The organism is Halovenus aranensis (genome assembly GCF_900100385.1).
GTDB lineage: Archaea > Halobacteriota > Halobacteria > Halobacteriales > Haloarculaceae > Halovenus > Halovenus aranensis.
This window is the reverse complement of record NZ_FNFC01000008.1, coordinates 1-111,146: the sequence shown is the minus strand read 5'-3', so window position 1 is coordinate 111,146 and position 111,146 is coordinate 1. Positions and strand designations below refer to the sequence as shown.

Sequence of the window (111,146 nt, the reverse complement as noted above, 5' to 3'; positions counted from 1 at the left end):
AACATGACGCTGTCCACCGACGAGAGGACAGACGCGAGCGCGGACAGGTCCTCGCGTCCACAGCTGTCGAGTGGATTGAGGCGGACACACAGCTCGCAGTCCGGGTCGAGCGAGGAGACGGCCTCGGCGACGTGGTCGCGGGCCGTCGACTTTGCCGAGGGTGCGACGGCGTCTTCGAGGTCGAACACCACCACGTCGGCCCCCGCCGTGGGTGCCTTGCGTAGCAGGTCGGGCTGGTCGCCGGGCGAGAACAGGACCGTTCGTCGAACCATGCTGTACAGTCGACAGACTATCCTGTTAGTCGTTTTGGGACGCGGTGGAACTAACTTCGGCGAGCGCGTGAACGATGTATGAACGGACCACACCAGGGGCAACCACTCCTGACTGCGGGGCAGTCACTCGACTCGGCCGAGACGGCCGTAATCATGGCACACGGCAGGGGTGCAAACGCCCGCGGAATGCTCGGGATGGCCGACGAAATCGACGCGGAGGCGGCCTACCTGGCACCCCAGGCCGCACAACGCGAGTGGTACCCCCAGTCGTTTCTGGCCCCCGTCGAGGCGAACGAGCCGGGCCGCAGCTCCGGACTGCAGGCTATCAGGGACGCACTCGCGGCGGTAAACGAGGCCGGCATCTCCACGGAACGGACACTGGTCGTGGGCTTCTCGCAGGGTGGCTGTCTCGCCACGGAGTACCTCGCGCGCAATCCGCGCCGCTACGGCGGTCTCGCCGCACTCAGCGGCGGTCTCATCGGCGAGACAATCGACCCAGACGACTACGAGGGCGACCTGGCGGACACGCCGGCGTTTTTCGGCTGTAGCGACGTCGACCCGCATATTCCCAAAGAGCGCGTCCACGAGTCCGCAAACGTCTTCGAGCGCCTCGGCGCTGCCGTCGAGACGCGACTCTACGAGGGGATGGGTCACACCGTCAATCAGGACGAACTCGATTACGTTTCGAGGCTGATTGGAAGACTGAGCGACTGACACTGGGTGTTGGCGAGGGCCCCGTGCAAGATCGGAATGCACGAATATGGTATGGATTCTGACGCGATCCGGAACGGTAGTCGTCACTCACGACAGGAATAACCAACCTAAAACGTAATCATGCGACCTACCTATTCTGGCGGAGATATTCCGATAGACGGATGAGCGTTATCCCGAGACCAACAACAGCAATTCCAACTGTTGCGACAAACGCAACAGCTCTGTACTCTCCAGTCGCCATCGCCAAGAAAGACAGCGATACGATGACCAGAGAGATTGTAAGTAGTAGGTCTGTCGCGCGAGTGTTCAGGCCAAGCCACGTCGATGGCACGCTAATGCCACTTTGTTGACTATAGCTCATATATGCCGTTTTTATTACCAAGCAAATAAATATGTATGTGTGTTTCCTGATAACTAATGTCACCTAGCTGTATCCATCCCCTCTATCTTGCACACTAGTAAGAACAGTTTCTCATCGAAGGGTCACACTCACTGAACGACGCCTGCTCTCGACACGGCCTCGATCTCCGCGTCGAACGTCCCGGAGATCGCAACAGCGTTGAACCTGTCTCTCACGAGGTGAAACGACAAATATCTTCGTTTTCAAACTGTTTTAGTAACGCCGAAGAAGAAACTGCTGACGAGTGGTTGCGTAAATTTGCTTTCGCATGGAATCACCTTATTTGAACACTATAGACGCGACGAAGGCGAGCTATTTAAACTCGAATGATAATTACCGTGTCGAAGACAGTTCTCTTGTATTTCACGACCAGATATCCGGCCAGGGGATTATACTGGTCGGGCGGGTAATCGGGAGATATGGACTGGGGATTTCGGATCCGAAAAGATGTTCCATCTTGGGTCATGAAAGTCGTACTTGTTGTTGCAATCCTGCTAATTGCCGGCCTTCAGCATTTTAATATTATATAGGTAACCACTCTCTGCTCCAGTTGTCTTCTGTCTCTCGCACTGTCGTCGATACTCAAATCTTCAATCCTCAAATTTCTCTCCTAAAACCGCCCCATCTGGTTCTCTGACCGGCCTCAGTGCTCGACGAACTCGAACAGGATACCGCCGGTCGATTTCGGATGCAGAAAGGCCACGTCGTGGCCCCACGCCCCTTCGCGTGGCTCCTCGTCTATCAGGTCGACGCCCATCTCGGCGGCACCTGCAAGCGCCGCCTCGATGTCGTCGGTCGCCACGGCGACGTGATGGAGTCCCGGGCCGTTGCCGTCGAGGTAGCTGGCGATAGCGCCCGTCGACTCCAGCGGTTCGAGCAACTCGAAGTAGGCGTCGCCGACGGCGAGAAACTCGACGTTCATCCCGTCGAAGGTCTCTGTGTGGGCTATCTCGGCACCGAACAGCTCCGTGTACAACTCTGATAGGTCGTCGAGGTCGTCGGTCGCGATGCCGACGTGGTCGATGACCATCTTGTCTGTCATAGCGCGGCCCCCGGCTGGTACTCGCCGAACACGTCGCGCATCGTGTGACAGATTTCGCCCGTCGTCGCGTAGGCCTTCACCGCGTCGATGATGTAAGGCATCACGTTCTCGTCGCCGCGGGCGGCGTCTTCGAGCGCTGTCAAGGCGTCGTCGACGGCCTCGTCGTCGCGTTCGGCCTTGACGGAGTCGAGCCGGTCACTCTGTTTGCGCTGTTCCTCGTCAGAGACCTCCTCGATATCGACGTGTTCCTCCTCTTCGACAGTGAACTCGTTGACGCCGACGATGATGCGCTCGCCCGCCTCGATTTCCTGCTGGCGCTCGAAGGCGGTGTCCTGAATCTGGCGTTGCACCCACTGGTCTTCGATTGCCTTGCGCATCCCGCCGCGGTCGTCGACCCGGTCGAGCAACTCGAAGGCCTCGGATTCGAGGTCGTCGGTCAGCGACTCGACGTAGTAACTCCCCGCCAGCGGGTCGATGGTGTCTGCGGCCCCCGATTCGTGGGCGAGAATCTGCTGGGTCCGCAGGGCCGTGCGGACGGACTGCTCGGTCGGAATCGAGAGCGCCTCGTCTTTGCCGTTCGTGTGAAGACTCTGGGTGCCGCCAAGCACCGCGGCGAGGGCCTGGTAGGCGACCCTGACGATGTTGTTCTCGATTTGCTGGGCCGTCAAGGTGGAGCCAGCGGTCTGGGTGTGGAACTTGAGCTGTCGCGATTTGGGGTTGTCGGCCTTGAAGCGCTCGTCCATAATCTTGCCCCACATCCGTCTGGCGGCCCGAAACTTGGCGGCCTCTTCGAAGATGTTGTTGTGAGCGTTGAAGAAAAAGGAGAGCTGTGGCGCGAATTCGTCGACGTCGAGGCCGGCCTCGATAGCTGTCTCGACGTATTCGATGCCGTTTCCAAGCGTGAAGGCAAGCTCCTGTGCGGCGGTCGACCCTGCCTCGCGGATGTGATAGCCGGAGATAGAGATGGTGTTGAACTTCGGCGTCTCCTCGGCACAGAACTCGAAAATATCGGTGATAATTCGCATCGACGGCTCCGGCGGGAAGATGTAGGTGTTCCGGGCGATGTACTCTTTGAGAATGTCGTTCTGGATGGTACCACGTAGCTCCGCGCGGTCGACCCCCTGCTGGTCGCCGACCGCGATGTACATCGCCAGCAGGACACTGGCCGGGGCGTTGATTGTCATGCTCGTCGACACCTCGTCGAGTGGGATGCCGTCGAAGACGGTTTCCATGTCACGCAGCGAGTCGATAGCGACACCAGCCTTGCCGACCTCGCCGGAAGCCATGCTGTCGTCGGAGTCGTACCCCATCTGTGTCGGCAGGTCGAAGGCCATCGAGAGGCCGGTCTGTCCCTCGTCCAGCAGGTACTGGAAGCGTTCGTTGGTCTCCTCGGCCGTTCCCATCCCCGCGTACTGGCGCATCGTCCAGAGCCGGCCGCGGTATCCCGTCGAGTAGACGCCCCGCGTGTACGGCTCCTCGCCGGGGAAACCCAGGTCTTCCTCGTACTCGAAATCGCCGAGGTCGGCGGGCGTGTAGAGCCGGTCGACGGTCTGGCCGCCGGTGTCGGTATCGAACGTCTCTTTGCGCTCGCCGAACCGGTCGAGGACAGGCTCGACGTGGTCGTCTTCCCACTCCTCCCGGGCCGACCGTATCTCCTCGAGTTCGTCGGCGTCGAACATATCACCAAGGTCGGCTCCCGCGGGCCTTAACAGTTCAGTGTTCCGTCGGCCGCGTCAGCGCCCGGTGTCGTACTTGTAGGTGGTCTCGTCTGGGTCAATGCCGAAGTCTTCCGGGCCCTCCTCGGGTTCTTGCTCCTCGTCGTCTGCACTGGCCCGTTTGAACGCGTCGCGGAGCCGACCGGGCATGTAGAATTGGCCGGTCTGGATGCACAGTGGGACTGCTTCCGGGTCGAGTGACTCCTGTTTTTTCGAGAGTCGCCGCTGTAACACGTCGGGGAGCTGTGCCGGCTCGACCGGCTCGAAGCCGAACTGCGAGAGATACTCCGTCGCGCCGCTGAGCGCGTAGACGATATCGAAGCCCTGGTCGTTTGCTGTCGTGACCAGTCGCTCGACGACGTGTGCGCCGACGCCTTGGCCCCGCCACTCCGAGCGGACACCGATACTCGTCAGCTCGCAGTGTTCCGTCTGCTCGGTCTTGTGGACGCGCACGCGACCGAATCCGGCCCGCTCGTTTTCGCGTTCGTTCATCGCGATGACGTAATCCCGGGACCGAAATGCCGTCTCGTCTAAACCCATCGAGTCGATGTGGTCGAGTAACCAGGCCTCGTCGCGGTTTTTGGCGTCCCGTACGTACATGTCTCTCTTTTCTCACGCCACGTAAAAATGAGTTGCGAGGGCTCCCTCCCGGACCGTTCTATCATATAATTTTTTGACGGTACTGGTCGTCTGTAGGAATCGAGACCATGACCGAGACACTCGAGGATATCGACGACGTGGTGTACGACCCCCCCGCAGAGCTGTTAGAACAAAGCAACGTCGCGGAGTTCATGGCGAAACACGACATCGAGGATTTCGACGAACTCCACCGACGCTCTGTGACCGATATCGACGGGGTTGAGGCGTCGGGCCTCGACTGGTTCTGGGACGAGGTCGTCGACCACCTCGGCTTAGAGTTCGACCAGCCCTACGACGCGGTTCGTGACGACTCGGACGGGCCACAGTTCACCGACTGGTATGTCGGCGGCGAGCTAAATATCGCGCACAACGTCGTCGACCGCCACGCCAGTCCCGACTCGCCCAACCGCAACAAGGTTGCGACAATCTGGGAGGGTGAAGACGGCGAGGTACGCGAGGTCACGTATCACGAACTCCACCGACAGGCCAACCAGGTCGCAAACGCGCTTGAGGAACGCGGCGTCGGTGTCGGCGACACGGTTGGCCTCTACATGCCGATGGTGCCAGAGGTGACCTCGATACTGTACGGCTGTTTCAAAGTCGGTGCAATCGCGGTCCCCATCTTCTCCGGATTCGGTGTCGACGCGACTGCGACCAGAATCGAGGATTCGGCGTGTCGGGTCCTCTTTACCGGCGACGGCTTCTACCGACGGGGCGACGAAATCACGCTGAAAGAGGCCGCAGACGAGGCTATCGCCGAGGCAGGCCACGTCGAACACACCATCGTCTACGAGCGACTCGGCGCTGATATTCCCTGGAACGAGGACCGCGACGAGTGGTGGGCCGACGCCGTCGAGACACAGGCCGACGACTTCGAGACGCGGTCGCTTCCCGCCGACCAGGAGTCGATGTTGCTGTATTCTTCGGGGACGACCGGCAAGCCGAAAGGTATCATCCACACCCACGCTGGCGGCCTCGTTCAGCCGGCAAAGGAGATGTACTTCTCCTTCGACCATCGGCCCTCGGACCGCTTTTTCTGGGTGTCGGATATCGGCTGGATGATGGGGCCGTGGACACTCATTGGGAACCACGCCTTCGGCGGCACCATCTTCATGTACGAGGGCGCGCCCGACCACCCCGAGCCAGACCGGTTCTGGGAGATGATAGACCGTCACGGGCTGACGGTGTTTGGCATCTCACCGACCGCGATTCGCGCACTCCAGAAACACGGCGACGAGTGGCTGGAGGGATACGACCTCTCGACGCTCCGACTGCTCGGCTCGACCGGCGAGCCATGGGACCCCGAATCCTGGCACTGGTTTCACGAGAACGTCGGCAACGGCGACGTGCCGATACAGAACATCTCCGGCGGCACCGAAATCTTCGGCTGTTTCCTCCAGCCACTGCCGACCCACTCACTGAAACCCTGTACGCTCGGCGGTCCGGCGCTTGGCATGGACGTGGACATCGTCAACGCGACCGGCGAGTCAATTGCCGATACCAACGACCGGGGCTACCTCGTTGCCAAGTCCTCTGCGCCGTCGATGACGAAATCGCTCTGGAGCGGCGACGAGCGCTACCTCGATGAGTACTGGAGTCGCTTCGACGACATGTGGGACCACGGCGACTGGGCACAGAAAGACGAAGACGGCTTCTGGTTCCTTCACGGCCGTTCGGACGACGTACTCAACGTGGCCGGCCGGAAGGTCGGCCCCGCTGAAGTCGAGGGCGCGCTTATCGACCACGAGGCGGTCAACGCCGCCGCCGCAATCGGTGCCGACGACGAGACCAAAGGGACCGCTGTCGTCACCTACGTCATCCTCGAAGACGGGTTCGAGGAGAGCGAAGCCCTCCGCTCGGAGCTGCGTGCACAGGTCGGCGAGGAACTGGGCAAACCGTTCATGCCACGGGAGGTGCTGTTCGTCGACGAGTTCCCCAAAACCCAGAGCGGCAAAATCGTCCGGCGACTCATCCAGTCGGCCTACGAGGGCGAGGAGATGGGCGACCTCTCCAGCATCGAGAACCCCGACGCCCTCGATAGACTCGACGACGCGCGGTAACTGGAAACTGTTGGGGCCCCCTCGCTCGTCGGCTGTGGCACAATTTTTAGTTCCGTGACGAACGTCTATCTGTATGCCAGACAAACTCCGGCGACGGACGGTCCTGGCGGCGCTCGCAGCAATGGCGGGCTGTTCGGCTCAGGACGACACCGGAGCGGAGTCGACACCCCGAGAGACGCCGACAGCGTCCACTGAGCAGACTCCCGTGGCGACGCCCGAGCCGACGGAGACGACAACGGAGACATCGGAACCGACTCCGACGGAGACACCCGAGCCCGTCGATGTGCGGGCGTGGCCTGACGAGTACTATCAGGGACCGCTCGTTTCGGCCCACGAACACATGAACGGCTACGACGGGTTCGAGATGACAGACGAGAAGATGGACTGGTACGTTCGGTGGATGGACCGAAACCGCGTCGCTCAGGTGATGGCGATTTCGTCAGACCGCTATCTCGATGTGATTCGGGAACACGACGACAGGCTCGTCCCGTTCGCATTCCCCTGGGGAGAGATGCGCGAGCCCTTAGATGAGGTCGCCGGGAAACTCGGGCGGAGACTCGAAGAAAACCCGGTTTACGACGGACTCGGTGAGTTCGGACTCAAGGGCAACGACGCCTCGAAGGGTGGCGACGACTGGGACAAAGAGGGACCGATTCCGCCAGACCACCCGGCGATGCTATCAGTTTACGACCTCGCCGCCGAGCGCGACGTGCCGGTCATGCTCCACGTCGCGTCCCCGTGGCGGTATCCCGAGGACGAACAAGACGAGTGGGAGAGTTTCGACGACGTGCCCCACAAGGAACAGCTCGCAAACGCCTACGAACACAACCGTGATACCGATTTTCTTGTTCATGCCACATACCAGTGGACCGAGACGAGTGACGGGGAACTGGTCGCTGACGCGCTGGAAGACCACCCAAACCTGTATTACGATATCTCACCGACAGCCCCCAAATTCATCTACGGCGAGGAGACATTCACGAAAGAAGAGTTTGAGCAGCGCATGGCTGAAATCAGCTTCGAGAACGAGGTCGAACGACACTACGAGAAGTATGGAACGTTGCTTGAAGAGTACCCTGAGCGCACTCTCTGGGGAATGGACGCGGCACTGACGTGGCATTACACGGACTGGGCACTGGACACGTTCGTCGACCTCGCCCGGTCGCTTCTCGGCCGCGTTTCGGAGGAAAAGGCTCGTCAGGTCGGGTATCAGACCGCACAAGACTTGTTCGATATCGATGTCGAAACCACAGGATAGCCGCGACGCTCACCCGGCAAACTCATCGAGCGTGGCGTTGATTCCGGGCCGGGTGTCCCGGATACGCGTCCCCTCGATGTCCAAATCAAGGGACCGGACTGCAGCCTCACCGACGCGGTCGCTCTCAGCCTCTGGCGCGTAGACACCGAGTCGCCACTGGTCTTGCTGTGCCTGCCGAATCGCGTTGACCAGCGTCGACTGCTCGCCGAGCTGGCGAACCTCGCCGTTGACGAGCACCCGCGAGGTGGATTCGGTCATCGATGGCTCCGCGGGGACATCAAGGATAACCTCAGAGAAGTCCACGCCGGCCGCTGTTGCGATATCTGCTTCGAGGTCTTTCCGCTCGTCGTAATCTGCTCCGAGCACTGCGTCGGGCACGGCGTCGAATTCTGCCCAGACCGAGCGCTTGTAGAGTCGACGCTCGTCGAGCATCCGAGCGTACTCGGCGCTTTCTTCACAGTCGCGCAACAGCGCGTGAAAGCCGTGGTCGTCCATCCGGCGAAGCGTCTCGGCGTCGGTCGCGTCGGCCTCCAGCGCGCGCTCGGTAGCCCGCCGGAGCATCGCCTTCGCGATACGGGCGACGTGGTGCTGGTAGACGGTCGGATTCATTAGCGCCCGAGCCAACAGGAGGCTCTCGGCGGCCTGAACGTTTCCCTCGTCGAGGACGAGCGTCCCGTCGGCGAACCTGAGCTCGCGAACCAGCCGCTCGTGGTCGATTGTGCCGTAGGGTGCGCCGGTGTGGTGGGCGTCTCTGACGAGATAGTCCATCCGGTCCACGTCGAGTTCACCGGAGACGAGCTGGCCCAACTCGCCCTCGCCCGCGATGAGGTCGGCAATCCGGTCGGGGTTCAGGCCTGCGTCTGTGAGAATCTCGGCCACCTGTCCGCTCCCGATGAGGCCGTGGACCTCGTCGTGGTAGGTTCCGGTCTCCCGGTAGATGACGGACTCGATGTTGTGGCTGTAGGGGCTGTGTCCGATGTCGTGTAACAGCGCGGCGGCACGGACGCGTTCGGCCTGTTGGCCCTCGATGCCGAGGTGGTCGAGCGCCCGGTCTGCGAGATGGAAGACGCCGAGGCTGTGTTCGAATCGGGTGTGGTTGGCTGACGGATAGACCATCCTGACAGTACCGAGTTGATTGATTCGTCGCAGTCGCTGGACGGGCGGGGTGTCGAGCAATCGCTCTGCGACCCCGTGGACCTCGATATGGTCGTGAACACTGTCTTTGATAGTTGCCATTATACGACAGTTCGTCGTCATCTCCTAAAAGCATCAGCTATTATCCTCGCCAGTTTGGCCTCTCTGACACCGACATCGCCGTTCACGGCAAAAGCCAAGCGCACAGAGAGTCCGGCCCCACACCCGACGGTGAGGGCGGGCGGTTTATGATGCCGGACTCACATAGGGGGAGGTATGGTCACGTTTCTCTCCGGCGGGACTGGGACACCGAAGCTGCTGACCGGGGCAGAGGCCAGCTTCGAGCCCGAGGAGATGACAGTAGTCGCGAACACGGGCGACGACGTGATGCTCGGCGGCTTTCTCGTCTGTCCGGACGTGGACACCGTGCTCTTTCTCGGCGGTGACGCTCTCGACCGCGAGACCTGGTGGGGTATTGCGGACGACACCGCAAAGACACACGACAGGCTGCAGGAACTCGCCGAGGCAGTCGACCTCGGAACTGGGCCTCGGTATCTCGACGAAGCGGCACAGACCGCGGGCCGGGATATCGCGGCCTGGCGGCGCTTTTCGAGTGTCGGCGAGTTCATGTACATCGGCGACCGGGACCGGGCGGTTCACCTGACGCGGACAGGACTGCTCGACGAGGGACACTCCCTGACGGAGGCGACCGAGATACTGGCTGAGGCCTACGATATTCCCTGGACGCTGCTTCCGATGAGTGACGACCCGGTGGCGTCGCTCATCGAGACGCCCGACGGGACGATGCACTTCCAGGAGTTCTGGGTCGCCCGGAACGGCGAGCCGGCAGTCGAGAGCGTCGACTTTCGCGGCGGAGAGAGTGCCACGCCGACGACGGCTGTCTTCGATGCCTTGGCTGAGCCGGTCGTTATCGGTCCCTCGAACCCGGTGACGAGTATCGGCCCCATGCTCGCACTGGACGGGTTCGAGGACGCACTCGAATCGACGACAGTCGTCGCTGTCTCGCCGTTCGTCGAGGACGAGGTGTTCTCGGGGCCAGCGGCGAAGCTGATGGACGCACAGGGATACGAGCCGTCGACTGCGGGCATGGCGGCGGCGTACCCGTTCGCTGATGGGTTCGTCCTCGATACCGACGACGGGACGACGCTCAGCCGGCCGACTGTCAGGACAGACACCGAGATAGCTGGCGAGAGCGACGCGGCGCGTGTGAGCCGTGCCGTCCGAGCGCTTCTCGACGAGCTACAATGACGCGTGACCCCGCCTTCGACCCGCCGGTCGCGCTGGCCAGCCTGAGCGGTCAGTCCGACGCGGAGTGGGCAGCTACCGCGGCCGAGTACGCCGGCGTGGCCTTCCTAGGAGGCATCGCTATCGACGAGCCGACCAGAGCGGCCGCGCGGGAACTGGTCGAGCGCGACCGGACGGAGTTCCTGCCTGCAGACCCGGTCGCGTTCGTCGACGACCAGTTCGGCCAGACGGCCGACCTCCCGATTCGGCCGGGAGTCAACGTCCGGACGACGACGCTGTCTCCGCTCGCCGAGGTTGCCGAGGTCTGCCGGGACCACGACGCGATTCTCGAAATCAACGCGCACTGCCGCCAGGACGAAATCTGTGGGGCCGGAAGCGGTGAGGCGCTGCTGACCGACACAGAGCGCCTCTGTGAACAGGTCAGCGCCGCCAGCGAGCGCGGTCCCGAGGTCAGCGTCAAGGTCCGGGCAGAGGTGCCGGGCGTCGACCTCCCGGCGGTGGCCGAGCGTGTCGCAGAGGCCGGGGCGACGTACATCCACCTGGATGCGATGGACTCTGAGGCGGTCGTCGGTGACGTCGCCGCGGCGACTGACCTGTCTATCATCGCCAACAACGAGGTCCGGGGCCGCGACTCTGTGTTCGAGTATCTGTCCCACGGAGCGGCCGCGGTGAGCGTCGGCAGACCGAGTGACGACCGGCGTGTCCTCTCACGGGTCCGAGAGGCCGCAACCGACTGGTTCGAACGCGACGCCCAGCCCACAACGAACTACGGCAGCACCGAGACACCAATCGACGGTATGACACCCACAGACAGCACGCGAACGACGGGAGGTGGCGAGTGATGGACGACGAGCGGTCAACGGCAGCAAACGCGCAACTCGCATTGCTGCTCGAAGTGTCTGGAACGCCAAAACCCGGCAACGTCGACCGAGAGCGCGAGTACGACGACCTCCGATTCGAGCACTTCATGGCGGGGGCTGTCGGCGCGCGGGACGGGCTCGAACTGGCGACTGAGGGGACACCGGTCGGTCGCGCATTCGAGCGAGCGGTCGCGGGGATGAGCCAACAACGCGGCGGGAACACACAGTTCGGGGCGCTCTTGCTGGTGACGCCACTGGTCGCGGCGGCAACTCAGGGCCACCTCTCCCGACAGGGTGCCCGAAACGTGGTCGCTAACACGACTGTCGACGACGCGGTGAACTTCTACCGGGCGTTCGACCACGTCGATGTTGCTGTCGACGACCCACCGACGGGGATGGAGCCACTCGACGTGCGCCAGGGGAGCGATGCAGAGCCTGCTCTCCGAGACCGCGACATGACTCTCGAAGACGTAATGGAAGCCAGCGCGACCGAAGACGGCATCGCCGCCGAGTGGACCGACGGCTTCGGGCGGACGTTTGAGGCGGCACACGGACTCACACAGAGCAACGGACCCGTTACAAACAGGGCGTCGGCACTGTTTCTGGCACTGCTGGCCAGCGAAGTCGACACGTTCGTCGTGACCCAACACGACGCGGAGACGGCCCTCGAAGTTCGGGACCGGGCACAGGCGGTACTCGACGGCGACGAGGACCCCTACGAGCTGGCAGCGGAGTTCATAGAGCGCGACATCAACCCCGGAACCACGGCGGATATCGTCGCCGGCGCGCTGTTTATTGCGCTCGAACGCGGATTGTCGGTGTGATGACAGCGACGGGGTGGCCGGTCGAGTTGCGCGGCGTAACAGAGTCGATTATCGCAACTCTCGGCCCGAACGACCGCTACAACTTCGCCGCGCTCGGTCTCCACGCGCCGGCCGAGGGTATCGACCCCGGGAGTGCTGAGACGGTTCGAGCGCGAACGTGGGGGCGTACCCGAACGTGGCGAAACTTCACCGAGCGAGGGGGCGGTGTCGTTCAGTTCAGCCGCGACCCGGTGCTGTTCACCGACGCCGCGCTCGACATCTACGAACAGGACGACCCGGTCCACGAATCGGCCGCCGCCTGGGTCACGGTTTCAGTCGAGCGAACGGACGAGGGGACCGACGGAGAGACACAGTGGGTCGACTGGGAACTCACTCCCGAGGATGCCACGGCCGAGTACGAGACGTTTCCGGCCTTCAACCGCGGATACGCGGCGGTCGTCGAAGCGACTGTCGCCGCGTCCCGACTGGATGTCGAGGCCTACGACACCGAGACGCTGGTCGAACGAATCGAGTACTTCGGAGAGGTCGTCGAGCGGTGTGGCGGGCCGCGCGAACGCGAGGCGTTTGGCCGTATCGAGGCGATAGTCGACGAGCTATAGCCCTCCTTTGAACATCGCGATACCGGTCTTGAGGTAGGACGGCCTCGTCACGCGGTCGTGTTCGGCTCGTGTGAGCATGAAATCGAAGATGTCGATGTTCTCTGCGAGGTGCTCACGGGAGGTCGACATCGGAATCGTCATGACGCTGTCGTGTTGTGTCGCCCACCGCAGCGCCACCTGTGGCCCCGTCTTACCGAACTGCTCGCCGAGGTCCCACAGGAGGTCGTCGTCGATTGCGCCGCCGTTTGCGAGCGGACTGTACCCCGTAAGCACGATATCGTTCTGTTGACAGTACGAGAGAAGTTCGCGCTGTGGCCACCAGGGGTGAAAGAGCACCTGGTTTGTGAAAATCGGCGCATCGGAGTACTCACGGGCGGCGTCGAGCCTGTCTGTCCCGAAGTTGCTCACGCCGATATGACGCGTCAATCCCTGCTCGCGGGCCGCGTTGAGTCCCTGCATGACTGTTTCGAGGTCGGCGAGCGGGTGTGGCCAGTGGATGAGCAACAGGTCCACGTGGTCGACACCGAGCTGGTCGACGCTCTCCTCGGTCGAGGCGACAATATCGCTGACACTCCGGTTTGTCGGAAACACCTTCGTCGTCAGGAAGACCTCGCCCCGGTCGACGGCCGCGTCGGCGATAGCCCGGCCGACACCGTCTTCGTTCTCGTAGGCTTGTGCGGTGTCGACGTGACGATAACCGAGTTCCAGTGCCGTCGAGACAGCGCCTTCGGCGGTGGCACTGTCCATCTGCCAGGTTCCGACACCGAGTTTCGGCACCTCGTCTCCGCATCGAGTGACGTACTCCATACGATTTCTTAGGCGAGGATTCTCATAGACTTTCTCCCGCTTGCAAACAGCTACTCAGGCGAGAATGTGGGCGGTGATATCGTCTCGGATAATCGTGTCACAGTAGACACAGCGAATCCCGTCATCGAGTACTTCGAACTCGGAGTCGACGGGCTCTCCCTCGGTGGTGATACAGTTGTGATTCGAGCACTGGAGCACCCCAGAGACGCGTTCCGGGCGTTCGACGCGGTGTTTCTCGACCACGTCGAAGTTCTTGATGATGTTGATGCTCGCCTCCGGTGCGATGAGTGAGAGGACGTCGACCTCGGACTGGCTCAGTTCGCGGTCTTCGACCTTCACGACATCTTTGCGGCCGAGTCGGTCGGAGGGGACGTTCATGCCAATCGAGACGACATCTCCCTCTCTGCCGTCGATACCGAGGATAGCGAGGACGTTCAGCGCCTGGCCGCCCGGAATGTGGTCGATGACTGTGCCCCGTTCGATTTTGCTGACGCGGAGTTCTTGGCTGGTCATTGTGCACCTCCGAGCAGTAAGTCGAGCAGTGCCATCCTGACGGGGACGCCGTTGTGTGCCTGCTCGAAGTAGTTCGCTTTCGCCGTCTCGTCGACGTCGTAGGCAATCTCGTCGACCCGCGGGAGTGGGTGCATCACCGACAGGTCTTCCTTGGCGACCGAGAGGCTCTCGGTGTCAATCTGGTACTCGCCGGCGACTTCGCGGTACTCCGACTCGTCGGGGAATCGCTCACGCTGGATACGGGTCACGTAGAGCACGTCAAGCGACGGTAAAATCGCGTCGAGGTCGGTGTGTTCTTTGACTGCAGAGCCCTCCTGGTGGAGGTCGTACCTGACCTTCCGGGGGAGCTGGAGGCTCTCGGGGCTGATGAAGTGCTGGCTCACGTCGAAGTTCGTCAGCGCGTGAGCGAGCGAGTGGACGGTACGCCCGTATTTCAAATCGCCCATGATACCGATAGACACGTCGTCGAGGCCCGCGTTCTCCCGGATGGTATAGAGGTCGAGCAACGTCTGTGTGGGGTGTTGTCCGGCTCCGTCGCCGGCGTTGATAAGCGGCACGTCGACGAACTTGCTGGCCATCTGTGCCGCCCCCTCACTGGGATGGCGCAACACCAGCGCGTCGGCGTACCCTTCGACGACGCGAACCGTATCGGCGAGACTCTCTCCTTTCTTGACCGAGGAGGAGTCGACCGGCCCCATGTCGACGATATCGCCGCCGAGCCGTTTCATGGCGGCCGAGAAACTCATCTTCGTCCGTGTACTCGGCTCGAAGAACAACAGCCCGAGCAACGCCCCCTCGTGTCGGTCGGCGACGGCCGACGGGTCCGCCGCCAGCTCCGACGCGCGGTCGAGGACCGTCTCGATATCCTCGCGCGAGAGCTGTCTCGCACTCGTGATGTGGTCGTGACGCATCGCTCGAACCACCGGCGCGGACACTATTTAATTCTCCGACACCGCCTCGACCTGTCCTGTGTTGTCGTACCGAGCAGCCCCGGAGTTCATACCATATGCCGGCACCAGTCCCCGCATGCTCGCAATTGCAGGCGGCAAAGGTGGCTGTGGAAAGACGACGACAACGCTCGGGCTGGCCGCCGCACTCGGCAGGCGCGGCGCGGAGCCGCTGGTCATCGACGGTGACTGTGATATGCCCGACGTTCACCACCGGCTGGATATGCCACGAGGCGATGGCGTGGACGCTCTCGCCCGCGGTCGGCCGCTCCGAGCGGTAGCGACGGGTGCAGATTCCCTCCCCGGCGTGCATGTCGTCCAGGGAGGGCGCAGACGAGCTCTGGACACCGCGCTGGGGCGGGCGCGACAGTGGGACGGTCCGATACTCGTCGACTGCGGTGCCGGAACGAACCCTGACGCCGTCACGCCGCTCCGGCACGCAGAGCGGGCTGTCGTCGTTTCGACCAACCAGCCACAGTGCATCGAAGACGCAGAGACGACCCGCCAGATTGCGCGTCGGCTGTCGACTACCGTCACCGGCGTCGTCGTCCGTCGCAGCGACCCCGAGACGACTGGGGGCCGGGCCGGCGCGCCGCGCAGTCGCCTCCGGCCGGAGTGGACCGTTCTGGGTGAGATTCCGTCCGTGGATGCACCACTCGAAGACGACCAGGTCACGGACGTGTTCCAGACAGTCGCCGCGTCTGTGTACCCGCCCGGGAGTACTGGCGAGCCACGACGCCGGACGTACAGGGGGCGGTAATCAGCGTCGATACTGTAGGCGGAATATTTAACGGTAGGTGTGTGTAACCACACAGTGGATGACAGACCGGCTGCGGACCGGAATTGACGTACTCGACCGGAAGCTCGACGGCGGTATCCCAGCCGGTAGTATCGTCGCGCTGTCGGCGAGTCCGGCCAGTCAGGCCGAGCTGTTTCTCTACGAGCTGACCGCGACGCGGGGCACGCTCTGGCTGTCGCTGAACCGGACCGGCGAGGCCGTCAGAGATAGCATCGAGAACACGCCGGCCGAGACCGGCGACCCGACCGTGCGACACATCTCGGGAGAGGCTCCCCTCGACAACGCCGGGAAGCTAGTGAGTGCTCTCCCCGAGACCTCGAATCTCATCGTCGACCCGCTCGACGTGCTCGAATCACAGGAGCCGCCCTCCCGGTTCCGGAGCTTCATGAACGACCTCCAGAACCACATCTTCAACACGAACAGCATGGCGATACTCCACTGTCTCGAAGGCCGGTCGACGCCGCCGCTGCGGGACACGACCGAACACTTCGCAGACGTGATATTCCACCTCGAAACGAATATCAACGGCGACGAGGTCGAAAACAGGCTCTCGATTCCGAAGTTCCGGGGCGGTCGCGCGCCGTCTGACACGATCAAGCTCGAACTCATCGACCAGGTCTCTATCGACACCAGCCGGGACATCGCCTGAGAGTGGTGTGCCCCTTTCGTCGGCTGTCGGAGTATCCCAACGCTTAACAGCGACTCCGCGGACCTGTCGGTATGAAACAGGTGCGATTTCGCGACCAGGCAGGCACAGTCAGAACCGGCGGGTGGGTCGACGAAGACGGGACGCCAGCAGACACAGCGACCGCGGGACAGGGTGGCGAGATTCGGGCCGCAGGCCGCCGCTACAGCCCTGAGGACGTGACCGTTTTGCCGCCGAGCGAGCCGAGCAAAATCGTCTGTGTCGGGCGGAACTACGCCGCACACGCCGACGAACGCGGCGAAGACGTGCCCGACAGACCGCTGCTCTTTTTGAAGGGACCGAACGCAGTCGCGAGCCACGAGAGTGAGATTTCACTGCTTGCGGGCAAAGACCGCCAGGAGTACGAGGCCGAACTCGCCGTCGTCATCGGCGAGCAGTGTCGCCACGTCGACGAGAGCGACGCGATGGCGGTCGTCGATGGGTTCACGTGTATGGTCGACATCTCGAACCGCGACGACCAGGACCGGGAGACGAACTGGATTCGCGGGAAGGCATTCGACAACGCCGCACCGCTCGGGCCGGTGTGTGCCGACCCCGAACACGTCCCCGACGACGCTACCGTCGAACTGTACTGTAACGGCGAGCGCAAGCAGTCCTCGACGCTGGAACACCTCATCTTTCCGGTGCCCGAACTGATTGCAGAAATTACGACATACATGACGCTCGAACCCGGCGACGTTATCGCCACTGGAACGCCCGAAGGCGTCGGCCCGCTGTCTGACGGCGACAGCGTTCGGGTCCAGATTGAAGGCGTCGGGAAGCTAACGCATACGGTCACCGTACCGGAGTAGTCGCTGTCTGCGGTCAAATTGTGCTGTTCTGTCGACGCGTAGCTTATTTGTCTGCCGTCCAAGACGTTGCTGTGACGACGTTCGATGCCGTTCTGTTCGACCTCGACGGGACACTCTGTCACCGAACGCAAGACACGGAGAGGCTCTACCACGAGGCATTCGACAGCGCCGGAGTCGAGCCGTTTGCCGGGGCCGAGTCGCTCTGGGCGTGTCTCGATGGACCGCCCGAACACGACGACCAGGTCGGCTATCTCGGGGCAGGGTTCGCACGCCTGGCCGCCCAACACGGGCGCTCAGAGGTCGACCCGCTGGCGCTCGCAGCCGAGTTCACCGACCGCATCGACGACAGTCAGGTCGCGCTCCGCGCCGGTGCCAAAGAAGCACTCGACAGTGCGAGGGCGGCCGGGCCGGTCGGGCTGGTGACCAACGGCCCACAGCGCCGGCAGGCGGTTAAACTCGATGCCCTCGGCATCCGGGAGTACTTCGAGACAACGGTGTACGCCTACGACCTGCCCCGGCGGAAACCTCATGCTGCCCCGTTCGAGCGCGCACTCGACGAAATCGGTGTCGAACCCGCCGAGGCGCTCTACGTCGGGAACTCGCTGGAGTACGACGTTGCCGGGGCACAGAACGCAGGGCTGGCAGCCGCCTGGCTCCGTGACGAGGACGGGTCCGGCGCGTACGACCCCGAGTACGTCCTCGACTCTATCGAGGACCTCTGTCACCTGCTGGAGGCAGAGCAATGACCGGCATCGCTGCGGTGGTCCCAGACGAGTCCTTCGAGGCGGCTGGCGAGACGGCACTGGAGGCGGTCACGACCGAACAGCCGACCGATTTCAGGCGCCTCGGCCGCGGCAACCGGAAGCTCTCGGCACTGGCCACCTACGAGCAACGCGACCCGGTCGTGGTGCAACTCTGTGAGGAACTGACCTGGCTCCAGACCGAGGCAACCCTGCTCGGCCACATCCGCGAGCGGACCGCCGTCCCGGTCCCGCCTGTTCTCGCGTCCGGAATCACGGACGGCGTCGCGTACATGGTCACGGCCCACGTCAGCGGCGACGACCTCCACGTGGAGTTCGCTGGGTTCGATAGCGAAGGCAAACGGCGACTCGCCCGCACGTTCGGTGCGCATCTCGGGTCACTTCACGAGCAGTTCCGCTTCGAGGAGTATGGGGCACTCGTCGTCGACGGCGACTCACTTCGGGCATGGCACGAGGACTGGGGCGACTGGCTCGTCGAGTACGGGACGAGCGCCGTCGAGCGCCTTCCGGGTCCGTTCGACCCACTGCGCGAGGACCTGCTCGCGCTGTTCGAAACAGCCACCACAGCACAAGCGCCGCCAGCCAGACTGTACCCCTGGGATTTCCGGCCCGGGAACGCGCTTGTCGAGGACGGCCAGGTGGCGGCTATTCTCGACTGGGAGGCACCAATGGCGGCCGCGCCCGCCCTCGCTGTGGCCAAAGCGGAGTACCTCGTCGCAGACTGGTACGTCGAAGATGGAAGGCCGCTTCGTCGGGCGTTCCGCGAGGGATACGAACAGGTACGAAAATACCCGACGGTCGACGCCGTTCATCGGGCCGCCGCCATCGCCGACAGCGCTGTCGACTCGACGGGAACCGTCACCAATCCAAAATATCCGGAACTCGACGCCGAGGCCGCTGTCGAGTTCCACCGCGAAGCGCTCACAGCGGTGCTGGGTCAGTCGTACTCGTAGAAGCCCTTGCCCGTCTTCTTGCCGAGTTCGCCCGCTTCGACTTTCCGCTTGAGCAGGTAGGCCGGTTTGTAGCGGTCGCCGAGTTCTTCGTAGAGCGTCTGGCTGGCGTCGAGACAGATGTCGAGTCCAATGTGGTCTGCCAGTTCGAGCGGCCCCATCGGGACGTTCGTGCCGAGCTTGAGGCCCTGGTCCAGGTCCTCCTTGCTGCTGACGCCCTCGTCGTAGGCCCGGATTCCCTCGTTAATCCAGGGCATCAACACGCGGTTGACGACGAAGCCGGGCTTGTCGTCTGACTCCCAGGTCGTCTTCTCCAGCGCCTCGGAGAAGGCGTGGGCAAACTCGACGGCTTCGTCTGCGGTCCGCTCGCCGACGACGACTTCGACGCCTTTCATCACCGGAACGGGGTTCATGAAGTGGATGCCGACGACCTGCTCGGGTCGGCTGGTCGCGCTCGCAATCGACGTAATCGAGAGCGTACTCGTGTTCGTCGCGAGAATCACGTCGTCGTCGGTGATGTCGTCGAGCGATGTGAACACGTCTTTCTTTACCTCCATGTTCTCGACGACGGCCTCGACGACGAGGTCGGCCTCGGCGAGGTCGTCGAGGTCGGTGGTTCCGGTAATCCGGTCGCGGGCCGCGTCGGCCTCGTCGGCGGCGATGTGGTCGCCCGATACCATCCGGTCGAGGCTGGAGTCGATGGTGTCGAAGCCGGCTTCGACGTACTCCTCCTCGACATCGCGCATGATGACGTCGTAGCCGCTCGTCGCCGAAACCTGTGCGATGCCGCTGCCCATGTTGCCGGCGCCGACGACGCCGACGGTCTCGATTGCATCGAGTGTACGCATACGCGGCCTTCCGGCCGGGGAGAGTGTAAGTCTGCCGGGATGGCCTCCGTCTGGCCGAGTGACAGATTCTGGAGTCCACAGATTTAGGCACGTCTCGCGCGAACAACCGGGTATGACAGCGACGCTGTTTCTCCGCAACGAGGAGGTTATCGACCTCGCAACGCCCGAGGAGTACGTCGAGGCAGTCCGAGACGGGTACCGCGAGCGCGGCGAAGGTGCGCCGGCCGAGCCCCGACGCCTGCTCGCAAACGCCGAGCCGCGGGGCATCCTCACCGGATACTTCGCTGTTCTCCCCGAGGCGGGCGCGATGGGCGGGTACACATACGCTGCAGGCTTCGGGAACCAGGACGCCCACTTCGTCTTGCCGCTGTTCGATGTCGAATCCGGCGACCCGCTTGCCGTCCTCGACGGCGCAGGGATGAACCCCTTCAAGACCGGCGCGGCCGGTGCGGTCGGTGTCGACACCCTCGCCCGTGAGGATGCCACCCAGCTCGGTATCATTGGAAGCGGAACACAAGCGCGAGGGCAGTTACTGGCGACGGCGACGGTTCGGGACCTCGACCACGTCTCAGTGTACTCGCGAACGCCGGAGAACCGCGCGGCGTTTGCGGGCGAGATGGACGACGAACTCGACGCGACCGTCGAGGCAGTCGACCAGAGCGAGGCGGCCGTTTCGGGGCAGGATATCGTTATCACAGCGACGAACGCCTCCGAGCCGGTGTTCGATAACACGACGCTCGATGCGGGCACGCACGTCACCGCGATGGGACAGTACAACCCACAAGTCCGGGAAATCGACGGCGAGACGGTGGCCCAGTCGACGTACGTGGTCGACCTCTACGGTCGGCTCGAACAGGATGCCGGGGCCTACATTCTGGCCCGAGACGAGGGCGCTATCGACGAGGGCCACGTCCACGCCGAACTCGGCGAGGTCGTGGCGGGTGAGGCGGCGGGCCGGGAGTCGCCAGAAGCGATAACCGTCTTCGATAGCGGCGGCACCGGTATCGAGACCGTCGCGGCGGCAAAGCTGCTCTACGACCGCGCACGCGAGGCGGGGCTGGGGGAGACAATCGAGTTCACGCCGGCGAGCGAGGCCTTTCTCGGGTAGTCACAGCACCGATTCGAGGCCGAGCGCCTGCACGAGCGTCAGTCCACTCCAGAGCGCGCCGGCGAGGTAGCCGGCGATTGCGCCGCCGTTCAACAGCGGGAGGCCGGCGTGAGCACGTCCTTTCAGGACCATCCACAGTAGTACGACCAGCCCCGCGAGAATGCCGCCCATCGCGGTGACTGCCGGCAGCGGTGCAGTAGTGACACCGAGGCCGACCTCGGGGCCGGTCTCGATGAAGAAGGCGGCGCTCGCGACCAACACCGTCGGAATGACTGCGTCACCGAGGCCGATGAACAGCGCGTCTCGGTCGGGGAGTCGGTCCCGGAGGGCCGCTTGGAGGTCGTCGTCGAGGTCGTCTATCACGCCGTCAGCGAGGCGGTCTAGGTCCTCGTCGTCGAGTGCCGCGATGCCGTCAGGCCCGAGTGCTTCGAGACGCTCGCTGTCGAGTACCTCGCCGTCAGCTTCCTCACCGCCGTCAGCTTCGACGTGGTCCGGCCCGCCGTCTTCGAGAAACGAGTACGAGAGCGTGATGGGAACGACGAAGACGACAGGCACCTTCAGGTCCATCGCGCCGGAGGCGAGCGTTAGCATGTGTTCGGTGCCGTAGACGCTGATGGCATCGTAGATAGCGAGCACCGTCAACAGCACCAGCGCCGGGAGGATGCCGAAGTTGACACCGAACAGCCCGGCAGCGCCGACGCCCATGAGTATCCCCGCGGTGTCGATGACGTACCACTCCGGATACAGATACAGCGCCAGTCCGACGACGGCGGCACCGCCGACCGCGAGGAGGTTGATTGGCCCGCCGCCGACTGTCGTCGAGAGCGTCTCGGGAGCCAGCACCTCGAAGACGTAGAAGGCGATGTACGCGCCCGAGAAGATGATGACGAGACGGAGTATCGACTCGCCGCCGTACTTGAATGCGAGCAACATCAGCCCGGTCATGGCGACGATTGCGACCAGATACGCGATACTGATAGTCGGGTCGCTCGTGTCCTCGACGACTTGGTGGCCTTCCTGCTGGAAGGGTTCGACGAGCGCGAGCGTCCCGACCTGAACGAGGAAGAAAATCAGGACGATGCCCGCACTCGCCAGGAGTGTCCGGGACCGGTGATTCATACGGGAGCGTCGACTGGCGTCGGTTTCAGCATTTCGAAGCACGCCTGTGGCCGTCAGCGGCCGGGCATGCGCAGTGTCAGCAAAATTATCACCGCCATGACCCCGGCCAGCGCGAGGTATCCCTCGTCGAAGTACCCTCTGTCGGCGACGATACCGAAGAGGACGGGCCCGGACGCACCGAGTGTCGCGGCGGTGGTGCGTACCACGCCCAGTCCCGTTCCGCGCATGTCGTCGGCAAACAGTTCACTCAGATACGACTGCGTGATTGCGCCGGTACCGAGCATCGAGCTAACCAGGGCTGTGATACCGACGAGCGGCCAGATGCCATCGACGAACGGGAGCAACACGAGCCCGGCGACCGGACCGACTAGCACGGCAACGAGCGAGCGCCGCATTCCGATGCGGTCGTATGCGGAGCCGGCGAGTGGCTTGACGACGACGCCAAAGCCGAAAAACAGGCCAAACAGCGCACTGGCCATGGTGTCGGAGAGGCCCTTCTCGTCTGCGAGATAGGTCGGATAGAACGCCGAGAACGTCTGCCAGACGAAGATGAACAGGAACAGTACCACGGTCATAAACACCAGCGCTGGACTCCGGAGTTCGGAGAGGATATACCGGAGTCGCTCGACCGAGAGGTCGGTCTCGTCGGTGTCGTTCGTCGACGTATCGGGGAGTGTCACCCAGAGTGTCAGCCCCACAGTGAGCAGCAACGGTATCATCACACCGAACCCAAACTGCCAGGCCAGGACGGCTGTCAAAACGCCTGCAAGCGGTGGAAAGACCGTCTGGCCGAGGTCACCCGTCGCCATTGTCACGCCCAGCGCGCTCCCGAGTCGGTCGGGATACGTCTCGGTCAGTATCGTAATCCGGGCTATCGGATACAGCGACAGGCCGACACCGACCAGCGCCGTTGCGCAGTAGAGAAGAATCGGGGTGGGAGCGACTACGACCAGCGAGAGAGCAGTAGCGACGGTGACGGTGCCCGTGACCATCATCCGACGTTCGGTGTATCTGTCGGTGAGGACGCCGCTTGGCAGTTGCCCGACCGCAGAGCCGAGCCAGAGAACCGTGACGAGCAAGCCCGCGGTCGACAGTGAGAGCCCGAACATCTCCTGTAGGCTGGGTAACACGACCGGATACACCATCCGCGTCCCGACCAGCAACCCCCATCCGACCGCGACCGGGCCGAGTACCTTCCCTTTGCCTTCACCGAGCAGGCTCGCGGCTTCTGCTCGAATCGACGTGATAAGCGACATTGGCTACGGAACTGTTCCCGGCTTGGGAGCAGGTAGGTTTACCCTTTGGCAAGCCGACCAGCCAATCAGTCGTGACGGAAACACCGGTTTCCGGTGAAGACCATCGCCATTCCGTGCTCGTTTGCGGCCTCGATGACGGCGTCGTCGTTTTTCGACCCGCCGGGCTGGATAACCGCGTCGATACCTGCTTCGGCGGCGTGTTCGATACCGTCGGGGAACGGGAAGAAGGCGTCTGAAGCCATGACTGCACCCTGTGCGTCTTTGCCCTCGGCGTGTTCGTCGGCTTTCATCGCGGCCAGACGGACGGCGTCGACGCGAGACACCTGCCCCATGCCGATTCCGACGGTCTCGGTGCCGTCGGCGAACAGAATGGCGTTCGACTTGACGTGTTTTATCGTCTGCCAGGCGAACAGCATCGACCGAATCTGCTCGTCTGTCGGCTCGCGCTCGGTGACGACATCCAGGTCCTCGGCGGTCACGGTCTGGCGGTCGCGCTCTTGGACGAGTCGGCCGCCAACCAGCGACTTCTCTGTGAATCTATCGGTCCGCTCGCCGAGCTCGCCCACATCGAGCACGCGGAGGTTCCCTTTCTCACAGAGCACGTCGAGTGCGTCGTCGGTGTAGCCGGGAGCGACGACGACTTCCTTGTAGGAGTCGACGATTTGCTCGGCGGTGGCGGCGTCGCACTCGCGGTTGAGCGCGACGATGCCGCCGAATGCACTCATCGGGTCGGTCGCAAGCGCCTGCTCGTAGGCGTCTGCCAGCGTCTCGGCAGTCGCACAGCCCGCTGGGTTGGTGTGTTTGATAACTGCCGCAGCCGGCTCATCGAACTCTTTGATGAGATTCAGCGCTCCATCGGCGTCGTTGTAGTTGTTGTACGAGAGTGCCTTCGCGCCCTCGTTGAGCTGTGGTGCGTCGACGACGCTCGCCTCCTCGACGCCGTACTCCGCGTAGAGCGCGCCGTCCTGGTGTGGGTTTTCGCCGTACCGGAGTGTGGTCTGTCTGTCGCCGGTGGAGAGTCGCCGGGCGGGGAACTGTCCGCCGTCGTCTGCGTCGACACGCACCGAGCCGTCCCCGACAGTCGCGTCTCCCTCTGCGAACCACTTGACTGCCCGGGGATAAGCAGTGAATTCACCCTGGTAGAGCACGCGCTCTTTGAGTTCCGCAGCAGTGTCTCCCTCGTAGACTGGCACCGGTTCCTGAGTCACGACTGGGCCGCCGTCGACTTGCTCCTCAACGACGTTGCCGTCTTCGTCGGTGGCGTCGGTGACGACGTGGACGGTACAGCCCGTAACCGAGACGCCGGTCTCGAGGGCGTCGCCCCAGGCGTCCGTTCCCGGAAACGAGGGAAGTATCGACGGGTGGACGTTGAGGGTCGTCGGCATCTCGTCGAGGAACGTATCCGAGAGAATCCGCATGTAGCCGTCGAGACAGATCAGGTCGATATCGCACTCAGTGAGTGTTTCGACGATTCGGCGCTCGTGAGAGCGACGAGATTCGCCGTCGGCGCGTTCGACGACAGCGGTGTCGATGCCGCGTTTTTTGGCCGCCTCGAGCACCGGCGCGCTGTCGTCGTTGGTCACGATGACCTCGAACGTAGCGCCCCCAGGCTCGCGGTCGGCAATGTTCATCAGGTTCCGCCCCCGGTTGCTTGCCATCCCGGCGAGTTTCATACACGAGTGGGCGTGGGGCCACTCCAAAGGCGTTCCGACTTCTTGCAGGCGTCGAGCACGAGTCACAGATACACTGCTCGTCCACCCGCACACATCCCAGCTATTTATACGAACAGACGGCATCTGTGATGTATGGAGCTGATTCCCTTCGGTATCGACCGACTGGACAGCACAATCGGGGGCGGGGCACCGCGCGGGAGCGTCGTTTTGCTCTCGGGTGAGGCCGGTGCTGGCGCGCGCGAGTTTCTGTACACGACCGCGGTGATGAACGGGCTCGCACAGACCGGCGACGACCTGTTCGACCTGCATTACGGTGACCTCGCGGCCGATGCGACGCTTCCGGGTGCAATCCATTACCTCTCGTTCACCCACGAGCGCGACCAGATCGAGGCCGAGATAGATATGTCGATGGACACGGAAATCGGCCGCCGTGGGTTCGACGAGGTGGAGTTCGTTTCGCTCTCACAAAACTACTTCCACAGGAGTCCAGTCCCGCGCTCCTGGTACGCCGATGAGACAACCGATATTACCGCGCTTCGAAAACGCCACGAGGACCGCGAGACGCTGCTGAGTGCACTCGGTGACACCGTTAGCAGGCGCGCGCCCGGAAACCTCGTCATCATCGACTCCTTTTCAGACCTCGTCGCGGCCGCCGGCGACAATATCGAGTGGACAGACATAAATTATGTGACCAAAGGGCTGGCGAAGGCAGCCTACGAGTGGGGCGCGCTCATCCTTATCCACGTCAACTTCGAGACGCTAAACGAGGTAGAGCATGGCCAACTCATCGACAACTGTTCCGGCACGCTCCAGTTCCAATGGGAGACCGGCGGTTCGGCACGAGCGCGAACGCTGGTGGTCAAAAACTTCAGAGGCGTGCTCTCACAGCTCGAAGAAGACAACATCGTCAAGTTCGAGACCGACCTCGGAGAGGCCGGATTCGACATCAGCGACGTGCGGAAAATCAGGTGACGGCCGTATCGATTCGTGATATCGACGGCAAACGCTTAACTATCCGGTTTGAATATATCAGGTAATGGCAAGCGAGGAACTGACGGTGTCGGTCGAGCTTCCGCGGGACCTCGTCGACTGGCTCGACGAGGAGGCGTCAGCCGCCGACGTGGACAGGGAAACGATGGTGTCCCAGCTGCTCGCTTCGTATCAGGCCGTCAGGCAACTGGAGGGGGACATAGACGGCGACTCGCTGCGCGTCGAGACAGAAGACGTGGCCGAGACTGTCGAGGCAAATATCGCCGACGACATGGAGGCGGTCGTCGCCGACGAGGTCGACGCCGCGGTCGCCGAAGCTGTCCAGACACGCGTCGAGGAGCTTGTGACCGACCGCGTGACGGAGGCGACAAACGGAGTACAGCGACAGCTCGGCAGCCGTATCGATACTGTCGAGGAGGAGTTCGACGACAAAATTCAAGACGTTCGCCAGCGGGTCATCCAGCTCAAAAAAGAGGCCGACGGAAAGGCAGCCGCGGACCACACCCACACCGAGCTGGAGGAGGTCCCACAGCTCCACGCCGAAATCGAGACACTCCGGACGGAACTCGAAGACCTGCGCAAGCGCTACGACGAGACGGTCCCGGACCAGGGTGAGCGACTCGATAGCCACGGCGACCGGCTGGACGAGATGCAAGACCGACTCCAGACGGTGGCCTGGGTCGTCAGTGACCTCCGCGAGGCACAGCAATCATCGAGCGGGCTGGAGGCCGTCGAGCGAATCAAGCGCGCCGCGGCACGGGCGGACATCGAGCACGCAAACTGCGAGAACTGCGGCCACAACGTCATCGTCTCGCTGCTGACCGACCCACACTGCCCGCACTGTGATGCGACGGTGACAAACGTCGAACCCGCGAGCGGCTGGTTCGGCGACCCGACCCTGACCGTCGCCTCCCAGCTCGAATCTGGTGAGCAGCGATGAGCGACGACGAAGACCCATTCGAGCGTCTCGACGCCGACGCCGCCGACCGGGAGGGCGACCCCTTCGAGCGGCTCTCAGACACAGGCCCCGAAGACGACGAGCCGGAGACGGCCGACGACACGCAGGCCGACGGCGCCGAGCCAGAAGACGACTGGGTCGACGAGTACGGACTCGAAGACGGGCCGCGCGGCAGTCTGGGCCCCGAACCGGCAGAATCCGAACAAGAAGCCATTGACGACGGCACCACCGCGCTCGACGACGACCTCGACCGCGACGGCATGAACCTGGACGTCGGGCGGCGACCGGATGTCGAGGCCGACCCACTGGGGGATACCGAACAACGGGACGGCGACCCCTTCGAGGAGAACGACTCGCTGTTCGAGCGCCGCGACACAGAAGGTATCGACCCCGACGTGGTCTGGCAAGACCTCGCGAGCGCGGACGCCCGCGGTGCCGAGGGCAACTACGACCGGAACTTCGCGGACGTGTCGAAACACGCCTACTGCGAGCAGTGCGAGCACTTCTCGCCGCCGCCCGATGTCGCCTGTGCCCACGAGGGAACGGATATCGTCGAGTTCCTCGATATGGAGACGGTCCGGGTCGTCGACTGCCCGATTGTGGCAGAGCGCGAGAAGCTTCAAAACGAGTGAAATAATCCCGGAGTTTAAGAAGGTAAGAGACAGACCTCCAGATACATGCAGTTCTGTGACGACTGCGGCTCGATGATGAAAAAGGAAGACGGCGTCATGGTCTGTACCGACTGTGGAGCCAGCGCCGAACAGGAGGCCGACACCGAGGCATTCATCTCGACGGAAGAACAGACCGGCGAAGAGCTTATCGAAACCTCCGAAGACGCCGGCTTCGAGGGAAAGCCAACGGCGACCGACGTGGTCTGTGACGAGTGTGGCCACGACGAGGCGTGGTACACCATCAAGCAGACGGCCTCGGCGGACGAACCGCCGACACGATTTTTCAAATGCAAGGAGTGTGGTACCCGATGGCGAGGATACAGTTGAGCGACGGTAACAGAACTGAGCGACTGGCGTGACAGACTAATCGACATTGACGACAGCCGAGAAAAGTCGATGTTCCGTCTTCGGTCTGTGTGTGGAAATCAAAATAGTTAAAATATTTATACGAATGGGTTGTGATGTTGGACGAGAGCGGTCCGTAGCTGCAGATAAGAACCGGGGGATTAAGACGGTATGGAACACTTCGATTTCGACCTTGGAACAGAGTTCCTGCTTCCGACGCTCGCTGAGAGAAACGAAATGACAGCAGTTGTCAACTCAGTCACGTTCACGCCGACATATCCACTCCGTACGATTACGGATTTTTACTGCGCGGAGCAGTCCTCGCTTGAATCTCTACTTGAGTGGGACTCAACTGTTGCCGATGCGATAAAATTAGGTGAAAGTGGTGAGAGGGTGACCTATTATCTCTACCACGATCCCGACGTTATCGATGTCCGGACAACGAAAGCGGCCGTCGAATGCGGCGGGTCGTTCAGTACTGCTCGAAGCAGCGGCGGTGACTGGACAATCCAATTGACCTTTCCCTCCGAGCGTGGTCTACGAGAGTTCAAAGACAGATGTGAGGAGATGGGGGTTCAGATGGAACTCAACGACCGTCCAACAATTGAGAAACTGTATCCGAACGGATTGACACCAGCACAACTGGAAGCAGTTCGACTCGCCAGCATGCGGGGCTACTTTTCGGTCCCGCGGGACACGACGCTGTCGTCGCTCGGAGATGAACTCGGTGTCTCAAGTCAGGCAGTTTCCGAGCGGATTCGACGGGCTGTAGAGGCCCTAGTAGATACGACACTCCCGGAACCAGAGCCCCACGGGGCAGAGAACTTATCAATGAGTGATAGGTATGACGCTCACGATTCGTACGAAAGAGACGACGAGTGAACCTGATTACCAGGTGGCTTCCCAAGCAAACTGCTCGTTCGGTCGGGGCGCTGTCTCATCCAGGTCGGCACTGGAATCACCGGGGCCGTAGAGGTCGATAAACTTCTGGTAAAACCCGTGGACGAACGGCCTCGGGAATGGATAGTCGTTGTCGACACCGAGATGAGCGTCTCGTTCCTGAATATCGAACGTGTACCGTCCAGCAGGATACTCCTTGTGGCTGTCTCGGAACGCTTGCCTGTGTTCCTCATTGAGGTGTTCGAGTGCGGCTTTCAGTCCCTCATCGGCCGGGGGTTGAACCACAACGGCGTTTTGCTGACCAGCCTTCATCACTGATTGTTCGCCGACCTCTGAGAGAACCTGTTGATATGTTTCGACAACACTCTCTGTGTCGTACCACTCATCGGCGTTGACTGTGCCGATACGTTCGTCGAACATATTCTGCATTTTCCGCTCGAACACTGGTGACACCTCTCCCGCTGATTCAATAAAAGCAACTATGTACTTGCCGATGACCTCGGAGTTCTTGTCGTATGACATCGCATCAGCGAGTAGAACTGCGATTGATAAGTTTGTACTGTCGACCTGTATCTGTCAGGGATTTATATACAGGCCAGCCGACAGCGGTCAGACCACGAGAACGATGCTTGATATGGAAAGCATCACCGCGGTAAGAATCCGATGCTCGGTTTCTATTGGCGCGGAAGTGGGGGCTTACTCAGGGGACAAACGCAACACAATCAGCGTCTCGAAGGATTCCGACTTCTCGGCGATTACCTTCGACCCGAACCCGTTGTCGGCCGCCAGTGATCGAACATCCTCAAGACCGGTCACCGTCGAAATCAGCAGGTAGACACTCCCGTCGGGCCGGAGAACACGCCCGACATCGGCCAGAAATTCTCTGATGACCGCTCGGCCGTCTTCCCCTCCTGTGATTGCCTGCTCCATCCAGTCGTCCCATACTCCCTCGGGCGCGTCTGGGAGATAGGGCGGATTGAAACAGACCACATCGAACGTAGCTGCCCGGAACGGCGAGACGAGGTCGCCTCTGAGAACCGCAAGGTCGCGACCGCGGGCCTGCTCGCAGGCCATGGGGTTCAGGTCGACGCCGACGACCGACGCACCGCTCTCTTCTCGGATGTAGTCGGCGACGTAGCCAGCGCCGGTGCCAACGTCGAGGACAGATGCCCCTCCGTCGATGTCGGCGGCGGCTGTCGACGCGAGCAGATGTGAGTCCTCGGCGGGCTGGTAGACCTGGTCGAGCTCTCTGAGTTCGGTCAGCTGTGGGTGCTCGTCGTCAGTCATTGCGTGTCCGGGTCGCCGACCTCCCAGGCGAGGCGGGTGAGCTGTGCGAACTCGGCCGGCGACACCGACCCGGCCCGGCGACCCATCAGCTCTTCGTCGGCCGCGTCCACGACCGCATCGCCGTCGTCCAACCCCGAAATGTGGGTCGTGTTCCTGACGGCGTTGCGCATCGTCTTCCGGCGCTGTGTGAAGATTGCCTTCAGGAACGTCCGGAAGAACTCGCCGTCCGGGACCGAGTACGACGGCTCGCGGGGGGCAGTCCTGAGAACGGCGCTCTCGACTGCGGGCTGTGGGTCGAACGCCTCGGGCGGTACCGTCTCGACGAGTTCCACGTCGGCGTAGTGATTCGCCGTCACCGAGAGTCGCCCGTACTCGTCGTCACCGGGGCCGGCTGCCATCCGCTCGGCGAACTCCCGCTGGAACATCAACACCAGCGGCACGCCCCGGGGCAACAGCCGGAAGGCGATTTCGCTCGACGCGCCGTACGGGAGATTCGAGACCGACGCAGTAACCGACGGGAGCTCCGCTTCGAGGGCATCACCCTCGATGACGGTCAGCGTCCCCTCGGCGCACTCGGTGGCGAACTCCTCCCGGAGGAACGACGCAAGGCGTGCGTCGCGCTCGATGACGGTCACGCTGTTGGCGACGGCACAGAGTCGGTCTGTCAGCGCACCGGTTCCGCCGCCGATTTCGAGCACGTGGGACGTGTCACCACCGACTTCGGTGAGATAGCCCGGCAGACGGTCCAGCACGCGGTCGTCGACCAAGAAGTGCTGGTCCTGACCGGGGTCGCCGACGACACCTGCTCTGGCACGAAGGGCGTCAGGGTCTCGGGCCTGTCGTGTCATGCTGTAAATACACCCGTCACGTCAATCGTCGTCACGAACGAACAGCTGGTATTTCAGGTCGTCCCCTTTCAGTTCTTCGAGGATGCGCTCTACGACGACGTCTTTCGGGCTGTGGAGGCCGTCGATGCGTTCGTCGAGTTCCTCGAAGCTCTCGAAGGGCTTGCGCTTGCGCTCGTCGAGGATATCGTTCCGGAGTTTCTCGCCGATACCCGGGAACAGATTCAGCTGGTGGAGACGGAGTGTAATCGGCTGTGCGTCGTTGAAGTAGTCGACGAACCGCTGTTCTTCGGCCTCGACCAACTCCTCGATGACGTAATCGAGCTCCGAACTCGCACCGCTTGGCAGGTCACCGTAGTCGATGCTGGTCTGTCGGACGATATCGTCGGTCTCCCCGAGGCGGAACGAATCACCGATAGAGATGTTCGCTCCCTGGTTCATCACGAGTTCGTAGAGGTGGAACGCTCGCTTATCGAGGACGTACGCGAGGGGCTCTTTCTGGTACTGGGGGCGGTCGTCGTCAGTCCGTCCGTGTGCGAGAAAGTCCAGTACGACGACCTCCTCGCTCTCGTCACGTTCGTCGTCGGTCATACCACGATGGTACGACGACTGGCCACTTAAACGTACGCAGGTGGGGACGGCCACCCAGGCGGCGAACACGCCGGGCGAGGCCGAGTTAGACGTACTGGTTGACGACGTTGAGAATTTCGTCGAGTTCGTCGCCAGAGAGGGAGTACCGTTCCTGAGCGAACACTGCGCGGAGTTCATCTCGGTCACGGGGCTTGAGGTCGACGATTTTGTTCGCCGTCTTCTCGTCGACTTTCTCGAGGTCGACCAGCTTGTCGGCGAACTCGCGGGCGTCGTCCGGGTCGAGTTCGGCAAATCGGTTCGTGTGCTCGATGGCCCGCGCGAGTTCGTACCGCATCTCACGCTCGTCGTCGGTCGCGCGCTCGACTTCGAGACGCTCCAGAATCTCTTTGGTCTCGGCAACGGTCAGATACTCCTCGTCGACTTTTTCTTTGAATATTGTCATGATTGGGTCCTGTCGAAGATATTCGCTCGTCGTGTCAGACGGACGAGCCTCGCTGTTCGTGCCGGTATAGATAATCAAGCGAAAAATACCTGCCGAATCTGAGTTGCCTGGGACCCCGCCGCTGTAGCTGTCCCCTGGGGGTGGGTACGAGGCTGGCATCGCCCTCTCATCGTGATTATTGCGAGTCGTTACCGCCGTGGCAACAGCAGACGGAACTCACAGGATGTGACACGACGATTCCTGTCACGTGGTCACGAAAATTACCGCAATAATCACTATCAGAGGTAATTGCCACGCTCTGCAGCAACTGTTTTTTACGAGGACTTACTGGTACCCGGTAGAAATGCCCGAGATACAGCGGACTCGCTCCCGCCGTGACCGCAAGCGGGACGACCAAGGGGGACAACGGTGACCGCCGTAGTCGGTGTCGATGTTGGCGGTACCTTCACCGACATCGTTCTCGTCGCAAACGGCGACATTACGACAGCTAAAGTCTCTTCGACGCCAGACCAGAGCGAGGGCGTCGTCGACGGTATCGAACAGGCCTGCTCTGACGCCGGTATCGACCCCGACGCAGTCACTGAGTTCGTCCACGCAATGACTGTCTCGACGAACGCACTCCTCGAAGGCGACGGTGCGAAGACGGCACTCGTCACGACCGAGGGATTCAGAGACGTCTTGGAGATTGGGCGCCAGACGCGTCCCGACCTGTACGACCTGGAGGCAGAGAAGCCGATGCCACTTGTAGAGCGACGCAATCGGGTCGAACTGCCAGAACGAACGACGGTCGACGGCGACAGAACGCCGCCTGAGTCGGGAGCGCTCGACGACCTCGTAGAGACGTTACAGGAACGTGATATCGAGAGCGTCGCCGTCTCATTCCTGCACTCGTATGTCGACCCGACGAACGAACGGCTCGTCGCCGACCGGCTGACTGACGCGCTCGACGTTCCGGTGTCGCCGTCTCACGAGGTGCTCAACGAGTTCCGGGAGTACGAGCGGACATCGACTACCGCAGTCGACGCCTACGTGACGCCGACCATCGACTCGTATCTCGGTCGCCTCTCCGACCGAGCGACCGAACTGGGGCTACCAGCGCCACAGATTATGCAGTCCAACGGTGGTATCGCTGGTACGGACGACATCCGCGAACACGCCGTCCAGACCGTGCTTTCGGGGCCCGCAGCGGGCGTCGTCGGCGCGCGGGCGACGGCGACAGCACTCGCTGAGGCGGCCGACCTGGAGGGGTTTGTCACCTTCGACATGGGGGGGACATCCAGTGACGTGAGCCTCATCCGAGACGGCGCCGTCGAGCGAACAACCGATAACGAAATCGGAGGCTACCCGATTCGCGTGCCGATGGTCGACGTGAACACTGTCGGCGCTGGCGGCGGTAGCATCGCCTGGGTCGACTCTGGCGGCGCAGTTCGCGTCGGCCCGCGGTCGGCGGGCGCTGAGCCGGGACCCGCCTGTTACGGGCGCGGCGGGACAGCACCAACGGTGACCGACGCTAATCTCGTACTCGGCTACATCAACGAGGACACACAGCTTGGTGGGGAGCTCGAACTGGACCGACAGGCTGCCGTCGACGCCCTCGACCGTCTGGCAGCTCAGGCGGGACTGGACTCTCCGCTCGCGGCCGCTCGGGGTGTCTTCCGGATTGCAAACGCCAACATGACGCGGGCGATTCGCTCGATGACCGTCGAGCGCGGCCACGACCCGCGCGAGTTCGGTCTGGTCGCGTTCGGCGGTGCCGGTCCAATGCACGCCGCTGCGCTCGCGTCGGAGTTGACCGTTCAGACTGTCGTCGTGCCCCACGTCGGCGGCGTGCTCTCGGCGTACGGACTGCTGGCCGCCGACGAGAGCTACGACGCAGTCCGAACACATCAGATGCCGCTGACGGAGGCGACAACTGCCGAGCTGGACGGCGTGTACGCCGACCTGTTCGGCGAACTACCCGTCGACACCGGCCGCGAGGAGGTGGTCGTCCGGCGGTCGGCAGACCTGCGCTATCGCGGCCAGAGCTTCGAGTTGACCGTCGATGTCGAGGCGCCAATCGACACTGAGGGTCTCAAGACGGCATTCGACGCCAGACACGAGCGGGTCTACGGCTACAGAGCCGATGAACCGGTCGAAATCGTCAATCTCCGAGCGACCGCAGCGATTCCGCGGAGCGCCCCCGAGATGGCGGTCTCGGGGGAGTCACTCGACCAACTCGGCGAACAGTCGGCCGTCTTCGAGGGAACGGAGTACACCACACCGGTGTATCGACGGCCGATGACGCCGGGGACGCGTCTCAGTGGGCCGGCGGTTCTCGAACAAGACGAGAGTACAACCGTCGTCCCGCCGGCGTGGGAAGCGACTGTTCGGGAGAATGGCTCACTCGTTCTCACGGAGGGTAACTCGTGACACCACAGGATTCCGACGGCCTGGACCCGGTTTCGCTCGAAGTGTTCCGCAACAAACTCGAAAGCATCGCCGAGGAGATGGGACAAGTCCTCATCCAGAGCGCCTACTCGCCGAATATCAAGGAACGCCAGGACTGCTCGACGGCGTTGTTCGATGCAGACGGCCGGATGGTCGCTCAGGCAGAACACATCCCCGTCCATCTCGGCGCGATGCCCGACGCCGTCGAAGTAGTCACACGCCGGGACCCAGCGCCGGGCGACGCGTACGTCCTCAACGACCCGTTCGAGGGGGGGACCCATCTCCCGGACGTGACCGTCGTCTCGGCGCTCGGAGCCGATGGCACAGTTCTCGGCTACGCTGTCACGCGAGCACATCACGCCGATGTCGGCGGGATGATACCCGGAAGTATGCCCGCCGGGGCGACGGAAATCTACCAGGAAGGGCTCCGCCTGCCCTGCGTTCCGTTGCGGTCCGACGGCGAACTGAACGAGGATATACTCTCTGTCATCCTGGCGAACGTCCGCAACCGGACCGAGCGACAGGCCGACCTCCGGGCCCAACTCGCCGCCCACGACCGGGCCGAAACCCGACTCGAGGACATTCGGGACGAGCACGGCCGTCACGACATCGAACGCGCGTTCGATTCGATTATCGACTACTCGCGCGAGCGGGTGACCGAACAGCTGACCGCGTTTCCAGACGGCAGCTATCGGGCGACTGACGTACTCGAGGGCGACGGCGTGACCGAGAGAGACATTCCAATCGAGGTGACCGTCACCGTCGACGGCGCGGACGTTCACGTCGACTTCACCGGGAGTGCCCGGCAGTGTGAGGGCAACATGAACGCCCCGCTTGCCGTCGCAAAGAGTGCCGTCTACTTCGTCGTTCGGAGCATCACCGACCCCTCGATTCCGCCCAACCACGGGAGCTACGCGACCATCGACGTGGTCGCCCCAGAGGGGACCGTCGTGAATCCCGACCCACCTGCGGCGGTCGTCGGCGGGAACGTCGAGACGAGCCAGCGTATCACAGATGTCGTCTTCGCCGCCTTCGCACAGGCGGTCCCAGAGCGCGTTCCGGCACATTCTCAGGGAACGATGAACAACCTCATCATCGGGAGTCGCGGGCGCGGTGGCTTCACCTACTACGAGACGATTGGCGGCGGGTTCGGCGCTCGCCCGACAAAAGACGGGATGGACGGCGTTCAGGTCGGGATGACGAACACGCTCAACACGCCCGTCGAGGCGCTCGAAGCCGAGTATCCCGTCACCGTCGAAGAGTACTCGTTACGCGAGGATAGCGGTGGTGATGGACAGTACCGCGGCGGACTGGGACTCGTGCGCTCGCTCACAGTCGAGACCGAGGCTGTCGTTTCGGTGCTGACCGAGCGGCGTCGTCACCGTCCCGACGGTGCCGCAGGCGGCAACCCTGGCGCACTGGGCGAGAACACCGTCGACGGAGACCCATTCGGGGCGAAGACGACGCGCGACATCGAACCGGGGACGACGGTGACAATCCGAACGCCAGGCGGCGGTGGGTACGGCCCGCCGGAAGCGCGAGAGCAAGACATGCGCGACCGGGACCGCCGAGACGGAAAAGTCAGCGACCCTGACGACGAGTGACGCCTGTCTTACTCTTGGAGCCGCGCGAGCGTGGTTCCGTCCCGGTCGGACAGTTCGACCATCCCCTCCTCTGAGAGGTCTTCAAGCAGTCCTCGCAGCCACTCGCGGCCGCTGTCGCCCTCAGGCGTGTAATCGACGCGAATCCGCGGACCGAGCTCGTCGAGTGCCAGTTCGCCGTGTTCACTCAGCGCGCGAACGACCCGGCCGCGGAACTGCCGACGGCTCCCCTTGAAACTCGGCTGTGTCGGTACGTCTGGCGCGGTGAAATCGCCCGTCTGGTAGGCGTGACACCACTCGCGCCACGGACAGCCCGACTCGTCACAGATCGGCGTCTGCTCGCAGGCGGTGCCGCCGAGTTCCATGATTGCGTTGTTCCAGAGGCGAGACTCCCCGGCTGGCATGAGTTCACTCGCACGCTGCTCGAATGCGTCGTCGTCATCAGGAACGCCAAACGCCCGATAGAGGACGCGCTTGACGTTGGTGTCGACCACTGCGTCGCCGTTGTTGAACGCGAAACTGGCGACCGCGTTAGCGGTGTACGGACCGACTCCCATCAACTCCTGTAGCCGGTCGGGGCTCTGGGGGAACTCGCCGTCGAACTCATCGCCGACCTGTTGGGCCGCCTCGTGGAGGTACTTCGCGCGGTTGTTGTACCCCAGGCTGTGGTCGGTCCAGAAGCCGACCACGGCCGCGCGGTCGGCCTCGGCGAGTGCCTCGGCGGTCGGCCAGCGGTCGAGGAACGCCTCCCAAGCCTCGACGACGCGGCCGAGCTGAGTCTGTTGGCTCATCACCTCGGAGACGAGAATCTCGTATGGGTCGGTCGTCTCCCGCCAGGGAAACTCGCGGTGGTCGTCCTCGTACCACTCGCGAAGTGCCGCTCTGACGGCATCGCGGTCGATATCGTCGAAGGGCGCGCCGTCGGTCATCACGGAGTGGTGAGGTAGCCACGGGTTTGTGCCTACCGATACGTGTCACCGGTGGCCACAAGTGGAGCGACCGCCTATACAGCGCATGAGTAATACGGACAATCCGCTCGTCGCCGGGCTGTACGACCCTGTGATGGCGATACCTGAGCGGACCGTCCTCCGGCCACACCGAGAGGCACTCGTCGCGGACCTCGCTGGCGACGTGCTCGACCTCGGCGCTGGCACCGGTGCGTTGTTTCAGTACGTCGAGTCGCGGGACGTAACCAGTGTGTGTGCAGTCGAACCAGACCCGGGGATGCGACGCCAGGCTATCGAGCGCGCTGAAGATCTGTCGGCCGATATCACGGTGACTGCTGGCGACGCGCAGGCACTACCGTACGACGACAGGTCGTTCGATGCGGTCATCGCGTCGTTCGCGCTCTGTACAATCCCCGACCACGAGCAGGCTCTCGCCGAGGTAGCGCGTGTCCTGCGAGGCGGCGGTGAGTTTCGATTTCTCGAACACGTCCGCGGTGACGGGCTGAGTGGACGAGTCCACGACCTGCTGGCTCCCGGCTGGCACGCCGTCGCCGGCGGCTGTCATCTCAACCGCGAGACAGACCGACTGTTGCTCGGAGACGACCGCTTCCGGACTATCTCCTTCGAGCGAACCGACGGTCTTACAGATACACTCCTGCCCGTCGTTCGCGGCCGACTCGAACGTCAGCGCTCGGACGGCGGCGGGACGCTCGACAGAGTGGTCGCAGGTCTCACCGGCACATAGTCACAAGCCTTATGAACATCTTTGTCCAACAATGAGCAAGAATGGATACTGAATCGCTCGCCCCAGTCGTCGGGTCGATACTGGACGCGGCCGACACGAGAGGCGGTGACCGCCCTCGACTCTCGGTGTCCCCGCGCTCGTTTCCCGCGGCTGTCGCGACCGCGACAGCCGACGGCCGGGTGCCGGTCATCGCCGAAATCAAGCCCACGTCACCGACCACGGACGGCACGCGGCGAGACGACCCGGTCGAGTTGGCCGAGCAGATGGTTGCCGGCGGTGCAACGGCGCTGTCGGTCCTCACCGAACCGACGCACTTCGGGGGCTCGCCAGACGCACTCGAACGCGTCCGGGAGGCAGTCGAGGTTCCCGTCCTCCGGAAGGACTTCATCCTCCACGAGCGACAACTCGATACCGTCGCGGCCGATATGGTCCTCCTCATCGCGCGGTTCCTCGACGACCTCGACGAGATGGTGACAGCCGCCCGCCAGCGCGGGTTTCAGGTCCTCGTCGAGACTCACACCGCCTCGGAGGTCGAGGCGGCAGTTGAGGCCGGTGCCGACATCGTCGGCGTCAACAACCGGGACCTGACGCAGTTGGAAGTCGACCTCGAAACCTTCGAGCGCGTCGCACCGACGGTCCCCGACGACGTGGTACTGGTGGCAGAGAGCGGTATCGAGACGCGAGCAGCTGTCGAACGGATGCGAGCCGCCGGCGCGGACGCGTTGCTGGTCGGCTCGGCAATCATGGACGGCGACGTATCTGCGAACACGCGGCGACTTACCACGGAGAGAGACAACTCATGAGTTCAATCGGAGAGTTCGGCGACTACGGGGGACAGTACGTGCCGGAGGCGCTGATGCCGGCAATCGAAGAACTGACAGACGCCTACGAGCGGTACGTCTTGCACAACGAGGACGGCTTCATGGACGAGTTCCGGGAACGGCTCAAGGACTTTGGCGGCCGACCGACGCCGCTGCAGTACGCCGACCAGCTCTCGGAGCGCTACGACAAAGACGTCTATCTCAAGCGCGAAGACCTCCTGCACGGCGGCGCACACAAACTGAACAACGCCCTCGGGCAGGTCTTGCTGGCGAAGTACATGGGCAAAGAGCGCATCATCGCAGAGACAGGGGCAGGCCAACACGGGACCGCTACGGCGATGGCGGCGGCCCATCTTGATATGCCCTGTGAGATATACATGGGCGAGACCGACATCGCTCGCCAGCGGCCCAACGTCTTCAGGATGCGGCTCAACGGTGCGGAGGTAAACCCCGTAACGACCGGCCGAGGAACGCTCAAGGAAGCCATCAGCGAGACGATGCGCGACTGGGCGGCTACCGTCGAGCGCACCCACTACGTCATCGGAAGTATCGTCGGACCGGCACCGTTCCCGTCGATGGTGCGAGACTTCCACGCGGTCATCTCCGAAGAGGCTCGCAAACAGATACTCGACACGACCGGTGACCTGCCCGACTCTGTGATGGCCTGTGCCGGTGGCGGGTCGAACACGATGGGGATGTTCGCCGAGTTCATCGACGACCCCGAGGTCGACCTCGTCGCCGTCGAGGCCGGTGGCTCCTCGCTGCAGGTCGACGAAGAGGAGGGCGTCGCACCGAACTCTGCGACGCTTTCGACCGGCGAGGAGGGCGTCCTCCACGGTGCGCGTACGAAGCTTCTCCAGGACTCGGACGGGCAGATTATGGAGTCTCACTCCGTGTCCGCGGGGCTTGACTACGCCGGTGTCGGCCCGGAGCTCGCCCACCTCGTCGACGAGGACCGTGTCATCCCGGCCAACGTCGACGACGACGCCGCCTTAGAGGCGTTCCATCGCCTCTCACAGGACGAGGGAATCATTCCGGCTCTGGAAACCGCCCACGCCTTCGGCTACCTCCACGCGGCGGCGGTCGGTGACCACGAGGACAACCTGGGCGATGTGGTCGTGATAAATGTCTCTGGACGCGGTGACAAGGACCTCGAAACCGTCGTCGAGGAGACGACCGCACGGGATATCGACGCCGGCCCGGAGATGGACCTGTTCCGCCAGGTCGGTCGCTCTGGAGGTGACTCGATGTGAGCCTCGACCGCAACTTCACAGACGAGCCTGCGTTCGTCCCGTATCTGGTGGCCGGCGACCCCACCTACGAGGAGTCGCTCGAATACGTCGAGGCGCTGGCGCGTGGCGGTGCCGACATCGTCGAACTCGGCTTGCCCTTTTCGGAACCGATTGCCGAGGGGTCGACGATTCAGCAGGCAATCGTCCGCGCGCTCGACGGAGGGATGACGCCAAATCGGTACTTCGAGTTCGTCGAAGACCTGACCGTCGAGGTGCCGCTGGTCTGTATGACCTACTACAACCTGGTCTATCAGTACGGACCCTCCGACGGGCCGGCGTCGTTCGTCGAACGGGCCGCACAGGCCGGAATCGAGGGACTCGTGATTCCAGACCTGCCCGCCGAGGAGGCAGACCAGTTGCGCGAGGCCTGTGACGAACACGGGCTGGACCTGGTGTTCATCGTCGCGCCGACGACGACCGACGAGCGGTTAGAACGTATCCGCGAGCAGGTGTCGGGCTACGTCTACGTCCAGGCCCGGCTTGGCACCACCGGTGCACGCGAGGACCTCTCTGACCACACCGCAGAAACGCTCGAACGCATCGGGGAGTGGACGGTCCCGAAGGCGGTCGGGTTCGGCATCAAGACGGGCGAGCACGCACAGCGTATCGTCGACGCGGGTGCCGACGGTATCATCGTGGGTTCGGCGCTGGTGAATCTCGTCGCCGAGGGCGACGACGAGGATATAAGTACTGCCGAAACCGCGACACGAATAGAGAACACGGCGAGCGAGCTGAAAGCTGGCGCGCTGGCCGGACGCGAACAGCCACCTGAGCAACAATGACAACACCAACACACGCCGGAGGTCGGCAGACAGCATGAACACAGGCGTACAGGCGCGACTCGACAGAATCAGCGAAGACGGCCGGTATCTCGTGATTCCGATGGACCACGGCATCACGATGGGCGCAGTCGACGGCCTCGCTGACATCGAATCGACCATCGACGGCGTCACGAGCGGCGGCGCGACGGCCGTACTCACCCAGAAAGGAATTGCACCCCGCGTCCACGACCACAAAAACGGCGCGGGCTACGTCGTCCACCTCAACGGGTCGACGACGCTCGGTCCCGACGAGAACGACAAGCGTATTACCGGTACCGTCGAGGACGCGATTCGCGTCGGAGCCGACGCGGTTTCTGTTCACATCAACGTCGGCAGCACCTACGAGCGCGAACAGATAGCCGACCTCGGCGAGATTACGACCAAAGCCGCGGAGTACGGCATGCCGGTACTCGCGATGACATACGCCCGCGGCCCGGATGTCAGCGACAAGAGCGACCCCACGGCCTACGCCGAGGACGTTGCCCACGCCGTCAGACTGGGCGAAGAACTCGGGGCCGACGTGGTGAAAACGTCGTACACCGGCACACCCGAGAGCTTCGAACGCGTCGTCGAGGCGACACGGCTGCCGGTCGTCATCGCCGGCGGTAGCAAAGGCACCGACCGAGAGACTCTGGAGACCGTGGCCGGCGCGATGGACGCGGGTGCGGCAGGTGTTTCGACCGGCCGGTCGGTGTTCCAGCACCAGAACCCCCGTGCTATCACGGACGGAATCGCCGCCGTCGTCCGCGACGGCGTCGACCCCGAAGCTGCCGCCAAAGAGGCAGGCCTGACCGCCGAGGCGTAAGTCGTTACGCACGTTCTGTATCCGAAGGTGCCCGTGTCGAGCGCGGCGAATCGAGTCACTCGATTACAGAACCCTTTTTACGACGGTGGACCGTCAAATTTGCAACGATGATTGGGAGGCCTGACGTATGACGATGGAGGACCGAATCGAGGAGCTTCGTGAGCTCCGCGAACAGGCGCGTACGGGTGGCGGCGAAGACCGCATCGAGAAACAACACGAGCGCGGGAAGATGACCGCCCGCGAGCGCATCGAGTACTTCCTCGACGACGGTACCTTCACCGAGTTCGACCAGCTCCGAACCCACCGGTCACACACCTTCGAGATGGAAGACCGGGAGTTCCTCGGTGACGGCGTTGTCACCGGCTACGGGAAAGTGGACGGCCGAACTGTCTTCGTCTTCGCCCACGACTTCACTGTCTTCGGTGGGTCGCTGGGTGAGGTATTCGCCGAGAAGGTGACAAAGGTGATGGACCGGGCGATTGAGACCGGCGCGCCCATCATTGGCCTCAACGACTCGGCCGGTGCCCGCATCCAGGAGGGTATCGACTCGCTTGCTGGCTACGCCGAAATCTTCCACCGCAATCAGCAGGCAAGCGGTGTCGTCCCCCAGATTTCGGCTATCATGGGTCCCTGTGCCGGCGGCGCGGTCTACTCGCCAGCTATCACCGACTTCATTATGATGGTCGAAGAGACCAGCCACATGTTCATCACGGGGCCGGATGTTATCGAGACGGTTACCGGCGAGGAGGTCGGCTTCGACGAACTCGGCGGGGCAAACACCCACGCCTCGGAGTCCGGCGTCGCGGACCTCACCTCGGCCGACGAGGAGGCCGCGCTCGACGACCTCCGGCACCTGCTCTCTTATCTCCCACAGAACAACGTCGAAGACCCGCCACGGGTCGACCCGTGGGACGACCCCGAGCGCCGGGACGACGAACTTCGGTCTATCGTCCCCGACGCCCCACGGAAGCCCTACGACATGACCGATGTCATCGGGCGCGTCACCGACGAGGGCTCGTTTTTCGAGGTCGGCGACGCCTTCGCCAGGAACCTCGTCATCGGGTTCGCCCGGCTGGACGGCCACGCAATCGGGGTCGTCGCCAACCAGCCCCGGGTCAACGCCGGCACGCTCGACATCGACTCCTCGAAGAAGGGTGCACGCTTCGTCCGCTTCTGTGATGCATTCAACATCCCCATTCTGACGTTCGTCGACGTACCCGGCTTCATGCCCGGCACCGACCAGGAACACAACGGCATCATCATGGAGGGAGCGAAGCTCTTGTACGCGTTCTCGGAGGCGACGGTTCCGCTGATGACCGTCATCACGCGGAAGGCCTACGGCGGAGCCTACGACGTGATGGCCTCGAAACACATCGGCGCAGACGTGAACTACGCCTGGCCGACGGCAGAAATCGCGGTCATGGGGCCAAAGGGCGCAGTCAACGTCCTCTATGACGAGGAACTGGAGGCGGCCGAAGACCCCGAACAGCGCCGCCAGGAACTCATCGACGAGTACCGCGAGCAGTTCGCGAATCCCTACATCGCGGCCGACCGCGGCTTCGTCGACGACGTGCTCGAACCCGAGGAGACGCGACCACAGCTCATCAGCGACCTGGAGATGCTGCGGTCGAAACGCAAATCCCAGCCCGAGAGGAAACATGGCAACATCCCGCTCTGAGGAGGACCCGACGGTCTCGACACCGGCCGGACAGCTCAACATCCCGGCGAGCGCCTCGCCGGCACAGGTGGCGGCCATCGCGGCGGCCGTCGGTGCACACATCAGGGACCAGCGGGTCGCCACAGCGGCCGCGGCCGACACCGACGACGAGGAAACGTGGGACGGCAAGCGGTTCGCGTTCGCCGGCCGACTGGAGGCGACGACCGACTGCAGTGGTCGGGTTCCGCGAGCGGCACCGACCGACAGATGGACTGCAGCAGGCAGACGAGACAGGTTCAACAGGTAAACCATGACAGGTGACGAATTCGACAAGATTCTGGTAGCGAACCGTGGCGAGATTGCCGTGCGGGTCATGCGGGCCTGCCGGGACCTCGGCATCGAGACAGTCGCGGTCTACAGCGAGGCCGACAAAGACGGCGGCCACGTCCGGTATGCCGACGAGGCCTACAACGTCGGGCCCGCCCGTGCCGCCGACTCCTATCTCGACCACGAGGCGATAATCGAGACGGCACAGCGAGCCGATGCAGACGCCATCCATCCGGGATACGGCTTTCTCGCCGAAAACGCCGAGTTTGCCGGGAAAGTCGAGGCGGCCGAGGGCGTCACGTGGATAGGTCCCTCCAGCGACGCGATGGAGCGGCTGGGCGAGAAGACAAACGCCCGGAGCATCATGCAGGAGGCAGACGTTCCCATTGTGCCGGGCACGACCGACCCCGTCGACGACCCCGAAGAAGTCGTCGAGTTCGGCGAGGAGTACGGCTTTCCCGTCGCTATCAAGGCAGAGGGCGGTGGCGGCGGCCGCGGGATGAAGGTCGTCCGGGGTGCCGACGAGGCCGCCGACAAACTCGACAGCGCCAAACGTGAGGGCGAGGCCTACTTCGACAACGCTTCCGTCTATCTCGAACGCTTCCTCGAAACGCCGCGTCACGTCGAGGTCCAGATTCTGGGCGACGAACACGGTGAGGTCCGCCATCTCGGCGAGCGGGACTGCTCGCTCCAGCGGCGCCACCAGAAAGTCATCGAGGAGGGCCCTTCACCTGCGCTCTCGCCGGCACTGCGAGAGCAAATCGGCGAGGCCGCGCGCCGGGGCGTCCGTGCAGCAGACTACACGAACGCCGGCACCGTCGAGTTCCTCGTCGAGGAAGACCCCGACCGAGACCCCGACGAGTTGCTCGGCCCGGAGACCGACTTCTACTTCCTCGAAGTGAACACGCGCATTCAGGTCGAACACACCGTCACCGAGGAGATTACGGACATCGACATCGTCAAGTGGCAGATTCGCATCGCAGAGGGCGAACAGCTCTCGTTCGAACAGGAGGATGTCGACATCGAGGGACACGCCTTCGAGTTCCGTATCAACGCCGAGAACGCCGCCGAGGAGTTCGCGCCGGCGACCGGCGGCAGACTGGACACATACGACCCGCCGGGCGGTGTCGGTGTCAGGATGGACGACGCGCTCCGGCAGGGCGACGACCTCGTGACCGACTACGACTCGATGATTGCCAAACTCATCGTCGCCGGTTCGGACCGCGAGGAGGCAATCGCCCGCTCGAAGCGCGCCCTCGCCGAGTTCGAGGTCGAGGGCATCGTGACCATCATCCCGTTCCACCGGCTGATGCTCGACGACGAGCGGTTCGTCGAGGGCAAACACACGACGAAATACCTCGACGAGCACATCGACCGGTCGCGCATCGACGATGCCCAAGAGACGTGGGGAACCGCGACCGTCGAATCAGACGACGAGGACACGACCACGCGAGAGTTCACCGTCGAGGTCGACGACCAGCGCTTCGAGGTCGAACTCGAAGAACACGGCGCGCCCGCAATTCAGGTCGACGAGGCGGCGACCGAGACCAGCGGCGAGCGGCCAGGGCGTGCGGGCTCCGGTGGAACCGACGACGAACCCGAGGTCAGCGGCGACGGCGAGACGGTCACTGCAGAGATGCAGGGGACTATCCTCGATATCAACGTCGCCGAGGGGGACGATGTCAGTCAGGGTGATATCCTCTGTGTGCTCGAAGCCATGAAGATGGAAAACGACATCGTCGCTGAGTACGGGGGCACCGTTCAGGACGTGCGCATCTCCGAGGACGAAAGCGTCGACATGGGCGACGTGATGTTCGTCATCGAGTAGCTGTCGTCTGTCGCTTCCGACGAAACCGGTGAACCGTCTGTATTCCGGCGCTGTCCGGCGGTGGACCTCCGATTGCTACGACCTGTTCTCCGTGCGTTGGTGTCATTGTAGTATAATAATACCTACTCTGTTACCGGGGGTGACTATGACTTTTCGACCGCTAGCATGTTGTATGCTCAATGCAGTACGGAACTCATATGCGGTAAAACTCATTCTCGGGTACGTGGTCACCGGGAGTATGGTGACAGCCGTCGGCCTCGTGACAGAGAGTGTCGGGGCGGCGATTTTGATGACGTGGGCCGGACTGCTGGCCCTTGGCTCGATTACAGGGACGAACACAATCGCATCGATTGTCGAACTCGAACAACGTGCGACTGACATCGCAGATGGGAAACTCGACACCGAACTCCGGTCCGGGCGGAATGACGAGTTCGGACAACTGTACGACGCAATCGATGTGATGCGAAACTCGCTGTCACAGCAGCTCGAATCCGTCGAGCAGGCCAGAACCGAGGCTCAACAGGAGCGTGAGCGCGCAGAACAGGCTCGGCTGGAGGCAGAAAAAGCAGAGCAGGAGGCGACCGAACTCGCCGAGGCGTACCAGGAGACGGCACAGCGGTACGCGACGACGATGCAACAGGTCGCCGACGGGGACCTCTCGATACGTATCGACGTCGATACGGAGCGCGACGCGATGGAGACAATCGGCCACGAATTCAACCGGACGGTGGACGACCTCGAAGAGGCGCTCCGGGCAGTCAACAGCTTCGCCGGGGACATACAGCGCGATACCGACGAACTCGTGCAACTGACAAACGACGCGGAGTCGGTCGTCGACCGGGCTGTCGAGACCGCAGGCGAGATAGCGGGCGACTCGAAAGCGCAGCGCGAACAACTCGAAGCCATCGGACAGGACATCGACAACATGTCTGCGGCCGCAGAGCAGATTGCCGCGACCGCTGACGACCTCTCTGCGACCAGTGACAGCGCGACCGCTGCCAGTCGACAGGCCCGCGACGCCGCGAACGATGCTATCGGTGAGATGGAAGCGATAGAGCGAGAGACGGCCGAGGCAGTCGAGCAAATCGAGTCCCTGACCGACAGTACGGAGGAGATTACCGAAATCGTCGAGGTCATCAACGATATCGCAGACCAGACGAACATGCTCGCGCTGAACGCGTCGATCGAAGCCGCCAGAGCCGGGAAGGGCGCGAGTAACGACGCAGGCGACGGGTTCGCCGTCGTCGCCGACGAGGTCAAAAGCCTCGCTGAAGAGACACGCGAGCGGGCAGAAGAAATCTCGCGGATGGTCAGAGAAGTACGCCAGGAGACCGCTGACGCCGCCGACTCCGTACGTTCCACCCGGGAACGCGTCGACCGGGGAACCGATACGGTCGAGTCCGCGCTGCAGGAAATCGATACGATTGCCGACGCGACAGAGGAAATCGACGACGGAATCGCCGAAATCAGTAGCGCCACCGCCGACCAGGCCGAGACGGTCCAGACGACCGCAGCGGCGGTCAACGAGGTGTCAGAAATCAGCCGGGAAGCGGAGTCGACCGCCGGGACTGTTGCCGACTCCATCGAGAGCCAGCGCGAACGGTTCGAAGCAATCGCGAACACACTCGACGAGTTCGAGCGCAACGCTGGGGAACTCGTCGGCGAACTGTCTCGATTCCGGCTAAACGACACTCAGTCCGCGAATCCAATGCTGACGGCTGAGAAGGGTGGTCAGCGATGACAGACCTCGCGGTCACCGTTTCGTACTCGCTGAGCGCGCTGGGACTGCTCGCTGGGGTCGGCGTCGTACTCGCGATGATGCGTAGCTCTCGGGTCGATTCCGACCGTGGAAAGTTCGCCTGGCTCTTGGTCATCCCTAGCTTCGCTGGGCTATCGTACGTCTTGATGACGCTCAATATCGGCATCGTCGAAGTCGGCGACACTGAGGTCTACCTATTCCGGTACCTCGACTGGCTCGTGACGACGCCGCTTCTGGTCGGCTACGTGGGATACGTCGCCGGTGCGCCGCGGAAATGGATTGCTGCCGTCGCCGGCGCAGACGCGCTGATGATTGCCGTCGGACTCGGCGCGACACTGGCGACGGGAATCGCGACGTGGGTCGGCTTCGCGGTTTCCGGCGGCTTTCACGTCGTCTTACTCGGGGTCCTCTACCTCGTCTTCCCCCGGTTTGCACGCGAGAACCGGGAGCGGTACCGCCTGTTCAAAATCTTGCAAAACCACGTCGGCCTGCTGTGGCTCGCCTATCCGGTGTTGTGGATTGCCAGCCCGGCTGGTTTCGAATACATCTCTGCGGTCGGGACTGCGATGATAATCGCGTACATCGACCTGGTTGCGAAGACGCCGTACGTCTATTTCGTCTACAGCGAACGCGCCTGCTTCGCGGTCGACCCGGTTAGCGCCGATGACGCTGAGACCGACCGCACCATCGACACCGACGAAATGACAGTAGCCGACGACTGATAGTGATTATTGCGAGTCGTTATCGCCGTGGTAACAGCAGACGGAGGTCACGGGATGTGACACGACGATTCCTGTCACGTGGTCACGAAAACTACCGCAATAATCACTATCAGACTGCCGGGCGAGCGCCGCTCGGTCTCGGTTCTCTCAGTCGGTATCTGTGTGAAACTTTCTTCGGAGCGAGGGGACAATCCCTCTCCGGTAACCCGACAGTGACCGCCGAGAGAGCCTCTCGACAGAACCGGCGGGAGTCACTGTACAGACTCGAACTCAACTTCGGCACCGTCTACCGCGCCGTCGAGTCCGTCCTCGACGGCAGCGGAGACGGTAGCCACTTCGTCGTCCTCGATTGGGTCGTGAGAGAACTGGTCGCGCTGTTGTTCGGTAATCGTCTCTTCGCCGGCGACGTCCAGGTAGAGGTCTCTGAGGGTGTCTGTGTTCGTCGCCATAGTTACCTAAATCTATGTTTGAACTACTATATAAATCTTGCCCAAAGTTTGCCGTCCGTTGGCCCCGACCCAAACCCACATGTGGGCGGAATTGCAACCTGCGTAGTATGCAAGCCACCCGAGGGCAGATTCTCGACGCGCTGTCAGAGGGCCCACGGACCGGACCCGCACTCGCCGACGAGTTGGATATCACGCGCGCAGCGGTCTGGAAACACATCGAGGCGCTCAGGGACGCAGGGTTCGAAGTCACGGGCGGCTCCGCGGGATACGAACTCGAAGCCATCCCCGCCTACGGCGCGCCAGCAATTGAGTTTGGGCTGGAGGCGCCGTACGAAATCGAGTACCACAACTCAGTCGGGAGTACGAACCAGCGCGCCCGAGAGCTTGCGACGGAGGGTGCGGAGAATGTGGTCGTCGTCGCGGACGAACAGACTGGTGGCCGTGGACGACTCGAACGCGAGTGGGCCTCCCCCAGCGGCGGCATCTGGCTTTCTCTGTTGCTCCGTCCGACGCTGCCGACGACACACGCCCCGCTGGTCACGATGGCCGCAGCCGTCGCGACTGCGGAGGCGGTCGGGTCTGCCGGCGTCGAGCCGACAATCAAGTGGCCAAACGACGTGCTCGTCGACGGCAAGAAAGTCTCGGGCATTCTGACAGAGATGGAAGGAGAGGCCGACAGCATCTCGTGGCTCGTCGTCGGCATCGGCATCAACGCAAACGTCGACGCCGACGCGCTTCCAGAGGACCGGGCGACGAGTCTGCAGGCGCTGTGTGGTGAGGTCGAGCGCCGGGCGGTCGTTCAGACGCTGCTCGAATCGATGGCGGACTTGCTCGACGACCGCGACAAGATTCTCCCCGAGTGGCGAGCGCGCTCGGGCACGCTCGGCCGTCGCGTAAGCGTCGACACGCCGGACGGTCCGGTCGTCGGCGAAGCCGTCGATATCGAGTCCCCCGGTGCGTTGCTCGTCGACACTGAGAACGGCAGACGGCGGGTGACTGTCGGCGACTGCGAACACCTCCGTCCCGAGTAAATCAGGGGTAGACGACTTCTGTTACGTCTTGGACGCTGGCGCGACGGACTACTGCGCGCACGGGGTCGGTCGCACCCGATAGATTTGGCGAGTCGCCGTCTACCACCAGCAGTGCCGCGGGTCGGCCCGCCTCGATACAGCCACAGTCCAGTCCCGCGATCTCGGCACCGTTTCTCGTCGCCATCGAGAGCACTTCGCGGCTGGAGACATCTGCGATTTTCTCGACGAAAGCCATCTCACGGAACATCGAGGGGCTGTTGAGAAAGACGTTGTCGGTCCCGAGCGCGACCGTCGTTCTGTCGAGGAGGTCACGGACCGGCGGCAGGCCAACGCCCGTGGCCGCGTTCGAGCGCGGACAGACCACGACCGGCATCTCGCTGTCTGCGATGCGTTCGAGGTGAAGGTCCTCCGCGTGCACCATGTGGACCAGAAAGTCAGGGCCGAGGTCGAGCGCCGGGTTGATATCGCTACTGTCGACCTCGCCGGCGTGGATGCCGAACAGTTTATCGGCCTCTCTGGTAGCACTGCGCTCGCTGGCGAACTCGCCGTCGCCCGCGCCGCTGGCTCCGAATCCGTCACTCGCCTCCATTGCCGCTGTCGACTCCCGACCGAGAACGACACCGGTCACGGGATGGTCTTCGAGCAAGTCGGTGAGCAGTTCGACGCCGGCGACGCCACCCTCCCGGAACTCGACGAATGCGGCCGTCCCAGCCTGTTGCATGTATTCGAGCGTGTCGGCCATCGCCGCTGTCTTCTCCTCGGCCGAAGCCTGTCTGAGTAGCCGGTGTTTGAGACCGTCCGGCGGTGCGACTAACTCCGGAAGCGTCAGCCCCTCGCCGGCCTCCTTGGCGATAGAGTCGCCGATGTGGGTGTGTGCGTTGACGAACGCGGGTAGAATGATGTCCGAACTCCGGGCGGTCGCCTCCTCGATGTCGGTGATTGTCCCGTCCTCGACGACGACGCGCCCTTCCACGGGCTCGAAGGTCTCCCCGCGGAGGATAGTCCCCTCAAACAACATAGTCGGAACTCGTGGCCCGGCGGTATTAGTCCCACCGACCGTCCGACAATTGCACCAACGAGGCTTAGTACGGCCACACGCAAGCGTTGGCATGGTGTTCTCATCGGTGCTGTCGGTGGACGTGGTCCTGTTTCTCACCATCGGGGCGCTCGGCGGTGCCCACTGTATCGGCATGTGTGGGCCGCTTGTTACCATCTACGCCAGTAACATGGATTCGACGCGCGCCGACGGCGGTACACAGACCGTCGGCAGCAGTCGACGCGGCGCACATCTGACGCTGTACGAGGTTCGCCAGCACGCCCTGTTCAACGTCGGCCGGGCGGTGAGCTATGCACTGTTGGGCGCGGTGATGGGCGCACTCGGTGGCTTGCTTTACGTGAGTGTCGACGAAGTGACGACGATTGCCAGCCTCGTCCGGGGCGTCGTCGGCGTCGGTATCGGTATCGGTGTCGTCGTCATGGGGCTCTACTACGTGGCCGGGCGCACGACCTTCGGACTCACGTTGCCGGGGACAGAACGCGTCAGCGCCTGGCTGACGGGCTGGGTCGAACGCCTGGCTGGCGGCCCGGGAATCATGGGGCTCGGTGCGTTACACGGTCTGTTGCCGTGTCCGATTCTGTATCCGGCGTATCTCTATGCCTTCGCGAGTGGGTCACCGCTCGCCGGTGGCGTCGCCCTTGGTGCCCTCGGCGTCGGCACTATCCCCGCGGTGTTCGTCTACGGGACACTCATCGACAGCGTCGACGCCGCTCACCGCCGGCGGCTTCACCGGGTGCTCGGCGTCGCCTTCGTCGCACTCGGCTACGTGCTATTTGCCCACGGGCTGATGAGTCTCGGTTATCACATCCCGCATCCGATGTTCCCGTTCTGGAATCCCCTGGAGATGGGCGGCCACTAGGCGCGTTCGACTGTCACACCACAACCTGAAAACCGATGGAGTTCGTATGTTACTTTCATGGACCTGCCAGACTCGTCAGAGCTCTCACGCCGGGACTACCTTCGGGCGCTGGTGGCCGCCGGTGGGACGGCCGCACTGTCGGCCTGTCTCGACAGCTCGGGCGACTCTCCCGTCCCGACAGGTGACCCCGACGCGCGGCCGCAGCGCCAGCACGCCTGGAACGATGCGCTCGCGACAGACGACGACGGAAATCCGCAAAATCCAGAACATCACGTACTCCTCGCCCTGGAACTGACCGCCGACGTCGACGACGACAGCAGAGCACAGGTCGAGTCCGCACTGCGGTCCCTGGAGTCGGCATACGCATACGACAACGACGGCCTGTTGTTCACGATGGGATACTCCCCGTCGTATTTCGAGACAGTCGGCACAGACCCGCCGCTACCTGAACCTGAGGCCCTGACCACAATCGAGTCCCCGGAGTTCGACGACTTCGATTCGCTCGTCCACCTTGCGAGTGACAACGCCAACGTCGTCCTCGAAGCCGAGGAGGCGCTGTTCGGCGAGGTCACCCCGAACGACACCGAGATGGAGGCCACTTTCGAAGGCGTCTTCGAGCGCGGGGAGCCACGCCGGACCGGATTCGTCGGCGCGGGACTGCCGGCAGACCACACCGATATGCCCGGCGTCCCCGAATCAGTGCCTGACGAGGCGCCGTTTTTCATGGGCTTTCGGTCGGGATTCGCCGAGAGTCAGGCCCCCGAGTCCCGCGTCACGATATCTGAGGGACCGTACGCCGGCGGAACGACGACCCACGTCGAGTCGCTGACGCTCCAGCTTCGCACCTGGTTCGAACAGGACAACCACTTCCAGCGGGTCGCCAAGCTGTTCAGTCCAGACCACGCCAAAGAGGAGCGGGTCGGCTCGGTCGGTGAGCGCCTCGGCGCGTCGACCGGTGTGGCTGGCGAGATAGCCGACGATACGGCCGAAGACGCCCGAGAGTTCGGGACGGTCGGCCACGCACAGAAGACGGCGCGGGCCCGCGACGACGACGGGACACCGCCCCTGCTCCGGCGGGATTTCAACACCGTCGACGGCGACCAGCCGGGTGTGCACTTTCTGGCTCACCAGCGCCAAATCGGGGACTTCGTTCGCGCTCGACGGGCGATGGCCGGCGAAGACATCGCGGGCGAAGGGGTCGGCCAGCGCCTGAACAACGGTATCCTGCAGTATATCTTCGTCCGCCGCCGAGGGAACTTCCTCGTCCCACCCCGGGAGAAGCGGGCACTTCCGACGGCCTGAATTATGACACGAGACGATACTCCAGTCGACCGAACGCACAGCACCTCGCGGAGACGCCTCCTCGTGGCGACTGCCGGGACAGTGACCGCTGGCCTGGCCGGTTGCCTCGGCGGCGAGGAGTCGAACGACGAGCCCACCGAGAGCACGCCCGAACCGCCGGAGGTGACCGATTCTGAGAACGTCCCACAGACGCCGCGGGTGAGTGACCCGCCCGACGCGGTCTACCTGCCGACCCACCGCACGTCGATGACCCATCTCGATACCGTCGAGTCGGGGCCGTACACTGTCGCGCCGATGCTCAGCTACCCACATCGGTTCTGGCTGGTGACTGGCACAGACCCCGAACTCGTCCGCCCGAACGTGCAGGGCCTCCATCTGATGTTCTCGGTCCGGGACAGCGAGACCGGCGCCGTACTCCCGGCCGATGTCGGGGCCCAGGTGCGGATTCTCCGAGACGGCCAGGTCAGGGAGACACTCTCGCCGTGGCCGATGATTTCACAGACGATGGGGTTTCACTTCGGCGACAACATCCCGATTCGCGAACCGGGCAGCTACACCGTCGAGGTCGACCTCTCCCCGATGACGGTTCGACGAACTGGAGAGTTCGCCGACCGATTCGATACCAGACGAACTGTCTCGTTCGGCTTCGATTTCGACCGTGACTTCCAGCGTGAAATCGTCGATGGTGTAGAGTTCCTCGACGAAAGCCGGTGGGGCGAACGCGACGCATTAGAGCCGATGATGGGTCACGGTTCCGGCGGAGACGAGACGAGTGGCGGGAACGCGGTTCGACCGCCCGATGGCTATCCCGGCCGTTCTCTCGGGGAACCGACGAGTGGCGATGCGACGTTTGTCGTCCGCTATCTGACCGACACACACCTGAGCGACGGTGGCTACCTACTCGTCTCACCCCGGACACCGTACAACCGCATCCCACTGGCGGACATGGCGCTTTCTGTCTCAGGAGCACTCGAGGGAGAGTTAGTCCAGACGCTGGACAGCGATGTCGGCCATCACTACGGTCTGACTGGCTCTCTCTCGCCGGGAGATAGCCTCGAACTCGCGGTCGATGGGCCGCCACAGGTCGCCAGACATCAGGGATACGAGACTGCGTTTCTCGACATGCCGCCCATGGAGATAGAGGTGCCACAATGAGCGACGGCACCAGCAGACGGGCATTTCTCGCGGGGCTTGGCGGGGCCAGTGTTGCCGGGCTGGCGGGCTGTACCGGCGGTGGTTCCGGCGAGGAGCCGACAGCGACGCCCGAAGAAGTAGAGGAAGCGAGACAGCTCGGCGGCGAGACGCTGCGCTCGTATTTCCCGATTCGGCTGTACGAGCCCGACACCGACAATCGGGTCGCCGAGGTCCACTACCACGAGGACTTCAGTCACTGGCACTTTGTGGCCTTCGAAGTGCCACTCGACGGCTACCGGCCGGTTGAGGCGCGCGTTTACAACGCCGACGACGAGGTGATACCGCTCGGCGAGGACGAACAGTTCCACCTCGAAATCACGCGGACCGAAGACACGCCAGCGGACATGCTCGAAGTCGAAGTGCTCGGTTCGACGCTGAACTTCCACGGGACCAGCACCGGGAGGGGTAAACTGCTCTTTCATCTCTCGAACGACGAGGAACGCGTCTGGACGACACCGCCGCTGACAACTGTCGTCGGCAATCCCCCGGAGGAGTAACCGACATATCCAAACCACGGCCCGCGTAACCCCACCTATGATTCAGAACCTTGCCGCGACAGCCGCTGGATTCACGAGCAACACCTTCCTCGTCACCGGCGAGCGAACTGTCCTCGTCGATGTCGGCAACGAGTTCGATGTCGTCGAGCGGGTTACCGAATACACCGACGATATCGACGCTGTCGTCCTGACACATACTCATCCAGACCACGTCGGCAACCTCGGTGCGGTCGTCGACGCGTTCGGGGTCGACGTCTGGGGGTACGACACCGACCAGCCCGGCGTGGACCACGAACTCGGCGACGGTGGGAACGTCCAGCTCGGCGACCACGATTACGAGGCACTGCATACGCCCGGTCACAAGGACGACCACCTCTGTCTCTACAGCGCTGATGCCGGGGTCCTGTTCGCGGGTGACCTGGTCTTTGCTAACGGCGGGTTCGGACGAACCGACCTCGAAGAAGGTGACCGGACTGCCCTTATCGAGAGCGTCGAGCGCGTCCTCGGACGAATCGACGAGACTCTCGCTGAACTACACACTGGCCACGGGCCAAGCGTCACTACAAACCCCTATACGGACGTCGAACTCGCGCTCCAGGCGGCGAAGATGGGGTGAGTCACTCGGTCGCGAGACCGTAGTAACCCGGCTCGGAGTCATCGCGTGGCTCGGCGAAGACGAACTCTTCTGTGTGAGTCATCATCCAGGGAATCGCCCAGTCCAGCAGGACGTTTTCGGTCTCGACGTCGAGTTCTGCGTTCACGTCGAGCCCTTGCAACAGCCGGGCAATCTCGTAGATGGTGTACAGCTTGTCTGTCTCTAGCACTTCTGCTGGCTCTCGAAATTCGAGCGGACGGAGGTCGTCGACCTCCTCTCTGTGAATCGGCATACCGACCGTACTCTCGACCGCTGTGTAAACACATCGGTCCCGGGACAGCGTCCGTCTCAGTCCGAATACCTTACTAAGTTGGCTCCGAACATAACAGGTGGAATCTCTAAGGTGACTCCAATGGATGGTGCAGTCTGGGGGTTGCTTGGTGTGCTCTTTGGGGTCTGTGCCACGCTGGGCGGTCTCCTGGCGTGGCTGAAATTAACCGTGTCTTCCCGCGAGGACGACGACCTAAAGCGACTCCTAACTGTCACCACGGAACCGATAGCGTACTACGACTCCGAGGAAATCATCGGGTACTCGAACGATGCCTTCCAGCAACTGACCGGCTCCGACCCCACGGGGGCATCGCTCGACGCTGCTCTTTCTGACCATCCCGACCTCTACCAGCAGGTGACCGACGGCGGCGGCACCGCCGAATCCGCTACAGGAACACGGTACACCGTCTCAGTCACCGCGCCCGCCGACGTAGACGGGTCGCTGGTGCTGTTTCACGAGGCGAGCGAGGCCGCCATGGAACACGAGGCCGAGAAGTTGGACAAGTTCGCGAGTCTCGTCTCGCACGACCTCCGGAACCCGCTCGATGTCGCTATCGGGCGGACGAACGCAGTCAGCGAGCTAAACGACGACCCCGGACTTGACCCGCATCTCGAAAGCACACAGCAGGCGCTTCACCGGATGCAAGATATCATCACCGGCGTCCTCGTCGTCGCCAGCCAGGGAGACGCGGTGGGCGAGGTCTCGGCGGTCGAACTCGACGAACTTGCCGAGCAGTGCTGGGAACACGTCGACACCGACACAGCGACACTCCATGTCGAGACGACTGCCGCAATCGAGGCGAACCCGGACGCGCTGTTACACGTGTTCGAGAATCTCTTTCGCAACGCCATCGACCACGGCGGCCCCGACGTGCGTGTCACCGTCGGTGAACTGTCAGACGGCTTCTTCATCGAAGACGACGGCCCAGGTATTCCCGACGCGAAACGCGGACGCTTCCGCGAACCGGGAGAGACCGGAAGCGACAGCGGCACCGGCCTCGGTCTCGCCATCGTCGACAACATCACCGACGCACACAACTGGGACCTCTCGGTCACGGAGAGTCAAAGCGGCGGGGCACGGTTCGAGTTCTCGAATGTCACCGTCGCCCCTGACGCCTGCGCGGTGAACGCGAACAACGAGTGACGCGTTACTCGAAGTGAGCGAGGCAGGTCTCGTACTCTTCGGCGGCCTTGTCCCAGTTGACAACCTCGAAGAAGTTGTCGATGAACTCGCCGCGGTCCGGCCCGTAATCGTAGTAGTAGGAGTGTTCCCACACGTCGAGAGCCAGAACTGGGTGTGCGCCCCAGAGCGCACCTTGGTCGTGTTTGTCGACCACGACGTTGCGAAGCTGTTTCGCGACGGGGTCGTAGACGAGCAGCGCCCAGCCGCCTGCGGCACCGGCAGCGGCCTCGAACTCGCCTTTCCAGCCCTCGTAGGAGCCGAAGTCTTCTTCGATACGGTCACGGAGTTCGCCCTCGGGCTCGCCGCCCCCGTCGGGGTGCATGTTCTCCCAGAACAGCGTGTGGAGGTAGTGGCCACAGCCGTTGTGGGTTACGTCGCGCATCGCGGAGCCGCTGGAGCCGAAGTCACCGTCCTCACGGTTCTCGGCCAGGGTCTCCTCGGCAGAGTCGAGGCCGTTCACGTACCCCTGATGATGGGTGTCGTGATGCCAGGTGACGACCTGTTCGGAGATGTGTGGCTCCAGCGCGTCGTACTCGTAGGGCAGTTCGGGCAGTTCCGGGTTGGAATGTTCTGACATGATGTTCCTCCAGATTGTACAATTGACTGGTATCCACTAAAAGGTTGAGAAGCCGGAACAAAACTCGCTGAAATTCATTTACGTAGGGTCTCTTATACGAAATTTCGGGCATTTCGGGGACAGCGCCAGGCTGCTCGAAACACGCCTCCCACAGTCCTCGCACCCCCTGTTGTGGTTCTGATTGCGTCGTGAGTCCGGTCTGAACGAGACCGGTACAGTGAAATATCCGACAAGAGTATGCCGACAACGATGGAACTGACCCGCGAACTCGCCTGGCGCGGCAGTATCGGACTTGCTGTTCTCATCCTCTTCGGTGTGCTTGCGTACGTTGGCGTGGCGTTTCTCCCGACACTTGTGTTCGCCGTGTTCCTCTACTATGCCGTCCGCCCAATCTACCGGACGTTCGACCGATTCGGCCTTCCGAAACCGGCCAGGGCGCTTCTCTCACTCGTCGCCTTCGGTGTCCCGTTTCTTGTCCTCATCGGGTATACTGCCGCGATTGTCGTCCTGGAAGCACAGAACTATATCGCCGATACCGACATCCTTGAGGGCGTACAGAACGACGTCGAGGCCGACCTGCGTATCGGCTCGTTCGACCTGAGTTCACTTGAAGAGAGTCTCGCGGATGTGACGGCACTTCCGTCCTTAGATGTCGTCGCAAACCTGCTGTTCGAGGTGACGAGCACCGTCAGCGGGCTCTTTCTCCAGTTGATTCTTATCGTCATCGCAGTCTATTATATGCTCGTTGACGGTGGCCGAATCAGGGAGTGGTTCCTCGAGACATACGACCGTGACAGAGTCCTCAGGACGTATCTCACAGAGGTCGACACGGAGCTGTCCAGCACGCTGTTTGGAAACATCGCAAACATCTTCGTTACCGGAATTATCGCTATCGTCTCGTTTCTCGGGTACAACCTCCTCGTCCCCGATGTGGTAACTGTCCCGTTTCCAGCACTGGCGGGAACGCTCATCGGCGTCGGCACGCTGATTCCGGTCATCGGCATCAAACTCGTCTACGTCCCGTTGGTGGGTGGTTTGGCGGTAAACGCCTGGCTCGCCGGGGAGCCGACACTCGTCTGGCCGGTCGGCGTGCTTTTTGTCTACAGCGCTATCGTCCTCGATTTCATCCCGGACCTGTTCATTCGAGCGCAGTTCAGCGGCGAGGCAACACACAGCGGTCTCCTGATGATTGCCTACGTCGTGGGCCCGGTCCTGTTCGGATTCTACGGACTCTTTCTCATGCCGATACTCCTGATTCTGGCAATCAACGCTGTCACTATCCTTCTCCCGTATGTCCTCTCGGGGGACAGCGAGGCCGCCACACAGACAGAGCTATCGCGGTTCCAGTGACAAGCTTCAAACCCGAACCTCACGTTACCTCCGGTGGTTATGTTCCGAGGCCGGTCCGTGCTGGGCAGCTACGACGTGCTGGCGCTCGTCGCGGGCATCTGGTTTCTCGCGAAGGGTGTCAGATACGCATTTCCGCCGCTGTTCGACCAGCTGAAACTGACCTTCAGTGTCTCTAACACAGAGGTCGGTGCGGCCTTTACCGGCTTCCTGCTCGTCTACGCAGTCATGCAGTTGCCGTCCGGCCTGCTGGCAGACCGGTTCGACGCAGTTCGCGTCATTGCTGGCGGTGCCGTGACGACTGCACTGGGTGCAGGGGTTGTCACTCTCGGCGGGCCCTTCGCCCTGCTCGTCGCGGCGATGGTTGTGATGGGTGCCGGAACCGGCGCACACAAGACCGTCGCAATCACGCTACTGGCACGAACCTACCCTGCGCGAACGGGCCGGACGCTCGGTATCTTCGACTCGTTCGGGACCTTCGGCGGCGTCGTTGCGCCTGTCGCGGTCGCTGGTGTGCTCGCGGTCGGGGTCGGCTGGCGGAGTATCTTCGGCTCGGCTGCACTCAGCGGGCTCGCACTCGGTACCGCCATGGCTCTCCGAGTGCCACAGGCCACGGACTCGACCGGGCACACGACGCCGGGGGTTCGAGCGTACACGAAGCCCTTTGCCGACAGGCGGTTCGTCGCCTTCGTCGCCGTCACGCTCGGCTTCTCGTTTGCCTACAACGGCGTCGTTGCCTTTCTCCCGCTGTATCTCGACGCGGCCGTCGATGTCGGCCCGACAGCCGCGAGCCTGCTCTATAGCGTACTCTTTGTCGTCAGCGTGGTTCAGGTCGCGACGGGCGAACTGGCCGATAGAGTCGGTCGTCTGTCGGTGGTTGCAGTCACGCTGACTCTGGCGACGGTCTCACTGGGGCTGCTGGTCACTGCGGTTGCCGTCGACACAGCGGTCGCGGGCGTCCCGATACTCGGGGCCTTCGGTGTCGTCGGATTCGGTCTCGGTAGTCACGGCTTCCGGCCGGTCCGTGGACTGTATCTCGAAGCACTACTTCCCGACTCGTTGGCGGGTGGGGGAATCGGCGCAGTCCGGTCTGCGCTAATGGGTGCAGGAGCGGTCGCGCCAGCGGCGGTCGGATTCGTCGCCGACAGGACAGGATTTGCGGTCGCGTTCCTCATGTTGTTTGCAACGCTCGGGACGGCGACGCTGGTGGCCGTGGGGCTGTTAGTGAGTGAGTAGCGGCGGTGTGTTACTGCGTCCAGACTGTCTTGCGGTTGACGAACTCCTTGATTCCAGCCTCGGAGAGCTCTCTCCCGTAGCCGGCGTCGTTGATACCACCGAACGGGACCCGTGGGTCCGATTTCGTCATCTCGTTGATGTAGACACAGCCTGCCTCGACCTGTCGGGCGAGTCGACGGCCACGGTCGCGGTCGTCCGTCCAGAGGCTCGCACCGAGCCCGTACTGCGTGTCGTTTGCCTTCTCGATTGCTTCGGTCTCGTTTGGGACCTCGTAGACCGCTGCGACCGGGCCGAACGTCTCCTCGCTGTCGGCGGGACAGCCCTCGGGAACGTCAGCCAGCACTGTCGGGGGGTAGAAGGCACCGTCTCGGTCGAGCGGCTCGCCGCCGGTGAGACAGGTCGCGCCGGCGCCGACGCTCGCCTGAACCTGGTCGTGTAGCTCGGCCATCAGGTCGGGGTCTGCCTGTGCACCGACATCTGTTTTCTCGTCCATCGGGTCGCCGACGGTCAGCGACTCGAACGCCGAGACGAGTCGGTCGACGTACTCGTCGTAGACCGCCTCGTGGACGATGAATCGCTTGGCGGCGATACAGGACTGGCCGCCGTTCTGCGTGCGCGCCAGCACGCCCGTCTCGACGGCGGCGTCGATATCGGCGTCGTCGAGGACGATGAACGGGTCGCTCCCGCCGAGTTCGAGAACGGTCTTTTTCAGGTGACGGCCGGCGGTTTCGGCGACGGCTCGCCCTGCAGGACCGCTCCCAGTCAGTGTTGCGGCCTTGACGCGGTCGTCGGCGAGTACGTCGTCGACGGTTTCTGACCCCACCAGCAGCGTCTGGAAGACGCCGTCGGGGTAGCCGGCCTTCTCGAAGACCTCCTGCAACGCGACAGCACAGCCCGGTACGTTCGAGGCGTGTTTGAGCAGTCCAACGTTACCGGCAGTCAGGTACGGGGCCGCGAATCGGATGACCTGCCAGAACGGGAAATTCCAGGGCATCACGGCGAGAATCGGCCCGAGCGGGTCGTGAACGGTGCTGACTGCGGTGCCTGGTGGCGATGGGTGTTGCTCGCTGTCGAGGTACGCTCCTGCGTTCTCCGCGTAATGGTCACACGCCCAGGCGCATTTCTCGACCTCCGCGACAGCTTCGGAGATGGGTTTGCCCATCTCTTTCGTCATTATCTCGCCGTATCTCTCCTTGTTCTCCCGAAGCACGTCGGCTGCGTTTGCCAGCAGTTCCTCGCGTTCGCGGATGGGCCGCTCGCGCCATTCCTCGAAGGTCTCCTGTGCCATCGCGAGGCACTGTTCGACCTCTTTGTCACCGTGTTCCTCGTAGGTCGCCACGGTTTCGCCGGTCGCTGGGTTGACTGCTTCCATCGTCTCGTACACTCGTGTACCGTCCGGCTTAGTAATTGTGCACCTGACGGCAGGCAGCATCCCGCCGCACCGACCGTATGGATTTATGCCCGCTCCAGCCCGAGAAACACGTATGAATGTACTCGTAGCCGGCGGCACCGGCTTCATCGGTCAGTACCTCTGTGAACGACTCCTCGAGCGTGGCCAGGAGGTCACAGTCCTCGCACGCAGTCCCGACGAGAGCGTTCTGCCGGACGGGGTCGACACCGTCCGAGGCGACGTGACAGCGTATGACTCGATTGTGGATGCGTTCGAGGGACGGGACGTGGTGTACAATCTGGTCGCCCTGTCGCCGCTGTTCGAGCCAAAGGGCGGCAACGAGATGCACGAGCGGGTCCACCTCGGTGGTACTGAGAACTGTGTGCGTGCAAGCACCGAGGCCGGCATCGACCACTTCGTCCAGTTGAGTGCGCTCGGTGCAGACCCAGCGGGAGACACACACTACATCCGGTCCAAAGGCCGCGCCGAGAACGTGGTCACCGAGTCGGCGCTCGACTGGACTATCTTCCGACCCTCGGTCGTGTTTGGCGATGGGGGACAGTTCCTGAGTTTCACGAAGAAGCTCACGCCGCCGGTTGTCGCTCCTCTGCCGGGTGGCGGGAGCACGCGCTTTCAGCCAATCTACGTCGAGGACATGGCGTCAATCCTGGCTGAGACCATCGAAGACGACCAGCACCTGAACGAGACCTACGAAATCGGCGGCCCAGAGCAGTTGACGCTTGCCGAACTCGCCAAACTGGTCCGCGAGTCAGTCACCGTCCTTCCAGTTCCGATGGGACTTGCCGAAGTGGGTCTGAGTATTGCCGGCGCAATCCCAGGCTTCCCGATGGGTCGCGACCAGTACCGCTCGTTGCAGTTCGACAACACGACCGCCGACAACGACGTCGACGCCTTCGGATACGCGACATCTGACCTGGTCACGGTCGGGGAGTACCTCGGCGTCGACGGCTGACTGTCGACCACTAAACATATACCACAGTCGGTCGTTCTGCGGCGTAATGTCACTGTCACGAGAGCTCTGGGAGCGCAGACGAGAGCAGCCGCTGTTTGTCGCCCTCTGTATCGTGACCGTCGCTATCGTCGTCGTCTGGCCGGTCGTCGATGCGCTTCTCGCGCGGTACGAGCTCGTTCACGTCACCGACTACGGGTTCAACGACTTCGGGGCGTACGCCGGAGCAGTCGACAACTGGGTGAGCGGCGATGCTCCAATCTACACCCGGAACGAGGACGGCGGCTTCCACGGAAGCTATCTCTACCCGCCGTATGTCCTGCCACTGTTTTACCCGTTTGCCAAGCTTGGCTTCGAGACCGGACCAGTGTTGTTCGGCGTCTTCTCGCTGTTTTTGCTGTATGTCGGTATCGAGGCTGTCGTCGCGGAACTCGGCTACAGCCTGACCGTTCCGGAACGAATCGTGCTCTTTTTCGGACTGTTTGGCTTCCATCCGGCGCTCTGGGACTTCAAGTGGGGCCAGGTCTCGACCCTGCTCGCAGCCCTCCTGTGTTTTGCCTTTTATACTCACGAACGCGGACAGCGCGGGCACGCCGCGAGCGCGTACCTGAGCGGCCTGTTTACGGCCCTCGCGGGCGGTGTCAAGCTGTTCTATGCCACCGCTGGCGCCCATCTGTTACGGAACGGCCGGCGGTTCGCTGGCGGCGTCGTGACGGGCATCGGCCTGCTCGTCTCCTCGCTGGTCGTCTTCGGCCTCGACACCCACGACCTGTATCTTGACGTCTTGACGTGGGGAAAAGGCTGGGGAACCGACCAGCTTCCACCGGCAGAGTGGCAGACGGCCTACTATCGGCCGCTGTTCCTGCTCGACCAGACCATAGAGCGGGTCGGCCTCTCCCTTCCCGACGCGTGGATACCCGTCGCCATCGTGGCCGGCGTTCTCGCCGTTATCGGTCTGACACTCCGAAGACGCCACAACCCCCACGGGTCGACGCTCACGTTTGCGCTCGGTGTCGCCGTGATACCGCTGTTTGCCCCGCGTGCGTACACCCACGACCTCGTGGTGTTGCTCTTGCCCGCAGTACTGTTGCTCTCGGAGGAACTCGACCGCAACGACGGTCTGCCCTGGGTCCCCGTCCTCGGGGTGTTGTTGGTCCATTTCCAGACCTACGGAACTCGGGCGGCTATCCATCTGTTCGACCGGTCACAGGCGGTGTTGCTTCAGCCCGGTGTGTACGGAACTCTCCTGTTGGTCGGGCTGGCGGCAGGGCGGCTGTACGGATTAGACCAGAGCGCGAGCGACGAACAGGGCGATACCGCCACAGCGGACGACCAGACAGGCCAATCAGACGAGTAGAAACGTGTCGCACACGGTTTTCGCGGCTTTCGGCTCGAATCGCGAGAGAAGACTACGTCTGCCGATTCTTAGCTCCGTGACACGATAGCCGGGGAGAGATGGGCAAAACACTTATTGGCGCGTTGGTACAGAATCTTTTAAAGAGAACTATGAAATTGGCGATGATCGGTTTCGGACAGGCGGGCGGGAAAATTGTCGATAAGTTCCTGGAGTACGATGCCCGCACTGGAAGCGGCATCGTCCAGTCCGCAATCGCCGTCAACACGGCGAAGGCGGACCTTCTAGGCCTCGAAAACATCCCCGAGGAAAACAGGGTGCTCATCGGGCAGGCGCGGGTCAAAGGTCACGGTGTTGGCGCGGACAACGAACTCGGCGCGGAGATTGCGGAGGAAGATATCGACGAGATTCAGGGTGCCATCGACTCCATTCCGGTCCACGAAATCGACGCCTTCCTCATCGTCGCGGGTCTGGGTGGTGGTACCGGGTCGGGCGGGTCGCCGGTCCTGGCGAAACACCTCAAGCGCATCTACACTGAGCCGGTGTACGGGCTGGGCATCCTCCCTGGCGGCGACGAGGGCGGCATCTACACGCTCAACGCGGCCCGGTCGTTCCAGACGTTCGTCCGAGAAGTCGACAATCTGCTGGTCTTCGACAACGACGCCTGGCGAAAGACCGGTGAGTCAGTAGAAGGCGGGTACGAAGAGATAAACGACGAAATCGTCCGTCGGTTCGGCGTGCTCTTTGGCGCGGGCGAGATATCGGCCGACGACAACGTCGCCGAGAGCGTCGTCGACTCCTCCGAGATTATCAACACGCTCGAAGGCGGCGGCGTCTCGACTGTCGGCTACGACGCCGAAGCTGTCGAAGAGTACGACTCGGGGGGACTCCTCTCACGGTTCAAAGGCGGTGACGACGACGACATGGAGACGGCAAACACGACGAATCGAATCACCTCGCTGGTTCGCAAAGCCGCGCTCGGCCGTCTCACACTGCCGTGTGAAATCGAAGGCTCCGAGAGCGCGCTGCTGGTCGTTTCTGGCCCGCCGAACCACCTCAACAGAAAGGGAATCGAGCGCGGGCGGAAGTGGCTCGAAGAACAGACCGGGAGCATGGAGGTCCGTGGCGGTGACTACCCGCTCGACGAACCGAGCGTGGCTGCCGCCGTCTTGCTGTCAGGGGTCCACAACGTTCCCCGCATCAAAGAACTCCAGCAGGTGGCCATCGAGGCCCAGGAGAACATCGACGAGATTCAACAAGAGAGCGAAGAAAATTTAGAGGCCCTCGTCGAAGATGACGAAGATGAGTTGGATCCGCTCTTCTAAGGCGGTTGCAGCAGTGGTATTGCTCGTCGTCGCGCTCGGCGCGGTCGGGACAGCGGCGGCGGTGTCGTTCTCGGCGGACGACCCCGAGGCGACGCAGGTTGGCGAAACGGTCAGTTTCCAGGTCGAGATGACCGACGTGTTCGAAGACCAGCCCAACGAGTGGACTGTCGCCGGTAACACCGACCTCGAGGATGCAAGCTGGCAGATTATCGCCAATGATGTCTCCGGCGAGGAGGTCGCCCGCTCCGATTCGAGCGAACTCCAGGTCAGTAGCGAAGACGGCATCAACACGGTCACAATCGAAGTCGAGGGAACTGTTCCCGAAATCTCGACGTACAGCTACGAGAATATGGAGGAAGAAGAGTATCAGGTCCTCCAAGTCGAGCAGGCAGGCGGCCCATCGCTCAACGAGTGGCGGGCACACCGGTACACTGAAGCAAGCCGGGAAGCCAGGAACGCCATCGATGACGCGAGTGACGCCGTCGACTCCCAGAGTTCACTCGACAACGCGATTAGCGCCTACAACTCCGAGAACTTCGACAATGCTGTCGACCTGGCCCAGCAAGCACAAGACGACGCAGAAGGTGAACAGCAGCTTCAGCAGTACCTCCTGTTCGGTGGCGCGGCCCTGGCGGTGCTTCTGATAGCCGGCGGTGGCTACTACGCCTACCAGCAGCGCCAAGAGGACAGAAGCAAGCTCCGGTAGTGGATGCACGTTCTCGTTCCGTTCGACGCACGACAGCCGAAATCACGCCTTGCAGACGTTCTCGACGACGGCGAGCGACAGACGTTCGCTCGCGCCATGCTCGCTGACGTGCTAGACGCAATCGAGGAGACGGGCCACGAGCCGACGGTTCTCTCGACGGCCCAAGTCGACTGTCGGGCCTCGGTAACCGTCGACGAGCGACCGCTCACGACGGCTGTCAACGACGCACTCGACGAGCGAGCGCTCCCTGTCGGTGTCGTGATGTCCGACCTGGCGCTGGCGACGGCCGACACACTCGATGCGCTGTTTGGGACCGCCGGCGATGTCGTCATCGCGCCGGGACTCGGCGGTGGGACGAACGCCCTCGTCGTCAGGCACGCAGAGTTCGAGGTAGATTATCACGGTACGTCAGTCCGTGACCATCGGGAAGCCGCGACGGCGGTCGGAGCGAACCTACAGGTCGTAGACTCCTACCGACTGGGTGTCGATATCGACGACCCGACAGACCTGGTCGAAGTGTTGTTACACAACGACCGCACCGCCACAACGTGGCTCGACGATGCCGGATTCCGGCTCGAAACACGAGAAGGGCGGGCGACAATTGCGCGGACTGGCACCGAGAGTGACGGCACCTGAGTCGGCCAGTGTCTACAGAGAGACAGGTCGACAAGGATTTTTATGCCGGTACGTTGTACTCTGGCATGCACGGGCCGACCCGTGCGACTGGGTACGTGACTCGCGCCGCGCACCCGCCACTGTGCCAGCTCCACCGCTCTTGGCACGGAAGCTGGCCCTGACCCATGGCTGGCTTCCTCGTTTTTACCTGTCTGGAGACATATCTGAACGCTTTTGCCCGCTCGTATCTTCACTCGTAGTAGTGACTAGCCGGGACAGCACCGCCACAGGGGCCATCCTTCAGGTCGCAAACGGCGGACAGCTCGTCATCGAGGGCGAGTCAATCGAGCGACTGCTGGCCGTCAAGCCTGCGGACGTCGAGCCAGCGGACCACCTCTCCTTTGCGCGGAACGTCTTCATCCCACTGACGACGGCGTGTCGATACACGTGTACCTACTGCACGTACTTCGACCCGCCTGGCGAGGCGACTCTCCTTTCCCCTGAAGAGGTACGCGAGGTCGTCGCCAGAGGGGCAGAGGCCGGGTGTACGGAGGCACTGTTCACGTTCGGCGACGACCCCGACGACCGGTACACTGAGGTATACGACCAACTCGAATCGCTGGGACACGACTCGATACACACCTATCTGCGCGAGGCGTGTGAAATCGCTCTCTCAGAGGGACTCCTCCCACACGCGAATCCCGGCGACCAGAGCCGTGAGCAGATGGCGGCCGTCGCAGACCTGAACGCGAGCATGGGCGTCATGCTAGAGACGACCGCAGACGTTCAGGCCCACAGCGGCCCGCGGACCAAATCTCCGGCACAGCGGCTTGCGACACTCCAGACTGCCGGCGAGCTCGGAGTCCCGTTTACGACCGGAATACTGGTCGGTATCGGCGAGACCTGGCGTGACAGGGCAATAAGCCTCCTCGCAATTGCCGCCCTTCATCGAGAGTACGACCACATCCAGGAGGTCATCGTCCAGCCGGTCGCCGAGAACGACCGCTGGCAGGCTGGCTCTCCGACAACCGAGACACTCCGACGGACTGTCGCGATGGCACGGCGCGCCCTCCCTCCGTCGGTGTCGCTGCAGGTCCCGCCGAACCTCGCACCGGCAGAAGCGGTCGTCGACTGTGGTATCGACGACCTCGGCGGTGTCTCCCCGGTCACGGACGACCACATCAACCCCGACTACGCGTGGCCGGCCCTCGACGAACTCGAAGCTATCGCCGACACGGCCGGCGTCCCGCTTCGGGAGCGGCTCCCAGTGTACGAGCGATATCTCCCTGCCGACCTGAGAACCGAGTCACTCGACGCCGAGCCGGCAAGTCGTCCCGGCGGCGAAGACTGGCTGTCGACTCGCATTACGGAGGCACTCACAGCGGAGACACCGGCGGGTCGTCGCTATCGCACGGTTCTCTCCGGTGAGCCGATTCACACGCCCCGACCGTAGGCCACACAGCGGGTACTCACCCGTCTGTCCGGTGTGTCTCGACGACGCTCAACCCCTCGTCGACGATGACATCAAGTCGTTCGCCGTCAGCGTGGTAACTCACCCGGGCACGAAGTGGGTCTGTATCGAGGAGCAGCGTCCGGTCGGTGTTCCAGGTGGCAAACTCCCACAGCGACGTTTCGTGGACGTTGATGCCGTGGTCGTAATAAAAGGAGACGACAGTGGGATGGTCGAGCAGGCAGTTGCCGAGGTTTATCGTATGCGTATGGTCACACCGTCGACAGCGATACTGTGCGACAGGAAGCTCGGTGCCGTCGCCGGGATATTCGAACTCCTCGTCGACGAGGTCGCACATTGCGACGACAGTCGGGGCCGTTTGTCCTTCACAGTACCAGCAAAAGCCGTTGTTGACCTGTTGGACGATAGTGCGGAAATAGCTGTTCGCGACCGCGGGAATCTCGGCGGCCTCGTAGCCGGCAAAAACGCCCGGCGGAACACCCGTGCTGGGCGCGATATCACAGGAGTCACACTCGACGACGACCGTCTCGTCGGCGTAGGTCAGCGTCCGAGCGCCGCCACAGGCAGGACAGGGGTTCGATAGCTCGACTGGACCGAGTGGCTCTTCTTTGCGGTAGGCACCCGAGAGCACGGACCCGTAGACGAGCTGACCGGCAATCGTGAGCTTATAGCCCGCCTCGGTCTTTGCCACGAACCGGCCGGTAAGCTGGTCGAGGTGATAGTTGAACTGGCCGGAGTCACGCATGTCCTGTGCCTCCCGCAGCTCGGTAAATGTCGCCACGCCGTCTTCCTGCTCCCAGAGCGTCCGGAGAATTGCCAGCCTGGTCGAGTCGGCGAGTGCGGTAAACGCCTCCTCGGTCTCCTCGCTCGAAATCATCAGCGCTTTTGCCTACCGCAGTCGGGCGTATAGAACTGACGGCCGCTACTCGACCAGCGGCGAGCCGTCGGCACAGGGCCCCAAATGCGGACCAAAGGGCGGGTCATCGGGGTCGATGCGTCGGCGCTGCTCGTAGTCCGTCGAGCGCTCGACCGGCGTCCGCCCGATGGCAGAAATCATCTCGACGTACGTCGCAAACGAGCGGGCCTCGCCAAACGTGCCGCCGGCGCGTTTGGTGATTTCCTCGGAGAGAATCGTCCCCATGAAATCGTCGGCCCCACACGAGAGCATCTTCAGCCCCTGCTCGTCGCCGTATTTGACCCACGACGACTGGATATGCTCGATGTTGTCGAGATAGAGCCGTGAGACGGCAATCATCAGCTCGTCTTCGTCACGGCTCGCACCGCCGCCGACCATGCCACGATTGTGCAACGGCGTCTCGTGGTGGACGAACGAGAGCGGGACGAACTCGGTGATTGCACCAGTCCGTCCCTGTAACTCTCTGATGGTATCGAGGTGGTGAATCCGATGGGCCTCGTTTTCGACGTGGCCGTACATGATTGTCGCGGTCGTCGGGAGGCCCACAGCGGCCGCTGCCTCCATTGCCTCGACCCACTCGTCGCTTCGAATTTTGCCGGGACAGATGACGTCACGAACTTCGTCGACTAGAATCTCAGCCGCTGTCCCGGGCACGCTGTCGAGGCCGGCCTCAGCCAGCCGACCGTACACCGTTTCGTAGCTCCAGTCGGTCCCTCGCCGGGCGTGGTAGGCCTCTTCGGGCGTCATCGAGTGGAGGTGGACATCGTCGACGCTCATCGCCCGCATCTGGGCACAGTAGGTCCCAGGATTTTTCTCGTATCGTGTGGGTGATTTGTAGTTCAGGTCACCCTGCTCGCTTGCCTCCAGTCGCTCCCGGTGTTCCTCGTCGAGAGCAAACGCAGGATGGAGCCCACTGACGGATGTCACCTCGTAGATGCCGGTCTCGATTGCCTCGGTGACGATAGCCCGGGATTCGGCTGGCGTCTTCGTGAATCCGGTGTGGTCGTCGTCGTTTTGGGCGAGGAACTTGTCAGAACGGTCTTTGAAGTTACAGAACAGACACCCCGTGTTACACGCGGTCGTCACGTTGTTGTTGAGATTCGCGACGAAGGTCACCTCGTCGCCGACGATCTCGGCGCGGCGGCGGTCAGCAGCCTCCAGTACTAACTCCTTTCGCTGTCGGTCGATGCCCGGGTCGCCGGTACCGGTCGTCAGGAGTTCAATGCCGTCGTCGACGGTGAGTCGGTCCCCCGAGCGCGCCTTCGCGAGTGCGTTCTCGAACGACTGGTCGGTCTCAGGACGTATCTCCCAGTCGTAGCGCTCGCGAGGGACGTTCGGTGCCCCGCCGGAGGCGTCTGCCATTGTCAACTGTCGAAGACGGGCGACCTAAACACTGACGGGTCCGGTTAGACCTGCCACCATCCCGAATTCGGCAGCCGTTGTATTTTTACTCTGTGCTATCAAGATTGGGGTATGTTTGGTTCCCGACGCACGCACCTCGCCTTCCTCTGTCTGGTCGTCCTCTGTTTCCTCGGTGGCTGTACCACGATACTCTCCGACGACGTCACCGAGAGCGACCTGATAGACGAAGCCGAGAACGCAGAGCCGCCAGCAGGGCTGAGTGCCACAATCGAGTTCAATGCGACATTCGAGGACGAGCAGGTCCAGTACAGCTACGATGTCTGGTATCGCAACGATGGGCTGAGTCGGCTCGAGGGAACAACCGACGCGGGCGAGTTCGTCCAAGTCGACGACGGCGAACAGATCTGGAGCTACACTGCCGGCGAAGAGACCGTCCGCGTCCGAGAGGACCCGACCAACCGCATACACCTCCGGGACTCGATTAATGCCACCGAGGAGTTACTTCGGGAGCGAAACGTGACAGAGATTACAGAGACAGAGTACCAGGGCCGTGCTGTCTATCACGTCGTAATCGGCGGACAGGCCGAGCAAAACGACGGGAATGGAAACGGCATCCTTCCGCCGCTTTTCCCGAGTGCAGGCGGTATCCTCGGCGGCGGGACGCAGACGGACAAATCGACGGGGAACGACACGACGGCTGGCACGAGGCGCATGGAGCTATGGATAGATACGGAGTATATGTACATTCTCCGACAGAAAGTCGAAGGCAAAGACCCATTCGAGCTACGGTATACTGATGTCACCTTCGAGCCGGGTATCGACGACGACCGCTTCGAATTCGAGGTACCGGAGGGAGCGACGGTCAAAGAGGTTGCGACGCCACAGTACCAGGAGTTCGACTCGATTGCGGCCCTCTCGAAGGAGTCTCCGGTCGATATCGAGGAGCCGTCCTTCGAGACGCTCGATGCGACGTTCGACAGCGCATATCTCATCACGAGAGAGGAATCCGACGAGGTCCGCGTCGGACTGCAGTACAACGTTGGGCAGACGACGCCACTTTCGGTGAGCAAAGACACCAACACAACAGAGCTGAGCACCGAGGGCGAACGAGTTCAGATTGGCGGTGTCACCGGTGTCTACGAGACGGTATCAGAGGGCAGCCACCAACTCACGTGGGTGGCAGATGGCGCCCAGTATCGGGTGTTTGCAAGCCTCCAGACAGACCGCGAGACGCTGATACAGATTGCGGAGTCGATGGGAACGACCTGATTACGACGGGATGACGTTCGTAACCGACAGCGCTTCGGCCATCACCCAGAGGACGAACGCGGCGTAAGCGACCAACAGGAGATAGGCCTCGTACAGCGTCAGGGCGAGATGCGTTCGGAGTGTCACGAACAACAGCCCGGTCGCAGCGATGAGACATCCCATCATCGGCGCAGTCACGGAGAACTGGATAACTGCAGACCCGGTCAGCAGAACCCCTATCGGGATAACGACGAGCAGGTCGAACGTGTTCGACCCGAGGACGTTCGCGATGCTCGCCACGTCGTGTTCGCGGCCGGCGGCCTGGATGCTCACGAGCGCGTCGGGCAGACTAGTCGCGGCAGCGACGACGACAGCCCCCCACAGGAAATCGGGGGTCCCGACCAAATCACCGATGACGATTACCGAGTGGACCAATCGCTCGACCGCAACGAGAATAATCAACAGTCCTGCCGCCAGCAAGCCCCACTGTTTCAGCGGTGAGATGGAACTAGACTCGATATTGCCGGTGTACTCGGCCGTATCCTGCCACTGCATGAATAGATAGAGGCCGTAGACGCCAAGTGGAAACAGCACCATCGGCCGGGTCAACGTCCCGCTCAGTGAGCCGTTCAGCGAGCCATTCGTCGGGTTATAGATGAGAGACATGGCAAAGGTCAGGAACAACACGAAGATAGAAACCATATAAAACAGCGTCTCTTTGTGAACGAGCGTCCGGGACGCGTTGATACTCGACCCACTGAAAACGACCGCAAGCGCCGGGATGACGAGGATATTGAATATCGCGGAACCGACAATTCCGCCAGCGCCGAGGCCGAACGAACCGGCGAGTGCCGCGAAGACGACGCTCGCAAGCTCCGGAAAGCTCGACCCGACGGCCGCGATAATGCCACCCTGCACGACCGGCGGAAGGTTGTAATGTGTCGCGAGCTTGGAACTTGCGCCCTCCAGCCAGTCACTCCCGACCCAGATTGCAGCCGTCGCGGCGCCGATAACTGCTACTTCGACAAGTGGCCACTCCGACATATGTCGGGGTGTAGATGGGGACCTGTAGTAAGCAGTTCGATACCGGGCTCTGGCTGCCAGTGGACCGCACCTGACGAGTCTTGTCCCAGCATCTCTGCCGGGGTGGCGAGTACACGGACAGGACCGCGTGGCTTTTGTCCGTCTCGCAGGTAGTACAGGAAAATGTCGTGGGGAATCCTGGAGATGCTCGGCTCCGTGACAATCCTTATGGCTGTCATCCCGCCCGCGCTTGCCGGCGCAGGACTTCTATTGGGAGGTAATCTTGTCGTCGGTGCCAGCCTGCTTGCTCTGTCTGTTGGCATGCTCGTCGCCGACCAGTACGTTACGACACCCGGCGACTTGCCGGGCATCGCTGCACGCAAACTTGTCGGTATTATCGTCCAGCCACCCGACGACGAGTAGTCCGTCCCATACGCGACTCTCAACGATGTACTTCTCTGTCTGCTGGGACGCCGAGATTCATAGCAGTATCGACCTCCCGATTTGGACGGGGCTCAGACAGCTGTATCCCGTGGCTACTTCTCGATTGCGTTGCTGGTGGCCGTTCCAGCCGCAGTTTCGACGGTGTCGTCGTCGGCCTCTCGTGACTTGACGGCTGCGGGGTTGAACTCGTTTGCCGCCCGATTTGGCTCCAGCCCGGCCTGCTGAATCGTCTCGATATCGTCGCCCGGCGACTGTCCTTCGGTAGTGAGGTAATCGCCCGTCAGGATGCCGTCGGCACCCGCCTCGAAGGGAAGATGTTGCTCGTCGGCGTCCAGATTCGCCTCTCTGCCACCGGTGAGCCGAACCCGGGCCTCCGGGTGGAGGAGGCGGTAGACAGCGATTGTCTTGATTATCTCTTCTGTCGTGATGTCGGCAGACTCGCCGAGTTCGTCGCCGAGCGGAGTCCCGGCGACCGGATTGAGGATGTTCACCGGCAGCGACGAGATGCCGATGTCCTGGAGTGCAACGGCGGCGTCGACACGGTCCGTCGGGGTTTCACCCATCCCGAGGATGACGCCAGCACAGAGGTCCATCCCGGCCTCTTTCGCGACCTCGAGCGTGTGAACGCGGTCCTCGAAGCTGTGGGTCTCGACGATTTCGGGGAAAAATCGCGGCGACGTTTCGATGTTGTGATTGTAGTGGTTGAGGCCTTCCTCTGCCAGAATTTCGGCTTCCTCCTCGGTGAGGATGCCGAGGCTGGCATCCACCTCGACTGCAGTCTCGTCGCGCACCAGCCGGATTGCCTCGAGCACTTCCTCCCACTCCTCCGGGCGGTGTTTCTTGGAGACTCCCTTCTCGGCGACGACGATGCCGAACCGCTGTGCACCGTCGCGCTCGGCGCGCTTTGCCGCTTCGAGGATTTTCTCTGGGCCGAGAAAGCCGTAGTTGTCGATGCCCGTCTCGAAGTGGACCGACTGCGCACAGAATCCACAGTCCTCGGCGCAGTTGCCGGCTTTCGCGTTGACAATCGAACAGGCGTCGACCGTCCCGTCACCGAACTCCTGGCGCACCGCGTCGGCCGCGAGCGCGAGTTCGTCGACGGGTTGGGCCATCAGGGCGATTCCGTCCCGTCTGTCGAGTCGCTCTCCCTCGAACAGCCGGGCGAGTGCGTCGTCTACCGTCCGGTTTCCTGTCTCGTAAACCACAGTGTCTGTGTCGGTTGTCGGTGATAAAAGCGTTCGGGTGACACGCGCTCGGGACGCGAAAAGGTCAGTATCTTAACGGCGGGGATTGAAGCCGTCGCCAATGACGAGCGTCAAGAACTTTCGGGTTGAGGCCCAGGCAACGCAATCGTCGCTCGGGCGCGGGGTTTTCGAGTTTACAGACGATTATTCGGTGTTCGACTGGGGGAAGATGCCGGACACGATTCCTGACAAGGGGGCCTCGCTGTGTACGATGGGGGCGTTCAACTTCGAACTACTGGAGGCAGAGGGCGTCCCCACACACTACGACGGTGTCGTCGTCGACGGAGAGACCGTCTCGCTTGCGGACGCACTCGCCCGGGGAGAGCCACCCCGTGAGATGGCTATCGAACTGACACAGGTGCCCGACCTGCCATTCGGTGCGGGTAGCTACGATTACGACATATACCACGCCGACGCGGGGTCGAACTACCTCGTTCCGCTCGAAATCGTCTTCCGGAACCGCGTCCCGGTCGGCTCCTCGCTCCGGACGCGCACCGACCCGTCCGACCACGGACTCTCATTCGACTCGTGGCCCGACGGGGCCGTCGACCTCCCGGAAGCTATCGTGGAGTTCTCGACGAAATACGAGGAACAGGACCGTTATCTCACGCCTGAGGAGGCCGACGAGATAGCGGGACAGGCGAGTATCGACGACCTCGAATCGGTCGCCAGAGCGGTAAACCGCATCGTCACCGAACAGGCAGAGGATGCCGGACTGACACACGAAGACGGGAAAATCGAATGTCTGTATCTCGACGGTGAGATTCGTGTCGCCGACGTGGTCGGCACTTTCGACGAGAACCGCTTCTCTTACGACGGCAAACAGGTCTCGAAGGAGGTCATCCGACAGTACCACAAGCGCACCCAACCGGAGTGGGTCGAGGCCGTCGGGGACGCGAAAGCAGCGGCAAACGCCGAGGGCGTTGACGACTGGAAATCTCTGTGTAACTGCGACCCCGCTTCGCTCGACGCCGAAGTCGTCCAGGCGAGCAGGGACATGTACTGCGCCGGAACGAACACGTACATGCAGCGGGAAGTCTTCGACGCGCCATCGCTGTGCGAGGCGCTCGAACGGTTCGAATCAGTCTGAATCACAACCGGGTCCACAGCCGATTGTTCGTCTCCGTCTAACGGGAGGACAGTCTCGATTTTTCTTCGGGGAGGGGGAACTCGAAACAGTAGGTTTATCAGTACCACAGAGCGAATTTCACGCATATTACTCCCGAGATGACAGCGAACAAGCAACCGGAGGTAAACATCGGACTCGTTGGACACGTCGACCACGGAAAGACGACGCTGGTCCAGGCATTGAGCGGACAGTGGACGGACCAGCACTCTGAGGAGATGAAACGCGGGATTTCTATCCGTCTCGGATACGCTGATGCGACGTTCAGACAGTGTCCTGATATGGACGAACCCCAGCGGTACACCGTCGACGAGGAGTGTCCCGACGGGACCGAAAGCGAGGTGCTGCGGACGGTCTCGTTCGTCGACGCGCCAGGGCACGAGACCCTGATGGCGACGATGCTCTCGGGCGCGTCTATCATGGACGGCGCGGTGCTGGTGATTTCCGCGAGCGAAGACGTGCCACAGGCACAGACTGAAGAACATCTGATGGCGCTCGATATTATTGGCATCGAGAACATCGTCATTGCCCAGAACAAAGTCGACCTAGTAGACCGCGACGGTGCCGAGGAGAACTACAACCAGATAAAGGAGTTCGTCGAGGGTACCGTTGCCGAGGACGCACCCATCGTTCCGGTGAGCGCCCAGCAGGATGTCAATCTCGACTTGCTCATCCAGACGATCGAAGAGGAGATTCCGACTCCCGAGCGCGACCCGGAGGCCGACCCCGAACTGCTCGTCGCCCGGAGCTTCGATATCAACCGCCCGGGAACCGAGTGGGACGGACTCACAGGCGGCGTCCTCGGCGGGACGCTCTCGAAAGGGAAGCTAGAGGAAGGTCAGACGCTCGAACTGCGTCCCGGCCGTGAGGTCGAGGAAGGCGGCCAGACAGAGTGGCGCCCCGTGGAGGCAGAGGTCCGCTCACTCCAGGCCGGCGACGACACCGTCGACGAGGTGACGCCCGGCGGCCTGCTCGGCGTCGGCACCGGTCTCGACCCGGCAATCACGAAAGGCGACGCACTCGCCGGCCGCGTTGCCGGTCCGCCGGGAACGCTCCCGGACGTACACGACTCGTTTACCATGGACGTGACGCTACTCGAACGCATCGTCGGTAGCGAGGAAGGCGAAGGCGAAATCGACGAGATTTCGACCGGAGAGCCGCTGATGCTGACGGTCGGAACCGCGACGACGGTGGGGTCGGTCACCAGCGCGCGTGGCGACGAGTGTGATGTCAAACTCAAGCGGCCGGTGTGTGCCGAGCCGGGCGTCAAAATCGCAATCAACCGACGCGTCGGCGCACGCTGGCGACTCATCGGCTTCGGAACGCTACAGTGACTGTCGTCCTCGATACCAACGCACTCATGATGCCCGTCGAATGTGATGTCAGGCTGCTGGACGAACTCGACCGCTTACTCGACGGGCCAGCGTGTGTCGTGCCCCGGGCCGTCCTTGCCGAGTTGGACGACCTTGCCGCCGGGAGTGGCGAGGAAGCCACGGCCGCCCGCGTCGGGCGCGACCTCGCGGACGACTACTGTCAGCCTCGGGAGGCGACCGCATCCTACGCTGACGATGCGGTCCTCGAACTCGCACAGACAGACGACGTATCACACGTCGTGACGAACGACCAGCCGCTCCGAACACGCCTGCTCGATGCGGGCATACCAGTAATTAGTTTACGGGGGCGGAACAAACTAGCTATCACTCAACCATAATCTATGTACAAGAGGGTTACACTACGCGACACGGTCGAGGTACCACCGGAGCATCTGGCGGATGTCACGCCGGACCTCGTGAAGAAACTGCTACAGGACAAACTTGAGGGACGAGTCGACGAAGATGTCGGTTCCGTCGTCTCGGTCATCGACGTTCGCGACATCGGCGAGGGTGCGGTCTTGCACAACGAGCCCGGCGTCTACTACGAGGCGGAGTTCGACGCGCTGACGTTTGACCCACAGATGCAGGAAGTCGTCGACGGCGAAATCGTCGAGGTCGTCAGTTTCGGCGCTTTCGTCGGCATCGGCCCCGTGGACGGGCTGTTGCACGTCTCCCAGATTTCCGAGGAGTATCTCGCCTACGACGAAGAGAACCAGCAACTCGCCTCGCGGGAGTCGAATCAGACGCTTGGGACCGGTGACTCGGTCCGCGCGCGTATCGTCACCAAGAGCATCGACGAACGGAATCCGCGCGACTCCAAAATCGGCCTCACGGCCAAACAGATTGGCCTCGGTAAACACGGCTGGCTGAAAGCGCAGCGTGAAAAGCGCCAGTCCCAGGCCGAAGCGGGTGATAACTGATGGGCGACCGACTCGTCTGTCGGGACTGTCACCGCGTTCAGGAGACCGAAGAGGTCGAGGCCTGTGTCGGCTGTGGCTCGACCTCGTTGACCGAGGACTGGGCCGGCTACGTCGTCATCAGTCATCCCGAGGAGAGCACCATTGCCGAGGAGATGGAAGTCACCGAAGCCGGCACGTACGCGCTGAAGGTCCGATAGCGTGACAGACGCTGTCCTCGAACTTCCGGCGTCGCTTCGCGCGGAGATGAAAGACCCGCTAGGGCCAGTGTTTACCGACGCCACGGCGCTGCTTGCGGCCGCCTCGGAGCCGATTATCAGCGTCGGCGACGTAGTCACCTACCACCTCATCGAGGCTGGCCACACACCGACAGTCGCGCTCGTCGACGAGCGGACAGAACGTGACAGCGTCGATGAGGCGATTGCCCGGCGGGTCGCAAACGAACCCTTCGACCGAGAGACAACCGTCACCAATCCGGCCGCGACCGTGACCGAGGCGTTGATTCGTGCGCTCTCGGCAGCGACAGCAGAGTCGGGGTCGACGCTCATCGAGGTTGACGGCGAGGAGGACCTCGCAGCCCTGCCAGCCGTGATGCTCGCGCCGGTCGGGGCGAGTATCGTTTACGGGCAGCCAGGCGAAGGGATGGTGCTTGGGGCTGTCGACGAAGACCTCAAGGCAGACGTTCGGGAGACTCTCTCGCAGATGGAAGGCGACACCGGGCGGTTCTGGGACCTGATTGCAGCGGTGGAGTAACGACCCCCTACAGATTTACAGCCCGGAGTTGTACGGCCAGGTATGAAACTCGCCCACCGGTACACAATTCTCTTTCTGGTTGTCGTCCTCGTCTCCGGTGGGGTTCTGTTGACGACGTTTACCGCACACCGGTCTGACGTGACCGAGAACGCAGAGACCGATGTCACGGACAGGGCTGAGCAGATGGCGACCTTCCTCGACAACGAACTCCGCGAGCAACGGCGGGTCGTCGAGTTCGCCGCGACCGACGAGAACGCCGTCGACCACGGCTCAGAGGCCCAGCGCGCGATACTCGAATCGTTCGTCGAAACCACGTCGTTCAACGGCGTTTCGGTCGTCGACGAGACAGGCACGATACGGGCACTCGTGACCGACGACGGCCCACAGACCGACCTGGTGGGCAGCGATATCAGCGACAGGACGTACGTCAGACGCGCGCTTGCCGGGGAACACTACGTCAGCGAACCGTTCACTGCAGACACTGGTAACCGCATCGCCGTGATGAGTGTCCCTCTGGCCGTCGACGGAGAGACGGCCGGGAGTATCAACGCTGCCTACCATCTCGACAGCACGAAGATGTTCAGCGTCCTGGCAAGCAAAGATGTAGATGCGTCGGTGACCGTCGAGTCGAACGACCTGATGTTGTATAGCACTGCTGGGGACAAAGAGACGATTACGAGACAGGCCGCCCTCGACGTAGCGGACTGGACAGTGAAAGCTCACTACAGCAAGGACGCAATCGACGCCTCGACCCGACAGCTTGCAGTTTTCCAGGGTGTCGTTGGGCTGGTGCTCCTCGGGACGCTTGCAATCTTTGGCGGTTGGGTCTACCGGGCGCAGATTCTCCAGATAAACCAGGTCCTCGGCCAGCTAAACGCGCTCGAACAGCGTCAGTACGACCAGCGCGTCGACCTGGGTGGCGGACACGAGTGGGAGCAAATCGAGCAGGCACTGGCCGAGTTGCGCGAGGCACTCACACAACGAGAACAGATGCTGCTCGTTCACAACCGCATCCTCAGACACAACCTCCGAAACAAGCTGAACGTGATACGGAGCCAGACGGAACTACTCGACGCCGGCGACGAGACGGTCTCGACGGAGACCACGAAAATACGGCGCGCGACGGACACGCTCCTCCAGCTCGCAGATAGGGCACGGACGACCGACCAGCTCCTCGACCCGCCGGAGCAGGACGCACGGGTTGACCTCTCGCGTGTGGTCCACGACCGGGCAACGGCGATAGCGGAGTCGTACCCGGCGCTATCAGTGACTATCTCTGCCCCGGAGTCGGCCTATGCCGCCTGTGGTGCCGAAATTGGCACGGCAATCGACGAACTCCTCCAGAACGTCGTCGACCACGCTGGTCCGGAGCCAACGGCGACGGTAACAGTCGTCGAGGCGGGTGAATACGTCGTCGTCCGCGTCGAGGACGACGGCGACGGTATCCCCGAGTCCGAGGCTGAGGTTATCACTGGGGACCACGACATCACGCAACTCCATCACACCGTCGGCATCGGTCTCCGACTCGTCGACTGGATTGCTTCCCGATACGACGGTACTCTCAACGTGCCACAAACCGGCGGGACAGGGTGTGCCATCGAAATCGAGCTCCCACGCGCCCACCCGCCCGACGAGACGGCGGCGTAACTCACTCGACGAGGACAAGAACGTGTCGCGTGAGCGACTTGTGGACACGGCGCTCGAAGGCGGCGTCGACGGTCCAGCCGGCCGACCGAGCCTGTGACTCCCAGGAGCGGTCGCCGACGACGACACACCGGGGGGCGACCCGGCGCGCCTCTCCGAGCGCGTCCGCGACGAGGGTTTCCAGTTCTCCCTCGATTTTCGACTGTCGGCCGTAAGGCGTATCAAAGACGACGCCATCGACGGAGTCCTCGGTGAGCGCGAGCGCGTCGGCCGACCCTCTAACCAGCGCCCAGCCCCCGTCGAGAAACGCCGCGAGATTCTCGCCGCTGCCCCGGAGCATCTTGGGCTGTACGTCAGCGCCGACGACGGCTGCGCCAACCAATCCGGCCTCGATGAGTAACCCACCAGTTCCACACATCGGGTCGAGGATGCGGGCATCTGGCCCGGCACCCGCGACGTTGACGAGCGCTCGGGCGAGCATCGGGTCCATGCTGCCGGGCTGGAAGAACGGGCGGTCGCTCGGTTTGCGTGCGGTGAAATCGCGAGTACTCTCGGCCGCGAGCCAGCCCAACGCACAGACTGCCCCCGCGTCACCGGCCGAAAACAACGCGCGAAGCTCGTGGTCGGGGTCCTCAAGGTCGACAGCGAACCCGCGCTCGACGAGAATGTTCCCCAGTGCGCGTTCGACAGCCTGTGTGTCGACGCCGGTAGTGCTCCGTACGTCGACAGCACGGACGGCGACAGACCCCTCGCGCTCGAGCCGCGCGGCCCGCAATATCGCCCGCGCATCCTCGACAGTGGGGTCACCGCGCCCGAGAAGCCGGCCGGCCCGGTGGGTGAAGGCCAGTTGCGCTACACCGCTGATGGCGCGTGCAGTCGCCAGTCCAGGGGCGAGCATCGACACGTCGCTGGCCCCCGAACGCGCCTCGTATGCCGCGAATCGGTCGTCCTGGCCCGCCAGTTCGAGAACGTACACGGTGGTACTGGCCCCCCGAGTGAGTTGAGCGTAACGGTTGCCGACCTCTCTCGACTCACGAACCTTTATAAGGTTTAAATACGACGTTTAAGTCGAGATATGGTTGACCCCAAGGAGACAATCAATATCGAAAACGTCGTCGCCTCGACGGGTATCGGGCAGGAACTCGACTTGCAGAGTGTGGCCATGGACCTCGAGGGCGCGGACTACGACCCCGAGCAGTTCCCCGGGCTGGTCTACCGGACCCAGGAGCCCAAGTCGGCGGCTCTGATTTTCCGGTCGGGCAAAATCGTCTGTACTGGTGCCAAAAGCACCGACGACGTCCACCAGAGTCTACGTATCGTCTTCGACAAGCTGCGTGAGCTCAACATTCAGGTCGAAGACGACCCCGAGATTATCGTCCAGAATATCGTCACCTCGGCGGATTTGGGTCGGAATCTCAACCTCAACGCCATCGCTATCGGCCTTGGGTTAGAGAAAATCGAATACGAGCCCGAGCAGTTCCCTGGGCTGGTCTACCGGCTCGACGAACCGGACGTCGTTGCCCTGCTGTTTGGGTCCGGAAAGCTCGTCATCACGGGCGGCAAGCAGCCTGACGACGCTAAAGAGGCCGTCGACAAAATCGTCTCGCGGCTGGAAGAGCTGGGCCTGCTAGAGTAACGCCACACAGACGATTTCGAAGCATTTCTCGCCCGATAGCGCCCGCGAGGTCCGCTATTCGGCGGGCCGATAGTCGACTCGGTACGACCCCGTCTGGTCGTCACTGGTCACGTCAGCGACCTCGTACAAGCGGATGTTACGCTCCTGGCTCGTCGTGACCCGAAAGTCGTAGTGGATCGCCTCGTAATCGGGCCGGTCGCCGTCCTGGGTGCGCTCGTGGACGAACTCCCGGTGGTCTGTAAGTCGTTGCTGGACGACGGACCTGGAGATATCGGTGAGCGACGAGAGCCGCTGCTGGAAATGGTCGAGAAACTGCTCGTCAAGCTCGTATCCGACCGAGTTACGGCCCGCGACCATCGCCGCAAGTGTCGTCGTTCCGGTCCCCCAGAAGGGGTCGAGAACCGTGTCGCCGTAGACGGAGTACATGTTACAGAGGCGGTAGGGAATCTCGAAGGGGAAGGCTCCGGCACGCTCGCGCAGACTGTCGTCTGAGAGGTCCTGCAGGCGGCCGCGAACGTCGGTCCATACGTCCGTGAACCAGCGGTTGCGTTCCTCCCAGAAGTAGGCGGCCTCGTAGCGGCGGTCGGCACCGGGCTCGAACGAGCGCCGTTTTCCGTTCCGGAAGACGAGGATGTACTCGTGTTCGAGCGTGACGTAGGCGTTTGGGGGTACCATCCCAGACCCCATGAACTTCGCCGCGCTGTTTGTCGGCTTGTGCCAGAGCACGTCCGGCAGTGGCTCGAATCCGCGCCGTTTCATCGCTTCGATGAGTCGGGCGTGGTTCGGGAACACGCTGAACTGACCGTCGACCGTTCGGGTGGCGTCGCCGACGTTCAGACAGACGATACCGCCCGGTGTGACGACTCGTTCGAGCGCGTCCCAGACCCCGTCGAGCACGGCGTGCATCGCGTCGAAGGCGGCATCGCCCTTGCCGGCGTCGAGGAAGTCCCCGACAGAGGGGTCGAGGTCGGCAAACAGGTCGTCCCACATCTCGACCATCGGATACGGTGGCGAGGTGACGACGAGGTCGACCGAGTTCGAATCGAGAGCATCGAGGCCGCGAGCGTCTGCTGTATGGACGGTGTGTGTCGTCTCCAGGCCGCCGTTATCGTCTATCATCGGCCGATGGTCACTCGACGAGCCGCTCGATTTCGGTGACGAGGATGTCAGTCGCGCCGACCGACTTGAGGTCGGTAATCGCCTCGAAGACGTTGGATTCCTCGACGACCGCGTGAACCGCGACCTGGTCTGTGCCGGCGATATCCATGACGGTCGGCCCGCCCATCCCCGGAATAACGTCTTTGACTGCCTCGAGGTTGTCCTCGGGTGCGTTGAGCATGATATACCGCTGATTGTCCGCTGCGATGACCGAGGAAAGGGCCGTCGAGACGTGTTCGACCTTCTCGTCGTCGACAACGTCGGGCCGAGCGAACAGGCGCACAGAGGACTCCAGCACGTCGTCGATAACTTCGAGGCGGTTCATCCGGAGGGTCGTCCCGGTCGAGGTGATGTCGACGATCGCATCCGCCATGTCGACATGCGGCGTGAGTTCTGTCGCCCCCGAGACCTCGGCGATGTCGACATCGACTCCCGCGTCCTCGAAGAAATTACGGGTAACGTTGGGAAACTCCGTCGCAACAGTGCCACCGTCCAAGTCGCTGGTCGCCGAGATAGCGCTCTCCTCGGGAGCGGCGAGGACGATACGGCAGGTCCCGTAATCGAGGTCGAGCAACTCGTCGAGGTCGACGGCGGACTCACAGACCTGGTCGTAGCCGGTGATACCCAGGTCGGCGGCACCGTCGGCGACGTACTCGGGAATATCGTTCGTCCGAGCGAACAGCACGGTCACGTCTGGGTCGACCGTGTTTGCGTACAGCTTTCGGTCGGCACCGTCGACAAGATGGAGTCCTGCCCGCTCTAACAGGTCGACAGTAGGCTCGTGAAGACGCCCCTTGTTGGGTACGGCAATGCGCATACCCCCCGTACCGGCCGACGGTGCAATTGTTTTTCGAAGCCAGCACGATGTGACCGATATAAACACTCATCTGTTTCTGCCTCTAATGTAGACCGAATGGGAAACCCTGCGGGCCCCGGAAAACGGTACTGTACGTCCTGTGGTGAGTTGATAGACAGGGACTCGGAGTACTGTACGTACTGTGGTGCCGAGACGAAAGACAGGGAGTTTCCGGGCGAGCGGTCGGGGCCGGCGACGGCCTCTGACGACCGCTCGTTCCGGGACACGAGAGGCGAGACTGGGGCGACAACAGCGAGACCTGCCGACGCCGGTCCCGTTCGCGACCAGTCGACCGAGCGCGACTACAGCGCTCCACGAGTCGGCGTCGAAGACCGAGGTGAGCCGCCGTCGACCGATTCGACGCTGCGAACGGTCGGGGTGGCCGCTGGTCTTGGCATTCTCGGCGTCCTATTGCTCGTCGTGTTTTCGGCACTGAGCAGTCTCGTTCTCTTCGCCTTCCAGGTTCCCGAGACCGCGACGCTCGCGGTCGCGACGGCAGTCGGCCAGTATCTGGGATTCATGGGGCTCGGTGTCCGGTATCTCCAGCGCCGTGGCTACACCAGAGCCGATATTCAGTCGTATCTCGGGATTCGGCGACCCTCGATTCGCGAACTCGGGCTGGTCCTGCTTGGCTGGCTGGCGATTTTCGTGATGGTCATCGTCGTGAGTCTGGTCGTCCAGGCGTTTCTCCCCGAACCGGCACAGAACGAGGGTGCCTCCCAGTTCACCGAGGGGGCGACGAATCCGGCCGTCCTCGCGGCAGGGGTGGCGTTTATGTTCGTCGTCGTCGGCCCCTGCGAGGAGTTTCTCTATCGCGGTATCGTCCAGAACCGGCTCCGTGAGCGCCTCTCTGCGGCTCCGGCGATTCTCATTGCCGCGGCGGTGTTCGCCTCTGTCCACGTCGTCGCGCTGTCGGGCGGCGACCCGGTGGCGATGGCGACGACCGTCGGCATCCTCTTCGTCCCGGCGCTCGTTCTCGGCGCGATGTACGAATACACCGGCAATCTCGTCGTGGTGTCACTCCTGCACGGGCTACACAACTCGGTCATTCTCAGTGTCGTCTTCCTCGGGCCGAGTGGCGGAGAAGCCGCTGCGTTCGTCACGACGCTCCTGAGTACCCTCCCGGTCTAGCGCTGGCAGAAAGACAGGAGCTATAGTCGTCGGGCCAGCCAGAAATAGACATGCCCACACTCACTATCGGTGGCGGACAGGTACTCACTCCCGAGATGGCTGTCGAAACGGCGGACGTTCTCGTCGATACCGAGGCTGGCGAGATTCTGGCAGTCGAAGAACCCGGTGAACTCGACGGCGACGAGTACCTCGACGCCAGCGGCGGGCTGGTGATTCCGGGGCTCGTGAACGCACACACGCACGTAGCGATGACGCTGTTCCGTGGCCACGCCGACGACAAGGCACTCGACGCCTGGCTCCAGGAAGACATCTGGCCCGTCGAGGCCGAACTCACCGCCGAGGACGTTCGCGCTGGCACTCGACTCGGCATCGCAGAGATGATTCGCACCGGGACGACTGCTTTCGCGGACATGTACTTCTTCATGGAGGAAGTCGCCGACGTTGTCGCCGAGAGCGGCCTCCGGGCGATGCTCGGCAGTGGCTGTATTACCGTCGGCAAAGACGAGGGCGAAGCCCACGAGGACTTCGAACGGGGGCTCGCTTTCGCCCGGGAGTACGACGGCTACGGCGACGGTCGCGTCCAGACGATGTTCAATCCACACAGCCTGACGACCGTCGGTGAGTCCTTCTACGAGGAGTACATCCCCATCGCCCGCGAGGAGGGGATTCCGGTCCACGTCCACGCAAACGAGACGACAAACGAAGTCGAGCCAATCGTCGAGGACCACGACAAGCGACCCCTGGCGTATGCCGACGACCTCGGCGTACTCGGCGAGGACTCGTTTATCGCCCACGGCGTCCACGTCGACGACCGCGAACAGGCGTTGCTCGCCGACACCGGGACCGCGGTCATCCACTGCCCGGCCTCGAACATGAAACTCGCAAGCGGGATGGCCCCGGTGCAGTCACTGCTCGACGCCGGCGTCACCGTGGGGCTTGGCACCGACGGCGCGGCCTCGAACAACGACCTCGACATGTTCGACGAGATGCGTGACGCCGCGATGGTCGGCAAGCTAGCGACGATGGACGCGAGCGCAGTGCCCGCCGAGGCCGTCGTCGAGATAGCGACACAGGGCAGCGCCGACGCGCTCGGTTTCGAGAGCGGTCGTATCGAGGCGGGCGCGAACGCCGACCTCGCCGTCGTCGACCTCGAGGCCGAACACCTGACCCCTGCCCACGACTTGGTCAGTCACCTCACATACGCGGTCAAGGGCAGCGACGTGTGTCACACCGTCTGTGACGGCCAGGTGCTGATGGAAGACCGCGAGCTACAGACGATGGACCTCGATGCGGTCACGCAAGCGGCCAGCGACCACGCCGAGGCACTTATCGAGCGCGCGGACGCCTGACGAGGTGGTCGAATCCACAGACGACAGGCCAGTGACACGTCGATATCGGGGCCTTCGATTGCAGGACAGGTCCGCCAGTGTTTTGACCGCATCGCCCAACTAACGGGTATGACAGCACCCATCAGCGAGCAACTCGACACCGACGAGCTACTCGAAAGCGGCCAGCGGAAAATGGAGTGGGCACGCCAGCATATGCCGATTCTCGACTCCCTGCGCGAGTCCTTCGAGCAGAACCAGCCCTTCGCGGGCGAGCGAATCGGGATGGCGATGCACGTCGAGGCGAAGACCGCAATCCTCGCCGAGGTCCTCGCCGTCGGCGGGGCCGAAGTCGCCATCACCGGCTGCAATCCCCTCTCGACACACGACGACGTGAGCGTAGCGCTCGACGCCGTCGACGGCGTTACTTCCTACGCCAAGCGCGGGGTCGACGACGAGGAGTACTACGAGGCAATGGAAGCGGTCATCGACCACGAGCCGACGGTGACCGTCGACGACGGCGGCGACCTCGTTTTCGCTATCCACGAGGACTATCCCGAACTCATCGACACTATCGTCGGCGGCTGCGAGGAGACGACGACTGGCGTCCACCGCCTGCGGGCGATGGACGACGACGACGCGCTGGAGTATCCGATGTTTGCGGTCAACGACACGCCGATGAAGCGGCTGTTCGACAACGTCCACGGCACGGGCGAGTCCTCGCTCGCGTCTATCGCGATGACAACCAACCTCTCGTGGGCCGGGAAGACGGTCGTCGTCGCCGGCTACGGCGACTGCGGGAAAGGCGTCGCCAAGAAGGCAAGCGGGCAAAACGCCGACGTCATCGTCACCGAGGTCGAACCCCGCCGCGCGCTGGAAGCACACATGGAGGGGTACGACGTGATGCCGATGGCTGACGCCGCCAGCGAAGGCGACGTGTTCATCACGACCACGGGGAACCGCGATGTCATCGTCGAGGACCACTTCGAGGCAATGAGCGACGGGGTCTTGCTCGCCAACGCCGGTCACTTCGACGTGGAGGTCGACCTAGAGGCACTCGAAGCGAACGCTGTCGACACCTACGAGGCACGCGACGGCGTCCAAGCCTACGAGATGGCAGACGGTCGCCGGCTGAACGTCCTCGCGGAGGGACGGCTGGTCAACCTGGCGACGCCCGTCTCGATGGGCCATCCGGTCGAAGTGATGGACCAGAGCTTCGGCGTCCAGGCCGTCTGTGCTCGTGAAATCGTCCAGAACAGCGACGAGTACGGGGCTGGCGTCCACGAGGTTCCTGACGAGCTAGACCGCGAGGTCGCCGAAATCAAACTCGAAGCCGAGGGCATCGAGACAGACTCGCTCAGCGATACACAAGAGGAGTACATGGACAGCTGGCAGCACGGCACGTAACGCCGGCGCTGTGGCTGGCGGGCAGTTGAGCACGTGGGGAATGTGGGGATGGGGGAGCCACCCCCAGCGTGTGACACTACGGAGCCAGATGGCTCCATCGCTTCTAGTGTCTCCGGGAAAATAAGTGTGTCTGGCGTTTTCAGACCTGATTCTCCAGTGTATCGGCACTCAGACGCCGTCAAAGAGCGTTTCGAGGTCGACGCTCTCTGCGAGCAGGTCGACCATTCGTTCGACTGTCTCGGGGCGCTGTGTCCGACCCGAGCGGAGTCGTGCCTCCGTGCGGTCGATTGTCGCACGAGTGTCGGTTTCGACGAGCAACACCGGAACGCCCTGGTCGGCGGCCTCACCAAGCACCGCCTGTGATGGGCGATAGCCGCCGGTGAGTATCAGACAGGAGACGCCAGACGCCTGCAGTGCGGCAGTCTGTACGTCCGAGCGGTCGCCGCCGGTGATGACTGCGGCGTTCCGGAGCCGACGGAACTGCTTGAGGGCGGCCTCGCTTCCCATCGCACCAACGGAGAAGCGTTCGATGCGAACGTCGGCAGAAACGTCGGGCGTCAGATACTCCGCGCCGATTTGGCTGGCGAGTTCGTCGACAGTGACGCCAGCGAGTACCTCGTCGTGTGGGACGACGCCGACGCTCTGGACGTCGTGACTGTCGAGAAACGGCATCACGTCTTCAGTGAGTTCGTCCAAGTCGCCGGGCGAGACGCCGTTGAACAGGACACCAGCCAGCCGGTCACCGATGGTATCGGCGGCGGCCAGTATGTCGTCGACATCTTCGGGTCGGTCGTAGCTGCTCACGAGCAAGACATCGGCGTCCAGAACTTCTGCCACGTCGACATCTGTGAGGCCGACGATACCGCCGGTGGAAATCCGCCCGCCGCCTTCGAGTACCATGTGGTCGGTGTCAGCCGAGAGTTCCGCGAAGGCTTCTTCGACACGCTCGCGGAGCGCATCGGCGTCTTCCCGCCCGCGAATCGCCTCGTGGACGAACGTCGGCGAGTACACCACGGGCTCCATCGTGTGCATCTGCGCGTCCAGACCGAGCAACTCGCGGGCGAGCATCGGGTCCTCGTCGCGAGTCTTCCCGACCGCACTTTCGAGTCTCGTCCCCTTCGGCTTCATGTAGCCGACGCTCGCGCCGCCGTTTTGGAGGCGTTTCGCCAGCGCGACAGTGATTGCAGTCTTGCCTGTGCCGTCGTCCGTCGATGTGACCAGTAGCGTACTCATGGCTGTTCCTGTGTCTGCAGTGCCTCAGCGTCGAGCGTGAGGCGAAGGTCGATTGCCGCTGCGCCGTCGGGGGTTGCCACGACGGGATTGATATCCAGTTCCGTGATAGCCGGGAACTCCGTGACCAGCTGTGAAACTCGTTGAATCACCTCGACCAGCGCCGGTACGTCGGCCGGCTCTCGGCCACGCGCACCGTACAACAGTGGTGACGAGGTAACCTCGTCTATCATCTCTTGCCCGTCGACTTCGGTCACAGGGGCGACCCGGAAGGATGTATCTTCCATAATCTCGACGAAGATACCGCCGAGCCCGAACATCACGAGCGGGCCGAACTGCGGGTCGCGGTTGACGCCGACGATTGTCTCGGTGCCGCTGTCGAGGTCGACCATCTCCTGTATCTGGACGCCGACGATGTCGGCGTCGGGCTGATAGTTTCGTGCCCGGACGACGAGGTCTTCGTAGGTGCTCGCAATCTCCTCGGTCGAAACACCGACCTCGACGCCGCCGATATCGGACTTGTGTGTGATGTCGGGACTGACGATTTTCATCACCACGTCGCCGTCGATATCTCCGGCGAGCGCTTCGGCCTCGCGGGGACTATCGACGACGCCACCCGGTGGCGTCTCGATGCCACAGGCGTCGAGCAGTTCCATCGACTCGACGCCGAGTTGAGTTCGACCCGACTCGACGGCCGAGGTGAGTATCTCTGTGATTCGCTCGCGGTCGATGTCGAACGTTTCGGGCTCTGTATACTCTCTGTCCTGAATCTCGGCGTACCGCGACAGCGCTTCGAGACTACCAACAGCGCGCTCGGGGTCGAAATACGTCGGGATACCAGCGTCGCTGAGCATCTCTGCCGGCAGTTCGGTCGAGGAGCCGCCCATCAGCGTGGCCGCGACTGGTGTCTCGTGTTCTGCCTGTAAGGCGACTGTCGCGTCGGCGAGGTCCTCGAACGACAGCGTCGCTGTCGGACACGAGAGGACGATTGCCATGCCGACGTTGTCGTCGGCGAGCACGATATCGATAGTTTCCTCGAATCGCTCTATCGGGGCGTCGCCGATGATGTCGACCGGGTTGTAGATGTTCGCTTCCTCAGGCAAGAACTCCTGGAGCCGGTCGAGGGTCTCGTCGGTGAAATCGGCCAGCGAGAGCATCGAATCGCCGACGGCGTCGGTCGCCATCACGCCCGGCCCGCCGGCATTGGAGATGATGGCGACGCCCTCGGTGTCGGGTAGGGGCTGGCCGGCCAGAATCTCGGCGAAGTCGAACAGCTCCTGTACGGACTCGACGCGCAACACACCGGCCTGGTCGAGTCCCGTCTCGTAGGCGGCGTCACTGCCTGCGATTGCGCCAGTGTGGGAGGCGGCTGCCGACGCACCGGCCTGTGTCCGCCCGGACTTGACGACCAGCATCGGGGTCTCCTGTGTGACCTCCCTGGCTGTCTCGATGAACGCCTGGCCGTCTGTGATGTCTTCCAGGTATCCGAGGATGACATCGGTCCCGTCGTCGTCACCCCACTCTCGGGCGAAGTCGCTCTCGTCGAGAACTGCCTTGTTCCCCAGTGAGACGACGTCTTTGAATCCGATGTCACGTTCGGCGGCCCAGTCGAGTACCGCCGTGATAAACGCCCCCGACTGACTCATAAAGGAGATGTTGCCGGGCGATGCGTTTCGTGGTCCAAACGTTGCGTTGAGGTCGATGGCCGTACTCATGATGCCGAGCGAGTTCGGCCCGACGAGGTTGAGGTCGTACTCCTCTGCGAGTTCGACGAGGTCGCGCTCGCGGTCAGACCCCTCACCGCCGGACTCCCCGAACCCGGCGGTGATGACGACGACGTTTCGTACGCCGGCCTCCGCGGCCTCGCGCACGATATCGAGGACGACGGTGGGTGGGACGACCACGACCGCGACATCGACATCACCGGCGTCACCGACACTTCCGTAACAGTCCAACCCGAGCACGTCGTCCCTGTTGGGGTTGACCGGGACGACGGTTCCGTCGAAATCGTCGCGCAGATTCTTCGTTATCGCGTAGCCGACGGTCCCCTCTTTTTCGGAGGCACCGACGACCGCAACACGCTCGGGGGCAAACAGAGTCGATAGTTCACCCATCACCGTCCATTTCCAGTGGCGAGGGCATATAGTTGCTGGACACGCCCACGACGTGGGAGTGTGTACCGATGCAACGATTTATTTGGGCGGGTGTCCCACAGTAGTTTATGGCTATCCGACGGCTGCTTCGCGGACAGATTCCCCAAACAGATATCGAAGCAGTCGCCAGGGAGGCTGCGAGGCGACAGGGGACGGCCTACGAATCGGTCCGTCAGCTCGATTCGGACAACTGGCTGTCGATTCCATGCGTCGTCAACGAACAGCTATTCGTCAAAATCGTTACCGAACAGAACGCGTTTGTTCACGCGCTGTTGACTGCCGGCCGGAATCTCGGTGCGCTCACCAGCCGGAGCGAAGGATTTTTCGAGCGCTTCGAGACGCCGGTCAGCATGGCAGAACACGACCTCGAAGCGACGCGGCGGATACGCGAACTCGGTATCAACGCCCCGGAGCCACTCGAAGCCTTCGAGTACGAGGAGTACGGCGTCCTCGTGCTGGAGTATCTCCAGGAGTTCGAACCCCTCGATAGGCTCGACACCGCCACGGTCGAGGCGCTGCTGCCGGCGGTGTTTGAGGCGCTCTCGATGATGCACGAGGCTGGCATCGCACACGGCGACCTGCGCGGCGAGAACGTGCTCGTTATCCGCGACGAGATATACTTTATCGACGCGACAAAAGTCAACGAGCAGGCAATCGAAGACGCCAGAGCGTACGACATCGCCTGCGCGCTCGCCGCGCTCCAGCCTCTCGTCGGCGCACAGACGGCGGTCCGCGCGGCAAGTGAGTTTTACACAGACAACCAGCTCCTCGACGCCGAAGCGTATCTTGATTTCGTCAATCTCCGTCCCGACCACGACTTCGATACGCTTCAGACGAAAGGGGAACTCGAAAAAGAGCTGAGCTAGCTCGTCAGGCTTTGTGCTCAGACATAGACGGCAGTTCCTTGTAGTTCTCCCGGACCGTCTTGATGTGCACGCCCGCCGCCTCACTCAGGGCGCGCTGTGTGATGTCGGGCCTCTCGTCTTCGGCGACGGCCACAGCATACAACGCAGCAGCCGCGACTCCTGCCGGCTTGCGGCCGACGTGATAGCCGTCCGTCTTGGCTGTGGCTAACACCCTGAGCGCGGCAGTTTCGGTTTCGCTGGCCACGTCGAACTGGTCTGCGAGGCGCCCGACGTACAGCTCTGGCTCGGACGGTGGAATCCCCTGATGGAGCGTGTCCCCGACAGCGCGAGCCGTCCGATAGAGGCGCCGAGGAGAGACGTTTGCCACCTCAGCCAGTTCGTCTATCTGCCGTGGGACACCGTTTTGCCGGATAGCGATATAGAGCACCGCAATCGGGAGAGCGCGGTCGTGTACGACCTCGGCATCGCTGTCCCGAAACGTCTGGTAGAGCTCGACCGCGTCGGCCAACACCTCCTCAGAGACATCAAGGCGCTGTTGAAGCCGTCGTTTCTGTGTTGGATTCGTCTCGCCGCCCCCCTCGCTTCCCTCTCCGTGGTCGTTCGTGTCCGGTGACATCGTTGTGCCTACCCACGGCAGCTACCGTGCCTGCTCGAGACTGACCCCAGTGTCGTCGTCGACCGTAATCCAGGCGGTGGCGAGACGGCTGCCCCGGGGGTCAAACAGTGTGAGCGTTGTCGGCGAACTCCCCTCGTCGTACGCCCAGTCCAGACACAGGTCCGGGTACTCGTCCAACTGCTCCAGTTCACCCGACGCTTCACAGTTGTCGACTGCCATACCACGCCTGTCCAATTATACAGTGATAAGTGTTCTGTGCATATGCTGACAACGTCCTAATACACATTAATCACAATCCGGTCCGGTACCCGATACTGGACTCTCCGAACTCGCTGTGAAAGTCACTCCGGTGAGACGTCACACTACCGCACAACAGTCAATAGACTGGGATGTATTACTGTCAGACAGCATTCTGTATATAGAGCAAAGAATTTATATATATTTACGTCGCAGAAGCAGTATGGAAACGCGGAAAGTTCAGGTGACCGGCGGGTCGACGTACACGGTGTCGCTGCCGAAAGACTGGGCCACCGAAAACGGTGTGAACTCGGGTTCGACGGTCGAATTTCACTCAGAGGGAGACCTGTTGCTGTTGACTCCTCAGACTGAAGAGGGACGTACAGAAGGGAAACTCGACATTTCCGACCTGAGCGCAGAAGAAGAACTTCGCCGCGGCGTGATGACGATGTACGTCAGCGGGTTCGACGTTATCACACTGACCACAGACCGGATGACAGCCGACCAGCGACGGACGATTCGTGATGCGACTCAGGGCCTCGTCGGCCTCGAAGTCATCGAGGAGATGCCGACGAAGATGGTGTTACAAGACCTGCTCGACTCCTCAGAGCTGTCGATGCAAAACGCCGTCACCCGGATGCGGCTGGTTTCATTGACGATGCTCAACGACGCCGTTCAGGCACTCGTCGAGGACGACGACGAACTCGCACACGACGTGATGGAACGCGACGACGACGTGGACCGCCTCTGGTATATGACCTCGCGGGTGTTTCGGTCGGTGTTGCGGAACCCGACTGCCGCAAACGAGGTCGGTTTCTCACGCGAAACCTGCTTCGACCTGCAGTCGAGCGCTCGTCAACTCGAACGTATCGCAGACCACGCGACGAAAATCGCTGAACTCGCTCTCGAAGTCGGCGAGATTCCGGAGCCGGCGGCCCAACCGCTCCGTGACCTCCACGAGGAAGTGTCTGAGGTCCCGGAAACGGCGATGGAGGCGCTACTAAGTGAGGACTCGGACGCCGCTCTCGAACTCGTCAGGCGAGCGCGACGGGATGTCGACGCCATCGAGTCACTGGTGCGTGAGGTCGACAAAGAGATTCACGAGTTCGACCCACAGCTTGCACAGGTCCTCGGTCTGGTGGTAGACTCGCTGTCCCGGACCGCAGACTACGGGACGAACATCGCCGAGAGCGCACTTCAGAAAGCAGCGCCGGAACCCTGAGGTTACTCTTCGAGAACGGCGTTAATCTGCCCGTCCTGGCCGGGGCGAGACGTGACTCGGGCCGTCCCCTCGCTCGTCTCGATGACGGCACCGCGGGTGATGATGTTCCGGCGAGCGTAGTTCGGGTCTGCCGGATTCTCGACGACGTTCGTCACGTCGGCGGCGACGACGCCGTCGTCGGTTGCGATGCTCACGGTGTCGGCCGTGATGGCGCGGACCTTCGTGGTGCCGCCTCGGGCATCGACCGTCTTCAGCTTGGACTCGCCGACCTGCGTCTCGGTCGGCTCTGAGCCAAGTTCGTGTTTGCGCTTGTCTCGTTTGGGCCGTCGTCGGCCACCTGTACGACGCCGTGTCGAGCGTCCCTGGTCTTTCATATCGCAACCATCGGGAAGCCCGTACTTCAACCCCTCGAATCGAGCCGTACCGAAAGTCCGAACATTTAGGCGCATCGGGCCCGCCGTCTTCGACCAATGAGTCTTCGCCGGGCGGTGGCTGCTCCGTTTCGCCAGCGCGGGGTCGAGCAGATGTCTGAGAGCGAATTTATCGTCGCGCTCTCGCTCGATAGGGACTGGTTCTCGCCGGACCAGGCCACCCGACTGGTCGACGTTGCGACCACGGAGGGACTGCTCGAACGCAAGGACGACGACGTGCTCGTCGCCTTCGAGCTCAGTGCTGTCGACGTCGACGAGACGTTCGAACCTGACGACAGCGTCCTCCAGCAACGGACGACCTTCGAGCGAGTGCTCGGTACTGTCGTCGAACACGGCATCGAGAAACAGACTGCAGTGGCAGACATCAACGAGTTACAGGCAGAGCTTGCTGTCTCGGTCGAAGCTGCCGCTGTCCTCTATGCACACAGAAACGGCATCGAAGTCTCGGAGCTGGCCGACCGAGCCAGGCGAGAGCTGGCCGCAGAGTAGACGTTCCGAGACGGCAGCTTTGTATGCCACGCCGGGATAGAGACACCAAAGCTGCGCATGGTCGAGAACACTATCACGGACGGCAAGCGAATCGGACAGTTTCTCGCCTCCGAGTTGACAGGACTGGACGGTGACCTGTTGAGCCGCGTCGATGTTGCCGACGCGGACCCGGATGCAGAGCCGTCTCCCGCGGGGACCGAAGCCTACACCGTCACTCTCGACGGTGAGGCGGTCGCAGTGGCTGTTCTCTTGCCAGAGGCCGTCGAACTCCGCCGGACCGAGGGGACCTGGGAGCAACCGACCGCCGGTCGCGGTATCGGCGTCCGGGAACAGACGCTCACCATCGAGAGCGTCGCCGCCGTCAAGCAGGCGGTGGACTGTCTCGCCGCGACAGTCGCGAGTACTCGGGGCGAACCGTCATAACGGCTATCACGCCGGAACCCAAACGAGTCCCCGTGCAGGAGTTCGCCTTCGAACTGGCGCTGTGTGCACACCTCGAATCGGGAAAGCGGCGCGTATTCAGCCGTCAACTCGGTACTCAGGTCCACGGTCGACGAGTCATGGACCTCGTCTGCGTGGAACCCGGCCCGGAGTTCGACGAGCGCACCGCAATCACTCCCGAGTCGATTCCGACACTGGCAATCGAGAGCGACGCCGGTCCGGGCACCGCTCGATACTGGAAAGATGTCTTCGACTGTCACCCGGACACGGCCGAACAGGTCGTCGAGCGGGCGGTGGATGTCGGCTTCTTCGAACGCGAGCGCCGCAACGGCCGGACCTACGTCAGGCAGGCGACGCGATACCCGGACTGGTTCGACACTATCGTCGGCATCGAGAACAAACCCGACCTCGGTCGGCCGGGCGACCTCGAGACACAACTTCTCACCGACGTGAACCTCGGGATGGTCGACAAAGCGGTACTGGCGACCGAATCCTACGTGACCGGCGCTCACCGGAACCGCATCCCACCGGAGGTCGGTATCTGGCGGTTCGACCCCGAGACCGGCGACCGCGAGGTACTCCGGGAACCAGAGCAACTCCCGACTGACAGGCCGGGTATCGAAATCCTCGACCGGAGCAGCACGCGGACGGAAATTCGGGTCGCGTCGGCCGATGCAATCGAGCGCGCGCGGCGGCGCGTCGCCGAGCGTGCCTACGGGAAGGGGTGGCGGACCTACGACCTCCCCGGTTGTACACAGATTGCCCCCGACGACGCTGGCTTGCCGTACTGTTCCTGGAAAGCAAAGACCGTCCGCCCGGCTACGGAGTGTGGCCCCGACTGTGCCGGCTACTGTTCCGGTGAGCCGCCAGCCCTCGACACCGACGAAATCCGCGCACAGCGGTCGCCATGGGAACCCGACCCGCCTGGCCGTACGCGTCGACAGTCTGGTCTGGATTCGTTTCTGTGACTATGCCCTGGCGGAGTCCCGACGGTACGACTGGGTCTCCAGCGACTGGCCGAGTTCGAGTTCGAGGCGCTCGCCGTCGACGGTGAAACACACCAGCACACCGCTGTCGGTTCGGGTTGTCTCGTGTGCCCACTCGGCAGCGCCGTACTCGACAGCGAGTGACCGGTAGTCGATACCGTGGTCGTGGAGAAACGCGATTGTCGGCGGCCTCGTGAGCGCGTACTGATGGGCCGGAATCCCAAAGGAGATAGCACAACTGTCACACGTCATATCGACGATGACAGACCCAGCTGTGTCGGTGGAGTCGTCGCCCCCGGCGGGGCGAAAGGTCGCTTCGCCGAACTGGCCGGCACAGTGTGGGCAGACATCCCAGGAGACGGATTCCAGATACCACAGGCCGCGGCGGTTCGCCCACGCGAACAACTCCTCGAGGTCCCGGTCCGCGCCCGCGCCGAACCGGAGCCACATGTCGAAAACCGTGCCATGCTCCGGGCACGAGACCGAGAGTACGCCGTCCTCGAACGTCGCTTCCAGCGGCTTGCCGTCCTCTGGACAGGAACGGCCTACTGGCCCCGAAATGCCCCCGGGCGACCCCGAGAACGTCCCGGCATAGATTTCATCGACGACGCGCGACCCCGCAGAGGTCAGCCAGTAGTGACCGTCCTTGCCACGGACGAACTGGCCGCGGAGTTCGTCGAGATGATAGTTGAACCGCCCGCCGTCTTCGGCCGCGACCGCCGCCCGGAGGTCACTGTAGCTCATGCCCTCGTGGTCCCAGTCTGCCCGGCGCGTCTCTGTCAGCGCCAGTAGTATCCGGACCCTGAGTGGATTCGACAGCGCACCGAAACTCGCCGCGATGTCGTCGACGTTCCTGTCGCTGTCCATATCGAAAGCACGCTGTGGACACACATTGGCCTATCGCTCGCGGCCGTTTCGGTCCTGCAACCTGCTGTCGCTCACGTCACATCGACTGATATGTGTGCTTCCATACCAAAACAATCTTCTCTAGCGTCGCGTACCAAAATATAATTCTCCATACACTTATCTCCGGACAGGCGTAACGTCGTCGTGCGTATGGCAGACCCTCAAAACGACGCGACAGACACACGTGAGGTCTCGGCAGCGACGATGGAGTTCTCTCACCCGGCGACAGTTACAGTCGACAGTCCGTTCCGACTCGAAATCGAGAATACTCCGGTCTCGGCTGTCAACATCACTGCTTCCCTCGTCGACGCAGACGGGACCGAGTGGACAGCGACCGACTCGTATCCGGTGGCTGACGGCACGCTCAGCCTCGGCGACGGCCCCATTTCGGGAAGCGGCAACGCCAGAGGAGTCGCCGCGTTATTACAGCAGGCAACCCCCTCAGACGACCAGGCACGCTACGCACCGCCGAGAGGCGACGGTGAGGAGATAACGGTCACCGTCGACGCCGACGGCACGAAGCTCGGGTCGACGACCGTCCGCCGAAAGTTCGGTGATAGTGGGGGTAGCACACGCGAGGTCGACAGCGACGAGTTCGTCGGGACGGTCTACTACCCGCCGGGTGAGGGCCAGAATCCGGCGGTCATTGCACTGCATGGGTCCGACGGTCAGCCTGCCCATGCTACCGCGCGATTGCTCGCCTCACACGGGTTCGTGGTGCTGGCGCTCCATTACTTCGACTGGCGTGGCCGTCACGAGATACTGCCTCATGAACTCGTCGACGTGCCACTCGCGTTTGCTGAGGCAGGGGCTAATTGGTTGCTCGATGACCCTCGCGTCGAGGGGTCGCGCGTCGGCGTCTGGGGTGCCTCGAAGGGCGGTGAGTACGCGCTTCTCGCGGGCGCACGCCTCGATACCGTCGGCCCGGTCGTCTCGGTCAACGGGAGCGGCGTCGTCTGGCAGGGATTCTCGCAGGGGCAAACAGCGAAGCGTTCCTCGTGGTCGGCCGAGGAGGCCGTACCGTATGTCCCGTACGCCGACGACCGGTCTGTCTGGGATGAGACACCGCCGATGGAACTCGAACCGGCATACAGTGCGTCGTACCGCGAGGCAAGCCAGGCCGACATCGACCGAGCCACAATCAGAGTCGAATCAATCGACGGCGAGGTGTTGCTCGTCTCCGGTGGCGACGACAGCATGTGGGATTCGGTAACGCTGCAGGGCATCGCGGCAGACCGCCTGGACCGCCACGGTTGTGTCTACGAACACCTGGTCTACGAGGACGCGGGTCATGCGATTACCCACCCCTACATGCCGACGGCGAACCGCACGCAAACGAAGCAGTTCGTGATGGGCGGCTCGCAGACTGGATACGCACGGGCAGAACGAGAGTACTGGCCGAAAGCGATAGAGACGTTCGAGCGGCTTCGGGTGTAGCTACGTGGAGAGACCGTATCGCACACCGACGTAACAGACACTGAAAATAACGGCGAACAGACCGACCTCGACCGGGTTGATTCGCCCGTACATCACCGCGGAGAGACCGGCGTAAGTTCCGCCGCCTATCACGACGCTGACAACGCCGGCGAACAGCGGATACTGCTGGACCACGTCGGCACAGCTCTCGCATCCCCGCAGGTCGATTGCGTTCACGGGGGAGTTTCGTGCCACGTATTCAAAAGCGCTTCTCCGGTCTAACGGTAGAACTCCCAGAGGTCATAACAGAATGCAACCGCAAGCAGCGCCGCGGCGACCGCACTCACGGCTCGTGAATTCAGGAAGACGTTCACAGTCACGAGCCCAAAGGCGACCAGAAACGTCCAGTGGTCCAGTTGCCGGAGGTGTGCGAAGGCTTCACTGTCGTCCGGCTGTGTCTTGGCCATAGCGACGGTTCGGTCGCCAGGCTTTGATTCTCTCGGTCTGGTGCTCAGTCTTCGACCGGTTCCGATGGGCCGTCTCCGGAGACGGCGCTCGGTGCTGTGGGCTCTGTCGGGGCTGTCTCCTCGTCGTCGATGTACTTCTCTTTCCAGGTGCCACGGAGGAACCACGGCACTGCGACGGCGGCCCCGAAGGTGTTGCCGGCTGCCATCCCGACCCAGACGCCGGTCGCGCCCCATCCGAGGCCGAACACGAGCAGCGAGACTGTCCCGACACGGCCAACCCAGAGAGTGCAAATCGAGATGACCATTGCCGTCTTGGTGTTCCCGGCCCCACGGAACGCGCCCAGAAGCACCTGCGTGATACCGATGAAGGCAAACTCGACCGAGCGAATCCGCAGGTAGTCGACGCCGAAAGAGATGACTTCCGCCGCGCGCTCGACGTCACCGAGGAAGACGCTCACAATCGGCTTGGTAAAGACGACACTCACCACGGCCACGGTCAACATCACACCCGCTGCTGTCGCGGCGGCGAGGTAGACCGACTTTGCGGCTCGTTGCTCCCTGTCAGCGCCGAGATTCTGGCCGACCATCGTGTCGATTGCCCGTCCCAGCCCCATCGCAGGCAGAAAGACAAGCGAAATGATGCGGTTGCCCAGGCCGTATGCGGTCACGACCGCCGGGGCGAAGGTGACGACGATGCCAGTCAGTGCAATTAGTGCGAGCGCACTCATCGACTGCTCGACCATGCTGGGCAGCCCCAGCCGAACGATGTCCTCGATGAATCCGAAATCGGGCGCGAGGTCCGAGACAGACACGTCGGGGCCGATGTCTGTCCCGAAGAGCAGGTACATCCCGATGACAGTGGCAACCGCTCGCGAGAGAATTGTCGCGGCCGCCGCCCCCTCGATACCCCAACCGGTGAAGCCGGTGGCAGACAAAAGCGTCGATTCGACGCCGGTCGCGTTGACTGCGCCCAGCAGGGGGTTGTTCTCGAACCCGAAGATGAAAAACGGGTCCAGCGCGATATTTCCGACGACCGAGACCACCATGATGTACATCGGCGTCTTCGTGTCGCCGTACCCGCGCATCAGCGCCGAGAACACGAAGAAGCCAAACATCATCGGAATCCCGATGAAGATGACTTCCATGTAATCGGCCGCGAGCGGAATGACCTGGGCCGACGTATCTGGGTCACTGGGAAGCAGTTTGAGGGCAGGTCGCGTATAGAGGTAGCCTACGGCACCGATGACGACCGAGAGGACGCTGACCACTGAGACTGTCTGGCCGACGACCTTGCCCGCGGATGTCTCTCCCTCGGCTCCGGTGTACTGTGCGACCAGAATAGCGCCAGCCGTCGTGAACCCGCCGGCGACCGCAATCATGAGGAAAATTAGCGGAAACGCCAGGCTGAGCGCTCCGACCGCCTCCGAAGAGAGACGCCCCAGGTAGAGGGTGTCCGCGATGTTGTAGGTGACCTGGAGGAGTTGAATAGTCACAATCGGCCAGGCAAGGTGAAACAGTGGGCGAACCAGGCTTCCCTCGGTTATCGACTCTCGTGGGCCGTCACCGTCGCTATCGCCCTGCTCGGACGCACTGCTGGGGTCGTCTGTCCCGCCGCCGTCGGCCACCAGCCGACCGTTCTGGTCAGACGAATCGTCTGTGGAGGTACAGGGAGAGTCTGTCGGGGACTCGTCGGTCACTACTACCGAGATTTGGCTCGGGGGTACTGAATGTTCTGAAAGTGACTGATTAGTCAGTCCGGGAACAACTCAGTATCAGGCGACCCGGAACGGGCTCTCGCTTTCGGTCCAGTCCCAGCCGGGCAGACGTGTCTGAAACCCCGCCGCGAGCGCCGCATCGAGGTCGTCGGTGCCCGCCCGCTCGCCCGCGTGAACGTGAACATCTGCGTAGTGGAAGGTGGCTTCGCCCAGCAGTCGAAACGGCTGGGTGCCCGCAATCATCCCCGCGAGCTCTCGTCCGAGTAGTTCGTCGACGATGAATCCGGGGTAGTCGCCCTCGACATCGAGGTCGCGGAGCAACCGCACCAGGGCAGCGACGTTTACTGCACGGTCCCCGTCGGCGAACACCTCGTCAACTGCGTCGTGGTACTGTGTGTGTGTGATTGTGTCGACCGTCGTTCCAAAGCAGTCGCCCAGGTCTGAACGAACCTCGTTGACGAGCGGAACAATCCGGTTAACTCGGCCGGCCACCCACTCGTACTCGTGGGCGACCGCCTCAGGTGTCAGATGCATACCGTACCAACCGGTGCCAGAACCGAGAATCTTCCGTCGGTCACGTGACGCCCGAGGGGTCGGCGTCGTAGGACTGGTAAATGTCGTCCTCGATTATGTCGGCCGTTAGCTGGCTGAACTCCCAGACTTCCTCGAAGCCGACATACAGCGGTGAGGGGCAGACACGAATCACGTCTGGCTGGCGGAAGTCGACGACTGCACCGCGGTCTCTGAGAGCCTGGCTGATGCGGTAGGCATCTGGGTGTTCGATAGCGACGTGACCGCCGCGCCGGTCCGGGTCTCGCGGCGTCCCGACCTCGCATCCGTACGCCGACAGTTCCTCGTCGACCAGCGAAATCAGATACGAGGTCAAATCGACCGACTTCTCCCTGATAGCGTCGATACCGGCCTCGTGATGAAGCTCTAGCGCACCCAAAAGCGGTGCCGAACTGAACAACGGAACCGCGCTAATCTGCCAGGCACCGGCCGACTCGGCCGGGGTAAATTCGAGGTCCATATCGAACTGGGTCTCTTTCTCGTGGCCCCACCAGCCCGCCAGGGCAGGGGTAGTGCCGAAGTGGCGTTCGTTCACGTAGAGCCCGCCGACAGCGCCGGGGCCGCCGTTGAGATACTTGTAGCTACACCAGACGGCGAAGTCGACATCGTGGGTCGCGAGCTGATGTGAAACGACACCGACCGAGTGCGCGAGGTCGAACCCGGCGTAGATGTCGCGCTCGTGGGCCTCACGGGTGATCGTCTCGATATCGAACAGCTGGCCGCTCCGGTAGAGTACAGAGGGCATGAACACGATACCGACCTCGTGTTCGTCCATCGCAGCGACGACGTCCTCTGTCTCGATGGTCCGGCCGTCGCGGCTTTCGACAAGGTGCAGGTTCTCGTCGGGGTCCAGCCCGCGCTGTCGGAGTTGGGCGCGAATCGCGTAGTGGTCGGTCGGAAAGTCGAGCTCGTTGACGAGAATTCCCGTCCTGTCGTCGAGCTTGTCGAGGAACGTGCCAATAAGGGTGTGGATATTTGTCGTCGTCGTCCCCGTCGCGACACACTCCTCGGGACTAGCTCCCAGCAGCGGCGCAAGCTGTTCGCCCAGCCGCTCGCCGTACCAAAACCACGGCGGTTCGGCGCTTGACCATCCCTTGATGCCGAACTCTCGCCACTGCTCGACCGCCTCGTCTAGTCGCTGTTCGGCGCTGTCGGAAATCGGTCCAAGCGAGTTCCCGTCCAGATAGAGGTCGTCCGGTGTCTCAAAGCGGGCGGCGAACTCACGCAACTGGTCTTTGTCGTCCCGACGGCGCGCTTGCTCAACGCCACGGTCTCGGACTGTCTCGTCTGCAGATGTACCGTCGTCCATACCCCCTGTTCTCTCTGGGGGTACAGGAAATTACCGGCTCTGGAGAGACACAGGCTGGCCCGTATCTCCCACTCTCATCCGATAGTCGCCACGTCTGCTCACTGTTGTACAGACTAATGTAAGATTTATGATTACTTTCATAGTGGTCGCGGTTAAACCAAGGGTAATGAACTCACAGAGGAGCAACTCTGGCGACGCGGTCGTCTCTGGGGGGCAGGGATTCCTGCCCGAGACGGACCCGTTGGAGTCTTTCGATACGGCCGAGCACAACCCCGAGGTGAGCGCGTACCTGAACCAGATGGACGAACTGGCGCGGGAGTTACCCGCGCTACTGGACGGCAGTGAACTCAGGCCTGCAGTGGCCGCGTTGTCGGCCCCAGACGGTGTGGTTCAGTCGTTGAGCCCGCGGGAGTGTAGGCGGCTCTGTCTGGTCTCTGGTTTCCTCGCGAGCGCGTACGTCCACGACATCGGAAACGACCCGGTAGACCACATCCCGACGGGTGTGGCGGTGCCGCTGTATGAGTGCTCACAACGCCTGGACCGTGAGCCGATGCTCGCCTACGACGTGCTCTGTCTACACAACTTCAGGCGCGAGACAGAGGCGGACGGACTCGAGTTGACGAACCTGGACACCCTCGTCGACTTTACCACTCATCGTGACGAGCGGTGGTTTGTCACCGTCCACATCGCAATCGAGGCGGCCGCTGGACCGGGGCTGGCGGCCTGTCGCCGTCTCCACGAAGGAGTTCGAAACGACGAGAGGGCAGTTGTTCTAGATGCCTTAGAGACGATACACGAGTCAGTGACACGCCAGACCGGCATCATGAACCGGATGCACGAACACAACGACCCCGAGACGTTCGCTCGGGAGTTCCGGCCGTACTACGACGGCTTCGACGGCATCGTCTACGAGGGTGTCGACGAACTTGACGGGGAGCCACAACACCACCGGGGAGGGTCGGGCGCACAGAGTCTCGTCCTCCCGTCGGTTGATGCAGCACTCGGCATCGACCACGGCGCGACCGGCCTGACAAGTCATCTGGACGCGCTTCGGACCTATATGCCCGATGAGCATCTCGCGGTCGTCGACAGTTTCGAACGCGGGCCCGAGGTTCGGCCGTATGTGACACAGGCCGAGGGAGAGATACAGGCGGCGTACAACGACTGTGTCGAGGCAGTTGCCGAGTTCAGGACCGTTCACTTCGGGCAGACGATGGCGTACATCAGACGGATGACCGGTGACTCGGCGGGTACGGGCGGCACCGACTACGAGTCGTTCTTGCAGACCCTCCAGTCGAACACCGAAGCGCACACTCTCTGAGTGCGATAGGTCGGTTCGAACGTACTTGCGAAGGTTTTAAAACTATGAGTGTTTAGAGCCAAGTAAGAGCGGTTTTCCGGGCAGTTCGTCCGGATACAGCTGTTACATGTGAAGTGACCGTTCACGATGATTCGTCCACCTACTGAATCCAACAACGTGGTGCAACTGCACCGGCTAGCAGGCATTTCTGAGCTATGAGCACGGTAGAAAACCAACTCGAAGAGTTACAGACGACGATAGAAGACGAGGTACCGAACGATATCACCATCACCGAGGTCCGCTACGAAGGACCGGAGCTGGTCATCTACACGCGAGACCCCAAGCGGTTTGCGAGTGACGGCGACCTCGTGCGGCAACTCGCCTCACAACTCCGCAAGCGTATTACTGTCCGCCCTGACCCTGCTTCGCTGTCGCGAGCCGAGGAGGCACGCGACCAGGTCCTCGATGTTATCCCCGACGAAGCCGGCGTGACTGACCTCGACTTCCACATCGACACGGGCGAGGTCGTTATCGAAGCCGAGAAGCCGGGAATGGTTATCGGCCGCCACGGAACGACGCTGCGCGAGATTACACAGGAGACTGGCTGGACACCGGAGGTCGTCCGAACGCCGCCAATCGAATCCTCGACGGTCAAGAACGTCCGCAACTTCCTCAAGCAGGAACGAAACGAGCGCCGGGATATTCTCGAACGCATCGGGAGACAGATTCACCGCGAGGAGATGTCCGACGACCAGTGGGTCCGTATCACCACGCTCGGCTGCTGTCGCGAGGTCGGACGGGCATCTTTCATCCTCTCGACGCCCGAAACCCGCGTTCTCATCGACTGTGGTGACAAGCCCGGCTCCGAAGACGAGGTCCCCTACCTCCAGGTCCCCGAGGCGCTTGGCTCTGGTGCGAACTCGCTCGATGCGGTCGTCCTGACACACGCCCACCTCGACCACTCGGCGCTCATTCCACTCTTGTTTAAATACGGCTACGACGGCCCGATTTACACGACCGAGCCGACGCGGGACCTGATGGGGCTGCTGACGCTCGACTACCTCGATGTCGCTGCCAAAGAGGGGCGTGCGCCGCCCTACGAATCCGAGATGGTCCGGGAGGCAATCAAACACACTATCCCACTCGAATACGGGGACGTGACCGACATTGCACCCGATATCAAGCTCACGTTCCACAACGCCGGCCACATTCTCGGCTCCTCGGTCTCGCATTTCCACATCGGCGACGGTCTCTACAACGTCGCGTTCTCGGGGGACATCCACTACGACGACACCCGGCTGTTCAACGGTGCGGTCAACGACTTCCCACGAGTCGAGACGCTCGTCCTAGAGTCGACCTACGGCGGCCGCAACGACTACCAGACAGACCAGGAAGACTCCGAGCGGAAGCTGAAACACGTCATCAAGAACACCCTCGAGCGCGACGGGAAAGTAGTGATTCCCGCCTTCGCGGTGGGGCGGTCCCAGGAGATCATGCTCGTCCTCGAAGAGGCCATGCGCGAGGGCGAACTCCCGACGGTCCCGGTCCATCTCGACGGCATGATCTGGGAGGCGACGGCGATTCACACCACCTATCCCGAGTACTTGCGTGACGACCTCCGGGAACGCATCTTCCACGACGATTCGAATCCGTTCCTCGCCGAGCAGTTCAACCACATCGACGGCGGCGAAGACGAGCGCCAGGAGGTCGCCGACGACGGCCCCTGTATCGTCCTCTCGACCTCGGGGATGATGGAAGGCGGACCCATCATGTCTTGGCTCGAACACCTCGGCTCCGAAGCGGACTCGACGCTCGTCTTCGTCGGCTACCAGGCCGAAGGCACGCTCGGGAGCCGTATCCAGAACGGTCGACGGGAGGTCCCAATCGGCGGTCGAGGTGGCCGTGGAAGCTCGCTGACGCTCGATATGGATGTCGAGACCGTCGACGGCTTCTCGGGCCACGCCGACCGGCAGGGCTTGGAGAATTTCGTGCGCACGATGAACCCCCGCCCCGAGAAGGTTCTCTGTGTCCACGGCGACGAGCGCTCGACACAGGACCTCTCCTCGGCGCTGTACCACGAGTTCAACATGCGGACCTTCGCGCCGAAGAACTTGGAGACGTTCAGATTTATCTGAGTGGGTCGAGCCAGAAAAGACGCCTTTTTGTCCAGAGCCACGGAGAGTGCGGTATGCACGTCAGAGTGAACGCCGCAATCAGCGCCGACGGGAAGCTCTCCACACGACGGCGCGAGCAGATTGCTATCAGCGGCGACGACGATTTCGACCGCGTGGACCGCCTGCGCGCCGAGAGCGACGGCGTCATGGTCGGTGTCGGGACGATTCTGGCCGACGACCCCTCGTTGACTATCGACAGTGCTGCCCGACGCGAGAGTCGCCGTGAGCAGGGACGAGATGAGAGCCCTGCTCGTATCGTCGCCGACTCACACATCCGGACGCCGCCGGATGCGACAATTCTAGACGACAGCGCGGAGACGTACCTGCTCGTCAGTGAGGCGGCTCCCTCGGATTTTGTCGCCCAGATGGAAGAACAGGGTGCGACCGTCATCGCGACCGGCGAGAACAGGGCAGACCTCCCGGGCGCGTTCGAGGAACTCGAGTCTCACGGCATCGAGCGTCTGTTCGTCGAAGGCGGCGGCGAGATCATCTTCTCGCTGTTCGAGAACGGACTGGTCGACCGCCTCTCCGTGTTTGTTGGGTCACTCGTCATCGGCGGCCGCGACGCGCCGACGCTGGCCGACGGTGACGGGTTCATCGAGGACTTTCCACAGCTCGAACTCGACGGTGTCGAGCGTGTCGATTCGGGCGTCGTCTTGGAGTACGACGTGCCGTCCTAGTGGCTGTGGCCGGTCATTTCCTGGAAGCTCTGGCCAAAGCGCTCCTCGAATTCGTCCAGTGTCGCCTCCTCTGCGGCTTCGAGCGTTTCGCCCACGTCGCCGTGGCCGTGGTGAACAATACCGTGTGCCTGCTGTGCCAGCCCCAGCAGGGCGAGGTTCCCGACGACCTCTGCGGAGGTTTCCTCGTCCTCGCTCAGCGCCTCTGTCAGCGCACGCGGGACCTCGAACTCGTCGCTGTCGCCGTCCATCTCGATACTGACTTTCGTCGTTTCTGGTGCCATACCCCCCCTTTCGAGAGTCCGTAATAAAGACCCTGCGACTACGTAGACTGTCCGACAGAACGGTTCGGCTGTCCTCCTGTCACAACCCGAGGAGACGGACGCGTATCGCATACGACAAGCTCCGCGCTGTTGAATGAATCAACTCGGAGAAGTGGTAGTGCGCTGGCCGAGAGTGTAAGAAACGCCGCTGAGTACCCGCTTCTGTGCCTCTACTCCTCGGTTTGTCTGACCGTTCTGGTTACGAATCATGGTTGAACTCCGTGTTGACGACGAGACTACGTCTGCGGTCTTCCATCCGGTCCCGAAGCCGTCGCCGTCGCTCCTCGGGGTCGGCTTTGTCGTAGTGCTGTTCAATCGTCTCGACGCTCGAATTGACCCGTTCGGCCACGTCTTCCGGCGGCCAGCCGGCGTTGAGTAGGTAGGTAATCGCGCCCGTACGAATCGGGTGAGGCGACCGGCTCGACGGACACTTACTGCCGTGATGCACGTCGACCCACTCGCAGGACTCGCGCGACTTCCCGTGTGGACACTCGCTGTGCAAACAGGGCTGGGTCGCAATATACGACCACGTCCGCATCGTGTTCGTCACCGGTCGGCCGTTAGTGCATGCCAGCAACGGCTGGCGGCCGAACTCGTCTCGAACGTCGTGGCGCTCGTTGTCGATATACGCCTTCAGCGCCGTCGCAGTCGGCTCCGGCAAGGCGACCGGCCTCTCACCTCGAATCTTGTTCTTCAGCGGCGTATCCGTCTCTGGCCGGTGTCTGAACTCGACGTAGGGTGAACCGTCGAGGTCGCAATCCTGCAAGTCCAGCGCTCGAATCCCGCCCTGTCGGGCACCCGTCACCCACGCCAGCTCGAAGAACGCATGCAACCGTGACCCGTAGTGTTTCGGTGAGTTCCGGTAGTACCGCAACAGCGCCAGCGCAGCGTCTGTGTGAAGCTTTGTGTCGTTCGTCCGGTCCTCCTCGTCGAGGTCGGGGATACGGACAGCGTCGGCCAATCCCTCGTCGACCGCGCCGATGTCTTCGAGGAACCGCATGAACATCTTGAACGTCCACATCTCCCCTTCGAGGGTCGCGGGCGCAATCTCCGAACTGCGGAGTTCATAGAACTCGTCAATGTCGTAGCGCTGGAGGTCACCGACGTTACGAATCCCTATCGAATCACACCACTCGGTAAAGAGCTTCAGCCGGTACTCCCACGTACTGATGCTTCGGTCCGAAGCGTCCGGGCGCCGTCGACGCAGGTAGCGGTCCCGAGCCTCGCGGGGTGTGAGTTCCTCGGGAGAAGGGCGCTGTCGGCTCACGGCTTACTACCCCCCGCATGCGGGTGGGAGTCTGACCCACTCTCTGGACAGGCGTCGACGTGCTTAATCTCGCTGGGCGTGTCGCCCGTCTTCCCGCACAGTTCACAGCGGTAAAACTCGTCGGCGACAGTCTCGATACAGGTCATGCTCACGGACGCTCACCCCCGTCTGCGACGGCGCGCCGGTTACATTCATCGAGGCTGGCCAACTCGCGGGCTCGCTCGCGCAGCTCGGCGTCGTCGAGTTCCTGCCAAGAGCGGTCCCCGTCAGAGACGCGCGTCGTCTCGACAGGCTCGACGCGCTCGATGCGCTCGGGCGGGAACTTCGGACGCTTCCCGTCCCAAGTGAGACAGCGCAGCCAGCCGTTATCGAGGGCGTACTGGTGGGCGACGAGTAGCACTTCGCCGTCGCGGAACTGAACGAGGGCCGGGTCGTGCGCCGGCGCGAGACGCTCGGGGTCCTTACGCATCGTCATCACCTTGGAGATAGTCGACGACAGCGCTCAACTCGGCCAGTTCGTCATCCGTCAGCCCTGGCTCGGCGCTTGTAATGACGCCGCTGACCAACTCAGCGGCCTCCCCGTCGGTCGCGCACAACACAAGCTTGTCAGTGCTCATGCTTGGACGACTTCCGCGGTTTCAGTCCACGTCCGCCGGCGGGAAAGCGCCTGCTTGCCGTCGGCCGTGAGCGTGTACTCGTTCGTGCGCTGGTCCTGTTTGCCCTTGTCGACGAGGTCGCGGTCGACCAGCTCGTCGAGATTCGGGTAGAGTTGGCCGTGGTTGATGTTCTCGCCGTAGTAGTCCTGCAGGCGGGCCTTGATAGCCAGCCCCTTCATCGGGCCGTAGTGCGACAGCGCCCAGAGAATATCCCGCTGGAAGGCGCTCAGGTCGGCGAGGCGTTTCTGATTGGGCGATTCGTCAGTGTCGTTGCGGGCAGTCCCCGCGGATTCAGTTTCGGACATTGTAATCACTGTGTATTGGTTCAGTTTCACGCCTCTCCGTGGTCTTCGACGGTTGTTCCCCTCTCCTCGGGTTTCGAGGGGGTATCTTCGCCAGTGCTGTCCTGGATGCCTGCACCCAACCCAGCGTAGTAGGCCGTCGAATAGACCGTCAGAGCGCCGCCAACCAGCCCGACGAACAGACCGATGACGAACGCCAGAACCGGATAGTCCCAGATCACGCCGCACCACCCTCTGCGTCCGGGTGGGGTGTGTCACCGTCCGATGCCTCCTTGAAGACGCGCCGGCCACGGGTGGTAATCCCGTAGTAGCGTCCTTTCCGGGTGTCGTCGCTGACGAGTAGCTTCACGAGACCGCGCTCTCGAAGCCCCTGGAGTGCGCGGGAGACGTGAGCGATGCCAACGTCGGCGGCCTCAGCGATGTCCGACGGCGTCGCGGGCCGGTCGTTGAGCGCGGCCAGCGCGAGACCGCGATACCGGGACGACGTGACGTAAGAGAGGTCGTCCCAGTCGAATTTATTTGTCTGCGATTCCTCATTCTCGCCGAGGGAGGCCGTCGTACCTCCCTCGTTGGTTTCAGGTTCCGTCATCTCGACACCACGGAACCACCTTCTCAGGGCCTGTGTTGTAGCACAGGCCCGAATTGACCCACTTACTAGCGGGCCGTTTGCGTGGTTCCTATGTCGTAGTGATGAGCTACTATTTCATAAATGCAATGGTAGTTTGGAAAAAGACAACCTTCCGAATAGAGCTATATCCATTGGGTATACAACTAATTGTTTAGATAGTACACATAATGAGGAAATCTGGCGAATGGATGACTCTATGGGACGACCGTATCTTAGAGATTTGTAGGAATGACGACGACAATCTGTGTAAGGTCTCAGAGTTAGCAAAGAACGACCACGTTCGAGTGTCGCGCTCTACAGTTTCTCGACGGTGTCAGAAACTCGCCGAACATGGCCTTCTCAGACCGGTCGGTGATGGCGTCTATATCCTCACAGACCGCGGTGAGGGCTATCTCGACGGCAAGATAAGCACCTACGAGAACGAGCCCGACAGAGTCCCCCAGAGCGACGACGAAAACGATGGTGTCTCGTCTCCCAGCTCCCCCGAATCGCCCTAACTTCCCTCCATGTCACAAGCTGATAGACAAAGCGCCCACTGGATGAAACGCGAAGACGACCGCATTCTTGAGTTTCTGCGAGACGAAGGTATGGCCTCGCCCGGCCTGATAGCTCGCGAAGCGTTCAACAGTGTGTCGCCCGGCCACGTCGAGGAGCGGCTGGCGATGCTTCGGTACGCTGGCCTTGTGTTTTGTGTCGGTGTGGAGTCCTTCGAGCTGGCTGACGCAGGGCAGCGGTATCTGCGTGGGAATTTGGACGTGGGGCATCAGCCGACACCGACTGCTGATCGAGTTCTCAAAGAATAAATTACGGCATAGGTTAATCTGAGACATTAAAAACAAATACAAATACTATATGTAAGGAGTTGGTATTATCAAGTATGGTAACTTGTCCTGATTGTGGAGAGACCGTGGCATCATTCGAAGAACACTCAATTCCGAATAACGGAGATACCAAGGACGATTATTCCGAAATTGAAGCCGCTGTTTGCCCCGAATGTGAGGCACTTTGGGAGGTATTAGAAGTTACCGAGGCATAGCTACAAGTAGAGCGTTTTTCTGATGATTGGACTCTAATTGAACGATAGTTTATAAATAACCCATTGGGCTTGGTGAGTAACCAGCGAGTAGTGACCACACCACTTGTAACCCGTTCAACTGGATTTTATTACGGCGGGGTGTGTCACAACTCCAGTATGAGCTATGAGAAGCCACCCTACGATGCAACAATCGACAATATCAAACTACTCTGTGAGGAGTTACGTGATGTCTCAGAGACGGACAAGGACGAATTAGAAGAAGGAGTGGAAGATCTTCAAGGTAGCACTTTCAGCAGAACTCTGGAAGCCGCTGTTCGGCTCGGATTGTTTGAGAAAGCAGAGAACGGCTACAAACCAACGACAGAAGGCAAGCGAATCGGTTATGGAAGGCTATCTGACGAGGATGAAAAAGAACTGTTCAGAAAACTGGTTAAGCAATATGATTTCTACAACGCACTTCTCGAAATCGTTGGAGGGAGCCTGACGAGCGATGATGGAGAACAGTCGGTACTTCCCAATCGAGAATTCGGAAGCCGAGTTGAGTTGGTATGAGCCGTTCAATCTCGGAACGGTAGCTGGCTGAATCGAAGCATCGGTCTGAATTGAACAGAGACAGTGACGAGAACGATTGTTGAAGCGGTTTTTGACGAGTGCTGCTGCTGACGACTCGCTTACCTGAGGCCGCGGGCTGGCCGTCAGCCCGCGGCCGAGGCGTACGCGTCGGGGACGCCGACACCGTTCATTTCAATCTCCCACCGCCGGGCCAACTCTTCTTCCAGTTCGTGACGAATCCAGTCACAGAACGTCTGGAACGTGAACTGCTCGGGCAGGTCGCG

At 62.4% G+C, this 111,146-nt stretch carries 119 protein-coding genes and 2 pseudogenes (1 of these 121 running past the window's edge); 71 read left to right on the top strand and 50 right to left on the bottom strand.

Translation table 11 applies throughout. The features are described from left to right. On the bottom strand, window positions 1-272 hold the 5' portion of the coding sequence (locus tag BLR34_RS09645) for an HpcH/HpaI aldolase/citrate lyase family protein (protein WP_092702418.1). Its footprint begins 577 nt before the window's first position; 272 of the gene's 849 nt are visible here — the first part of the coding sequence; the start codon lies at window positions 270-272; its stop codon lies off the left edge, out of view. 78 nt (window positions 273-350) lie between these two features. On the opposite strand from BLR34_RS09645, the gene BLR34_RS09640 reads away from it, so the two are divergent. Together BLR34_RS09640 and BLR34_RS09630 are read left to right on the top strand one after the other, a co-directional pair. Beyond that, the gene (locus BLR34_RS09640) at window positions 351-986 is read left to right on the top strand and encodes an alpha/beta hydrolase (protein WP_092702416.1); all 636 of its coding nucleotides are present in this window, start codon (window positions 351-353) and stop codon (window positions 984-986) included. 468 nt (window positions 987-1,454) lie between these two features. Then, window positions 1,455-1,673: pseudogene (locus tag BLR34_RS09630) on the top strand (IS6 family transposase); the annotation flags it as partial. A gap of 356 nt (window positions 1,674-2,029) precedes the next feature. On the opposite strand, the gene mce reads toward BLR34_RS09630, so the two are convergent. From mce to BLR34_RS09615, 3 genes are read right to left on the bottom strand one after another with little or no spacing between them, the layout of a single operon-like run. Then, complete coding sequence (gene mce / locus BLR34_RS09625; protein WP_092702558.1) at window positions 2,030-2,416, bottom strand: methylmalonyl-CoA epimerase; 387 nt, start codon at window positions 2,414-2,416, stop codon at window positions 2,030-2,032. An 8-nt stretch (window positions 2,417-2,424) separates the two neighbouring features. Continuing rightward, window positions 2,425-4,107 carry an acyl-CoA mutase large subunit family protein gene (locus tag BLR34_RS09620; RefSeq protein ID WP_092702412.1) on the bottom strand — a complete coding sequence of 561 codons (1,683 nt, stop codon included), beginning with the start codon at window positions 4,105-4,107 and terminating at the stop codon, window positions 2,425-2,427. Window positions 4,108-4,161: 54 nt separating this feature from the next. Further along, window positions 4,162-4,743, bottom strand: a complete 582-nt coding sequence (locus BLR34_RS09615) for a GNAT family N-acetyltransferase (RefSeq protein WP_092702410.1) — start codon at window positions 4,741-4,743, stop codon at window positions 4,162-4,164. 107 nt (window positions 4,744-4,850) lie between these two features. Between BLR34_RS09615 and BLR34_RS09610 the strand changes: the two genes are divergently transcribed. Further along, window positions 4,851-6,842: an AMP-binding protein gene (locus BLR34_RS09610; RefSeq protein ID WP_092702408.1), complete on the top strand. Its 1,992-nt coding sequence runs from the start codon at window positions 4,851-4,853 to the stop codon at window positions 6,840-6,842. Between the two features lie 73 nt (window positions 6,843-6,915). After that, complete coding sequence (locus BLR34_RS09605) at window positions 6,916-8,100, top strand: amidohydrolase family protein (protein ID WP_092702406.1); 1,185 nt, start codon at window positions 6,916-6,918, stop codon at window positions 8,098-8,100. Window positions 8,101-8,109: 9 nt separating this feature from the next. Here BLR34_RS09605 and BLR34_RS09600 read toward each other — a convergent pair whose 3' ends face one another. After that, window positions 8,110-9,336, bottom strand: coding sequence for an HD domain-containing protein (locus tag BLR34_RS09600; RefSeq protein ID WP_092702404.1), 1,227 nt, complete (start codon window positions 9,334-9,336; stop codon window positions 8,110-8,112). A gap of 174 nt (window positions 9,337-9,510) precedes the next feature. Here BLR34_RS09600 and cofD point away from each other — a divergent pair, with 174 nt between their 5' ends. From cofD to BLR34_RS09580, 4 genes are read left to right on the top strand one after another with little or no spacing between them, the layout of a single operon-like run. Then, window positions 9,511-10,503, top strand: a complete 993-nt coding sequence (gene cofD / locus BLR34_RS09595; protein WP_092702402.1) for a 2-phospho-L-lactate transferase — start codon at window positions 9,511-9,513, stop codon at window positions 10,501-10,503. Next, a complete protein-coding gene (locus BLR34_RS09590; protein WP_143414148.1) occupies window positions 10,500-11,342 on the top strand; it encodes a tRNA-dihydrouridine synthase in 843 nt (280 codons plus the stop codon). The genes cofD and BLR34_RS09590 overlap by 4 nt, the downstream gene beginning before the upstream one ends. Next, complete coding sequence (locus BLR34_RS09585; protein ID WP_092702400.1) at window positions 11,342-12,184, top strand: triphosphoribosyl-dephospho-CoA synthase; 843 nt, start codon at window positions 11,342-11,344, stop codon at window positions 12,182-12,184. Before BLR34_RS09590 ends, BLR34_RS09585 begins: the two co-directional genes overlap by 1 nt. Continuing rightward, entirely contained in the window at window positions 12,184-12,783 is a 600-nt protein-coding gene (locus BLR34_RS09580; protein WP_092702398.1) for a DUF447 domain-containing protein, read from the top strand. Before BLR34_RS09585 ends, BLR34_RS09580 begins: the two co-directional genes overlap by 1 nt. Here the strand turns inward: BLR34_RS09580 and BLR34_RS09575 are convergent. From BLR34_RS09575 to pyrB, 3 genes are read right to left on the bottom strand one after another with little or no spacing between them, the layout of a single operon-like run. Then, window positions 12,778-13,590, bottom strand: coding sequence for an aldo/keto reductase (locus BLR34_RS09575; RefSeq protein WP_092702396.1), 813 nt, complete (start codon window positions 13,588-13,590; stop codon window positions 12,778-12,780). The two genes, BLR34_RS09580 and BLR34_RS09575, sit on opposite strands and share 6 nt — an antisense overlap. Before the next feature lie 54 nt (window positions 13,591-13,644). Continuing rightward, window positions 13,645-14,103, bottom strand: a complete 459-nt coding sequence (gene pyrI / locus BLR34_RS09570; protein WP_092702394.1) for an aspartate carbamoyltransferase regulatory subunit — start codon at window positions 14,101-14,103, stop codon at window positions 13,645-13,647. Next, entirely contained in the window at window positions 14,100-15,014 is a 915-nt protein-coding gene (pyrB, locus tag BLR34_RS09565; protein WP_092702392.1) for an aspartate carbamoyltransferase, read from the bottom strand. The genes pyrI and pyrB overlap by 4 nt, the downstream gene beginning before the upstream one ends. Before the next feature lie 115 nt (window positions 15,015-15,129). Between pyrB and BLR34_RS09560 the strand changes: the two genes are divergently transcribed. From BLR34_RS09560 to BLR34_RS09540, 5 genes are all read left to right on the top strand, one after another. Continuing rightward, a complete protein-coding gene (locus tag BLR34_RS09560; RefSeq protein ID WP_092702390.1) occupies window positions 15,130-15,810 on the top strand; it encodes a MinD/ParA family ATP-binding protein in 681 nt (226 codons plus the stop codon). Window positions 15,811-15,868: 58 nt separating this feature from the next. Continuing rightward, on the top strand, window positions 15,869-16,498 hold the full coding sequence (locus BLR34_RS09555) for an RAD55 family ATPase (protein ID WP_092702388.1): 630 nt from the start codon (window positions 15,869-15,871) through the stop codon (window positions 16,496-16,498). Between the two features lie 71 nt (window positions 16,499-16,569). Further along, complete coding sequence (locus BLR34_RS09550) at window positions 16,570-17,346, top strand: fumarylacetoacetate hydrolase family protein (RefSeq protein ID WP_092702386.1); 777 nt, start codon at window positions 16,570-16,572, stop codon at window positions 17,344-17,346. A 71-nt stretch (window positions 17,347-17,417) separates the two neighbouring features. Beyond that, entirely contained in the window at window positions 17,418-18,092 is a 675-nt protein-coding gene (locus BLR34_RS09545; protein WP_092702384.1) for an HAD family hydrolase, read from the top strand. After that, entirely contained in the window at window positions 18,089-19,060 is a 972-nt protein-coding gene (locus BLR34_RS09540; protein WP_092702382.1) for a phosphotransferase family protein, read from the top strand. Before BLR34_RS09545 ends, BLR34_RS09540 begins: the two co-directional genes overlap by 4 nt. Here BLR34_RS09540 and BLR34_RS09535 read toward each other — a convergent pair. Then, window positions 19,045-19,905, bottom strand: coding sequence for a 3-hydroxyacyl-CoA dehydrogenase family protein (locus tag BLR34_RS09535; RefSeq protein ID WP_092702380.1), 861 nt, complete (start codon window positions 19,903-19,905; stop codon window positions 19,045-19,047). The genes BLR34_RS09540 and BLR34_RS09535 overlap by 16 nt on opposite strands. 112 nt (window positions 19,906-20,017) lie before the next feature. Here BLR34_RS09535 and BLR34_RS09530 point away from each other — a divergent pair, with 112 nt between their 5' ends. Continuing rightward, window positions 20,018-21,013 carry an ornithine cyclodeaminase family protein gene (locus BLR34_RS09530; RefSeq protein ID WP_092702378.1) on the top strand — a complete coding sequence of 332 codons (996 nt, stop codon included), beginning with the start codon at window positions 20,018-20,020 and terminating at the stop codon, window positions 21,011-21,013. Here BLR34_RS09530 and BLR34_RS09525 read toward each other — a convergent pair whose 3' ends face one another. The 3 genes from BLR34_RS09525 to purH all read right to left on the bottom strand — a co-directional run bounded on the left by BLR34_RS09525 (window position 21,014) and on the right by purH (window position 25,061). Continuing rightward, entirely contained in the window at window positions 21,014-22,132 is a 1,119-nt protein-coding gene (locus tag BLR34_RS09525; protein WP_092702376.1) for a presenilin family intramembrane aspartyl protease PSH, read from the bottom strand. A 53-nt stretch (window positions 22,133-22,185) separates the two neighbouring features. Beyond that, entirely contained in the window at window positions 22,186-23,388 is a 1,203-nt protein-coding gene (locus BLR34_RS09520; protein WP_092702374.1) for an MFS transporter, read from the bottom strand. A gap of 65 nt (window positions 23,389-23,453) precedes the next feature. Continuing rightward, window positions 23,454-25,061: a bifunctional phosphoribosylaminoimidazolecarboxamide formyltransferase/IMP cyclohydrolase gene (gene purH, locus BLR34_RS09515; protein WP_092702372.1), complete on the bottom strand. Its 1,608-nt coding sequence runs from the start codon at window positions 25,059-25,061 to the stop codon at window positions 23,454-23,456. A gap of 132 nt (window positions 25,062-25,193) precedes the next feature. Here purH and BLR34_RS09510 point away from each other — a divergent pair, with 132 nt between their 5' ends. From BLR34_RS09510 to BLR34_RS09490, 5 genes are all read left to right on the top strand, one after another. Further along, window positions 25,194-26,033, top strand: a complete 840-nt coding sequence (locus BLR34_RS09510; protein ID WP_092702370.1) for an RAD55 family ATPase — start codon at window positions 25,194-25,196, stop codon at window positions 26,031-26,033. A 64-nt stretch (window positions 26,034-26,097) separates the two neighbouring features. After that, window positions 26,098-26,991, top strand: a complete 894-nt coding sequence (locus tag BLR34_RS09505) for a hypothetical protein (protein ID WP_092702368.1) — start codon at window positions 26,098-26,100, stop codon at window positions 26,989-26,991. After that, entirely contained in the window at window positions 26,988-27,641 is a 654-nt protein-coding gene (locus tag BLR34_RS09500; protein ID WP_092702366.1) for a DUF8135 domain-containing protein, read from the top strand. Before BLR34_RS09505 ends, BLR34_RS09500 begins: the two co-directional genes overlap by 4 nt. A 45-nt stretch (window positions 27,642-27,686) precedes the next feature. Then, entirely contained in the window at window positions 27,687-28,007 is a 321-nt protein-coding gene (locus BLR34_RS09495; RefSeq protein ID WP_092702364.1) for a transcription factor S, read from the top strand. Window positions 28,008-28,196: 189 nt separating this feature from the next. Further along, window positions 28,197-28,907, top strand: a complete 711-nt coding sequence (locus tag BLR34_RS09490; RefSeq protein ID WP_092702362.1) for a helix-turn-helix domain-containing protein — start codon at window positions 28,197-28,199, stop codon at window positions 28,905-28,907. Between the two features lie 6 nt (window positions 28,908-28,913). Here the strand turns inward: BLR34_RS09490 and BLR34_RS09485 are convergent, their stop codons facing one another. The 5 genes from BLR34_RS09485 to BLR34_RS09465 form a co-directional block, all read right to left on the bottom strand. After that, the gene (locus tag BLR34_RS09485) at window positions 28,914-29,447 is read right to left on the bottom strand and encodes a hypothetical protein (protein WP_092702360.1); all 534 of its coding nucleotides are present in this window, start codon (window positions 29,445-29,447) and stop codon (window positions 28,914-28,916) included. 174 nt (window positions 29,448-29,621) lie between these two features. Next, complete coding sequence (locus BLR34_RS09480) at window positions 29,622-30,212, bottom strand: HemK2/MTQ2 family protein methyltransferase (RefSeq protein ID WP_092702358.1); 591 nt, start codon at window positions 30,210-30,212, stop codon at window positions 29,622-29,624. Next, on the bottom strand, window positions 30,209-31,060 hold the full coding sequence (locus BLR34_RS09475; RefSeq protein ID WP_092702357.1) for a 16S ribosomal RNA methyltransferase A: 852 nt from the start codon (window positions 31,058-31,060) through the stop codon (window positions 30,209-30,211). Before BLR34_RS09475 ends, BLR34_RS09480 begins: the two co-directional genes overlap by 4 nt. A gap of 21 nt (window positions 31,061-31,081) precedes the next feature. Continuing rightward, window positions 31,082-31,648, bottom strand: a complete 567-nt coding sequence (locus BLR34_RS09470) for a DUF655 domain-containing protein (protein ID WP_092702356.1) — start codon at window positions 31,646-31,648, stop codon at window positions 31,082-31,084. 85 nt (window positions 31,649-31,733) lie between these two features. After that, entirely contained in the window at window positions 31,734-32,090 is a 357-nt protein-coding gene (locus tag BLR34_RS09465) for an RNA polymerase Rpb4 family protein (RefSeq protein WP_092702556.1), read from the bottom strand. Window positions 32,091-32,498: 408 nt separating this feature from the next. Between BLR34_RS09465 and BLR34_RS09460 the strand changes: the two genes are divergently transcribed. Next, window positions 32,499-34,499, top strand: a complete 2,001-nt coding sequence (locus tag BLR34_RS09460; protein ID WP_092702354.1) for a hydantoinase/oxoprolinase family protein — start codon at window positions 32,499-32,501, stop codon at window positions 34,497-34,499. Continuing rightward, window positions 34,496-36,121, top strand: coding sequence for a hydantoinase B/oxoprolinase family protein (locus BLR34_RS09455; protein ID WP_176765285.1), 1,626 nt, complete (start codon window positions 34,496-34,498; stop codon window positions 36,119-36,121). Before BLR34_RS09460 ends, BLR34_RS09455 begins: the two co-directional genes overlap by 4 nt. 8 nt (window positions 36,122-36,129) lie before the next feature. Here BLR34_RS09455 and BLR34_RS09450 read toward each other — a convergent pair whose 3' ends face one another. Further along, window positions 36,130-37,047, bottom strand: a complete 918-nt coding sequence (locus BLR34_RS09450; protein WP_092702352.1) for an HhH-GPD family protein — start codon at window positions 37,045-37,047, stop codon at window positions 36,130-36,132. Window positions 37,048-37,132: 85 nt separating this feature from the next. Here BLR34_RS09450 and BLR34_RS09445 point away from each other — a divergent pair, with 85 nt between their 5' ends. The 10 genes from BLR34_RS09445 to BLR34_RS09400 all read left to right on the top strand — a co-directional run bounded on the left by BLR34_RS09445 (window position 37,133) and on the right by BLR34_RS09400 (window position 47,842). After that, window positions 37,133-37,810, top strand: coding sequence for a class I SAM-dependent methyltransferase (locus tag BLR34_RS09445; RefSeq protein WP_092702350.1), 678 nt, complete (start codon window positions 37,133-37,135; stop codon window positions 37,808-37,810). Window positions 37,811-37,851: 41 nt separating this feature from the next. Then, a complete protein-coding gene (trpC, locus tag BLR34_RS09440; RefSeq protein ID WP_092702348.1) occupies window positions 37,852-38,613 on the top strand; it encodes an indole-3-glycerol phosphate synthase in 762 nt (253 codons plus the stop codon). Beyond that, on the top strand, window positions 38,610-39,884 hold the full coding sequence (gene trpB, locus BLR34_RS09435) for a tryptophan synthase subunit beta (RefSeq protein ID WP_092702346.1): 1,275 nt from the start codon (window positions 38,610-38,612) through the stop codon (window positions 39,882-39,884). Before trpC ends, trpB begins: the two co-directional genes overlap by 4 nt. Further along, a complete protein-coding gene (trpA, locus tag BLR34_RS09430) occupies window positions 39,881-40,705 on the top strand; it encodes a tryptophan synthase subunit alpha (protein WP_092702344.1) in 825 nt (274 codons plus the stop codon). The genes trpB and trpA overlap by 4 nt, the downstream gene beginning before the upstream one ends. 34 nt (window positions 40,706-40,739) lie before the next feature. Then, window positions 40,740-41,549, top strand: a complete 810-nt coding sequence (locus BLR34_RS09425) for a 2-amino-3,7-dideoxy-D-threo-hept-6-ulosonate synthase (RefSeq protein WP_092702342.1) — start codon at window positions 40,740-40,742, stop codon at window positions 41,547-41,549. Window positions 41,550-41,676: 127 nt separating this feature from the next. Continuing rightward, window positions 41,677-43,227 (top strand): acyl-CoA carboxylase subunit beta, encoded by a 1,551-nt coding sequence (locus tag BLR34_RS09420; RefSeq protein ID WP_092702340.1) that lies wholly within the window; start codon window positions 41,677-41,679, stop codon window positions 43,225-43,227. After that, complete coding sequence (locus BLR34_RS09415; protein ID WP_092702338.1) at window positions 43,208-43,513, top strand: DUF8022 family protein; 306 nt, start codon at window positions 43,208-43,210, stop codon at window positions 43,511-43,513. Before BLR34_RS09420 ends, BLR34_RS09415 begins: the two co-directional genes overlap by 20 nt. 3 nt (window positions 43,514-43,516) lie before the next feature. After that, window positions 43,517-45,361, top strand: a complete 1,845-nt coding sequence (locus BLR34_RS09410) for an acetyl-CoA carboxylase biotin carboxylase subunit (protein ID WP_092702336.1) — start codon at window positions 43,517-43,519, stop codon at window positions 45,359-45,361. Window positions 45,362-45,599: 238 nt separating this feature from the next. Next, window positions 45,600-47,102 (top strand): HAMP domain-containing methyl-accepting chemotaxis protein, encoded by a 1,503-nt coding sequence (locus BLR34_RS09405; protein WP_176765284.1) that lies wholly within the window; start codon window positions 45,600-45,602, stop codon window positions 47,100-47,102. Continuing rightward, window positions 47,099-47,842 (top strand): bacteriorhodopsin, encoded by a 744-nt coding sequence (locus BLR34_RS09400; RefSeq protein WP_092702332.1) that lies wholly within the window; start codon window positions 47,099-47,101, stop codon window positions 47,840-47,842. Before BLR34_RS09405 ends, BLR34_RS09400 begins: the two co-directional genes overlap by 4 nt. A gap of 251 nt (window positions 47,843-48,093) precedes the next feature. Here the strand turns inward: BLR34_RS09400 and BLR34_RS09395 are convergent, their stop codons facing one another. Further along, entirely contained in the window at window positions 48,094-48,291 is a 198-nt protein-coding gene (locus BLR34_RS09395; protein WP_092702330.1) for a hypothetical protein, read from the bottom strand. A gap of 107 nt (window positions 48,292-48,398) precedes the next feature. Between BLR34_RS09395 and BLR34_RS09390 the strand changes: the two genes are divergently transcribed. Then, on the top strand, window positions 48,399-49,322 hold the full coding sequence (locus tag BLR34_RS09390; RefSeq protein WP_092702329.1) for a biotin--[acetyl-CoA-carboxylase] ligase: 924 nt from the start codon (window positions 48,399-48,401) through the stop codon (window positions 49,320-49,322). Between the two features lies 1 nt (window position 49,323). Here BLR34_RS09390 and BLR34_RS09385 read toward each other — a convergent pair whose 3' ends face one another. After that, window positions 49,324-50,340, bottom strand: coding sequence for an amidohydrolase family protein (locus BLR34_RS09385; protein ID WP_092702327.1), 1,017 nt, complete (start codon window positions 50,338-50,340; stop codon window positions 49,324-49,326). Between the two features lie 91 nt (window positions 50,341-50,431). Between BLR34_RS09385 and BLR34_RS09380 the strand changes: the two genes are divergently transcribed. From BLR34_RS09380 to BLR34_RS09360, 5 genes are read left to right on the top strand one after another with little or no spacing between them, the layout of a single operon-like run. Further along, window positions 50,432-51,238: a sulfite exporter TauE/SafE family protein gene (locus tag BLR34_RS09380; RefSeq protein ID WP_092702325.1), complete on the top strand. Its 807-nt coding sequence runs from the start codon at window positions 50,432-50,434 to the stop codon at window positions 51,236-51,238. A gap of 57 nt (window positions 51,239-51,295) precedes the next feature. After that, a complete protein-coding gene (locus BLR34_RS09375) occupies window positions 51,296-52,540 on the top strand; it encodes a DUF7405 family protein (RefSeq protein WP_092702323.1) in 1,245 nt (414 codons plus the stop codon). 3 nt (window positions 52,541-52,543) lie between these two features. Then, complete coding sequence (locus tag BLR34_RS09370; RefSeq protein WP_092702321.1) at window positions 52,544-53,695, top strand: DUF7350 domain-containing protein; 1,152 nt, start codon at window positions 52,544-52,546, stop codon at window positions 53,693-53,695. Then, window positions 53,692-54,231 (top strand): hypothetical protein, encoded by a 540-nt coding sequence (locus tag BLR34_RS09365; protein WP_092702319.1) that lies wholly within the window; start codon window positions 53,692-53,694, stop codon window positions 54,229-54,231. The genes BLR34_RS09370 and BLR34_RS09365 overlap by 4 nt, the downstream gene beginning before the upstream one ends. 37 nt (window positions 54,232-54,268) lie before the next feature. After that, complete coding sequence (locus BLR34_RS09360; RefSeq protein WP_092702317.1) at window positions 54,269-54,847, top strand: MBL fold metallo-hydrolase; 579 nt, start codon at window positions 54,269-54,271, stop codon at window positions 54,845-54,847. 1 nt (window position 54,848) lies between these two features. On the opposite strand, the gene BLR34_RS09355 is transcribed toward BLR34_RS09360, so the two are convergent. After that, window positions 54,849-55,118, bottom strand: coding sequence for a DUF5827 family protein (locus tag BLR34_RS09355; protein ID WP_092702315.1), 270 nt, complete (start codon window positions 55,116-55,118; stop codon window positions 54,849-54,851). A gap of 120 nt (window positions 55,119-55,238) precedes the next feature. On the opposite strand from BLR34_RS09355, the gene BLR34_RS09350 reads away from it, so the two are divergent. After that, window positions 55,239-56,300, top strand: a complete 1,062-nt coding sequence (locus tag BLR34_RS09350; RefSeq protein WP_092702313.1) for a sensor histidine kinase — start codon at window positions 55,239-55,241, stop codon at window positions 56,298-56,300. 4 nt (window positions 56,301-56,304) lie between these two features. Here the strand turns inward: BLR34_RS09350 and sod are convergent, their stop codons facing one another. Further along, on the bottom strand, window positions 56,305-56,916 hold the full coding sequence (gene sod / locus BLR34_RS09345) for a superoxide dismutase (RefSeq protein WP_092702311.1): 612 nt from the start codon (window positions 56,914-56,916) through the stop codon (window positions 56,305-56,307). A gap of 249 nt (window positions 56,917-57,165) precedes the next feature. Between sod and BLR34_RS09340 the strand changes: the two genes are divergently transcribed. Together BLR34_RS09340 and BLR34_RS09335 are read left to right on the top strand one after the other, a co-directional pair. Then, complete coding sequence (locus tag BLR34_RS09340) at window positions 57,166-58,266, top strand: AI-2E family transporter (RefSeq protein ID WP_176765283.1); 1,101 nt, start codon at window positions 57,166-57,168, stop codon at window positions 58,264-58,266. A 39-nt stretch (window positions 58,267-58,305) separates the two neighbouring features. Next, on the top strand, window positions 58,306-59,499 hold the full coding sequence (locus BLR34_RS09335) for an MFS transporter (RefSeq protein WP_092702307.1): 1,194 nt from the start codon (window positions 58,306-58,308) through the stop codon (window positions 59,497-59,499). 10 nt (window positions 59,500-59,509) lie between these two features. On the opposite strand, the gene BLR34_RS09330 is transcribed toward BLR34_RS09335, so the two are convergent. Continuing rightward, complete coding sequence (locus tag BLR34_RS09330; protein ID WP_092702552.1) at window positions 59,510-60,871, bottom strand: NAD-dependent succinate-semialdehyde dehydrogenase; 1,362 nt, start codon at window positions 60,869-60,871, stop codon at window positions 59,510-59,512. 112 nt (window positions 60,872-60,983) lie between these two features. Here BLR34_RS09330 and BLR34_RS09325 point away from each other — a divergent pair, with 112 nt between their 5' ends. From BLR34_RS09325 to cofG, 6 genes are all read left to right on the top strand, one after another. Further along, window positions 60,984-61,862: a complex I NDUFA9 subunit family protein gene (locus BLR34_RS09325; RefSeq protein ID WP_092702305.1), complete on the top strand. Its 879-nt coding sequence runs from the start codon at window positions 60,984-60,986 to the stop codon at window positions 61,860-61,862. A 46-nt stretch (window positions 61,863-61,908) separates the two neighbouring features. Further along, window positions 61,909-63,216, top strand: a complete 1,308-nt coding sequence (locus BLR34_RS09320; protein ID WP_092702303.1) for a glycosyltransferase family 87 protein — start codon at window positions 61,909-61,911, stop codon at window positions 63,214-63,216. 149 nt (window positions 63,217-63,365) lie between these two features. Beyond that, complete coding sequence (locus BLR34_RS09315) at window positions 63,366-64,538, top strand: tubulin/FtsZ family protein (RefSeq protein ID WP_092702301.1); 1,173 nt, start codon at window positions 63,366-63,368, stop codon at window positions 64,536-64,538. After that, window positions 64,516-65,244, top strand: a complete 729-nt coding sequence (locus BLR34_RS09310) for a hypothetical protein (protein WP_143414147.1) — start codon at window positions 64,516-64,518, stop codon at window positions 65,242-65,244. The genes BLR34_RS09315 and BLR34_RS09310 overlap by 23 nt, the downstream gene beginning before the upstream one ends. A 3-nt stretch (window positions 65,245-65,247) precedes the next feature. Continuing rightward, window positions 65,248-65,880 (top strand): 2-phospho-L-lactate guanylyltransferase, encoded by a 633-nt coding sequence (gene cofC / locus BLR34_RS09305; RefSeq protein WP_092702297.1) that lies wholly within the window; start codon window positions 65,248-65,250, stop codon window positions 65,878-65,880. 274 nt (window positions 65,881-66,154) lie between these two features. Further along, window positions 66,155-67,312: a 7,8-didemethyl-8-hydroxy-5-deazariboflavin synthase subunit CofG gene (gene cofG / locus BLR34_RS09300; RefSeq protein WP_245683206.1), complete on the top strand. Its 1,158-nt coding sequence runs from the start codon at window positions 66,155-66,157 to the stop codon at window positions 67,310-67,312. 16 nt (window positions 67,313-67,328) lie between these two features. On the opposite strand, the gene BLR34_RS09295 is transcribed toward cofG, so the two are convergent. Together BLR34_RS09295 and cofH are read right to left on the bottom strand one after the other, a co-directional pair. Beyond that, window positions 67,329-68,207, bottom strand: a complete 879-nt coding sequence (locus tag BLR34_RS09295; RefSeq protein ID WP_092702293.1) for a winged helix-turn-helix domain-containing protein — start codon at window positions 68,205-68,207, stop codon at window positions 67,329-67,331. 45 nt (window positions 68,208-68,252) lie between these two features. Next, complete coding sequence (gene cofH / locus BLR34_RS09290; protein WP_092702291.1) at window positions 68,253-69,608, bottom strand: 7,8-didemethyl-8-hydroxy-5-deazariboflavin synthase subunit CofH; 1,356 nt, start codon at window positions 69,606-69,608, stop codon at window positions 68,253-68,255. A 111-nt stretch (window positions 69,609-69,719) separates the two neighbouring features. On the opposite strand from cofH, the gene BLR34_RS09285 reads away from it, so the two are divergent. Then, on the top strand, window positions 69,720-70,877 hold the full coding sequence (locus BLR34_RS09285) for an outer membrane lipoprotein-sorting protein (protein ID WP_092702289.1): 1,158 nt from the start codon (window positions 69,720-69,722) through the stop codon (window positions 70,875-70,877). Here the strand turns inward: BLR34_RS09285 and BLR34_RS09280 are convergent, their stop codons facing one another. Then, window positions 70,878-71,900 carry a sodium:calcium antiporter gene (locus BLR34_RS09280; protein ID WP_092702287.1) on the bottom strand — a complete coding sequence of 341 codons (1,023 nt, stop codon included), beginning with the start codon at window positions 71,898-71,900 and terminating at the stop codon, window positions 70,878-70,880. It abuts the gene before it with no gap. Window positions 71,901-72,062: 162 nt separating this feature from the next. On the opposite strand from BLR34_RS09280, the gene BLR34_RS09275 reads away from it, so the two are divergent. Continuing rightward, window positions 72,063-72,302, top strand: a complete 240-nt coding sequence (locus tag BLR34_RS09275) for a DUF7533 family protein (protein ID WP_092702285.1) — start codon at window positions 72,063-72,065, stop codon at window positions 72,300-72,302. A 113-nt stretch (window positions 72,303-72,415) separates the two neighbouring features. On the opposite strand, the gene bioB is transcribed toward BLR34_RS09275, so the two are convergent. Continuing rightward, the gene (gene bioB, locus BLR34_RS09270) at window positions 72,416-73,528 is read right to left on the bottom strand and encodes a biotin synthase BioB (RefSeq protein WP_092702283.1); all 1,113 of its coding nucleotides are present in this window, start codon (window positions 73,526-73,528) and stop codon (window positions 72,416-72,418) included. A 100-nt stretch (window positions 73,529-73,628) separates the two neighbouring features. On the opposite strand from bioB, the gene BLR34_RS09265 reads away from it, so the two are divergent. From BLR34_RS09265 to BLR34_RS09235, 7 genes are all read left to right on the top strand, one after another. Continuing rightward, the gene (locus tag BLR34_RS09265; protein WP_092702280.1) at window positions 73,629-74,657 is read left to right on the top strand and encodes a phosphoribosylaminoimidazolesuccinocarboxamide synthase; all 1,029 of its coding nucleotides are present in this window, start codon (window positions 73,629-73,631) and stop codon (window positions 74,655-74,657) included. 137 nt (window positions 74,658-74,794) lie between these two features. Next, complete coding sequence (locus BLR34_RS09260; protein WP_092702278.1) at window positions 74,795-76,027, top strand: translation initiation factor IF-2 subunit gamma; 1,233 nt, start codon at window positions 74,795-74,797, stop codon at window positions 76,025-76,027. Then, window positions 76,024-76,404 carry a type II toxin-antitoxin system VapC family toxin gene (locus BLR34_RS09255; protein ID WP_176765282.1) on the top strand — a complete coding sequence of 127 codons (381 nt, stop codon included), beginning with the start codon at window positions 76,024-76,026 and terminating at the stop codon, window positions 76,402-76,404. Before BLR34_RS09260 ends, BLR34_RS09255 begins: the two co-directional genes overlap by 4 nt. Before the next feature lie 3 nt (window positions 76,405-76,407). Next, entirely contained in the window at window positions 76,408-76,986 is a 579-nt protein-coding gene (locus tag BLR34_RS09250; protein ID WP_092702276.1) for a DNA-directed RNA polymerase, read from the top strand. Then, window positions 76,986-77,183, top strand: a complete 198-nt coding sequence (spt4, locus tag BLR34_RS09245; RefSeq protein ID WP_092702274.1) for a transcription elongation factor subunit Spt4 — start codon at window positions 76,986-76,988, stop codon at window positions 77,181-77,183. Before BLR34_RS09250 ends, spt4 begins: the two co-directional genes overlap by 1 nt. Before the next feature lies 1 nt (window position 77,184). Further along, window positions 77,185-77,736 carry a GTP-dependent dephospho-CoA kinase family protein gene (locus BLR34_RS09240; protein ID WP_092702272.1) on the top strand — a complete coding sequence of 184 codons (552 nt, stop codon included), beginning with the start codon at window positions 77,185-77,187 and terminating at the stop codon, window positions 77,734-77,736. A gap of 42 nt (window positions 77,737-77,778) precedes the next feature. Continuing rightward, a complete protein-coding gene (locus BLR34_RS09235; RefSeq protein WP_092702270.1) occupies window positions 77,779-79,383 on the top strand; it encodes a sensor histidine kinase in 1,605 nt (534 codons plus the stop codon). Between the two features lies 1 nt (window position 79,384). Here the strand turns inward: BLR34_RS09235 and BLR34_RS09230 are convergent, their stop codons facing one another. Next, window positions 79,385-80,356, bottom strand: coding sequence for a TIGR01177 family methyltransferase (locus BLR34_RS09230; protein ID WP_092702268.1), 972 nt, complete (start codon window positions 80,354-80,356; stop codon window positions 79,385-79,387). Window positions 80,357-80,455: 99 nt separating this feature from the next. On the opposite strand from BLR34_RS09230, the gene BLR34_RS09225 reads away from it, so the two are divergent. Then, window positions 80,456-81,016: a TATA-box-binding protein gene (locus BLR34_RS09225; protein ID WP_092702266.1), complete on the top strand. Its 561-nt coding sequence runs from the start codon at window positions 80,456-80,458 to the stop codon at window positions 81,014-81,016. A 54-nt stretch (window positions 81,017-81,070) separates the two neighbouring features. On the opposite strand, the gene BLR34_RS09220 is transcribed toward BLR34_RS09225, so the two are convergent. Both BLR34_RS09220 and hisG read right to left on the bottom strand, forming a co-directional pair. Continuing rightward, the gene (locus BLR34_RS09220; protein ID WP_092702548.1) at window positions 81,071-82,114 is read right to left on the bottom strand and encodes a DNA-methyltransferase; all 1,044 of its coding nucleotides are present in this window, start codon (window positions 82,112-82,114) and stop codon (window positions 81,071-81,073) included. Window positions 82,115-82,145: 31 nt separating this feature from the next. After that, complete coding sequence (hisG, locus tag BLR34_RS09215) at window positions 82,146-82,991, bottom strand: ATP phosphoribosyltransferase (RefSeq protein WP_092702264.1); 846 nt, start codon at window positions 82,989-82,991, stop codon at window positions 82,146-82,148. A 96-nt stretch (window positions 82,992-83,087) separates the two neighbouring features. On the opposite strand from hisG, the gene BLR34_RS09210 reads away from it, so the two are divergent. The 3 genes from BLR34_RS09210 to BLR34_RS09200 all read left to right on the top strand — a co-directional run bounded on the left by BLR34_RS09210 (window position 83,088) and on the right by BLR34_RS09200 (window position 86,893). Then, complete coding sequence (locus tag BLR34_RS09210; RefSeq protein WP_092702262.1) at window positions 83,088-84,161, top strand: CPBP family intramembrane glutamic endopeptidase; 1,074 nt, start codon at window positions 83,088-83,090, stop codon at window positions 84,159-84,161. A 50-nt stretch (window positions 84,162-84,211) separates the two neighbouring features. Then, on the top strand, window positions 84,212-85,510 hold the full coding sequence (locus tag BLR34_RS09205) for an amidohydrolase (RefSeq protein ID WP_092702260.1): 1,299 nt from the start codon (window positions 84,212-84,214) through the stop codon (window positions 85,508-85,510). Window positions 85,511-85,618: 108 nt separating this feature from the next. Then, window positions 85,619-86,893 carry an adenosylhomocysteinase gene (locus tag BLR34_RS09200; protein ID WP_092702258.1) on the top strand — a complete coding sequence of 425 codons (1,275 nt, stop codon included), beginning with the start codon at window positions 85,619-85,621 and terminating at the stop codon, window positions 86,891-86,893. A 168-nt stretch (window positions 86,894-87,061) separates the two neighbouring features. Here the strand turns inward: BLR34_RS09200 and BLR34_RS09195 are convergent, their stop codons facing one another. Continuing rightward, entirely contained in the window at window positions 87,062-88,126 is a 1,065-nt protein-coding gene (locus BLR34_RS09195; RefSeq protein ID WP_092702256.1) for a phosphotransacetylase family protein, read from the bottom strand. Beyond that, on the bottom strand, window positions 88,123-90,237 hold the full coding sequence (gene acs / locus BLR34_RS09190; RefSeq protein ID WP_092702254.1) for an acetate--CoA ligase alpha subunit: 2,115 nt from the start codon (window positions 90,235-90,237) through the stop codon (window positions 88,123-88,125). Before acs ends, BLR34_RS09195 begins: the two co-directional genes overlap by 4 nt. Before the next feature lie 107 nt (window positions 90,238-90,344). Between acs and BLR34_RS09185 the strand changes: the two genes are divergently transcribed. Beyond that, on the top strand, window positions 90,345-91,142 hold the full coding sequence (locus tag BLR34_RS09185; protein WP_092702252.1) for an RIO1 family regulatory kinase/ATPase domain-containing protein: 798 nt from the start codon (window positions 90,345-90,347) through the stop codon (window positions 91,140-91,142). A 4-nt stretch (window positions 91,143-91,146) separates the two neighbouring features. Here the strand turns inward: BLR34_RS09185 and BLR34_RS09180 are convergent, their stop codons facing one another. Together BLR34_RS09180 and BLR34_RS09175 are read right to left on the bottom strand one after the other, a co-directional pair. Further along, window positions 91,147-91,758, bottom strand: a complete 612-nt coding sequence (locus BLR34_RS09180) for a hypothetical protein (protein ID WP_092702250.1) — start codon at window positions 91,756-91,758, stop codon at window positions 91,147-91,149. Between the two features lie 21 nt (window positions 91,759-91,779). Continuing rightward, on the bottom strand, window positions 91,780-91,977 hold the full coding sequence (locus BLR34_RS09175; protein WP_092702248.1) for a hypothetical protein: 198 nt from the start codon (window positions 91,975-91,977) through the stop codon (window positions 91,780-91,782). Between the two features lie 241 nt (window positions 91,978-92,218). On the opposite strand from BLR34_RS09175, the gene BLR34_RS09170 reads away from it, so the two are divergent. Further along, window positions 92,219-93,217, top strand: a complete 999-nt coding sequence (locus tag BLR34_RS09170) for a phosphate uptake regulator PhoU (protein WP_092702246.1) — start codon at window positions 92,219-92,221, stop codon at window positions 93,215-93,217. Between the two features lie 2 nt (window positions 93,218-93,219). Here BLR34_RS09170 and BLR34_RS09165 read toward each other — a convergent pair whose 3' ends face one another. After that, on the bottom strand, window positions 93,220-93,591 hold the full coding sequence (locus tag BLR34_RS09165; RefSeq protein WP_092702244.1) for a 30S ribosomal protein S8e: 372 nt from the start codon (window positions 93,589-93,591) through the stop codon (window positions 93,220-93,222). Between the two features lie 96 nt (window positions 93,592-93,687). Here BLR34_RS09165 and BLR34_RS09160 point away from each other — a divergent pair, with 96 nt between their 5' ends. From BLR34_RS09160 to BLR34_RS09150, 3 genes are read left to right on the top strand one after another with little or no spacing between them, the layout of a single operon-like run. Next, the gene (locus BLR34_RS09160) at window positions 93,688-94,137 is read left to right on the top strand and encodes a DUF2240 family protein (RefSeq protein WP_092702242.1); all 450 of its coding nucleotides are present in this window, start codon (window positions 93,688-93,690) and stop codon (window positions 94,135-94,137) included. 57 nt (window positions 94,138-94,194) lie between these two features. After that, window positions 94,195-94,560 carry a DUF7993 family protein gene (locus BLR34_RS09155; RefSeq protein WP_092702240.1) on the top strand — a complete coding sequence of 122 codons (366 nt, stop codon included), beginning with the start codon at window positions 94,195-94,197 and terminating at the stop codon, window positions 94,558-94,560. 32 nt (window positions 94,561-94,592) lie between these two features. Beyond that, a complete protein-coding gene (locus BLR34_RS09150; protein WP_092702238.1) occupies window positions 94,593-95,546 on the top strand; it encodes a DUF5787 family protein in 954 nt (317 codons plus the stop codon). Here BLR34_RS09150 and BLR34_RS09145 read toward each other — a convergent pair whose 3' ends face one another. After that, on the bottom strand, window positions 95,547-96,431 hold the full coding sequence (locus BLR34_RS09145; protein WP_092702236.1) for a DUF7351 domain-containing protein: 885 nt from the start codon (window positions 96,429-96,431) through the stop codon (window positions 95,547-95,549). Window positions 96,432-96,620: 189 nt separating this feature from the next. Here BLR34_RS09145 and BLR34_RS09140 point away from each other — a divergent pair, with 189 nt between their 5' ends. Further along, a complete protein-coding gene (locus BLR34_RS09140; protein WP_092702234.1) occupies window positions 96,621-97,907 on the top strand; it encodes an acyl-CoA thioester hydrolase/BAAT C-terminal domain-containing protein in 1,287 nt (428 codons plus the stop codon). On the opposite strand, the gene BLR34_RS09135 is transcribed toward BLR34_RS09140, so the two are convergent. From BLR34_RS09135 to kynU, 5 genes are all read right to left on the bottom strand, one after another. Next, window positions 97,908-98,123, bottom strand: coding sequence for a hypothetical protein (locus BLR34_RS09135; RefSeq protein ID WP_092702232.1), 216 nt, complete (start codon window positions 98,121-98,123; stop codon window positions 97,908-97,910). It lies immediately after the preceding gene. Window positions 98,124-98,164: 41 nt separating this feature from the next. Continuing rightward, window positions 98,165-98,353, bottom strand: coding sequence for a hypothetical protein (locus BLR34_RS09130; RefSeq protein WP_092702230.1), 189 nt, complete (start codon window positions 98,351-98,353; stop codon window positions 98,165-98,167). Between the two features lie 44 nt (window positions 98,354-98,397). Continuing rightward, complete coding sequence (locus tag BLR34_RS09125) at window positions 98,398-100,050, bottom strand: MATE family efflux transporter (protein WP_176765281.1); 1,653 nt, start codon at window positions 100,048-100,050, stop codon at window positions 98,398-98,400. 75 nt (window positions 100,051-100,125) lie between these two features. Beyond that, window positions 100,126-100,602 (bottom strand): DUF7984 family protein, encoded by a 477-nt coding sequence (locus tag BLR34_RS09120; protein ID WP_092702228.1) that lies wholly within the window; start codon window positions 100,600-100,602, stop codon window positions 100,126-100,128. Window positions 100,603-100,642: 40 nt separating this feature from the next. Then, a complete protein-coding gene (kynU, locus tag BLR34_RS09115; protein ID WP_092702226.1) occupies window positions 100,643-101,947 on the bottom strand; it encodes a kynureninase in 1,305 nt (434 codons plus the stop codon). 166 nt (window positions 101,948-102,113) lie between these two features. On the opposite strand from kynU, the gene BLR34_RS09110 reads away from it, so the two are divergent. The 3 genes from BLR34_RS09110 (at window position 102,114) to BLR34_RS09100 (ending at window position 106,101) form a co-directional block, all read left to right on the top strand. Next, on the top strand, window positions 102,114-103,268 hold the full coding sequence (locus tag BLR34_RS09110) for a PrnB family protein (RefSeq protein WP_092702224.1): 1,155 nt from the start codon (window positions 102,114-102,116) through the stop codon (window positions 103,266-103,268). A 194-nt stretch (window positions 103,269-103,462) separates the two neighbouring features. Next, a complete protein-coding gene (locus tag BLR34_RS09105; protein ID WP_092702222.1) occupies window positions 103,463-105,382 on the top strand; it encodes a beta-CASP ribonuclease aCPSF1 in 1,920 nt (639 codons plus the stop codon). Between the two features lie 53 nt (window positions 105,383-105,435). Beyond that, window positions 105,436-106,101, top strand: coding sequence for a 2,5-diamino-6-(ribosylamino)-4(3H)-pyrimidinone 5'-phosphate reductase (locus BLR34_RS09100; protein ID WP_092702220.1), 666 nt, complete (start codon window positions 105,436-105,438; stop codon window positions 106,099-106,101). Here the strand turns inward: BLR34_RS09100 and BLR34_RS09095 are convergent. From BLR34_RS09095 to BLR34_RS09070, 8 genes are all read right to left on the bottom strand, one after another. Then, window positions 106,098-106,382, bottom strand: coding sequence for a DUF7545 family protein (locus BLR34_RS09095; RefSeq protein ID WP_092702218.1), 285 nt, complete (start codon window positions 106,380-106,382; stop codon window positions 106,098-106,100). The two genes, BLR34_RS09100 and BLR34_RS09095, sit on opposite strands and share 4 nt — an antisense overlap. 238 nt (window positions 106,383-106,620) lie before the next feature. Beyond that, entirely contained in the window at window positions 106,621-107,688 is a 1,068-nt protein-coding gene (locus tag BLR34_RS09090; RefSeq protein WP_092702216.1) for a tyrosine-type recombinase/integrase, read from the bottom strand. Then, window positions 107,685-107,840 carry a hypothetical protein gene (locus BLR34_RS16965; RefSeq protein ID WP_176765280.1) on the bottom strand — a complete coding sequence of 52 codons (156 nt, stop codon included), beginning with the start codon at window positions 107,838-107,840 and terminating at the stop codon, window positions 107,685-107,687. Before BLR34_RS16965 ends, BLR34_RS09090 begins: the two co-directional genes overlap by 4 nt. Continuing rightward, window positions 107,837-108,157, bottom strand: coding sequence for a hypothetical protein (locus tag BLR34_RS09085; protein WP_143414146.1), 321 nt, complete (start codon window positions 108,155-108,157; stop codon window positions 107,837-107,839). The genes BLR34_RS16965 and BLR34_RS09085 overlap by 4 nt, the downstream gene beginning before the upstream one ends. Beyond that, window positions 108,150-108,305: a hypothetical protein gene (locus BLR34_RS16960; RefSeq protein ID WP_176765279.1), complete on the bottom strand. Its 156-nt coding sequence runs from the start codon at window positions 108,303-108,305 to the stop codon at window positions 108,150-108,152. The genes BLR34_RS09085 and BLR34_RS16960 overlap by 8 nt, the downstream gene beginning before the upstream one ends. Further along, window positions 108,302-108,649 (bottom strand): PadR family transcriptional regulator, encoded by a 348-nt coding sequence (locus BLR34_RS09080; protein WP_092702212.1) that lies wholly within the window; start codon window positions 108,647-108,649, stop codon window positions 108,302-108,304. Before BLR34_RS09080 ends, BLR34_RS16960 begins: the two co-directional genes overlap by 4 nt. 26 nt (window positions 108,650-108,675) lie before the next feature. Further along, the gene (locus BLR34_RS09075) at window positions 108,676-108,867 is read right to left on the bottom strand and encodes a hypothetical protein (RefSeq protein WP_092702210.1); all 192 of its coding nucleotides are present in this window, start codon (window positions 108,865-108,867) and stop codon (window positions 108,676-108,678) included. Continuing rightward, window positions 108,864-109,235 carry a winged helix-turn-helix domain-containing protein gene (locus BLR34_RS09070; RefSeq protein ID WP_368086084.1) on the bottom strand — a complete coding sequence of 124 codons (372 nt, stop codon included), beginning with the start codon at window positions 109,233-109,235 and terminating at the stop codon, window positions 108,864-108,866. The genes BLR34_RS09075 and BLR34_RS09070 overlap by 4 nt, the downstream gene beginning before the upstream one ends. A gap of 323 nt (window positions 109,236-109,558) precedes the next feature. Between BLR34_RS09070 and BLR34_RS17705 the strand changes: the two genes are divergently transcribed. The 3 genes from BLR34_RS17705 (at window position 109,559) to BLR34_RS09055 (ending at window position 110,862) form a co-directional block, all read left to right on the top strand. Then, entirely contained in the window at window positions 109,559-109,771 is a 213-nt protein-coding gene (locus BLR34_RS17705) for a helix-turn-helix domain-containing protein (RefSeq protein ID WP_394327689.1), read from the top strand. A 42-nt stretch (window positions 109,772-109,813) separates the two neighbouring features. Beyond that, window positions 109,814-110,077, top strand: a complete 264-nt coding sequence (locus tag BLR34_RS09060; RefSeq protein WP_092702205.1) for a hypothetical protein — start codon at window positions 109,814-109,816, stop codon at window positions 110,075-110,077. A 389-nt stretch (window positions 110,078-110,466) separates the two neighbouring features. After that, entirely contained in the window at window positions 110,467-110,862 is a 396-nt protein-coding gene (locus tag BLR34_RS09055; RefSeq protein WP_092702203.1) for a hypothetical protein, read from the top strand. 143 nt (window positions 110,863-111,005) lie between these two features. Here the strand turns inward: BLR34_RS09055 and BLR34_RS16630 are convergent. Continuing rightward, window positions 111,006-111,146 (bottom strand): annotated as a pseudogene (locus BLR34_RS16630) (ISH3 family transposase); the annotation flags it as partial.

Excerpts from the sequence above, each read along its gene's own strand:
- BLR34_RS09620 (WP_092702412.1), bottom strand. The coding sequence starts at position 4,107 with ATGTTCGACGCCGACGAACTCGAGGAGATACGGTCGGCCCGGGAGGAG.
- BLR34_RS09550 (WP_092702386.1), top strand. The coding sequence starts at position 16,570 with ATGAAACAGGTGCGATTTCGCGACCAGGCAGGCACAGTCAGAACCGGC.
- BLR34_RS09640 (WP_092702416.1), top strand. The coding sequence starts at position 351 with ATGAACGGACCACACCAGGGGCAACCACTCCTGACTGCGGGGCAGTCA.
- BLR34_RS09100 (WP_092702220.1), top strand. The coding sequence starts at position 105,436 with ATGCACGTCAGAGTGAACGCCGCAATCAGCGCCGACGGGAAGCTCTCC.
- BLR34_RS09325 (WP_092702305.1), top strand. The coding sequence starts at position 60,984 with ATGAATGTACTCGTAGCCGGCGGCACCGGCTTCATCGGTCAGTACCTC.
- BLR34_RS09535 (WP_092702380.1), bottom strand. The coding sequence starts at position 19,905 with ATGCGTACACTCGATGCAATCGAGACCGTCGGCGTCGTCGGCGCCGGC.
- BLR34_RS09060 (WP_092702205.1), top strand. The coding sequence starts at position 109,814 with ATGAAACGCGAAGACGACCGCATTCTTGAGTTTCTGCGAGACGAAGGT.
- spt4 (WP_092702274.1), top strand. The coding sequence starts at position 76,986 with ATGGGCGACCGACTCGTCTGTCGGGACTGTCACCGCGTTCAGGAGACC.
- BLR34_RS09130 (WP_092702230.1), bottom strand. The coding sequence starts at position 98,353 with ATGGCCAAGACACAGCCGGACGACAGTGAAGCCTTCGCACACCTCCGG.
- BLR34_RS09340 (WP_176765283.1), top strand. The coding sequence starts at position 57,166 with ATGGAACTGACCCGCGAACTCGCCTGGCGCGGCAGTATCGGACTTGCT.
- BLR34_RS09120 (WP_092702228.1), bottom strand. The coding sequence starts at position 100,602 with ATGCATCTGACACCTGAGGCGGTCGCCCACGAGTACGAGTGGGTGGCC.
- cofH (WP_092702291.1), bottom strand. The coding sequence starts at position 69,608 with ATGGCAGACGCCTCCGGCGGGGCACCGAACGTCCCTCGCGAGCGCTAC.
- BLR34_RS09330 (WP_092702552.1), bottom strand. The coding sequence starts at position 60,871 with ATGGAAGCAGTCAACCCAGCGACCGGCGAAACCGTGGCGACCTACGAG.
- cofC (WP_092702297.1), top strand. The coding sequence starts at position 65,248 with ATGCACGTTCTCGTTCCGTTCGACGCACGACAGCCGAAATCACGCCTT.
- BLR34_RS09525 (WP_092702376.1), bottom strand. The coding sequence starts at position 22,132 with ATGAATCACCGGTCCCGGACACTCCTGGCGAGTGCGGGCATCGTCCTG.
- BLR34_RS09540 (WP_092702382.1), top strand. The coding sequence starts at position 18,089 with ATGACCGGCATCGCTGCGGTGGTCCCAGACGAGTCCTTCGAGGCGGCT.
- BLR34_RS09160 (WP_092702242.1), top strand. The coding sequence starts at position 93,688 with ATGAGTCTTCGCCGGGCGGTGGCTGCTCCGTTTCGCCAGCGCGGGGTC.
- BLR34_RS09610 (WP_092702408.1), top strand. The coding sequence starts at position 4,851 with ATGACCGAGACACTCGAGGATATCGACGACGTGGTGTACGACCCCCCC.
- BLR34_RS09355 (WP_092702315.1), bottom strand. The coding sequence starts at position 55,118 with ATGCCGATTCACAGAGAGGAGGTCGACGACCTCCGTCCGCTCGAATTT.
- BLR34_RS09085 (WP_143414146.1), bottom strand. The coding sequence starts at position 108,157 with ATGCGTAAGGACCCCGAGCGTCTCGCGCCGGCGCACGACCCGGCCCTC.
- BLR34_RS09155 (WP_092702240.1), top strand. The coding sequence starts at position 94,195 with ATGGTCGAGAACACTATCACGGACGGCAAGCGAATCGGACAGTTTCTC.
- BLR34_RS09165 (WP_092702244.1), bottom strand. The coding sequence starts at position 93,591 with ATGAAAGACCAGGGACGCTCGACACGGCGTCGTACAGGTGGCCGACGA.
- BLR34_RS09375 (WP_092702323.1), top strand. The coding sequence starts at position 51,296 with ATGGACCTGCCAGACTCGTCAGAGCTCTCACGCCGGGACTACCTTCGG.
- BLR34_RS09500 (WP_092702366.1), top strand. The coding sequence starts at position 26,988 with ATGAGCGACGACGAAGACCCATTCGAGCGTCTCGACGCCGACGCCGCC.
- BLR34_RS09445 (WP_092702350.1), top strand. The coding sequence starts at position 37,133 with ATGAGTAATACGGACAATCCGCTCGTCGCCGGGCTGTACGACCCTGTG.
- BLR34_RS09485 (WP_092702360.1), bottom strand. The coding sequence starts at position 29,447 with ATGTCATACGACAAGAACTCCGAGGTCATCGGCAAGTACATAGTTGCT.
- trpC (WP_092702348.1), top strand. The coding sequence starts at position 37,852 with ATGGATACTGAATCGCTCGCCCCAGTCGTCGGGTCGATACTGGACGCG.
- BLR34_RS09080 (WP_092702212.1), bottom strand. The coding sequence starts at position 108,649 with ATGTCCGAAACTGAATCCGCGGGGACTGCCCGCAACGACACTGACGAA.
- BLR34_RS09405 (WP_176765284.1), top strand. The coding sequence starts at position 45,600 with ATGGTGACAGCCGTCGGCCTCGTGACAGAGAGTGTCGGGGCGGCGATT.
- BLR34_RS09520 (WP_092702374.1), bottom strand. The coding sequence starts at position 23,388 with ATGTCGCTTATCACGTCGATTCGAGCAGAAGCCGCGAGCCTGCTCGGT.
- BLR34_RS09530 (WP_092702378.1), top strand. The coding sequence starts at position 20,018 with ATGACAGCGACGCTGTTTCTCCGCAACGAGGAGGTTATCGACCTCGCA.
- hisG (WP_092702264.1), bottom strand. The coding sequence starts at position 82,991 with ATGCGCATTGCCGTACCCAACAAGGGGCGTCTTCACGAGCCTACTGTC.
- BLR34_RS09195 (WP_092702256.1), bottom strand. The coding sequence starts at position 88,126 with ATGAGTACGCTACTGGTCACATCGACGGACGACGGCACAGGCAAGACT.
- BLR34_RS09465 (WP_092702556.1), bottom strand. The coding sequence starts at position 32,090 with ATGACAATATTCAAAGAAAAAGTCGACGAGGAGTATCTGACCGTTGCC.
- BLR34_RS09225 (WP_092702266.1), top strand. The coding sequence starts at position 80,456 with ATGGTTGACCCCAAGGAGACAATCAATATCGAAAACGTCGTCGCCTCG.
- BLR34_RS09265 (WP_092702280.1), top strand. The coding sequence starts at position 73,629 with ATGACGAGCGTCAAGAACTTTCGGGTTGAGGCCCAGGCAACGCAATCG.
- kynU (WP_092702226.1), bottom strand. The coding sequence starts at position 101,947 with ATGGACGACGGTACATCTGCAGACGAGACAGTCCGAGACCGTGGCGTT.
- BLR34_RS09370 (WP_092702321.1), top strand. The coding sequence starts at position 52,544 with ATGACACGAGACGATACTCCAGTCGACCGAACGCACAGCACCTCGCGG.
- BLR34_RS09170 (WP_092702246.1), top strand. The coding sequence starts at position 92,219 with ATGGAAACGCGGAAAGTTCAGGTGACCGGCGGGTCGACGTACACGGTG.
- BLR34_RS09495 (WP_092702364.1), top strand. The coding sequence starts at position 27,687 with ATGCAGTTCTGTGACGACTGCGGCTCGATGATGAAAAAGGAAGACGGC.
- BLR34_RS09335 (WP_092702307.1), top strand. The coding sequence starts at position 58,306 with ATGTTCCGAGGCCGGTCCGTGCTGGGCAGCTACGACGTGCTGGCGCTC.
- BLR34_RS09470 (WP_092702356.1), bottom strand. The coding sequence starts at position 31,648 with ATGACCGACGACGAACGTGACGAGAGCGAGGAGGTCGTCGTACTGGAC.
- BLR34_RS09200 (WP_092702258.1), top strand. The coding sequence starts at position 85,619 with ATGACAGCACCCATCAGCGAGCAACTCGACACCGACGAGCTACTCGAA.
- BLR34_RS09580 (WP_092702398.1), top strand. The coding sequence starts at position 12,184 with ATGACAGCGACGGGGTGGCCGGTCGAGTTGCGCGGCGTAACAGAGTCG.
- BLR34_RS09615 (WP_092702410.1), bottom strand. The coding sequence starts at position 4,743 with ATGTACGTACGGGACGCCAAAAACCGCGACGAGGCCTGGTTACTCGAC.
- BLR34_RS09560 (WP_092702390.1), top strand. The coding sequence starts at position 15,130 with ATGCTCGCAATTGCAGGCGGCAAAGGTGGCTGTGGAAAGACGACGACA.
- BLR34_RS09295 (WP_092702293.1), bottom strand. The coding sequence starts at position 68,207 with ATGATTTCGAGCGAGGAGACCGAGGAGGCGTTTACCGCACTCGCCGAC.
- BLR34_RS09600 (WP_092702404.1), bottom strand. The coding sequence starts at position 9,336 with ATGGCAACTATCAAAGACAGTGTTCACGACCATATCGAGGTCCACGGG.
- BLR34_RS09590 (WP_143414148.1), top strand. The coding sequence starts at position 10,500 with ATGACGCGTGACCCCGCCTTCGACCCGCCGGTCGCGCTGGCCAGCCTG.
- BLR34_RS09425 (WP_092702342.1), top strand. The coding sequence starts at position 40,740 with ATGAACACAGGCGTACAGGCGCGACTCGACAGAATCAGCGAAGACGGC.
- BLR34_RS09140 (WP_092702234.1), top strand. The coding sequence starts at position 96,621 with ATGGCAGACCCTCAAAACGACGCGACAGACACACGTGAGGTCTCGGCA.
- BLR34_RS09320 (WP_092702303.1), top strand. The coding sequence starts at position 61,909 with ATGTCACTGTCACGAGAGCTCTGGGAGCGCAGACGAGAGCAGCCGCTG.
- BLR34_RS09310 (WP_143414147.1), top strand. The coding sequence starts at position 64,516 with ATGAGTTGGATCCGCTCTTCTAAGGCGGTTGCAGCAGTGGTATTGCTC.
- BLR34_RS09490 (WP_092702362.1), top strand. The coding sequence starts at position 28,197 with ATGGAACACTTCGATTTCGACCTTGGAACAGAGTTCCTGCTTCCGACG.
- cofD (WP_092702402.1), top strand. The coding sequence starts at position 9,511 with ATGGTCACGTTTCTCTCCGGCGGGACTGGGACACCGAAGCTGCTGACC.
- purH (WP_092702372.1), bottom strand. The coding sequence starts at position 25,061 with ATGAAACTCGCCGGGATGGCAAGCAACCGGGGGCGGAACCTGATGAAC.
- BLR34_RS09510 (WP_092702370.1), top strand. The coding sequence starts at position 25,194 with ATGGAGCTGATTCCCTTCGGTATCGACCGACTGGACAGCACAATCGGG.
- BLR34_RS09360 (WP_092702317.1), top strand. The coding sequence starts at position 54,269 with ATGATTCAGAACCTTGCCGCGACAGCCGCTGGATTCACGAGCAACACC.
- BLR34_RS09395 (WP_092702330.1), bottom strand. The coding sequence starts at position 48,291 with ATGGCGACGAACACAGACACCCTCAGAGACCTCTACCTGGACGTCGCC.
- BLR34_RS09185 (WP_092702252.1), top strand. The coding sequence starts at position 90,345 with ATGGCTATCCGACGGCTGCTTCGCGGACAGATTCCCCAAACAGATATC.
- BLR34_RS09260 (WP_092702278.1), top strand. The coding sequence starts at position 74,795 with ATGACAGCGAACAAGCAACCGGAGGTAAACATCGGACTCGTTGGACAC.
- BLR34_RS09385 (WP_092702327.1), bottom strand. The coding sequence starts at position 50,340 with ATGTTGTTTGAGGGGACTATCCTCCGCGGGGAGACCTTCGAGCCCGTG.
- pyrB (WP_092702392.1), bottom strand. The coding sequence starts at position 15,014 with ATGCGTCACGACCACATCACGAGTGCGAGACAGCTCTCGCGCGAGGAT.
- BLR34_RS09475 (WP_092702357.1), bottom strand. The coding sequence starts at position 31,060 with ATGACACGACAGGCCCGAGACCCTGACGCCCTTCGTGCCAGAGCAGGT.
- BLR34_RS09210 (WP_092702262.1), top strand. The coding sequence starts at position 83,088 with ATGGGAAACCCTGCGGGCCCCGGAAAACGGTACTGTACGTCCTGTGGT.
- BLR34_RS09415 (WP_092702338.1), top strand. The coding sequence starts at position 43,208 with ATGGCAACATCCCGCTCTGAGGAGGACCCGACGGTCTCGACACCGGCC.
- mce (WP_092702558.1), bottom strand. The coding sequence starts at position 2,416 with ATGGTCATCGACCACGTCGGCATCGCGACCGACGACCTCGACGACCTA.
- BLR34_RS09410 (WP_092702336.1), top strand. The coding sequence starts at position 43,517 with ATGACAGGTGACGAATTCGACAAGATTCTGGTAGCGAACCGTGGCGAG.
- BLR34_RS09280 (WP_092702287.1), bottom strand. The coding sequence starts at position 71,900 with ATGTCGGAGTGGCCACTTGTCGAAGTAGCAGTTATCGGCGCCGCGACG.
- BLR34_RS09145 (WP_092702236.1), bottom strand. The coding sequence starts at position 96,431 with ATGGACAGCGACAGGAACGTCGACGACATCGCGGCGAGTTTCGGTGCG.
- BLR34_RS09585 (WP_092702400.1), top strand. The coding sequence starts at position 11,342 with ATGGACGACGAGCGGTCAACGGCAGCAAACGCGCAACTCGCATTGCTG.
- BLR34_RS09480 (WP_092702358.1), bottom strand. The coding sequence starts at position 30,212 with ATGACTGACGACGAGCACCCACAGCTGACCGAACTCAGAGAGCTCGAC.
- BLR34_RS09450 (WP_092702352.1), bottom strand. The coding sequence starts at position 37,047 with ATGACCGACGGCGCGCCCTTCGACGATATCGACCGCGATGCCGTCAGA.
- BLR34_RS09390 (WP_092702329.1), top strand. The coding sequence starts at position 48,399 with ATGCAAGCCACCCGAGGGCAGATTCTCGACGCGCTGTCAGAGGGCCCA.
- trpB (WP_092702346.1), top strand. The coding sequence starts at position 38,610 with ATGAGTTCAATCGGAGAGTTCGGCGACTACGGGGGACAGTACGTGCCG.
- BLR34_RS09505 (WP_092702368.1), top strand. The coding sequence starts at position 26,098 with ATGGCAAGCGAGGAACTGACGGTGTCGGTCGAGCTTCCGCGGGACCTC.
- BLR34_RS09380 (WP_092702325.1), top strand. The coding sequence starts at position 50,432 with ATGGTGTTCTCATCGGTGCTGTCGGTGGACGTGGTCCTGTTTCTCACC.
- BLR34_RS09400 (WP_092702332.1), top strand. The coding sequence starts at position 47,099 with ATGACAGACCTCGCGGTCACCGTTTCGTACTCGCTGAGCGCGCTGGGA.
- BLR34_RS09250 (WP_092702276.1), top strand. The coding sequence starts at position 76,408 with ATGTACAAGAGGGTTACACTACGCGACACGGTCGAGGTACCACCGGAG.
- BLR34_RS09205 (WP_092702260.1), top strand. The coding sequence starts at position 84,212 with ATGCCCACACTCACTATCGGTGGCGGACAGGTACTCACTCCCGAGATG.
- BLR34_RS09175 (WP_092702248.1), bottom strand. The coding sequence starts at position 91,977 with ATGGCAGTCGACAACTGTGAAGCGTCGGGTGAACTGGAGCAGTTGGAC.
- BLR34_RS09180 (WP_092702250.1), bottom strand. The coding sequence starts at position 91,758 with ATGTCACCGGACACGAACGACCACGGAGAGGGAAGCGAGGGGGGCGGC.
- BLR34_RS09420 (WP_092702340.1), top strand. The coding sequence starts at position 41,677 with ATGACGATGGAGGACCGAATCGAGGAGCTTCGTGAGCTCCGCGAACAG.
- sod (WP_092702311.1), bottom strand. The coding sequence starts at position 56,916 with ATGTCAGAACATTCCAACCCGGAACTGCCCGAACTGCCCTACGAGTAC.
- BLR34_RS09110 (WP_092702224.1), top strand. The coding sequence starts at position 102,114 with ATGAACTCACAGAGGAGCAACTCTGGCGACGCGGTCGTCTCTGGGGGG.
- BLR34_RS09095 (WP_092702218.1), bottom strand. The coding sequence starts at position 106,382 with ATGGCACCAGAAACGACGAAAGTCAGTATCGAGATGGACGGCGACAGC.
- pyrI (WP_092702394.1), bottom strand. The coding sequence starts at position 14,103 with ATGACCAGCCAAGAACTCCGCGTCAGCAAAATCGAACGGGGCACAGTC.
- BLR34_RS09275 (WP_092702285.1), top strand. The coding sequence starts at position 72,063 with ATGTCGTGGGGAATCCTGGAGATGCTCGGCTCCGTGACAATCCTTATG.
- acs (WP_092702254.1), bottom strand. The coding sequence starts at position 90,237 with ATGGGTGAACTATCGACTCTGTTTGCCCCCGAGCGTGTTGCGGTCGTC.
- BLR34_RS09350 (WP_092702313.1), top strand. The coding sequence starts at position 55,239 with ATGGATGGTGCAGTCTGGGGGTTGCTTGGTGTGCTCTTTGGGGTCTGT.
- BLR34_RS09105 (WP_092702222.1), top strand. The coding sequence starts at position 103,463 with ATGAGCACGGTAGAAAACCAACTCGAAGAGTTACAGACGACGATAGAA.
- BLR34_RS09055 (WP_092702203.1), top strand. The coding sequence starts at position 110,467 with ATGAGCTATGAGAAGCCACCCTACGATGCAACAATCGACAATATCAAA.
- BLR34_RS09555 (WP_092702388.1), top strand. The coding sequence starts at position 15,869 with ATGACAGACCGGCTGCGGACCGGAATTGACGTACTCGACCGGAAGCTC.
- BLR34_RS09315 (WP_092702301.1), top strand. The coding sequence starts at position 63,366 with ATGAAATTGGCGATGATCGGTTTCGGACAGGCGGGCGGGAAAATTGTC.
- BLR34_RS09605 (WP_092702406.1), top strand. The coding sequence starts at position 6,916 with ATGCCAGACAAACTCCGGCGACGGACGGTCCTGGCGGCGCTCGCAGCA.
- BLR34_RS09575 (WP_092702396.1), bottom strand. The coding sequence starts at position 13,590 with ATGGAGTACGTCACTCGATGCGGAGACGAGGTGCCGAAACTCGGTGTC.
- BLR34_RS16960 (WP_176765279.1), bottom strand. The coding sequence starts at position 108,305 with ATGAGCACTGACAAGCTTGTGTTGTGCGCGACCGACGGGGAGGCCGCT.
- BLR34_RS09070 (WP_368086084.1), bottom strand. The coding sequence starts at position 109,235 with ATGACGGAACCTGAAACCAACGAGGGAGGTACGACGGCCTCCCTCGGC.
- BLR34_RS09365 (WP_092702319.1), top strand. The coding sequence starts at position 53,692 with ATGAGCGACGGCACCAGCAGACGGGCATTTCTCGCGGGGCTTGGCGGG.
- BLR34_RS09235 (WP_092702270.1), top strand. The coding sequence starts at position 77,779 with ATGAAACTCGCCCACCGGTACACAATTCTCTTTCTGGTTGTCGTCCTC.
- BLR34_RS09285 (WP_092702289.1), top strand. The coding sequence starts at position 69,720 with ATGTTTGGTTCCCGACGCACGCACCTCGCCTTCCTCTGTCTGGTCGTC.